We start from the raw sequence: 113,908 nt of genomic DNA, 5'->3' as shown, positions 1-113,908 counted from the left end.
GCATGACCGCGGGAGCGCGCGAGAGCGGGCCCCCGAGCGTCGACATCTCCGAGCTCGTCCGCCTGCGGACCGAGCGCCCCCAGGCGATCGCCGAAGCCGCCGCGCGCCGCCCCCGCAGACCGCTGCTGGGCGACAACGGCCGTCTGATGATCGTCGCCGCCGACCACCCCGCCCGCGGCGCGCTCGGCGTCGGCGGCGACCCGCTGGCCATGGCCAACCGCGCCGACCTGCTGGAACGCCTCTGCCTGGCGCTGTCCCGCCCCGGTGTGGACGGTGTCCTCGCGACCGCCGACATCCTCGACGACCTGCTCCTTCTCGGCGCCCTCGACGGCAAGGTCGTCATGGGCTCGATGAACCGGGGCGGCCTCCAGGGCGCCGTCTTCGAGCTCGACGACCGCTTCACCGGCCACCGCGCCGAGGACATCGAGCGCCTGAACTTCGACGCGGGCAAGCTGCTCCTGCGGATCGACTACGACGACCCGGGCTCCCTCACCACCCTGGAGACCACGGCCCGCGCCATCGACGACATGGCGGCCCGCGGACTCCCGCTCTTCGTCGAGCCGTTCATCAGCCGCCGCAGCCCCGAGGGCAAGCTGAGGAACGACCTGTCCGCCGAGGCCGTCACCAAGTCGATCGCCATCGCCTCCGGCCTGGGCGGCACCTCCGCCTACACCTGGCTGAAGGTCCCGGTCACCGACAACCCCGACGACATGGCCGAGGTCATGGCGACATCCACGCTCCCCGCCGTCCTGCTGGGCGGCGAGGTCGGAGACGACCAGGACGGCGCGTACGAGAAGTGGCGCGGGGCGCTGCAACTCCCCACCGTCCGGGGCTTGGTGGTCGGCCGTTCGCTGCTGTATCCGGCGGACGGGGACGTATCCGCCGCCGTGGACACCGCCGTAGGACTGCTGTGAGGGCCGCATGAGCAACGACCTGTACATCCCGCGCGGCACCACCGCGGACGGGAACCACGCCCTGGACATCGACCCCAAGCGGGCCGGCTGGACCTACAGCGGCCTGCGGATCGTCGAGCTGGAGCCGGGCGGCAGCCACACCCTCACCACTGGTGAGAGTGAGTGGATCGTGCTTCCGCTGGAAGGCGGATGTACCGTGCAAACAGCCGATGAAGAGTTCCAACTCCTGGGCAGGGAAAGCGTTTTCGCGTCGGCAACCGACTTCGCGTACGTTCCCCGAGACGCCCGGGCCACGATCGCCTCCGGCGCGGGAGGCCGCTTCGCCCTGGCAGGAGCGAAGTGCGAGCGACAACTCCCCGCCCGCTACGGCCCCGCGCCGGAGGTCCCCGTCGAAGAGCGCGGCAGCGGAACCTGCGCCCGTCTGGTGCGCAACTTCGCCTCCGCCGACGCCTTCGACTGCGACAGGCTGATCGCCGTCGAGGTGATCACCCCCGGCGGCAACTGGTCCTCGTATCCGCCGCACAAGCACGACGAGCACCGGCCGGGCGAGGAGGCCGAGCTCGAGGAGATCTACTACTTCGAGATCGACGGACCGAACGGGTTCGGCTATCAGCGCGTATCCCCTTCGCGTGAGGGCGGCTCCGACGTCCTCGCCGAGGTCCGCTCCGGCGACGCCGTGCTCGTCCCCGACGGCTGGCACGGCCCGTCGATCGCCCAGCCCGGCCACGCCATGTACTACCTGAACGTCATGGCCGGCCCCGGCGAGACACGGGAGTGGCGGATCTGCTTCCACCCGGACCACACGGAGGGTTACCGATGACCACCAGGCTCACAGTGGCCCAGGCGCTGGTGCGCTTCCTCGCCGCCCAGTACACCGAGCGCGACGGCGTACGGCAGCGGCTGATCGGCGCGACCTGGGGCATCTTCGGCCACGGCAACGTCGCCGGCCTCGGCCAGGCGCTGATCGAGTACGGCGACGACATGCCGTTCCACCAGGGCCGCAACGAGCAGTCCATGGTCCACGCGGCCGTGGGCTACGCGCGGCAGTCCAACCGCCTCTCCACGCACGCGGTGACGACGTCCATCGGGCCCGGCGCGACGAATCTCGTGACCGGCGCCGCCCTCGCCACCGTCAACCACCTCCCCGTCCTCCTCCTCCCCGGCGACATCTTCGCCACCCGCGCCGCCGACCCGGTCCTCCAGCAGCTCGAGGTCCCGTACGCGGGCGACGTGTCGGTCAACGACTGCCTGCGCCCGGTGTCGAAGTACTTCGACCGCGTCACCCGGCCCGAGGCCCTGATCCCGGCGGCCCTGCAGGCCATGCGCGTCCTCACCGACCCGGTGGAGACCGGCGCGGTCACGCTCGCCATGCCCCAGGACGTCCAGGCCGAGGCCTACGACTGGCCCGAGGAGTTCTTCGCCGAGCGCACCTGGGTCGTACGACGTCCGGGAGCCGACCCGGCCGAACTGGCGGAAGCCGTCCACGCGGTCCGGTCGGCCAGGCGGCCGCTCCTCGTCGCGGGCGGCGGTGTCCACCACAGCCGCGCCGAGGAGGCCCTCGCCGAGTTCGCCGAGGCCACCGGCATCCCGGTCGCCTCCACCCAGGCCGGCAAGGGCTCGCTGCGCCACGACCACCCGCAGGACGTCGGCGGAGTGGGCCACACCGGCACCGCGACCGCCGACGAACTGGCCCGCACGGCCGACCTGATCATCGGCGTCGGCACCCGCTACACCGACTTCACCACGGCCTCCAACACCCTGTTCCAGGGCGAGGGCGTCCGCTTCCTCAACCTCAACATCGCCTCCTTCGACGGCCACAAGCTCGCCGGCCGCCCGCTGATCGCGGACGCCCGCAGCGGCCTCCAGGAGCTGACCGAGGCCCTGCGGATGCACGGCCACCGGGTCGCGGACGCGTACGTCGCCGAGTACAGCGAGGACAAGGAGCGCTGGGAGCAGCGCGTCGACGCCTGCTACGAGGCCGACGAGCCCGACGTACGTCCCACGCAGCCGCAGGTGCTCGGCGCCCTCGACGCCCTCGTCGACGAGTCGGACGTGATCATCAACGCGGCCGGTTCGCTCCCCGGCGACCTGCACAAACTGTGGCGTGCGCGCTCGAAGGACCAGTACCACCTGGAGTACGGCTACTCCTGCATGGGCTACGAGATCCCGGCGGCCATCGGAGTGAAACTGGCCGCCCCCGAGCGGAACGTCTGGGCGCTGGTCGGCGACGGCACGTATCTGATGATGCCGACGGAGATCGTGACGGCCGTGCAGGAGGGGATCGCGATCAAGATCCTGCTCGTGCAGAACCACGGCTACGCCTCGATCGGCGGGCTCTCGGAGTCCGTGGGCGGTGAGCGGTTCGGCACCGCGTACCGCTTCACCGCGGAGGACGGCACGTTCACGGGCGCGCCGCTCCCCGTCGACCTGGCCGCCAACGTGGCGAGCCTGGGCATGCGCGTGCTGCGCGCGAAGACCGTCCGCGAGCTGCGCGAGGCCCTCGCCGAGGCACGCGCCGCCGACACTCCCACTTGTGTCTACGTCGAGACCGAAACGGCCGACACTGTGTCGGGCCCGCCGCCGGCGCAGGCCTGGTGGGATGTACCTGTGGCCGAGACCGCGACCCGACCGTCCGCGGTGAAGGCACGTGAGCTGTACGAACGGCACGTCTCAACCCGACGCCGCCATCTGTGAAGGAGCACTCGGTCATGACGAAGATCGTCAACCACTGGATCGGCGGCAAGACCGTCGAAGGCGCGTCGGGTACGTACGGGCCGGTCACCGACCCGGCGACCGGCGCGGTCACCACGAAGGTCGCGTTCGCGACGGTGGACGAGGTCGACGCGGCGGTCGCGGCCGCCAAGGACGCCTACGTCACCTGGGGCCAGTCCTCGCTCGCCAAGCGCACGGAGATCCTCTTCCGCTTCCGCGCGCTGCTGGACGCCAACCGTGACGCCATCGCCGAACTGATCACCGCCGAGCACGGCAAGGTGCACAGCGACGCACTCGGCGAGGTGGCCCGCGGCCTGGAGATCGTGGACCTGGCCTGCGGCATCAACGTCCAGCTGAAGGGCGAGCTGTCGACGCAGGTGGCGAGCCGTGTGGACGTCTCGTCCATCCGCCAGCCCCTCGGTGTCGTCGCCGGCATCACGCCGTTCAACTTCCCGGCGATGGTCCCGATGTGGATGTTCCCGATGGCCATCGCGTGCGGCAACACGTTCGTGCTGAAGCCGTCCGAGAAGGACCCGTCGGCGTCCATGAAGATCGCCGAACTGCTGGCCGAGGCGGGCCTGCCCGACGGCGTGTTCAACGTCGTCCACGGCGACAAGGTGGCGGTGGACCGCCTCCTGGAGCACCCGGACGTCAAGGCGGTGTCCTTCGTCGGCTCCACCCCGATCGCCCGCTACATCCACACCACCGCCTCGGCGAACCACAAGCGCGTCCAGGCCCTGGGCGGCGCGAAGAACCACATGCTCGTCCTCCCGGACGCGGACCTGGACGCGGCGGCCGACGCGGCCGTCTCCGCCGCCTACGGTTCGGCGGGCGAGCGCTGCATGGCCATCTCGGCGGTCGTCGCGGTGGGCGCGATCGGCGACGAGCTGGTCGACAAGATCCGCGAGCGCGCCGAGAAGATCAAGATCGGCCCCGGCAACGACCCGACGAGCGAGATGGGCCCGCTGATCACGAAGGTCCACCGCGACAAGGTGGCGTCGTACGTCACGGGCGCGGCGGCCGAGGGCGCGGAGGTCGTGCTCGACGGCACCGGCCACACCGTCGAGGGCTTCGAGGACGGCCACTGGATCGGCATCTCGCTGCTCGACAAGGTGCCGACGTCCGCGAAGGCCTACCAGGACGAGATCTTCGGCCCGGTCCTGTGCGTCCTGCGCGTCGACACCTACGACGAGGGCGTGGCGCTGATCAACAGCTCGCCCTTCGGCAACGGCACCGCGATCTTCACCCGGGACGGCGGCGCGGCCCGCCGCTTCCAGATGGAGATCGAGGCCGGCATGGTCGGCGTGAACGTCCCGATCCCGGTCCCCGTCGGCTACCACAGCTTCGGCGGCTGGAAGGACTCGCTCTTCGGCGACCACCACATCTACGGCAACGACGGCACCCACTTCTACACCCGGGGCAAGGTCGTCACCACCCGCTGGCCCGACCCGGCCGACGCCCCGGCGGGCGTGGACCTGGGCTTCCCGCGCAACCACTGAGCGCGCCGCGTGACGGGTCCGTACCGCGGCTGGTGTACATACGTGGGAGCACGTACGCCCCAGGGAGGGCGGTGAGTTCGGCCTTCGGTCGACAACTCCCCGACAGGTTGACCCCGTACCGTTGAAGCATGGATCTTCGACTGCCCGGTCTGCGAGGACTGCGGCGGCCGCGGCGGATCGTCTCCGCAGCGGCCGCCGTCGTCGTACTCGCCGGTGCCGGTACGTGGACGGCCGTCGCCTCCGACGACGACCGCCCCGAGGTGCGCCGGACGGACAAGGTGATGTCCGTGGACGGCGTTCGCCTGGACACCTCGTACTTCACCTCCGGTGCCTCCGGCCGCCGCCCCGCCGTCCTCCTCGGCCACGGCTTCGGCGGCACCAAGAACGACGTACGACAGCAGGCCGAGGACCTCGCCCGCGACGGGTACGCCGTCCTGACCTGGTCGGCGCGCGGCTTCGGCAAGTCCACCGGCAAGATCGGCCTCAACGATCCGGACGGCGAGGTCGCCGACGTCTCGAAACTGATCGACTGGCTCGCCGAGCAGCCGCAGGTCCAGCTGGACAAGAAGGGCGACCCGCGGGTCGGCGTCACCGGCGCCTCCTACGGCGGCGCGATCTCCCTGCTCGCCGCCGGACACGACGACCGCGTCGACGCCATCGCCCCCGCGATCACGTACTGGAACCTCGCGGACGCCCTGTTCCCCGACGGCGTGTTCAAGAAGCTGTGGGCCGGCATCTTCTACAACACCGGCGGCGGCTGCGACCGGTTCGAGCCCGCGCTGTGCGCCATGTACAACAGGGTCGCCGAGTCCGGCACCCCCGACGCCGCCGCCCGCGAACTCCTCGAGGAGCGCTCCCCGTCCGCCGTCGCGGACCGCATCAAGGTGCCCACCCTGCTGGTCCAGGGCCAGGCCGACTCCCTCTTCACCCTCGCCCAGTCCGACGCCGCCGAGAAGGCGATCCGCGCCAACGGCGCCCCCGTGGACGTCGACTGGATCGCGGGCGGCCACGACGGCGGCAACCTGGAGACCAGCCGGGTGCAGGCCCGCGTGACCACCTGGTTCGACCGCTACCTCAAGGGCGACGAGGGCGTCGACACCGGCCCGGCCTTCCGCGTCACCCGCACCGGAGGCGTCGACTCCACCGACGGGACCATCCCGCTGCGCGGCGCCGACGGGGACACCTACCCCGGCCTGGGGAACGACCGCAGGACGATCGCGCTGACCGGACGCGAGCAGAGCTTCGACAACCCCGCCGGAGCCAGCCCGCCCGCCCTCTCCGCACTGCCCGGCCTGGGCGGCTCCACGCTGGGCCGGCTCTCGGCGTTCGGGGTCGGGGTGTCGCTCGACTTCCCCGGCCAGTTCGCCTCCTTCACCTCGGCTCCGATCACCGGCGAACTGCGGATCACCGGAGCCCCGACCGTCACCGTCCACGTGAAGTCCACGAGCGACACCGCCGTGCTCTTCGCCAAGGTGTACGACGTCGGCCCCGACGGCACCCAGCAGCTGCCCTCCCAGCTGGTCTCGCCGGTCCGCGTCGAGGGCGCCAAGACCGGCCAGGACGTGACGATCACCCTTCCGGCCATCGACCACGACATCGAGGACGGCCACCGCCTGCGCCTGGTCCTCGCCTCCACCGACCTCGGCTACGCCTCCCCGGCGGCCCCGGCGACGTACACCGTCTCCCTGAAGGACGGCTCGCAGGGCGATCTGAGGGTGCCCACCGCCCCCGGCGTGACCACCGCGGCGGCCCCTCTGCCCTCCTGGGTCTGGTGGCTGCCCCTCGTGGGCGCCCTCACTGCCCTGGCCCTCCTGCTCACGGCCCGCCGCCGCACCGCCACCCCCGCCCCCGACCCGGAGCTGGCCGAGGTCCCGCTCGAGATCGCCGGACTGAGCAAGAAGTACGCGGGCGGCGACCGCTACAGCGTCCGTGACCTGACCTTCCGCGTCGAGAAGGGCCAGGTTCTCGGCCTCCTCGGCCCCAACGGCGCCGGCAAGACGACCACCCTGCGCATGCTGATGGGCCTGATCAAGCCCGACGACGGCGAGATACGCGTCTTCGGCCACGCCATCCGCCCGGGCTCCGCCGTCCTCTCCCGGGTCGGCGCCTTCGTCGAGGGAGCGGGCTTCCTGCCGCACCTGACCGGCCGGGAGAACCTGGAGCTGTACTGGCGGGCCACCGGCCGCCCCGCCGAGGACGCCCACATGGACGAGGCCCTGGAGATCGCCGGCCTCGGCGACGCCCTGGCCCGCGCGGTACGGACGTACTCCCAGGGCATGCGCCAGCGCCTCGCGATCGCCCAGGCCATGCTCGGCCTGCCCGACCTGCTGATCCTCGACGAACCGACCAACGGCCTCGACCCGCCGCAGATCCGCGAGATGCGCGGGGTGATGATCCGGTACGCCGCCGCCGGCCGCACGGTGATCGTCTCCAGCCACCTGCTGGCGGAGGTCGAACAGTCCTGCACCCACCTCGTGGTCATGGACCGGGGAATGCTCGTCCAGGCGGGCCCGGTCGGCGAGATCGTCGGCTCCGGCGACACCCTCCTCGTCGGCACCGCCACACCCGTGGAGGAGCCGGTCGTGGAGAAGGTGGCCGCGCTGTCCGGCATCGCCTCGGCCGTCACCACCGAAGGCGGCCTGCTGGTCCGCCTGGACACCGACGGCACCGCCCAGCGCCTGGTCGCCGAACTCGTCCGCCTCGACGTGCCCGTCCAGTCGGTCGGCCCGCACCGCCGCCTGGAGGACGCCTTCCTCACCCTGATCGGAGGTTCCGCATGAGCACGCTCACCGAGGTCGCCTCCGGCTACCAGGCGGGCCGCACCCTGCCCCTGCACGTGGAACTGGTCCGCCAGCTCAAGCGCCGCCGCACGATCGTCATGGGCGGCATCCTCGCCGCCCTGCCGTTCGTCCTGCTCATCGCCTTCGCCGTCGGCGGCGAGCCGGGCGGCCGCAACAACCAGCTGACCCTGATGGACACGGCGACCGCGTCCGGCGGCAACTTCGCCGCGGTCAACCTGTTCGTCTCGGCGGGCTTCCTGCTGGTCATCCCGGTCGCCCTGTTCTGCGGGGACACGGTCGCCTCGGAGGCCGGCTGGTCCTCCCTGCGCTATCTGCTCGCCGCCCCCGTGCCCCGCGCCCGTCTCCTCTGGTCCAAGCTCGTCGTCGGCCTCGGCCTCAGCCTGGCCGCGATGGTCCTGCTGCCGGTCGTCGCCCTCGCCGTCGGCACGGCGGCCTACGGCTGGGGCCCGCTGCGACTCCCCACCGGCGGCGCGCTCGACTCGGGCACGGCGGCGCAGCGGCTGGTGGTCGTGGTGGCGTACCTCTTCGTCTCCCAACTGGTCACCGCGGGCCTCGCGTTCTGGCTGTCGACGAAGACGGATGCCCCGCTCGGCGCGGTCGGCGGCGCGGTCGGCCTGACCATCGTCGGCAATGTCCTGGACGCCGTCACCGCCCTCGGCGACTGGCGCGACTTCCTGCCCGCGCACTGGCAGTTCGCCTGGGCCGACGCCGTCCAGCCCACCCCCGAGTGGTCCGGCATGATCCAGGGCACGGCGGTCTCGATAACGTACGCCCTCGTACTGTTCGCCCTGGCCTTCCGCGGTTTCGCCCGCAAGGACATCGTGTCCTAGTGCCGCGGCGGGCGACGTTGTGCCCGGTGCGGCGAGAGGGCCTGCCGGGCGTTGCGACGGGGCGAACGTTGCCTGCCGCAGCGCCAGGTCACCGGAGGATCACCCCCCGGTCTCGGACGCCCGTCCTCGTGCCCTGTTCGAGACCCATCCGCAACGCCCCGTGCCGCACGTTCCGGCCCCCTGCCCCGTCACAGTCACAGACATCGACGACGCAGGGGGCAGAGCACATGAGAATCCACCGGATACCCCGCCTGTTCGCCTTCACGGCGGCCACCGCACTCCTTCTCACCGGCTGCGGTGCCGACGGGGAGAGCAGCACCTCCGACGGAGCGGCCCACCGCGGCGAGGCCTTCCCCGCACCGAGCGCACCCCGAGCCGACGAGGACGCCGAGGCCGGCGGCGACCGCCTCTCCACCTTCGCCCTCGACGTCGACACCGCCTCCTACGGCTACGCACGCCGCACCCTCGCCGACGGCGAACTGCCCGACCCGTCGACGATCCGCCCCGAGGAGTTCGTCAACAGCTTCCGCCAGGACTACGACCGCCCCGACGGCAACGGCTTCTCGGTCACCGTCGACGGCGCCCGCACCGGCGACGACAACTGGTCCCTGGTCCGCGTCGGCCTCGCCACCCGCGCCGCCTCCCCGGAGGCCGAACGCCCGCCCGCCGCCCTCACCTTCGTCATCGACGTCTCCGGCTCGATGAGCGAACCCGGGCGGCTGGACCTCGCCCGGCACTCCCTCGACACGATGACCGACCGCCTCCGCGACGACGACTCGGTGGCGATCGTCACCTTCAGCGACACGGCCAGGACCGTCCTGCCGATGACCCGCCTCGGCGACCACCGCGGCCGCGTCCACGACGCCGTCGACAGTCTGAAACCGACCGACTCCACCAACCTCGCCGCCGGCGTCGAGACCGGCTACGACACCGCCGTCGAGGGACTGCGCGAGGGCGCCACCAACCGGGTCGTCCTCGTCTCCGACGCCCTCGCCAACACCGGCGAGACGGACGCCGACGCGATCCTGGAACGCATCGACACCGCCCGCCGCGAACACGGCATCACCCTCTTCGGCGTCGGCGTCGGCAGCGACTACGGCGACGCCCTGATGGAGCGCCTCGCCGACAAGGGCGACGGTCACACCACCTATGTGTCCAGCGAGGACGACGCCCGCGAGGTGTTCTCCACCGACCTCCCGCAGAACGTCGAACTGACCGCCCGCGACGCCAAGGCCCAGGTCGCCTTCGACCCCGACACGGTCGCCGACTTCCGCCTCGTCGGCTACGACGACCGCCGCGTCGCCGACGACGACTTCCGCGACGACCGGGTCGACGGCGGCGAGGTCGGCCCCGGCCACACCGTCACCGCCCTCTACGCCGTCCGCACCAAGCCCGGCGCCGACGGCCCGCTCGCCACCGCCACCGTCCGCTGGCTCGACCCCGACAGCCGCACCCCGCACGAGACCTCGGGCCGGCTGAGGACCGACGCCCTGCACGACTCGCTGTCCGCCGCACCCGTCCGTTTCCAGGTCACGGCGACCGCCGCCTACTTCGCCGACAATCTGCGCCACGCGGAACGCCCCCTGCCCGGCGCCCCGTCCCTCGGCGAACTGGCCGAGCGGGCCCACGCCCTGGCGGACCGGACGGAGGACGAGGACGTACGGCATCTCGCGGAGGCCGTCGACCAGGCGGCCCGGACGGGCGACCTGGACTGGGGCTAGAAGACTCATGAAGATCTCGGGGTTCTGGGCCCCGGCAGGCAGCTGACACACGCGACGGCGGGTCACCGGGGAACCGGTGACCCGCCGTCGTCGGTACGTCAGACCGCGCCTCAGCCGTTCTGCGCGCCGTTGCCCGAGAGGAGTGCGATGTCGTCCAGGATGTGCGACAGCGGGTCGTCGCCCTTGGCCTGGGTGCTGTTCTCGACGCACTGCTGGTTCTGCGACGACGACAGGATCGGGACGTCCTGGAGCAGCAGGCCGGGGCCCGGGGCCGTGGTGGTGTTGAGCTTGGCCGGCAGGCCGATGCAGGGCTTGTTCAGCGAACCCTGGATCAGCGAGAGCTGCGGGCTCATGTCGCCGAACGTGGCCGAGTTGCCGAACTCCTGCGAGGCGCCGTTGCCGCTGGCGGACGTGGTGCCGGTGTCGTCGCCGATGGCCAGTGCCTGCGGCGCGGAGGCGACCGCGAGACCGGCCAGGGACGCGGCGACAGCCGCGGTTGCCCACAGCTTCTTCATGTTTCTTTCCCTTTCGAAAGGCGGACTCCAGGGGAGGAGCTGCATGATTGTCAACGCGCCACCCCGGGTGAGAGTTGCGCATTTTGCCCCGATTGGCGTAGCGCGTGGGGTGCCGGGAGGTGCGCGCCCCCGGCCATACGCCGAACAGCGGGCCGCCGGACCGGCGACCCGCTGCGGAGACGGGGAAGCGTGGCTCAGTGGTTGGCCGCGCCGTTGCCCGAGAGGAGTGCGATGTCGTCCAGGACGTGCGACAGCGGGTCGTCGCCCTTGGCCTGGGTGGAGTTCTCGACGCACTGCTGGTTCTGCGACGACGACAGGATCGGGACGTCCTGGAGCAGCGGGCCGGGGCCCGGGGCCGTGGTGGTGTTGAGCTTGAGCGGCAGGCCGATGCAGGGCTTGTTCAGCGAACCCTGGATGAGCGCCAGCTGCGGGCTCATGTTGCCGAAGGTGGCCGAGTTGCCGAACGACTGGCTGGCGCCGTTGCCGCTGGCGGAGGTGGCGCCGTTGTCGTTGCCGATGGCGAGCGCCGGAGCCGCGGCGACGGCGGAGGCGCCGATGACGGAAACGGCGACCGCGGCGGTGGCCAGTACCTTCTTGATCACTTGCTAGTCCCTTCTGAGGAAACCCCGTCGATCGGAGCGCTCTGACCAACTGTCCGGGCTGTGTTTGGTTGCCCCCCTTCACTCTTGTGGCCCATTTCGCAAGTTTTTTCTGATGCCTTGTCAATTCATGGGCCACTGCTCAGGTGAAGCGTTTCTTCTCCTATGGGCGAGACGTGTCATTTATATGAAGACATTCGAGTGAATTCCCGGGCGGCACGCGTTCGTAAGCTTATTTCCCCGTCAATCTCTCGTGTGCAGCCTGCGGGTCATGGTGCGAGCCGATCCGATTGTGCTCGCTCGGTTTCGACCGTCAACGAGGCATGGCCGCAGAGAAGGGAAAATTCATGAAGAAGTCTGCTGCTGTCGTCGCGGGCCTGGTGCTGGCCCTGGGCGGAGCCGCCACTCCGGCCTTCGCCGACGCGGAGGCCAACGGCCTCACGTTCGGCTCCGGGGGCTTCCTCTCCGGAAACGTGCTCCAGTTCGTCACGCACAACCAGGTCAACGTGTGCGGCAACACGTTCGGTTCCGGGTTGCTGAACCCGGCCTTCGGCAACTTCTGCATCAACGACTGACGCCACGTCACTCCAGCCGGACGGCCGGACGGCTGGGCCGAGGCCGGCCCTGGGACTGCTTTCGCGCGTTCCGGGGCCGGCTTTTCCCACTTCTTCGAGCAGGAAGACAACGAGATTGCGACAGACCCTGAGCAAGGGAATGGTCACGGCCGCCGCCGCGACGAGCATCCTGTCTCTGTGCGGTGGCGCCGCCCTCGCGGCCTCGCACACGAACGGGACGGACAAGGACTCGCCCCGGGTGGTGTCGAGCGCCACGGACGCGACCCACTCGTCGTACGGCGACGAGGACTCCGGCTACGGCGGCTCCGGCCACGGGGATCACGGACACGAGGATCACGGGCGCGGGGATCACGGACACGAGGATCACGGGCGCGGGGATCACCCTCACGGGGACCACGGCTACGGAAGCCACGGCAACGACCACGGGGACGACGACTCCAGTCACGGCACACGTCCGCCGCACGGGGACGACGACTCCAGTCACGGCACACGTCCGCCGCACGGGGACGACGACTCCAGTCACGGCACACGTCCGCCGCACGGTGGCGAGGAGACCAAGCCCCCGACCAAGCCTCCGCACACGACACCGCCCCCCACCACCCGGCCATCCCACTCGACCCCACCCCACACGAGTCACCCACCCCATACGACCCCGCCGCACACGAGCCACCCGCCCCACACGCCTCCACCTCCCCACACGAAGCCCCCGCACACGAAGCCTCCGCACACCAGGCCGCCCCACACCGACCCACCCCCGCACACGTCCCCGCCCCACACCGACCCACCCCCGCACACGTCCCCGCCCCACACCGACCCCCCCTACACCACTCCACCTCACACGACCCCGCCTCACACCACCCCGCCGCACTCCCACCCTCAGCACAGCAACCCGTCCCACCAGCCGCCGCAGCTGTCCCACACCGGCACTGAGGCCCTGTTGGCCGCCTCGGGTGTCAGCGCCGTGCTGATCGCGGGTGGCCTCCTCCTGTACCGGAGAGGCCGGTCCGCGTCCCGTAGGTGAGCGCGCCGGGTGCCGGACGCTCCCGCGTCCGGCACCCGCAGGTCAGTGGCTGCTCGCCTTCTCGTCGCCGGTCGTCTCCGTCAGCGCAGCCGGGGAGGACAAGGGCACCCGGCGGGCCGCCTCGTCCGGTCGGGGGCCGGTCGCGGCGGGCCGGGGCAGGCGGTCCCGCAGGCGTCGGGTGACATGCGCGCGCCACAGGCGCCACATCGCGCGACCGGGGGCTGGGTCGTCACCGGCGTACCAGGCCAGTTCACGGCCGTGCGGGGCCGCGCGCAGGGCGGCGAGCGGCGCGTAGTTCTCCACCACGAAGGTCCGTCCGGGCAGCGGCGCCGCCGCCGGGAGCGGACGGTGTGTCAGGTCCAGGTGCTGCGCCCGTACGACGTCCAGTCCCGCGGCGTCGGCGAAGAGCCGGAACTGGGCGCCGGGGCGCGGGTTGAAGTCGAGGAGGTGGTAGGCGCCGGTGCTGCCGCAACGGCGGAAGTCGAGGTCGAGGATGCCCCGGTAGCCGAGGGCGTCGGTGAGCCGTTCGGCGAGGGAGCGGACCTGGGAGTTCTCGGTCCACTCGCCCACCGCCGTCAGCCCGGCGCCGCGCGGCCAGGCGCACAGCTTGCGGCCCGGACCGCCGCCGCGCAGCGCCCCGGAGCGGTCGGCGTACCCGTGGAAGAACCAGTCGCGGTCGGGGCCCGGCGGCAGGAACGCCTGGAGCAGCAGACGGCTGCCGGCTTCCTCGGCGCGCAGAAAGAGTGCCTGGGCCTCGTGGGCCGAACGCACGACGACCGTGCTGCGCAGTCCGGCGCCGGCCGGCAGCAGCCAGGGCCTGCTCCACTTCGCCACCACCGGCAGCCCGAGCCGGCGGACGGCGGCGGCGGCCTGGGCGGCGCTCTCCGGGACCACGGTCTCGGGGTGCGGCACGTCCGCCGCCGCGCACAGTCCGGCCAGTTCGGACTTGTCCGCGACCCGTTCGGGCACGGCGCCGGGCTGCTGCGGCAGCAGATAGGCGGGCGCCAGCTCCTCGCGCAGCCGGCTCACGGCGACCGCGCCCGCGTCGTCCATCGGGATCAGCACGGCGGGCCGCTCGATGCGGGCGGCCACCCGCAGCAGGACGGAGGCGATGTCGGCGGGCGCGGCGCCGGGCGGGGGCGGGGGATGCAACTGGCGTACGAAACGGGAGGCGCGGACGGGACTGCCCGTCGAGTCGGCGACCACGTGCACATCGACTCCGGCCCGGCCGAGCGAGCGCACGGCACCCAGCGTTCCGTGGTGAAAGGGGTTCCGGTCGATCCGCAGCAGGACGGCGGGGACGCGGGTGTCGAGCATCGACACGGGCAATTTTCTCTCCCGGTGTTTCGTGTCGGGTCACCGATATGGGCGAGCGGCGCACTCGAAAGCCGTAACGGCGGTGGCGACATACCTTTTGGTGTGACTTTCATATGACTACATATCGGTCATGACTACGCATCCCCCGTGACACCGTGAAGTGGAGAAAGGAGCAGGCATGGCCTTACAGCAGCGACGCGCCGCCCGGTCCCGGCGGTCGGCCGTCGCCGTCGCGACGGCATCGGCCGTGGCGTCGGTGGTGCTGGCGTCCGTACCCGGACTCGCCGTGGCCTCGCCCGACCCGATGCCGAGCGTGACGCCGCCGCGGACACCCGCCGTGACGCCCTCGCAGGCACCTGCCGTGACGCCGCCGCAGACATCCGCCGTGACGCCCTCGCAGGCGCCCGCCGTGACGCCCTCGCAGACACCCGGCGCGATGCCCTCGCACGCCCCCAGCGCGATGGCCTCGCCGGAAGCCGCACCGACCCCCGCCAAGCCCGCCCCGGCCCTCACCCCTGCCCCCGCCTTCGGCGCCTACCTCGACTACGGTGCCCCGGGTGTGGCCCGGATCGCCCAGCTCAGCGCGTGGCTGGGCGGGGCCGAACTGCGGGTCGGGCACACCTACCTGCCGGGAGACCGGTGGCGGAACATCGAGGGCCCGCCCGGCTACCTCGACGTGTGGGCGGGCTGGCGGCGCGAGAAGGCCGACCGGATGCTCGTCCTCAACGTGCCCATGCTGGAGCGCAACGAGGAGGGCGTCTCCGATCCCGAGGTGCGCGAGCTGCTCCAGAGGGGCGCGGCCGGGGAGTTCGACCAGCACTTCCGGGCCCTCGCCGAGCGGCTGGTCGCGCTCCGGGTGCCGGACACGGTGATCGTGCTCGGCTGGGAGATGAACGGCGACACCTACACCCACCGCTGCGGACCCGACCCGCAGGCCTGGAAGGCGTACTGGAACCGGATCGTCACCACCATGCGCGCGGTGCCGGGCCAGAGGTTCCGCTTCGACTTCACGCCGACCCGGGGCAAGGACGCCGTTCCCTGGACGGAGTGCTATCCGGGGGACGACACGGTCGACATCATCGGCATGGACTCCTACGACCAGCCGTCCGGCCTGACCTTCGACGAGCAGGTGGGGGAGCCCTTCGGACTCCAGGCCCACGTCGACTTCGCCAAAGCCCACGGCAAGCCCGTCTCGTACCCGGAGTGGGGGCTCTTCCGCAACGGCGACAACCCGGAGTACATGCGGCGCATGCTCGGCTGGATGGAGGAGCACAAGCCCCTCTACAACACGCTGACCGACTACTGCCCGCACGGCGTGTGGCAGTGCTCGGGCAACCCTCGGGCGTCCGAGGTCTACCGCGCGCTCCTGTCCGGCCGTACGGACGAACGGATGCCGCAGCCGACGGCTCCGGCATCCTCCGTCCAGCCGACCGGACCCACCCCGCACCCGGCGCCCGCGACCTCGGCGGGCTGCTCGCCCCTGAATCTCGGCCGGTGGGTCGAGAGCTGGCTCGGCAGGAAGCTGTGTCTGCGCTTCGACCGGTGGTCGCGGGGCCGGTGAGCCGTGGTGCGGTGGCGGCGGGCCCGCGTCAGGTCCCGCCGCCACCGTCACGCTCCTTCCGCTGCTCCCAGCGCCGCAGCAACTCCTTGCCCCGCCGCCGCGCGGCCACGTCGTAGACGACCGCCGACAGCAGCGGGGCGGTGCGCCGCCGGGCCAGCAGCAGCCGCTGGTTGACGACCGGTTCGGGCCGCCAGTGGTGCTTGTACGGCTCGTTGCCGCGCAGCAGGCTCAGCGTGGCCCGTCCGCCGTCCCGGGTGTGCTCGGCGCACGCGTCCAGCAGCATGACCGCCACGTCCGCCTTGCGCTCCCGCAGCCGCGGATGGGCGCCGTAGAGGTAACCGCCCGCCAGCCGGCGCGACAGCAGGGTCAGGTCGACGGCCACCACGTCGTCGTCGAGCCGGAACTCGGTGACCACCGCGTCCCCGGAGCGCACCATCGGCCCCACCGAGCGCACCAGATGCTCGCAGAAGCGCGGGCGCAGGTGCTCGCCCGTCACCTTCCGCCCCTGCCACTGCAGCCGGTGCAGTTCGAGCAGCCGGTGCAGCGCCGCGTCCACCCCGTCCGGGCGTACCGCCTGCCGCTGCACGCCCAGCGCGGTCAGTTTGCGCAGCTTGGCGCGCACCCGCTGGGCCTTCGCCGACGGCAGCCGGGCGACCAGCTCGTCCATGGGGACGGCCGGCAGCTCCAGGCAGACCGAGTCACCCACCTGCCGGCGCGGTCCGCACCAGCGTTCGTAGACCTGCTCGACAGCGCCGCCCGGCCGTACCTCGCGGAAGTCGATCAGCGCGGTGCGGGCGGCCGCGGCGAGCCCCTCGGTGAGCGCGGCGACGGCCCGTTCGGTGTGCTCGTCGTCCACGAGGACATCGCCGTAGTCGGAGATCGCCCCGCCGAGCGGGACGAGCGCGGGCACCGGCCGGTGTACGGCCATCAGCGGGGCGACGGCGACGAGTTCGACCCCGTCGCGGACCACGAGCAGGCGCAGCCGGCCGCGTCTGCCGTACGACAGCCACCACGAGTGCAGCCAGGCGTGGCTCTGGAACGGGGTGGCCGTCGCGCACCGCTGGTAGAGGCGGCCCCAGGCGGGGGCGAGGCCGGCGAAGGTCTGCTCGTCGGTGACGAGTTCCGTCGTGTACGGCGGTTTCACAGCGCTCCACCGAGGTCCGCGGCGTGCGCCGGACCCGGTACGGCGACCGGGACGTCCGGCTGCTCGCGGTCCCGCCTCGGCCGCGCCAGCAGCGCCAGACCCCCGAGCAGTCCGCCCGCGCTCGCCCCCACCGGGCCGGTCAGCGCCGGGGAGGCCGAGGACGGGTCGGTGGGCCGGACCGCGCGGGCGAACTGCTGGAGCTCCACCTTGGTGGTCTTCCGGCTGCTCTCGGCGTGCGCGGTCAGCGCACGGGAGACCGCGTTGGCCATGTCGGCGGCCAGGTCGGCGCGCGGGGCGGTGGCCGTGATCGACACCATCGGGGCGTCCGGGGACGTCGCCGTCTGCACATGGCGCTGGAGCGTGCGCGCCGGCACACCCGCCGCCACCTGGGCGTCCCCGAGCACCGCGAGCTGTGTCGCGACCCGTCCGTAGGCCTGTGCGAAGCCCAGCGCGGACGCCGGGTCGGACTTCTCGGTGGGGACGGCGACGACGTAGGCGGTGGCGGTGTACACGGGCGGCTTCAGGGCACCGTACGCGCCGCCGATGAGGCCGCCCGCGACGGCCCCGGCGGCCAGCAGGGACCAGGGCGGAAGCGTCCTGGTGCGGCGGGGGGAGGCGGGAGGGCGAGGGTGCTCGGTCATCGGGAACTGACTCTCTGGGGTGTCGGACAGGCGGAGGAGGAAGCAGCGGCGGACGGCGACGGGCGCCCGGTGACGGCGGCCGCGTACACGTCCATGAGGTGGGCGGCGCTGCGGGCGATGTCGTAGTGGTGGGCCGCGTCGGGCGCGGTGCGCGGGCCGGTGGGCGTGGCGCGGGCCTCGGTGAGCGCGCGGACGAACGCCTCGGTGCCGCCGGTGACGTGACGGGCGCCGGGCGCGGGGAGATGGTCCAGCGCCGGGCAGGAGGCGTAGAGGACGGGCAGCCCGCACGCCAGCGCCTCCACCACCGCCAGGCCGAAGGTCTCCTCGGGGGAGGGGGAGGCGAGCACGTCCATCGCGCAGGCGAGGGAGGGCAGGTCGGGGCCGGGGGTGCCGTCGGGGACGCAGGGGCGTTCGCCGGTGAACAGGACACGGTCCGCGACCCCCGCCTCGTGCGCGGTGCGCCGCAGCACGTCCTCCTCCGGGCCCGAGCCGACCAGCAACAGGCGGCAGCCGGAGGGGAGTTCGGCGAGGGCGCGGATGACGACGTCGAAGCGTTTGCCGGGGGTGAGGCGGCCGATACCGCCGACGACGTACGCGTCCTGGGGCAGACCGAGGTGTTCCCGGGTGCGGTGGCGGGCGGCCGGGTCGAAGCGGAAGCGGGCCAGGTCGACGCCGTTGGGGACGACCGCGATACGGGACCCCGGGACGCCCCAGGCCCGCAGTCGGCCGGCGACCGCGGGGGAGACGGCGACCGTGGCCCGGCCCAGCCGCTCACTGGCGAGGTAGAGCGCGCGGACCCCGGCGGAGAGCCTGCGGCCTTCCAACTGGGATTCGCCGAGGGAGTGTTCGGTCGCGACGATCGCCCGCACCCCCGCGAGACGCGCCGCGGGGCGGCCGTAGACACAGGCGCGGTAGAGGTGGGTGTGGACGAGGTCGTAACCGCCGGAGCGGATGAGCCGGACCAGACGGGGGAGCGCGGCCAGATCACGGTTGCCGCTCATGCCGAGGTCGGTGACCCGGACCCCGTCGGCCCTGAGGCCGTCCGCCACCGAGCCCGGGTTCGTCAGCGTCACCACCTCGCACTCGATCGGCAGGTGCCGCAGCAACAGCCGCAGTTGCTGCTCGGCGCCGCCCACCCCGAGCCCGGTGATGATGTGCAGGACCTTCACCGCATCCCCTCGACGGGACGGCGGCGCAGCGAGTGCAGCCGGTACTTGAGGAAGAGGCGCGCGGAGGTGTCGTTCTGGCCGATGTGGACGCGCGGGAAGGCGTGCGGGCCGGTGAGCGGGCCCGGGTCGATCGCGCAGGCGTAGGTGTATCCGGCGTCCCGTACGGCGTCCACGGCCCGCCGGTCGATCGTCCCGTAGGGGTAGCAGAAGCCGGCGGGGGCGGTGCCCAGCAGCTCGGCGAGGGCGGTGCGGCTGTCGACGGTCTCCGCCTTCAGGGTGAGGTCGTCGGCGCGGGTGAGGTCGACGTGGGTGAGGCCGTGCGAGCCGATCTCGACCCCCTCGGCGGCGGCCTGCCGCAGGCCGTCGGCGGTGAGCAGCGGTTTGCGCGGGCCGAGCGGGTCCCAGGAGTTGTCGCCGCCGAGCCGGCCGGGCAGCACGAACAGGGTGGCCGTGCAGCCGTGGCGGCGCAGCACGGGCAGCGCGCCGGTGAGGAAGTCGGCGTACCCGTCGTCGAAGGTGAGGCCGACGAGGCCCCCACGGGTGGGGGCGGCGAGCAGTTCGGCCATGGAGACGCCCCTGAGACCCCTGCGGGTCAGCCAGGTCAGCTGCCGGTCCAGCCGCTCCGGCGTGACCGTGACGCGGTACGGGTCGTCGGTGCAGTCGGCCACGGAGTGGTACATCGCCACCCAGGGGACGGTGCTGCGTCTGTTGGTGTCAGGTTCGGCCATGGGAGAGCCTTCGGGTCGCGGAACGTACGGAACGGAGTGCGCGGGCGATGCCCTGGACGCCCAGGGCCCGGCCGAGCAGGACGAAGACGACGGTCACGGTGAGCCCCCCGGCGACGAGTCCGGAGAGGGTGCCGGCGAACCGGCCGGCGACGAGGATCCCGGCCGGGGTCGCCACCAGGGCCGCCAGCACCGGCCGGCTCAGCTCGGCCAGCACACGCCGGGTACGGATCGGGACGCTGCGCGGGCCCGTCCCGGCCAGCAGGGTCAGCGCGGTGACGGTGATACCGGCCGCGTTGGCGGCGGCGATCCCGTACACACCCCAGGAGCCCACCGCCGGCGCGCCGGCGCAGGCGGTCACGACGATGCCGGTGGCCATCGCGCCCACGGGGTACCAGCGGCCGCGGCCCCCCGAGAAGTAGGAGCGGACGAGAACGCCGGTCAGGGTCTGGCCGAGCAGCCCGAGCGCGTACACCCGCATCACCCCGGCCGTCGCCGCCGTGTCCCGCGCGGTGAACGCCCCCCGCTGGAAGAGGACTTCGATGATCTGCGGTGCGCAGGCCACCACGGCGGCGGTGCCGAGCAGCACGATGCACGCGGCCAGCGACAGGTCCCGCTCCACCCGGGTCCTGGCCCGTTCGGTGTCCCCCTCGGCCAGCGCCCGTGCGACCACCGGGAAGGTGACCGTGCACACCATCACCGACAGGATCATCGGCATCTGCGCGACCTTCTGCGCGTAGTTGAGGTGCGAGATCGCCCCGGAGGGCAGGTTCGAGGCCAGGAACCGCTCGATGAGGACCTGGGACTGGCGGCAGAGGGCGAAGAGGAGCACGGTCACCAACAGCGCGGTGTCGAGCGGACGCGGCTCTTCCCCCGCCGCCTCGTCCTCCGCTGTCTCCCCGGCAGCGCGCTTCTTCAACTGCCGTAACAGGGACGGGAGTTGTACGACGACCATCAGGCACCCGCCGACCGCCACCCCGGCCGCCGCCGAGCGCACCCCCCACTGCCCGCCGAGCGCGAACATCCCGGTGATGATGCCGACGTTGTACGCCACGTAGATCGACGCGGGCGCCACGAACCGCCGGTGCGCGCGCAGGGCGGCACTGCAGTAGCCGGCGAGTCCGAAGCTCACCGCACAGGTGGCGGTCAGCCGGGTGCAGCCGACGGCGAGCGCCGGGTCGGGCAGACCGGGAGCGAGGGCCCCGACCAGCTGGGGGGCGATGGCGACGAGCAGGGCGCCGACCGCGGCGAACGCCAGCGACAGGCGCGGGAGCGTCCCGGCGACCAGGGCGCGTACGGGGTCGCCGGGGGCGCCCTGGGAGCGGCGGGCCAGCGCCATGCTGAACGCCGGGATCAGCGCGAACGCCAGACCGTCCTCGATGAGCAGGGTGGCCGCGAACTCCGGCACGGTCCACGCGACGAGGAAGGCGTCCGTGTCGCTGCCCGCCCCGAACAGCCGGGCCAGCGCCTGGTCGCGGACCAGCCCGAGGAGGGACCCCGCGACGGAGAGCACGGCGGTGACGAGAGCGGCCTTGGCGAGGAATCCCCCCGAGGCCGGGGGGAGTTCGGCGGGTTCGCCTTCGCCGGAGCCCTCCCCGGGCGGCGCGGCGGGCCGCGCCGACGGCACGGCCGCGCCGCCGTCGGCCCGGGGTGGGCGTCGAGGCGTCCGGGAAGGCGTCCCCCTCATCGGGTCCGTGCCTCCCCGGTCCCACGGGTGTGCCGGGCGACCTCAGCCGCCTCGGCCGTCCCGGACTCGCCGCCGACCAGCGCCCACCAGGCCACCACCCCGAGGACGACGGCGGTCAGCACGGTCGAGGGGCCGCCGATGTCGGCGTACATGAAGTCGGTGAGCTGCCAGACCAGCAGTCCGCAGGCGACGAGGGCGCAGTCGAGGCCCGGAGCCTTCGAGGAGCGCACCCGGAACAGGCTCCGCAGCCCGCACACCAGCAGCGCCAGCCAGCTCCCCGCGAGGGCGAGCAGCCCGATCAGGCCCTGCTCGCTCAGGACCAGCAGGTACATGTTGTGCGGGGACAGCAACGGCTGCCTGACGAAACCGGAGCCCGCGCCGTCGGTGTCACTGCCGGAGGACAGGGCGAGGGAGGCGTGCGCGTCCCGGTGTTCGGGGAAACCCTTCAGCCCGACGCCGGTCAGCGGCTGTTCCCGCCACATGCCGACCGCGGCCGCCCACATCGTGTACCGGTCGGTGACCGACTGGTCGGGGGCGGCCGTGACCTGCGTGATGCTGCTGATGCGCTCCTGGAGCATCGCCGAGCCGACGCCGAAGCCGCCGACCAGGACCACACCGGCGGCGGCCACCACCGCGCCCACCCTCAGCGCCCGCCGCAGCCCGGCCAGGACGAGCTGGACCGAGCAGGTCACGGCGGTCGCGATCCAGGCGCCCCGGCTGAAGGACAGGGCGAGGGGGACGAGCAGGGCGAGCGCCGAGACCGCGGCGACCACCCGTCGCCGTACCGAGGTCCGGCCCAGGGCCAGCCCCACCGCGCAGACCAGGCCGAACGACACGACCGTCGCCATGCCCATCACGTCCTGCGGCCCGAAGGTGCCGACCGCGCGGATCGTCTCGCCCTGGTAGGAGGCGCCGGTCCCGGTGACGTACTGGTGCACGCCGACCGCGCCCTGCCAGCCCGCGAGCCCGACGAACGACCAGGCCAGCACCCGCAGGTCGGACCGGTCCCGGACCAGCAGCAGCACGGCGGCCGGGACCAGCACGAAGACCTGGAGATAGCGGCCCAGGCCGGTCAGTCCCTCCCCGGCGGAGGCCGCGCCCGTCGCGGCCAGCGCCAGCCCGGCGACCGGCAGGCCCAGGACCACGGCCGCCGTACGGGACAGGGGGCGCCGCCGCTGCCGTAGCAGCCGCACCGCGCAGAACAGGACGACGAGCGCGGACAGCGCGTCGGCCGGTCCCGCGCCGCCCTCGCCGCCGGGGGAGACGGGCAGGGCGAGCAGGGCGACCACGGCGACGACCGGCAGTACCGGCGACAGGGTCCGGGCGCGGGGCGGCGCCAGAGCGAGAGTCATCGGTCGGTTTCAGCTCCCGGTCGGTCGCACGAGGGCGGCCGCGGTGCGCAGCAGGATGCACACGTCCTGCCACAGCGACCAGTTGTCGATGTACGCGTTGTCGAAGCGGGCCCGGTCCTCGATCGAGGTGTCGCCGCGCAGCCCGTGCACCTGGGCGAGCCCGGTGATGCCGGTGCGCATCCGGTGGCGGGCCGCGTAGCCGGGGTAGGTCTGGCTGAACTGGCCCACGAAGAAGGGGCGTTCGGGGCGCGGGCCGACCAGGCTCATGTCGCCCCTGAGGACGTTCCACAGCTGCAGCAGCTCGTCCAGGGAGCTCTTGCGCAGGAAGCGGCAGAAGGGGTTCATCCGCGCCTCACCGGCCACGCTCCAGCGGGTCGCCGACTCGTGCGCGTCGACCGGGCGGTGGGTGCGGAACTTCAGCAGGGTGAAGGGACGCCCGTCCTTGCCGATGCGCTCCTGCTGGAAGACGACCCCCGGCCCGTCGGTCACCCGCAATACCACCGCGCACACCAGCAGCAGCGGGCTGACCAGCAGCAGAAGTGCTCCGGAGACGGTGACGTCGAGGAGCCGCTTGGCGAGGCTTTCCCGGTGCCCGAGCCCCGCATCCAGGCGTCGGCAGGCGAACCCGGCGAGCTGCTCACGGCTCGCGTACGCCGGCGAGTCGGCGTCCACCTCCCACACCGCGCAGCCCCAGGCGGCCAGCGCCCGCAGCAGGGGGCCCTGCTTGGCGCGGACGGCGGGGTGGACGCACAGGATGTCCCGGACGCCGTTCTGGATGAGGGCGCGCTGCACCTCCTGGCCGGTGGTGAGCACGGGCAGCCCGTCGGTGCCGTCCGGCAGTTCCGTGACCACGCCCACCGGTGCCACCCCGCAGCGCGGGTGGCGCAGGACGGCGGCGGCCACCCGCTGGGCGGTCGCGGCGGGGCCGATGACGAGCGCGGCGCGGGGGTGGCGTCTCAGGGCCCGGCGGCGGCGCAGATGGACGAGCGCGCGCCCGGCACAGGCGGCCAGCGTCTGCGCGGCGAAGCCCGTCAGGAGGGTGCGCGCGGAGAGCGCGTGCGAGGGGTGCCAGGCCGAGGCGAGTGCGCCGAGCGCCAGCCAGGCCACCGCGATCCGGCCGCATACGGTGGGAAGTTCGTCCAGGAGGGCCGTCACCGCCCGATGCCACCGGGCGCGTACCGCCATGGTCACCGTCGCCAGCAGGCCCGCCAGCACCGGGTGGTGTCCCCCCGTGAGCAGGACCGCCGCGCCCGCGAGCGCGGCGAGGCCGTCGGCGAGCAGCAGCAGCGGCAGCGGCGAGGCGGGCCGGGCCGGGGGGCGCCGGAGGCCCGCGCCGCCCTCCCCGAGGGGGATCACCGACAGGCGCGGGTACCCGGGCTGCGCGCCGGGGGAGGTGACGGTGCTTTGCGCACTGCTTTCCGCGGTCACGGGTGGATGGACTCCCTGGACTCGGGGGGCACGACCCTCGGCGCGGGCACCTGGCCGAGCAGCTCGCGGTACACGTCCGCGACCGCCGCGGCCGTACGCCGCACGTCGTGCGTGGACAGGACGTAACGGCGCCCCTGCTCGCCGAGCGAGGTCCGCAGCGGAGCGTCGGGCAGCAGGCCGGTGACGGCCCGGGCGAGCGTCGCCGGGTCGTCGGCGGGCACCAGACAGGGGGCCGCGAGCGCGGCGGGCAGGCTCTCCCGGGCGCCGTCCACCTCGGTCACCACCACGGGCCGCCCGCAGGCCAGCGCCTCCAGCGGGGCGAGCGCCATGCCCTCCCAGCGCGAGGGCAGCACCACCAGGTCGGCGGCCCGGTACCAGGGGACGGTGTCGTCTACGGCCCCCGCGAACAGCACCGACTCCGGCGCCCCGGCCCGCAGTCGCTCCCCCTCCGGCCCGTCCCCGACGAGGACCAGCCGGGCGTCCGGTACGTCCCGCAGGACGTCCGCCCATGCCTCGAGCAGCACGTCCTGTCCCTTCTGCCGGCACAGTCGGCCCACGCACACCACCAGCGGGGCGGCCGGGTCGACATCGGGGAGGACAGCGGCCCGCGCGGTGTCCGCGGGAGCCGGTCGAAAGCGCTCGGTGTCGATGCCGTTGGGGATGACGCTCCACCGGCCGGAGATCCCGGCGCGCAGCCCGGTCGCGCGCTCCGCCTCGCTCACGCACACCAGCCGTGCGGCCCAACGCGCCCCGAACCGCTCCCACCCGAGGGCGAGCGCGGCGGTGGCCCCGCCGACCGCCTCGAAGGACCAGGCGTGCGGCTGGAACACGGTCGGGATCCGCCCCCGCACCGCCAGCCGCCCGGCCAGCCCGGCCTTGGCGCTGTGGGCGTGCACCAGTGCGGGGCGTACCTCGTCGAGCACGCGTGCGAGCCGACGGACCTCACCCGGGAGTGACCGTCCGGGGGACCGGGACGCCTCCCACCGCCGCACCTGTGCGCCCAGGGAGCGCAGTTCGCCGGCGAGGGCGCTGTCGGGACAGGCCACGGTGACGTGCAGCCCGGCCGCGAGCTGGGCCCGCGCCAGGTCGGTGACGACCCGGGCGACCCCGCCGTCCACGGGTTGGGTGAGATGCAGGACCCGGGTTCCGACGTCGGGGTCTGGCTGGTGCATCGCGCGGTTTCCTCGCTCACGGTGGCGCTCGGGGCGGGCGGGAACGCGCCCCGGTGGCAAAACGAGCCGGAAGGCCCGCTGGTCACCGCGCTTCCACAAATCCCGCACGGATCGAACACCTCGGCGTCGGCTCCGAGGGCGTCGCTGTGCGCCGGGACGCGCGCTGCCCGAGCCGCCCCGGCGCGCTGATCACGGAGTTCAACACATCGTCGGATGGGCAGACCGGTTCGTGGGCGGGGTGGCGGGCGGGAGGTGACCCGGGGGCGGATCGAGAGTGTGAGCGAATCGGTTCACTCCATTGGCGGCACAACCCCCGGCGGAGCCACGCGTTGACACAGCGCCGGGCATCCCCGCCCGGGTGTTTGTGTCAAAACCCCCAAGGAGCACCTCTCCATGTCGCGTATCGCGAAGGGCCTGGCCCTGACCTCCGTTGCCGCCGCGGCCGTCGCCGGCGCTTCCGGCATCGCCACCGCCGACAGCGGCGCGAGCGGTATTGCCGAGCACTCCCCGGGCGTGCTGTCGGGCAACGTCGTTCAGGTTCCCATTCACGTGCCGGTCAACGTCTGCGGCAACACCGTCAACTTCGGCGGTCTGCTCAACCCGGCGTTCGGCAACACCTGCGTCAACGACTGACGTCACGCACGCCCTCGCCGAACGGCCGCCCTCCGCCAGGAGTGCGGCCGTTCGGCTCTGTGGGGGGCCACGTCGAATGGCTTACGGAAAGTGACCACCTGTTGCGGAGTGTGACCACTCCTTTCACGGTGGGTCACAGGACCCGACGCACATCGAAAGGAACCCTCATGCGTGGCCTGCCTGTACGGCGTATCGCTTCCACCGCTCTCTGCGCCACCCTCGGCCTGGGCATCGCCGCTCCCGCCGCCGTCGCGGCCGACGCGGCCCGTGACCGCGGAGCCGCGGCGTCCCGTGTGACCGTCCCCGGCGCGGACGCGCTGCTCACACAGACCAAGAGCCTGGGTGAGCTGGGAACCGCGCTCATCCCCGTCACCGATCTCCTCGACACCGTCCTCAAGGCCGACAAGGGCCGGCTCACCCCCGACCAGGCGACGAAGCTCGGCGACGCCGCCAAGGACGCCATCGCCAAGATCGACGCGGCCGCCTCGGTGACGGCCGCGTCGCCGGCCGCCGACGCGGCGAGCCACGACGGCAAGGAGAAACGGACGGCCGCCGACCCGGTGGCCGACGCGGCCGCCGCCCTGCAGGCCGCGGTGGCCAACCTGATCGCGGCCGCCACCTCCGCCGGCGTCACCAACGTCGTCCCAGCGGCCACGGGTGTGGTGACCAGCGTGGTCGACCTGGTCCTCGCCACGCTGAGCGCCGCGGACCTGCCGCTGCCGAGCCTGCCCGGCCTGCAGGTGTCGACCACCGACCTGCCGGCCTCGTCGCCGTCGCTGCCCATGGCCTCGCCGTCGCTGCCCGTCGCCTCTTCCTCGGTGCCCGTCTCCACGCCGTCGCTCCCGGCCGCGTCGCCGGCCGCCGTGCCGAGCGCCGACCTGCTGCCGGCTTCCTGACCGTCTCTCCGTTCGCTTCCGCACCCCGGGGCATCGGCCCCGGGGTGCGGAAACTTTCCGCGCACGGGTTTCCGCAGGCGAAGGGGATCGTTGTACACGGCGCCAGAACCCCTCCCGAAAGGAACCCGATGAAGTCCCTGAAGGCCGCCGCCGTCCTCGCCGGGTCCATGGTCCTCGCCGGAGCCGCCGCGCCCGCGTTCGCCCAGACCACCGCGGACCTCACACCCACCAGCCTCAACGGCGCCGTGGACACGCTCACCAAAGGGGGCCTCACCGTGCAGGACGTGATGCCGCTGCAGCAGCAGTCGAACGCGCTCGACACCGAGAACAAGGACTCGGTGCTCCACACGGTCAACGGCGCGGCCGGCGCGCTCAACCAGCACGCACAGCTCCTCGGCGGACTGCCCCTGAAGGGCTGAGGCGCCTCTTGCCGATGGGCGCTTCTCGCAGCTGGCGCCTCTTGCCGATGCGCGCCTCTTCCGGAGGGCCGGTTCCCTGCCGACGGGACCGGCCCTCGGCGCGCCGCGAGGGCGGGGGTCCCTCGTTCGTGTGGAGCGCCCGTCCGGCGTCCCCCGGTCGGGTGAGAACACGCCCGGCCGCCCGCCGGGGCGCCGATAGGGTCGCGCGGTGACCTCAACCCCAAGCACCACCCGCCCCTTCAGCGTGGCCGACCTGGGCACCCTCGTCGTGATGCCGTGGAGCGGCGAGGCCCCCGACGGCAGCGACATGCCCTACCTGCTCGCCTACTCCCTCGGCGACGCGGACGGCGGCGCCGAGACGACCGCCGCCGCCGTGGAGCGGCTCCTCACCGACAACGGCCTGCCCGTCGGCGGTGACCTGGTCGACGGCACCCAACGGCCCAGCCTGCCGGTCACCCTGCTCGTCGAGTCCGGCGCGGCCGTCCTGAACATGCCGAGCCTCAACGCCCAGTGCGTGCCCCCGCCCGAGTGGCTCGCGGCCGTCGCGAAGCGCGGCTACGCCTACCTCGTCTTCACCACCCGCCCGTGGCCCGAGGCCGTCCCCGGCAAGCCCGTGGAGCCCGAGACGCTGGCCGCGTTCGCGGGCGCCGAGGAGACCCTCGACGCGGCGGCCCATGTCGTCCTGCCCGCCCGCAGCCTGCGCACCTGACACCCGTGCCGAGGGCGGCGGATCCGAGGCCCCGGCGGGCGGCGGGCGGCAGCCGCGCCCACGCCCTGCTGCTCGTCCTCACCGGCGCGGCCGGGCTGCTGGCCTCCTGGGTCATCACCCTCGACAAGTTCGCCCTGCTGGAGGACCCCGGCTTCACCCCGGGCTGCAGTCTGAACCCGGTGGTGTCCTGCGGCAGCGTCATGAAGAGCGACCAGGCTTCGGCGTTCGGCTTCCCCAACCCGATGCTGGGCCTGGTGGCCTACGGCATCGTCGTCTGCGTCGGCATGAGCCTGCTGGCCGGTGCCGCCTTCCCCCGCTGGTACTGGCTCACCTTCACCGCCGGCTGCCTCTTCGGCGTCGGGTTCGTCTCCTGGCTCCAGTTCGAGTCCCTGTACCGGATCAACGCGCTGTGTCTGTGGTGCTGCCTGGCCTGGATCGCCACGATCGTGCTGTTCTGGTACGTCCTCTCCTGCGACGTGCGGCAGGGATTCCTCCCCGCGCCGGCCCCGCTTCGGACGTTCCTCGCGGAATTCACCTGGGTGCCGCCGCTGCTGCACCTCGGCGCGGTGGGAATGCTGATCCTGACCCGCTGGTGGGATTTCTGGACGAGCTGACCATGCGACCTCAGCACTACTACGGCAGCCGGGGGAATGGTGAACTGATGCCGTTTTCCGGCTCGTTACCGGTACGGACGCGCACCCCGAACTCTTCCGAAAGGGCCCGTACCCGAGATGAAGCCGACCACCCGAGGAACCCTCGCCGCAGTGCTGACGTGTGTGGCCGCGGCGGCCGGAGCCGCCGCCGCGACCCCCGCGGCGGCGATCGGCACGGTCCCCGTCCCCGTCCCGCTGAACGGTGTCGAGAAGTCCCTCAACGTGGAACTGCCCGAGATCGGCGGCGAGATCCCCCTGCCGACGCCCGGCGCGCCCGAGGGCCCGCGCCATGTCGAGGGCCGACTGATCCCCGAGCACGTCGTTCCGCGGCTCCCCGTCGACGGCGGACTGCCCGGCGCCGGCCTGCGGGCCCCCCTGCCGGAGATCCTCGGCGACGGCTCCAACCACGTCGGCCTCGACGCCCCCGCCTCCGACCTGCGCACCCTCGGTCCCGGTGTGGCCCTGGACGCCCCGCTCACCCCGCCCAACCCCGGCAACTTCGGCGTGCCGGAGCCGAAGCTGCCCCAGGCGGGCGTCGCCACGCCGGTGCTGCAGGCCGTGCCGGGTGCGAACCTCGGGCTGGAACAGGGCCTCTGACCGTCGAGCGGACCAGAGGAACCACGGGCCCGGACGTCCAGTCCGGGTCCGTACGTGTGCTTCGCGGTGACCGGACGGGCCGCCGGGCGGTTACCGCTACGGACACACCGCACCCGGACCAGGAGCACACCATGGTGGTCAACGCCGACGGAGTACCCGTACCCGCGAGCCAGACGGGACCCGCGAGAGCCAGTAGTCGACGGGACACGCTGCGCGGACTGCTCGGCGCCGCCGCAGGCCTCGTGCTCGTCCCGGTCGTCGCCGCCGCCTGGCCCCCGGACCCGCAGGACGACTCGACGGACGGCGGCTTCGACGAGATGTACCGCGGCCGGCGCATCCAGGGCGTCCCCGCCCCGGCCGGCCGCTCGGCCGCGGACGGCGCCCAGTGGGAGGTCACCGTCGACGGCCGCCCGCTGCACCTGATGCGCCGCGCCGACGGCACCTGGCTGAGCATGGTCGACCACTACCGCTCCTACGCCACCCCGCTGGAGGCCGCCCGCGCCGCCGTGGACGAGCTGGGCCCGGGGGAGGAACTGCGCGAGGCCGGCCAGGACCACGGGCACATGGGGGGACAGCATGGTCTATACGCGTAAGGACGTCAGCACGCTGACCGCGGGCGAACGCAAGCGGTTCGTGAAGGCGCTGCTGGAGATCAAACGGCGGGGCGAGTACGACGAATTCGTACGGACGCACATCGACTTCTACGTCTCCGACGGCGAGGGCGGCCTGCGTACGGCCCACATGGCGCCCTCCTTCCTGGCCTGGCACCGCCGGTTCCTGCTGGAGCTGGAGAAGGCGCTGCGCCGGGTCGACTCCTCGGTGACGGTGCCGTACTGGGACTGGACGCGCGACCGCAGCGCGACCTCGGTGCCCTGGACCAAGGACCTCCTCGGCGGCAACGGACGGCCCTCCGACCGCCAGGTGACGACCGGGCCGTTCGCCTACGCGACCGGCAACTGGACCCTCAAGGAGAACGTCACCGACGGCGAGTTCCTCACCCGGGACCTCGGCCGCGCCGCCAACCCCATCGAGCTGCCCACCCGGAGTGAGCTGGAGTGGGCCCTGCAGGACCCGGTCTACGACACCGAGCCCTGGGACTCGACGGTCACCGAGGGCTTCCGCAACAAGCTGGAGGGCTGGGGGACCGGCCGGGGCAGCGTCGCCTGGCGCAACCACAACCGGGTGCACCGGTGGGTCGGCGGGGAGATGCTGGGCGGCGCCTCCGTCAACGACCCCGTGTTCTGGCTGCACCACGCCTTCATCGACCTGGTGTGGACCCGCTGGCAGGCCCGCCACCGCACCCACCGCTACCTGCCCGCGGAGCCCCCCGGGCGGGGCAGCCGGCAGTACCGGCGGGTCGTCGCCCGACACGAGAAGCTGCCCCCGTGGGACGTGACCCCGGACCAGCTGGAGGACGCGTCCCGCATCTACCGGTACGCCTGACGGCGGCGCGGACACGGGAGAGCCCCGGCGCTCGAGGTGCCGGGGCTCTCCGCTGGTGCGTACGGACGCGGGTCAGCCGCCGTAGCCGGCGGGGCCGCTGTGCTGGCCGTGGCCGGCGCCGTGCCGGTCGTAGCCGTAGTCGCCGTGCTTGTCGCCGTGCTTGTCGTCATCCTTGTCGTGCTTGCTGACGTTGGCGCAGGTGTTGCCGAAGGCCGGGTTCAGCGCGCCGGGCATGTTGACGGTGTTGCCGCAGAGGTTGATCGGGATGTGGATCGGAGCCTGGAGGACGTTGCCCGACAGGAAGCCCGGCGAGCCCACGGCCGCGGCCTGCGCACCCGCGTCCGCCATGGCCAGGCCGGCCCCGCTGACCACCACGGCGCCGGTGCCGAGAGCAACGGCGGCTGCCTTCGCGATGCGAGACATCACATTCTCCTTAAGTGATTCGGTTCGGCGACGGCAGGACGCGTCGTCGCACTCCCCGTTCAACGCGGCCACCCTGGGCGGGTCACGGCAGACGCGTACGGATCACCCTTTTTGAACCGGAGCGGCGTACAGACGGGTGGCTACGGGGCCCGGAGGTGTGTCGTGACGAACTCGGTGAGGGTGGCGATGGACTGCAGGCTGTCCAGGCTCAGGTCCAGCGCGGCGACGTCCACGCCGAACCGGGCGTCGACCGCGCCGAGCAGGGTCACGCCGGCCAGCGAGGTGAGGGCGATCTCCGGGCCGAACAGCTCGGTGTCGGCGGGGAGTTTCGCCACCACGTCCGGGTCCAGACGGGCGGCCTCGGCGATCATCGAACGGAGCTCCCGCGCCACGTCGGCCGGATCTTCGGTGTTCTTCACGCCTGGACGTCCTCTCGGTCGGACACGTGCAGATAGGGGGGCGGCTCGGGGAGGTCGCCGTGGAGGGAGCGGCCGAGGACCGCCGGGTCGGCGGTCGTCCCGGTGTCGTCCGTACGGCGCAGACCCGCCTGGCGCAACAGGATCCGCATCTCGAGGTTGGCGTCCGTCGGGCGCAGGGTCACCCGGAACTCCTCGGCACCGGCCCGCCGGGCCCGTCCCATCAGCCAGAACAGGAAGGCCGCCGCCGCGCCCCGGCCGGCCACCCGGCAGGAGAGGGCGAGCAGCGGGACGGACCAGGTGCCGGGGGCGGTGCGGTCCACGAGGGCGGCGCCGATGATGCCGTAGGAGCCGAAACGGTCGGTCATCCGCGCGGTGTACAGCTCGTACCCGTCCGAGGCGGCCAGCTCGCGCAGCCGGTCGGGGGTGAGGCCGGAGGAGTTCAGGCGGTGGGTACGGGCGGCGAGTTCCAGGGCGCGGGGGGTCTCGTCGGGAGTGGCCGAGCCGACCGTGAGCCGCATGGCGCACCAGCGCAGGAACTCCTCCCGGGTGCCCTGGAAGCGCTCGCTCTCGGCCCGGCGGTTCTCCTCGGTGCGGTAGCGGTGGACACGCTCACGGGACTCGGGGGTGACCTCCCGGCCCTCGAACGCGGCCAGCAGCGCGGGCACGTCCTCGGGGGCGAGGGTGCGGACGCCGGGCAGCAGGGCCTCGACCTCGGCGCGCTCGTAGGGCGAGTCGTCGACCAGGAGCAGGGCGTCCACGGCGATCCCGAGGTCCTTGGCGATCCGGCGCAGCGACTCGCTCTTGTCCTGCCAGGACACCTGCGGGGCCAGGAAACGCTCGCGCACCTCCGGCCGGCCGGCGAGCCGGTCGAGCACGGCGGGCGCGCTGCGGCTGGCGATGCTGCTGAGCACGCCACGGGCCGTCAGCGCGTCGATCGCGGCCAGCATCTCGGGGCGGGGCGTGGGCAGTTCGTCGGTGGGGGACTCGACGGCGATGTCGTCCCAGAGGGTGCCGTCGAGGTCCCATACGACGCACTTGACACGGTCGGGGTCGAAGGCCGTCATCGCTCCCCCCGGGGCAGGAACAGCCTCATCGCCAGGCTGGTGGGGTCGAAGCCGAACTTGCGGTAGACCGTGCGCATCGGGACATTGCCGACGTGGACCCGGCCGACGACCTCGGTGATGCCGTTGGCCAGGCAGAACTCCAGGCCGGCGGTGAGGAGGAGTTCGGCGACGTCGCTGCGGTTGTCCACCGGGGAGACCGCGAGGGAGCGGAAGTTGGCGTAGCGGTCGCCTGTCATCGCGTTCTGGTTGATGCTCACCCAGCACCAGCCGACGGGGTCCTCGCCCGGACGGTGGGCGACGATCATGCCCTCCTTCGACTTCTCCATGGCCCGGCCCAGCCGGGTGGCCCAGCGGGCGGGGTCGTCGATGGCGTCCTCGCCGAAGGAGACCCGGGCGATCTCGGCCTCGAACGCGCCGATGGCCGGGAGATCGCGCTCGTCGGCCTGCCGCGTGACATAGGGGTGCGCGCGCTTTTCGAGGGCGGCGCGCTCTTCGGGGGTCGGGGGGTGCCAGCCGACGGTCCGGCCGGTGGGGGCCGGGCCGGAGGCGGGTGAGGGTGAGGGGGCGGGCGTGGAAACCGTGGCAGGCGACTGCTCGGCCGGTGCCGGAGCCTCCTCCGCCGGGACCAGGCGGCCCGGTCGGAAGGGGCCCTTTCCGCAGTTCGGGCAGCCGTCGGCGCGCAGGGCGGCGACCGAGGTCCAGCGGGCGCCGGGCCCCACCCGGACCTGGGCGCCGCACGCCACGCACTCGTACTCGCGCTGCCGGGTCCGCTTGTCGCCGGTGTAGAGGGGACCGCCGTAGTCGCCCTGCCGGGAGGCGGTCGAGGTGGTGGTGAGGAGGTGCTGGAAGAAGCCGACCCCGCCGAGGATGCCGCTTCCCTCGTACTCGTTGAAGTTGCGGATGTAGCCGTTGGTGACCAGGCCCAGGGCCATGATCTCCCGCTGGACCTCCAGCATCTCGTCAGGGCTCTTGCCTCCGAACGAGAAGAAGACGCTGTGCGCGGGGCCGGGCCGCAGACCCTCCACCGCGCGGGAGAGGAAGAGCCGGGCGCCTTCGGGGGTGTACGGCGGGTCGGTCATGGCGACGTCGTGCTGCCCGTGCAGCCGGGCGGGCAGCGGTCGGCGCAGATCGTGCCGGACGGTCTCGACGGGGGTGCCCAGTCCGGCCGACACCTTCTGGATGTAGTCGAGGATCTCGGCGGAGATGTCGACGACGGTCACCCGCTCGACGATCGGCCCGCCGAGCACGTCACCCACGACGGCCACGGCCAGCGACACGAGGTCGTCGTCGCCGACCAGCAGCAGGGAGCCGCCCGGCAGCGCACCGGCCGTCAGCAGTGCGAGCACCCGCCGCACCTTGGTCTCGGCCGTGCAGTGCGACTGGTCGATGGCCATGTCGGCGGCGGGACCCGACTCCATCAGCGCCCGCAGCCGTCGTACGGCCTCGTCGAGCACCTCGGGAATCACCAGCTCACGGCCGTCGCAGGTGCGGCAGGTGGCGTCGAGGGTGAGGTCCATGCCGAGCTGGGCGACGAGGTCCCGGCCGGCCTCCGTCAACCGGGACGGGCGCTCCTTGGTGACCAGACCCCGGCGGCGCAGTTCGTTGCCGAGGGCGGCCACGATCGGGACCGGCAGGCCGGTGGCGCGGCTGAGGTCCTTCGTGGAGGCGGGGGCCAGACGGCGCAGCGCACGCAGCACGGACCGTACTCCGGGCGGGCCCTCCTGGAGCCGGACGGCGTCCGAGACTTCCGTGAGCAGTTGATCGGCGGTGGTGCTCCGGGGGTGCCGACGCGCGTTCGTCACAATGCTGCTCCAGGGAAGCTGATGGATTCCGGGGGTATCGAGTATACGGGCTGGTAGCCGCACCGATCGGACTCGGTGCGGCCACCGAGAATGCGAATAGGTAATGCAATTTCCGTGGCGTTCCGTGCGGGGAGATTTACGGACCTCGGTCGAGAAGGTTTTCCGGGATGTCTCTGAGGGTTTTTCGCCGGAATATGCCCCCGGCCTCTCCCTTCCCTTGACGTCACGCGCTCGCGAGCCCCTGAGCGCCCCGGATGCTAGGCTTGGCCCGACCGAGCGCCAGTCACCGGCCTCGCGACCTTCCTCTTCAGCCGCGCGGACCAGCGCAGATCTATCTGAAAGGAGACGGGGGCAGCGGTTCGTCACCCCCGGTTCCCCATGACCAACTCCGAAAGCCTCGCCACCGAGGGTATAAACGTCGACGATCTGTGCTCTTATGCCGTCGACGTATGGGTGAGCGACCACAGCATCCTGACCGACGAGGAGCGCCTCCTCCAGGTGCTGCGCACGGCCGCCGAAAAGGGAAACGCTACGGTACTCGGCGAGGCGTCGCATGTTTTCCCGAACGGTGCTGTCACCGCCATTCTCCTGCTTTCCGCCTCTCACCTCAGCATTCACACCTGGCCGGAATTCAGCCTGGCCAACGTCGACCTGCTCGCCTACGGCCGGCTGAACGGTGAGCGGATGATGCAGAGCGTGGAGCTCGGTCTTTCGCCGACGAAGATCAACGTGACGCGCATGCTGCGCGCGGTGCATTAGTCGCCGTATGCCGATCTCGTGCTGGTAGAGGTCGCGTGGGCGCGCCTGGGTGACGCCCACGACGGTCTGCTCGCCCTGCTCGACCCCGTGGAGCGCGCCCGTTACGACGCCACCGCAGGCCCCGCCGACCGGGGCCGTTTTCTCGTCGGCTGTGCCCTGAGCCGTCTGCTCCTCGGCGAGTCGCTCGGAGTGCCTCCCGCCGACGTCCCCCTGCGGCGCGTGTGCCCGCGCTGCGGCGGCCCGCACGGCAAGGTCCGGCTGGACCTGCCGGATCGCTCCTCGGTGTCTTTGGCGTACGACCTCTCCGTCACCCACAGTGGGGCGCTCGTCGGCGTGGCCGTCTGCCGGGGCGCGCGGGTGGGCCTGGACGTCGAGGAGGCCGACGCCGCCCTGGACGTCGACTCCGCCGCGCGCACCGCCCTGTCCGCCCGTGAGTCGGCCGCCCTGTACGCCCTCCCCCCTGAGGAGCGGAAACCGGCCTTCCTGCGTACGTGGACACGGAAGGAAGCCGTACTGAAGGCGCTCGGTGTGGGCCTGCACGCGCCGCTGCGCGCGCTGGAGGTGTCCCCCGCCGACGCCCCGCCGGCCGTGGTCGCCTGGCCGGATCGGCTCGGTGCGGGGCCCGCGCCGGGTATGGCGGACCTGACCGTCGACGGGGGGCATCCGGCAGCGCTGGCGGTGACGGGGTGCGGGACGGCGGGTGTGAGGGTCGTGGAACGTGCCGGTTCGGGCGCGGTGTCGGCGTACGGCCGACCGGCGTAAAAAAGCCCTCTCGGAGGGAGGGCGGAGACTTGCGCCCCGGCAGGACTCGAACCTGCGGCCAAGCGCTTGGAAGGTGCTTGGCGGGATCACCGGCGCATTTCCTCTGGACCTCGCGTTCTTCGGCTGACGACTGCGACGTGTGGCGCCTTCGGCACGCATTCGGCACAGGGGTGGGCGACGTGTCGGCTGAAGCCACACGCCCGGGGTATCCGCCTGGACGTGCTTGCTCTCATTGCCCACCGCTCGTATCACGGCGCAACGACCGTGTGGGCCTTCGTCGTTGCCATTCTCATCGTGCTGGTGGCCGGTTGGTACATCCAACGCCGACGGTAGTCGCGAGACCTGCAGACCTGTCTCCCCGGCTCCCGCAGGCCAGCCACCACGGACGGTTGATCGGGATCTCGTGGACGACCTCGCAGTGAGCGGCGGGCATGTCCGCCGTCTCCACGCCGCCACCAGCCTGAACGGCCGCACCCGGGCGCCTCTCCCCTGCGGCGTCACGTCGGTCCGGCGGGACGAGACGGCGTGACTGCGCGGCTCAGCCGCCCATGTAGCGGCTGCGCGGGTTTGTCGGGCGATCCGTCAGCCGCATCGAACCGTTCGAACGCGCGTCCCAGTCACGAAGTGCCGGCCGGTCTCGCTCTGATGCGGCCCCGGGAGGAGCATGGGAGATGACCAACCAAGGGAGGCCGCAATGAAGACCGGAGCCTCAGATTACGACCGCTGGCTGTACTCCCACACTCCCTCCCAAGCCGAGGGCGAGCGCGACGAACCAGCCGAGCGTGCGGCTGTGGAGCAGCACCCCGATGTCCCCAGGACCGAACCGTCCCAAGCGGAGGGTGAGCGGGTGGACGACATGACCGCCGATCGGTGATCACAACTCGGGTGGGGGCGCTGCCTTGGGCTGGTGTGGCTCTCACCTGCGCTGATGGTCTGCAGACGTTCGCGTGAGTCCGCCGCTGTACGTCGGCGTTGTCACGCAGTCAGACACTTGTGGCTGCTGCGCAGCTTGCTTCGCTGCCGTGTTTCGGGCATGAGCTTCGCGTTGCAGTCGGCGTTCGTAGTCCGCGATCCGGCGGGCCTCACACGGAAGTGCTCATCCGCGAAACGTCTCCGACCCGGACACACGACCGGGTCGGAGACGTTTCGCGGATGAGCACTGGTGGCCCTGTTCCCCGCGCCGGATCCTAGGCGGGTTGCGGACCGTGCGAGACCTGCATCCGTGTGGCCGCGATGCCCAGGCCGGTGCCGAGCGCGCTCACCGTCAGACCGATGACGGCGCCCTCACCTGCGGACCCCGGTGCCGATGGTACCGGGGCGGTCGGCCGTATCAGGGGCGCGGGCAAGATGGCGGCGCTCCTCGACTCGATCCGGCGCCGGCCACGCGGGGGAACGCGGCTGCAGGTCTTCTTCGCCACGCTGTACTACTGCGCGCTGCGACCGGAGGAAGCCGTAGTCATGCGAGTACAGGGTGTGACGCTTTCCCGGGCCCGACTTCCACCCGCCAGGTGGCCGAATGGGCCGGGAAACAGCGTTCCGGTGCTGCCGGCCACATACGCACGGTGTGTCGAGGGGCAGCTTCCTGACCTGAAAAGGCGGCTGAAGGCCGCGGGGGATCTTTTCCCGAGCCGCCCGACGCGGGCTGAGTCTTCCCGCCGAGAACTTCGACACGTATTCGACAGGGGGCACCCGCGAAAACCCGCTGACAGCCGGACAGCGCCGGAACCTCCCCATGATCGTCGGGGGCGCGTCAGGGGCTTCGCCGTGTCGCATGAAACATACTCTGAGCAGCAAAAATGCCCTCCCATAGGGAGGGCGGAGACTTGCGCCCCCGGCAGGACTCGAACCTGCGGCCAAGCGCTTAGAAGGCGCCTGCTCTATCCACTGAGCTACGGGGGCCGGTGTGGTGGCCTCGTACGTGCTGCCCGGGTGTGGGCTGATCCGTGACGTTGCCGGGGACAAGGATAGGGCTCCCGGTTCCTTGTCCCGGTTGCTTCCCCTCCGTGGCTCAATGTGGAGGTTCAGTGAAGCGGTCCTGATAATCGCAGGCAGGTGCGAATCGTGCATCGCTTTTGGCGTCTCGGACCCCGGGTGTTGTGCACTCGTTATGCCTGAGCTGTGCCGGTGTCCCAGTCGTCCCCTCCGCCCCTTGTGTCCTATCGGCGCGCAGACATGCCTATATGCTTCATAAATCCCCTAAAATTGGGCATTCTTCGCATGTGGTGACCTTGGACGTACGGCCTCAGCTGCTCGACGCACTCTCCGCCCTGCGCGACCGTGTCGCCGCCGCACGCTTCCCGCTGCCCCTGGCGGGGGCGCCACGCGCGCGTGCCAACCGCGACGAACTCCTCGCCCAGCTCGACGACTACTTGGTGCCCCGCCTCAGACAGCCCGAAGCACCCCTGCTGGCCGTCATCGGCGGATCCACCGGCGCCGGCAAGTCGACGCTCGTCAACTCCCTCGTGGGGCGGCGCGTCAGCGAGGCGGGCGTGCTGCGGCCGACGACGCGGACCCCGGTCCTGGTCTGCCATCCGGAGGACCATCACTGGTTCAGCGGCATGCGCGTCCTGCCCGGCCTCACGCGCGTGTGGGTGCCCCATCAGGAGTCGGCGGACGACCTGTTGCTGCCCGGCCAGGACGAGCGGCGCGTCCTGCGCATCGAGACCGCCGAGACCCTCCCGCCCGGCCTCGCGCTCCTCGACGCACCCGACGTCGACTCCCTCGTCGCCGACAACCGGGTCCTCGCCGCCGAACTGCTCTGCGCCGCCGACATCTGGGTCATGGTCACCACGGCCGCCCGCTACGCCGACGCCGTGCCCTGGCACCTGCTGCGCACCGCCAAGGAGTACGACGTCACCCTCGTCACCGTCCTGGACCGCGTGCCCCACCAGGTCGTCGCCGAGGTGTCCCGGCAGTACGGCGCCCTGCTCACCAAGGCCGGCCTCGGAGAGGTACCCCGCTTCACCGTGCCCGAACTACCCGAGTCCGCCTGGGGCGGCGGGCTGCTCCCGGCGACCGCCGTGGCCCCGCTGCGCACCTGGCTCGTCCACCACGCCCAGGACCCCGGCGCCCGCCATCACGCCCTGGCCCGCACCGCCCACGGCGTCCTCGACTCGCTCAAGTCCCGGATGCCCGAACTCGCCGGCGCCGCCGCCGCGCAGTACGCGGCCGCCCTGCGGCTCACCTCGGCCGTGGAAGGGGCGTACGACAGCGAGTACGCGCGCGTGCGCGGCCGGCTGCAGAACGGCGCCGTACTCGCCGGGGACGCGCTCAAGCGCTGGCGGGCCTTCCCGCTGGACTGCACCGCCGGTGAACTCCTGGACGCCCTCGTGGAGAGCCTGGCCGCTCTCCTGCTGTGCGCCGTCACCGCCGCCGACGAGCGCGTCGACGAGGCCTGGCGCCGGGAACCGGCCTCCGCCGCACCGGCCCTGAGGGACGCCGAGTCCTCGCCGGAGAACTCCGAACACCGCATCGGGATGGCCGTACGACGGTGGCGGCGCGAGTTGGTGGAGTACGCGGAGGACGAAGTGCGCGCCCTGGAACGCGGACCGGCGCCCGACGCCGAGACGGTCGCCGCCCTCGTCGCCACCGCCCTCCTGGGCGGCCGCCGGGCCCGCACCGCGGGCGAGGGCCTCGCCGAACGGCTCGGCGCGCACGGCGCGCTGCGGCTGCGCGACCGCGGCGGACGGCTGCTCGCCGAACACCTGGACCGCGTGCTGAACACCGAACGCGAGCGCCGCCTCGCCCCCCTCGATGGACTCGACGTCCACGCCGAACCCCAGGCCGAACTCATCGCCGCGCTGTCCGTACTGCAGAAGGAGAGGTGACCGGTGACCGCCGTCACTGACGAGGACCACACGGACAACAGAGGCAACGACCACACGGACAACACAGGCCACAGGGAGAACAAGGGCAACGCCGAGAGCAGCGACCACGCAGAGGACGGCCTCTCCGTGGAAGGCGAGGCCGGGAGCACCCACGCGGAGGGCCGGGCGCGGAACCGCGGCGAGGCCGGTCGGGAGGAACCCGCCGACGAGAGGGAGCCGGTCGACGCGAGGGAACCGGCCGACCACGCGCGCGTGCCGGAAAGGACCACCCCCGCGCGCGTGCGCGAACCCGGGGGCCCCGCGGACAGCCGTACGGACTCCGCCGGCGCCTGGGACGACGGGCTCATCGCGCGCCGGGTGAACGAGGGGTCCGCCGCCGAGCAGGCCGCCGTCGCGGCGGAGACCCGGGCCGGCGGCGTCGCACCGGTCCCGCCCCCGCTCGCCTACGACGGCCCCCTGCGCTCGCGGCTCGACGCGCTGCGCGAACTCGTGGGCCTCTCCCGCGCCCGCCTCGACAACCGGACCCTCGCCGAGGCCGGCCGGGTCCTCGACGAGGCGGCGGCCCGGCGCAAGCTCTCCGGGCAGCACACCGTCGTCGCCATCGCGGGTGCCACGGGCAGCGGCAAGTCCCAGCTGTTCAACACGCTCGCCGGGGTGCCCATCTCGGAGACCGGCGTCCGGCGCCCCACGACCGCCGCGCCCATCGCGTGCAGCTGGAGCGACGGCGCCGGGAGCCTCATCGACCGGCTCGGCATCCCGGGCCGGCTGCGCAGACGGCCGGTGCAGAGCGCCGAGGCGGAGGCGCAACTGCGCGGACTCGTCCTGATCGACCTGCCGGACCACGACTCCGCGGCCGTGCAGCACCGCGAACAGGTCGACCGCATCCTGGCCCTCGTCGACGCCGTCATCTGGGTGGTCGACCCCGAGAAGTACGCCGACGCCATGCTCCACGAACGCTATCTGCGGCCTCTGTCGGGGCACGCCGAGGTGATGTTCGTCGTCCTCAACCAGGTCGACCGGCTGCCCGGCGAGGCCGCCGAGCTGGTCCTCGACGATCTGCGCAGGCTGCTCGACGAGGACGGCCTCGCCCTCGGCGAGTACGGCGAACCGGGCGCCACCGTCCTCGCGCTGTCCGCGCTCACCGGCGACGGCGTCGGCGAACTGCGCGAGCTGCTCGGCCAGTTCGTCGCGGAGCGGGGCGCGGCGGCGCGCCGGGTCTCGGCCGACGTGTCCGCCGCGGCGGCCGGGCTGCGGCCCGTCTACGTCACCGGGCAGCGCACCGGGCTCAGCGAGGAGGCGCGGGACGAGTTCGCCGCCCGGCTCGCGGACGCGGTGGGTGCCACCGCGGCGGGTGAGGCCGCCGAACGCGCCTGGCTGCGCAACGCCAACCGTGCCTGCGGGACGCCCTGGCTACGGCTGTGGCGGTGGTGCCAGGACCGGAGCGACCAGGTCACCGGCCGGACCCCGGTCCGCACTCAGGCCGACGAGGAGGCAACGGCCCGCCAGCGCGTCGAACAGGCGGTGCGGACGGTGTCCGAACGGGCCTCGGCGGGACTGCCCGCGCCCTGGGCGCAGGCGGTGCGCGAGGCGGCCGTACGCGGTGCGCAGGGGCTGCCCGAGGCGCTGGACGAGCTGGCGGCGCGGACCGGACTGCCGCCGGGGCGGCCGCCGCGGCCGGGATGGTGGCCGGTGGCCGTGCTGGCGCAGGCGTCCATGACGCTCCTTCAGATCGTCGGCGGCCTCTGGCTGGTGGGGCAGATCGCCGGGGTCATGGCGCCGAACCTGGGGGTTCCGGTGCTGCTGATGGTGGCCGGGATCGTCGGCGGCCCGCTCGTGGAGTGGGGCTGCCGGATGGCGGCACGGGGGCCGGCCCGGCGGTACGGGCAGGACGCGGAACGGCGGCTGCGGGAGGCGGCCGCCGGGTGCGGCCGGGCCCGGGTCCTGGATGCCCTGGCGGCGGAGTTGCTGCGCTACCGGGAGGTACGCGAGCAGTACGGGCGGGTGGTGGGGGCGGGGGTGCGCTGACACGGGCGTGCGGGGCCCGGCGTCCGGGGCGCTCCACAAGTCATCTACGTGGCTCACTCGTCCGGGTGGTGGAGTTCTCCACAGGCGGGGGGTGATCCACAGGGCTCGGCGGGCCCGGTCCGGCGGAGGCAGTCTGGCTTCACGGCGATCGCGACGGACGCGGTCGCCCTGGCAACCGCAGCCGTACGGGACGGGCCCGTGCGGGTGTCCGTCCGGCGGAACGGCCGGGCGACGGGAGGGGGTTCGCGTGAACGAGACGATGGTGTGCGCGGTGGGCAACGTGGCGACGCAGCCGGTCTACCGGGAGCTGGCGTCGGGACCGTCGGTGAGGTTCCGGCTGGCGGTGACCGCGCGCTACTGGGACCGCGAGAAGAGCGGCTGGACCGACGGGCACACCAACTTCTTCACGGTGTGGGCCAACCGGCAGCTGGCCACCAACGCGGCGGCCTCGCTGAACATCGGCGAGCCCGTGATCGTGCAGGGCAGGCTGAAGGTGCGCACGGAGACGCGCGAGGGGCAGCAGGGGTGGACGTCGGCCGACATCGACGCGGTGTCGATCGGCCACGACATCGCGCGCGGCACCTCGGTCTTCCGGCGCTCGGCCAGGCCCGAGCCGGCCGTGGCCGGCGCACCCGGGCAACCGGAACCCAGTTGGGAGACACCGGTCGGGGAAGCGGCTGAGGCACGGGAGCCGGCGGCGGTGACGTGATGCTGACGTCGTGTCAAGAGGCGCCCTGAGGCGACGGGACGGCGGCTTGTCGGCGGATTCACCGTCAACACGCTGTGGATTTGTCGACAAGCGCCGCCTGTGGGCGCCCGCGGGGTGATCTTGGGGATAACGATTCCGAGTCGGATCGTCCATCGGATGACATGACCGGGAAGCGGGGGCGCGGGCGTCTCTAGGATGCCGGACGTGGCTCATGGGGCTTCTGATTCTGCTGGTGGGACCGTACCCCCCACGTCAACGGGTCCTGCACGAAGGGGAATTGCGTTGATTTCTTCGTTCTCCGCGCCGTCCGCGCGTCGGCGGGGCGCCGCCCGCCTCGCCGCGGCGGCGCTGGTGTCCGGACTCGTCGCCGTCGGCGTGGTCGCCTCCGCGGGCACGGCCGCCGCCGACGGGACCACGCAGACCCAGAGCGGAGCCACCGCGACCATAGGCGGCCTCAAGACGTACGGCGCCGCCGTGATCCACGACGACAGCGGGGACCAGGAGGTCTCGGCGGGTCTGTTCGAGATGTCCGTCGAGGGCGGCGGCACCCTGCAGACCTACTGCGTCGACCTGCGCAACCCGACCCAGCGGGACGCCAAGTACCACGAGACTCCGTGGAGCGGCACCTCGCTGGCGGCCAACGAGAACGCGGGCAGGATCAGTTGGATCCTGCAGAACTCCTACCCCCAGGTCAACGACCTCGCCTCGCTGGCGAAGCAGGCCGGTATCACCGGCGGTCTCACCGAGCAGGACGCGGCGTCCGGCACCCAGGTGGCCATCTGGCGCTACTCGGACGGCGCGGACGTCGACGCCGTCGACCCGCAGGCCGAGCAGCTCGCGGACTACCTCCAGAAGGCCGCCCGTGACGTGCCCGAGCCCGAGGCGTCCCTGACCCTCGACGCGCCGGCCGTCTCCGGTCACCCCGGCGAACTGCTCGGGCCGGTGACGGTGCACACCGACGCGAGCGCGGTGACGGTGGCGCCGCCGCTGGACGCCGCCACCAGCGGGGTGCGGATCGTCGGCAAGGACGGCAAGGCCGTCACCTCCGCGCGCGACGGCAGCCAGCTCTTCTTCGACGTGCCCGCCGACGCCGAGGCGGGCTCGGCCGAACTGACGGTCCAGGCCTCCACCACCGTGCCCGTGGGCCGCGCCTTCACCTCCGAGAGCCGCAGCCAGACGCAGATCCTGGCCGGCTCCAGCGAGTCGACCGTGTCGGCGACGGCGAGCGCGACGTGGGCGAAGCAGGGCGCCGTACCGGCCCTGTCCGCGGCGAAGAACTGCGCCAGGAGCGGTGTGGACATCACCGTGGCCAACCAGGGCGACGAGGCCTTCACCTTCGGCCTGATGGGCACGGAGCACGTCATCCGGGCGGGCACCTCCCAGACGGTGACGATCCCGCTGCAGGAGGACCAGGCCTACGACTTCACGATCACCGGCCTCCAGGGCGCCGAGAACCGCTTCACCGGTGTCCTGGACTGCGTGACCCAGTCCGCGGAAACCTCGAGCCTGACCACCCAGACCCTCAGCGACCCCAGCCCGGCCACCGTCGGCGGCACCACCGCCACTGACACCAACCTCGCCGAAACAGGCTCCTCCAGCGCCACCCCGATCATCGCGGGCACCGCCATCGGCCTGGTGGTGATCGGCGGAGCGGCCCTGCTCCTGGTCGGCCGAAAGGAGAACGGGGCACGAGGCTGACGGCCGTTCCGCCGCTGGACCGACACGTCTGGTCCGTGCATGCGGAACCGTCTACTCCCTGGGGCCCGGGGCACGCGATGTCCATGACACTGGCGCGCTCCTTACCCGACGATCCCACCGAGTGGTGGATTTTCCTGGGCACCTTCGTCCTCTACGCAGTCGCCCGCTGGTTCTTCGCCTGGCAGCGGGCGCGGCGCGAGGGCGACAGCCACCCGGTACGCGCCGCCTTCGCCGAGGAGGACGATCCCCCCACGCAGGTGTCGGGTGGCTTCCGCTCCTACCGGCAGTTCTTCGGCTTCAGCGGCAGCGCCGTCGCCGTGGTCCTGGTCGCCGCGCTGACAGCGGGCCGACTCCGCGTCGTACTGCTGTGGATCATCGTGCCGCTGCTGGTCACAGCGCTGTCGTACCTCGACTTCCGGCAGGCCCGCAAAGCGCGCTCAAGAGCTTCGTAGGGGCGCCCGACTCGCCATGACCGGGCCCTCTCCGGGCCGTCCGACGCCCTCCGGGGCCACTCGACAGCGCCCGACAGTGACAGACGAGCCCCAGCTGCCAACAGCGAAACCCCAGGTCAGAGCCCCCCGGTCTTACGGGTTTCCCCCCAGGGGTGGCAGTCCGGCAAGATGGGGTGTATCTGCCCACTGCCAGATTTCAAGCTGCCGGACGGTTTCTCTTGGCTGAGTACATCTACACCATGCGCAAGACGCGCAAGGCGCACGGCGACAAGGTGATCCTTGACGACGTGACGCTGAGTTTCCTGCCGGGCGCGAAGATCGGTGTGGTCGGCCCGAACGGTGCCGGTAAGTCCACCGTTCTCAAGATCATGGCGGGTCTCGAGCAGCCCTCCAACGGTGACGCGTTCCTCTCGCCCGGCTACTCCGTCGGCATGCTGCTGCAGGAGCCGCCGCTGGACGAGTCCAAGACGGTCCTGGAGAACGTGCAGGACGGCGCCGCCGAGATCATGGGCAAGCTCAAGCGCTTCAACGAGGTCGCCGAGCTGATGGCGACCGACTACTCGGACGCGCTCCTGGACGAGATGGGCAAGCTCCAGGAGGACCTGGACCACGCCAACGCGTGGGACCTGGACACCCAGCTGGAGCAGGCCATGGACGCCCTGGGCTGCCCGCCCGGCGACTGGCCCGTCACCAACCTCTCCGGCGGTGAGCGCCGTCGCGTCGCGCTCTGCAAGCTGCTGCTGGAGGCTCCCGACCTGCTGCTTCTCGACGAGCCCACCAACCACCTGGACGCGGAGTCCGTGCAGTGGCTGGAGCAGCACCTCGCGAAGTACCCCGGCACCGTCGTCGCCGTCACCCACGACCGGTACTTCCTCGACAACGTCGCCGAGTGGATCCTGGAGCTCGACCGCGGTCGTGCCCACCCCTACGAGGGCAACTACTCCACCTACCTCGACACCAAGGCGACCCGTCTCAAGGTCGAGGGCCAGAAGGACGCCAAGCGCGCCAAGCGGCTCAAGGAAGAGCTCGAGTGGGTGCGGTCCAACGCCAAGGGACGTCAGGCCAAGTCCAAGGCCCGTCTCGCCCGGTACGAGGAGATGGCCGCCGAGGCCGACAAGATGCGGAAGCTGGACTTCGAGGAGATCCAGATCCCGCCGGGCCCGCGCCTGGGCTCCATCGTCGTCGAGGTCAACAACCTCTCCAAGGCCTTCGGCGAGAAGGTCCTCATCGACGACCTCAGCTTCACACTGCCGCGCAACGGCATCGTCGGGGTCATCGGCCCGAACGGCGCCGGCAAGACCACCCTCTTCAAGATGATCCAGGGGCTGGAGGAGCCGGACTCCGGCAGCATCAAGGTCGGCGAGACCGTCAAGATCAGCTACGTCGACCAGAGCCGCGAGAACATCGACCCGAAGAAGACCCTGTGGGCCGTCGTGAGCGACGAGCTCGACTACATCAACGTGGGACAGGTCGAGATGCCCTCGCGGGCGTACGTCTCCGCCTTCGGCTTCAAGGGCCCGGACCAGCAGAAGCCGGCCGGCGTCCTCTCCGGCGGTGAGCGCAACCGTCTCAACCTCGCGCTCACCCTCAAGCAGGGCGGCAACCTGCTGCTCCTCGACGAGCCGACCAACGACCTCGACGTCGAGACGCTGTCCTCCCTCGAGAACGCGCTGCTGGAGTTCCCGGGCGCGGCCGTGGTCGTCTCCCACGACCGCTGGTTCCTCGACCGTGTCGCCACGCACATCCTCGCCTACGAGGGCGACTCCAAGTGGTTCTGGTTCGAGGGCAACTTCGAGTCGTACGAGAAGAACAAGATCGAGCGGCTCGGCCCGGACGCCGCGCGTCCGCACCGTGCCACCTACAAGAAGCTGACCCGGGGCTGATCGATCTTGCGGCACATCTACCGCTGCCCGCTGCGCTGGGCGGACATGGACGCGTACGGCCACGTCAACAACGTGGTGTTCCTGCGCTACCTGGAGGAAGCCCGTATCGACTTCCTGTTCCGCCCGGAGAAGGACTTCAAGCAGGGCTCCGTGGTGGCGCGCCACGAGATCGACTACAAGCGGCAGCTCGTCCACCGGCACTCGCCCGTGGACATCGAGCTGTGGGTCACCGAGGTGAGGGCGGCGTCCTTCACCATCCGCTACGAGGTGAAGGACGGCGACCACGTCTACGTCACCGCGTCGACGGTCATAGTGCCGTTCGACTTCGAGGCGCAGCGGCCGCGCCGGATCACCGCCGAGGAGCGTGCGTTCCTGGACGAGTACCGGGACGACGCCGAGGAGGCCGTCGCCGCATGACGGTGCTCCACCTCGCCGACGAGGGGGAGGCGGCGGACCTCGCGGCCTTCCTCTCCCGGCTGCTCCACTACGACCGTGGAGCAGCGGTCCGGCTGCAGGCGGCCGGCACCGCACTCGCCGTCTTCGGCCGGCCGCCCTCCTTCGAGGTGCTCGCGATCCGCGCCGCACGGCTGGCCAAGCCGTACGAGGACGGGCTCGACGTCACCCTGGACGTGACCGTGTCGGCGGGGGAACTGCTGGAGACGGTGGACGAGGCCGCCGCGACGGCCACCGCGCCCGGAGCGGTGACCGGGCCGCCGTGGGCCGGTGTGCTGCCCCCGCGCGGCGGCTGGCGGGCGGAGAAGGGGCTGCCGGCACCGGACGAGCTGCGGGCCATGGTCGCCGCGGCCGTCGGCGAGTTCCGGCGCCGTAGCGAGGAACTGGCCCCCGAGAGCCGGGTCCGGACCGAACTCGACCGGATCGGGCGGGACATCTGGTCCCGGACGGTCGGGGACACCGGGCTTCCCGTGCGGGCCGTCCACGCGGCCCAGTCGCTGGGCTTCCTGCGGGCCGCCGGCGCCCCGGCGGATCTGGCGCTGCTCTCCTCGGGGGCGTGGCTGCGGCTGCGCACGCCGTACGGGTCGATCGCCGTACGGCGTACGGGGCCCGGGCTCGGGATGCCGTCCCTCAGCGTCCGCCGACAGCACCCCTGAGCGTCACGCCCACGTCACTCGGCGGTGTTCACCATCGACGCCGCCGCGTACGTCAGGTAGTTCCACAGCGTCTCCTCGTGCTCCTCGGAGAGGCCCAGCTCGTCGACCGCGTCCCGCATGTGCTTCAGCCAGGCGTCGTGCGCGGCCCGGTCGACCACGAAGGGCGCGTGCCGCATCCGCAGACGCGGGTGGCCGCGGTTCTCGCTGTACGTCGTCGGACCGCCCCAGTACTGCATCAGGAAGAGCACCAGGCGCTCCTCCGCCGGGCCCAGGTCCTCCTCGGGATACATGGGCCGCAGGACGGGGTCCTCGGCGACTCCCTCGTAGAAACGGTGGACCAGCCGGCGGAAGGTCTCCTCCCCGCCGACCTGCTCGTAGAAGGTCTGCTCCTGAAGCGTGCCGCGCCGAATCTCTTTCACGTACCCCATGGTCTCAGACGGGGAGACGGAGGACGGAAGGCCTAGGACCACCCATCCACGTTCGCCTCCGGGCGGGTTCCGCCGCACAGTGGAGGCATGAGCGCGTACGCCCTCGACAACGATCTCGAAGTCCTCGCCGCCTCGGCGCGGGCGGCGATGGTGCGCGGGATCCAGGCGAGCGGGGCCTTCGCCGCCGACCCCGGCTGGCGGGAGGCCTTCGCGACGGTCCCGCGTCACCTCTTCGTGCCGTACTACTACGTCAGCGGCGTCGGCGGATACGAACGGCGCTGGGGCGAGAGCCCCGACCCGCGCACCCGTGAGCGATGGGTGCGCGGCGCCTACGAGGACACCCCGCTGGCCACCCGGCTGCGCGACGGCGAGCTGCTCTCCTCCAGCAGTCAGCCCTCGCTGATGGCGCTGATGCTGGCCGAGCTGCGCGTCGAGGACGGCGACCGGGTGCTGGAGATCGGGGCGGGCACCGGGTACAACGCGGCGCTTCTGGCGTACCGGCTCGGCGACGACCACGTCACCACCGTCGACCTCGACCCGGAGATCACCGAGTCCGCGCGCCGGCACCTCACCGCCGCCGGATACCGCCCCACCGTCGTCACGGGGGACGGGGCGCGCGGGGTGCCGGAGCGGGCGCCCTTCGACCGGATCATCGCGACCTGCCAGCTGGCGTCGGTGCCGCGCGCCTGGATCGCCCAGTGCCGTCCCGGGGCGCTCATCCTGACCCCGCTGGCCACCGGCCTGGCCGCGCTGACGGTACGGGACCCGGAGCACGCCGAGGGGCACTTCCTGCACACCCCCGCCTTTTTCGTGCCCCTGCGCGGGGAGAACCGGCCCGAGCCCGAGCCGGTCCCGCTCGGCGGGGTGCCGCAGCGGGCCAGGGAGAGTGACCTGTTCCGGTTCCTGCTGTCCCTCACCCGGGGCACCCTCGACCCCCATGAGGCGTACGCCCTGTGGGAGCGCGAGGGCATGCCGGACCGGGAGCGCTACGGCGTCACGGTCGGCCCGGAACACGCGTGGGCGTGGCTGGACGAACCGGAGGGGCCGTACGCCTGGCCCCTGCCGGGTTCGTCGGGGGTGCGGCTGGTCGAGCCGTAGCCCTTCCCGGGGCGCTCAGCCCCGGCGGATCGTGATCGTCGTCCAGGCGCCCACGTGGACGCGGTCGCCGTCCTGGAGCGGTACGGGGACGAACGGCTGGATGGGTTCCTCCCCGCCGTTGACCGTCGTGCCGTTCGTCGAGTTCTGGTCGACGACCGCCCAGGTGCCGTCCGGCTGCTGGACCAGGACCGCGTGCTGGTGCGAGACGCCCGGGTCCTCCGGCGGCACCGACAGGTCTATGTCGGGGGTCTCGCCGGTGGAGTGCCGGCGGCGGCCGATGGTGACCTGGTTGCCGGTGAGCGTGCGCTGTTGCTCGGGGGAGTACGCGGGGAGGTTGAGCCCCGCGGCCTCCGGACCCGAGCGCTGCATCATCGCCATGAAGTACGCGCGGTCCGGTCCGATCGTCGCCGTCCAGGTCGCCGGCTGCTGCGGGAACGCCGGTCCGGGCGGGGGCGGTGCCTGCGTGGAACCGGGCTGCGGATAGCCGTAGCCGCCGCCCCGGGGGTCGGAGCCGGGGCCCTGGCCCTGGCCGGGGTGCGAGGGCGGGGAGATCACCCAGTCGTCGTCGGCGCCGCCGAAGGGCTGCGGCCGACCGGTCTCCTGCGGGAAGCCGGCCGGGGCCGACGGGCCGCCGGGGCCGGGGGACTGGAAGGCCTGCGGGATCCCCGGACCGCCGGGACCACTGGGGCCGCCCGGGCCGGGCGGCGGGCCGGGACGGGAGGGGTCGGCTCCGAAACCGGAGGGACCACCAGGACCGCCGGCCGGGCCACCGGGACCCGCGGGGTCACGCCGGAAGGGATCCGCGGGCGGGCCCGACGGCTCGCGTCCGAAGGGGTCGGCGGGGGGCCGGCCACCGGGACCGGAGGGCTCGCGCCCGAAGGCGCCACCGGGAGGCCCGGCGGGATTCGAAGGCTCACGCCCGAACGCGCCGGGGGCTCCCGGGCCTCCGGCCGTACCCCCCGGACCGCCGGGCTCACGCCCGAAGGCGCCCGGACCACCGGGCTCACGCCCGAACGCGCCAGGCCCCGAGCCCGGACCGCCGGGTTCACGCCCGAAGGCGCCGGGACCGCCCGGGCCTCCGGCCGTCCCCCCCGGACCGCCGGGCTCACGCCCGAAGGCGCCGGGACCGCCGGGACCGCCCGGTCCGCCCGCCGTGCCACCCGGACCCGAGGACTCGCGTCCGAACGCGTCAGGGCCGCCGGGCTCACGCCCGAAGGCACCGGGACCGCCCGGGGCACCGCCCCGCCCGCCGCCCGGGCCACCGGCCGTGCCCCCGGGCCCCGTCGGCTCGCTGCCGTAGGGCGGGCCGGGAGGAATCGGTTCGGCGGGACGGTTCACCTGGGACGGGCGGGAGCCCTGGTAGTCGAAGGCGTCGCTGCCGCCGTAGGACGGGGGCGGGGGCTGGAAGCGTGCGCCGGGGCCGCCCGGGGCGGGGGCCGGCGGGCGCGGGGCGGCCGGGGTGTACGAGGTCGCCGTGTTGGTCAGGAAGTTCCACCGGCACTCCTCGCAGAACGGCGCACCGCCCTCACGGGGCGTACGGCACTGCGGGCAGAGCTCCGGCTCGTGGTTCGGACCGGTGGACATCGGGCGCCCGCCGGGCTGGGTGCCCTGGGCAGGCGGGAAGCCGTAGCCGCCGGCCGTGGGGGGCGGCGGGGGCGGAGGCACGGCACCGGCCATGCGGTGACCGCAGACCTCGCACCAGTCGTCGGAACCCGACTGGTGTCCGTTCGGGCAGGTCGGCATGTCGGCGCGTCCCCCTCTCCTTCGGTGTCCTAGTAGGTCACTTGGTAGGTCGTTTCGTACGGCATGTACGTCACTTCTTTACACGAACAGTCTTTGTGGACCGGGTCTCGAGCGTCATCTCGTCGGCGTCCGCGACCCTCGCCTTCAGTCGCACAGTACCTGTCGTGGCGTCGACCACGTCCACCACCTTCGCAAGCAGTTTCGCAGTATCGGCGTTCCCCGAGACGCTCGCGAGCTGGACGGCCCGGCCCAGTTTGGCCGTCGCTCCATCCATATCTCCCGATTTACGAAGGTCCAGCCCCTGCTGGATGACCTCTGCCAGTTCGGCCTGCCCGGTGTAGTGCGCGACCTGGGGGTTGATCGACGTCGAGGCGGCCATGTCGTCGGTCCACACGGCCCTGACGAGACCCGGGGCCCCCACGGTCTGCCCGCTTCCGTCCGGTTGCGGAACGACCAGGGAGACCCGCGCGGCCAGCATCTCCTGGCCCAGGCTCGCGGCCGGGACCTCGACGCACACGTGGTAGTCGCGGGATTCGTCGCCCCAGGATCCGGTGGGGTAGTCGCCCGCGCGCGGGCCCGCCTCCGTACGGCGGTCGGTCAGCTCCTCGACCGTCGGCGCGACCTGCTTGACGAACTTGATGGTGGTGCCCACCGGCGTCCACAGCCGCAGCGCGACGTCCGCGATCTCCTTGCCCATCGCCGTCTCCATCATCTGCGTGAAGTCGGCGGCGAGAGCGGCCGGGTCGGCGACGATGTCGGCGGTGCCGAGCAGGGCGGAGGCGATCCCTGTGACTTCTTTCACTTCCCAGTCGGTGCCCACCCCGCGGGCGTCACAGGTGAAACGGCCGGCGCAGTCGTCGAGTGCGGCCTTGAGGTCCTGCGGCGACTCGTGCTCGTTGCGGCCGTCGGTGAGCAGGATGCCGTGCCGGATGGTGACCTCGGCGGAGGACAGCAGCCGGTCGGCCAGCCGCAGCCACGTCCCGATCGCGGTGCCGCCGCCAGCGCTGAGCCGGCGCAGGGCCTGTTTGGCCTGCTCCCGGGTGGTGGCATCGGCGACCGCGAGGCGTCCGCCGCCCGGGTAGACCTCCTTGGCCACGTGCGTGCCGCCGATCACCGCGAAGTGCACGCCGTCGCGCAGGGTGTCGATGGCGGCGGCCGTGGCGTCACGGGCGTTGCGCATCTTGGCCGGCGGGTAGTCCATCGAGCCGGAGCAGTCCACCATGATCGCCACGGCTGCGGACGGGCCCTGTCCGGGCGAGTACAGGTGCGGTGCGGCGACCGGGCTGCCGACCGTGCCGCCGCCGGTCGCGGTCACCGTGACGATCGCGTTGACCTCGCGGCCGCCCTCCGGCAGGTACTCGTTCTGGTAGACGTCCACCGAGAACTGCGGCACGTTCGACTTCGAGAAATTGGCCATGGCTACTCATATCCCCCTCGAAAACCCCGCGTTCGCGGGGTGATGTCTGGGTACGGGCCGGTCCCCTCCGGTCCGTACAGAGGCTTCCCCGTTTGCGGCCTCAGGCCGATCCTGCCCCCTGCGGTGACGCGGGGAACGGCACGACGGCCACTGTTACGTTGTCGTGGCCCCCGCCGTCCAGGGCGTGACCGACGAGGACCTGCGCGCAGTGCAGCGGCCGTACGGCCGCGTCGAGGGGGACGACCTCGGCCATCTCCTCGGCCGCCTCCGCGTAGTTCCACAGGCCGTCGGTGCACACCACCACGACACCCGGCCGGTCCGGCTTGAAGGAAGCGGTGTGCGGCTCCAGTTCGTAGGCGTCCGCGCCGAGCCAGCCGGTGATCGCGTGGGCGCGCTCGTCGGCGTAGGCCTCCGCCTCGCTCATCAGGCCCGCGGCGACCATCTGGGCGGCCCAGGAGTCGTCCTCGGTGAGCCGGGCCGGGGGTGCGGTGCGGTCGGCCGGGACCCAGTAGGCGCGGCTGTCGCCGACCCACCCGACGACCAGCAGGCCCGCGGTGACGACCGCGCCGACGAGGGTGCAGGCGGGGGCGTTCTGGTGCGGGGTGTGCTCGCGGGCGGTGGCGGGCTCCTCGGCCAGGGCGTTGACCGCGTACGAGGCGGCGACGATCGCTTCGTGCATCGCCTGCTGCGGGTGGGTGCCGTGGGGCAGGGCGGCCAGCAGCGACTCGCTCGCCGCCTTCGACGCGGCCATGGAGGCGTCGTCGGGGCGGGTCGCCGAGGAGACGCCGTCGCAGACGATCGCGACGAGCGCGGGGGAGCCGTCGGGCAGCGCGCTGTGGCCGAGGCCGAAGGCGTCCTCGTTGCGATGGTGCCGCAGGCCGCGGTCGCTGACGGCGGCCAACGGGCCCGACTCCAGCTCCATGTGGTCGCGTTCACGCGGCTGGGCGTGCCCGCAGTTCTCGCAGTACCCGTCGTCGTCGACCCGGCCGGCCCGGCACGCCACACACACCTTGGCCGCCTCGGCGGTGACAGCGGCCTCGGCGGCCACCCGCGGATCCGGTGCCTGCAGCGGATACTCCTCGGGCTCCGAGAGCCGGTCGAAGCGGACACCGGCGGGCGGCACCGCTGAGCCCTCCGCCGAAGGCTGCCCGCCGCTCGCCTCGAACCCCGGCGCCTGCACCGGTGCCGGGAGGCCGGAGGCGGGCCGGGCGGGCGGGGTGGCCCAGCCGGCGAGCGCTTCCGGAGGGGCCGCGGGCGCCGGAGGGGCCGAGCCGTTCATGGTGAGGGTCGGGTGGTCGTCCGGCTGGGGCGGTACGACCGACAGGTCGTATCCGCACGCACCGCAGAAACGGTCACCCGCGTCGAGCGGCTCCGCGCAGCTCGGACACGTCGGCAGGGCGGCCTGCCGGGGCATCTGGGACATCAACTACACCCACGTCCGGGGGCGGTAACGATTGGCACGTTCCACCAGGTCGATTCTCTCCTCACCGCGCGTCGCCAGCCGGGCCAGCGTGCGGTACGAGCGCTCCAGGCCGAAGCGGAGCCCCCGCTCGTCGAGTTGGCTGCCGAGCAACGGCCGCCGGGCGTCCGGGCCGGCGCCCTGGCCACCGGAGAGTATCCAGTCCAGCGCGCAGCCGAGGACTTCCGCGGACAACTGCTCCCGCCGCGTGGGGTCGAGGCCGTACGCGTCCAGCGCCTCGACCTGCGCCGCCGCCGCGGTGAGGTCCTCCTGAAAGGGTACGTCGGAGGCGGCCGCCGTCCGCTGCCGGAGCCGGGCCCGTACGGCGGCCACCCGCGCGGCGGTGTAGTGGATGGACGACTCCGGCACCGACTCCAGCGTCCGTACGGCACTACGACGGTCCCCGGCCGCGAGCTGCACGCGCGCGAGGCCGAACGCGGCGCTCACATAGCTGGGGTCGGTCGACCAGACGAGGCGGTAGTACTCGGCCGCGTTGTCCAGCTGGCCGAGCACCTCCGCGCACAGGCCGAGCGCCAGCTTGGGTGCGGGCTCGCCCGGGAAGGCGTCGTAGATCGCGTCGAAGGCGAGCGCTGCGCCCTCGTGGTCGCCGGTGACCAGCGAGGCCACGCCTCTGTACCAGACGACCCGCCAGTCGTCGGGCCGTTCGTCCTCCAGCTTGCCGAGGGACTGCAGGGCGGCCTGGTGGTCGCCGTTCTCCAGCCAGGCGCGGATCTGCCGCAGCCGGGTCTCCACCGACGGCGCCGGCGCCGCCACGAGGGCCGTGATCAGCTCGGCCGGCGCGGACGTCAACAGGCCCGCGAGGAAGCCCGCGTTGGGGTCGGAGGGGTCGACGTGCGGGACGGGCAGCGCGAGGCCGGCGGCGGCCGCGGGGACGGTCCTGACCAGTCCGGGGGCCACCGGGACCGGAGGAGGCGGGGCGGAACCGCCATTGCCGCTGGGCGCCCTGACGGCCCGTGCCCCCAGCCGCGACACCTCCCCGTCCAGCTTCGGGAACAGTTCGGTGTCCGTGACCTTCACCTCGGGCCCGAACAGCGTCGACACGGCGGGGCGGGCGCGCCCGCTCTGCAGCGAGACGACCTCCCGCAGCACGCCGGTGAGCTGCTCCGCCATCTCCTGCGCGGAGGCGAACCGGCGGGCCGGGTCCGGGTCGGTGGCGCGGACCAGCAGCCGGTAGAACGACTCGTACTGGCGGAAGACGTCGATGTTGTCCGGATCGGGCAGGGAGTCCGCGAAGACGGTCGTGTAGCCCTGGAAGTCGAAGGTCAGGACCGCCAGGGTGCGGCCCACGGTGTAGAGGTCGGACGCGACCGACGGGCCGACCTCGGCCACCTCCGGCGCCTGGTAGCCGACCGTGCCGTAGATGGCCGACTCGTCGTCGTCCATCCTGCGGACCGCGCCCATGTCGATCAGCTTGAGCTGGTCCTCGCTCTGGATCGCGTTGTCGACCTTGAAGTCGCAGTAGAGGAGGTTGCGGCTGTGGAGGTGACCGAGCGCCTCGAGGGCCTCGATGCCGTAGGCGCACGCCTGCTCCACCGGCAGCGGATCCCGCTTGCCGCCGGATGTGCGGCGGGCGTTGGCGATCTCCTTGAGGGACTTGCCGCCGACGTACTCCATGACGATGTAGCCGTCGAGCGAGCCGGTCCGCTGGTCGAGGTGCTCGACGAAGTTGTAGATCCGCACGATGTTGGCGTGCTCGATCTCGGCGAGGAAGCGCCGCTCGGAGATCGCCGCCGCCATCGCGTCCTGGTCACCGGTGTCCAGCAGGCCCTTCAGCACCACCCAGCGGTCCGAGACCGCGCGGTCCACCGCCAGGTAGATCCAGCCGAGGCCGCCGTGCGCCAGACAGCCCACGACCTCGTACTGGCCGTGCACGACGTCGCCGGCCTTCAGCTTCGGTACGAAGGAGTACGGGTGGCCGCACTTCGTGCAGAAGCCCTCCGTGCGCCCCGGGTGCTCGCCGCGCGCGCGACCCACCGGCGCCCCGCAGTCGGAGCGCGAGCAGAACCGCTTGCGCTCGGGCACCTCGGGGTTCTCCAGCACCATCGCGCGCGGGTCGGGCCGCGGCACCTGCGGCACCGAGACCAGGCCGACACCCAGCCGGGCCCGCCCGGAGGAACCGGCCGACGCACCGGAGCTGCGCACCGACACCGAGCGGCCCGTGGACTTGCCCGACACGGAGCGCGAGAGCCGTCCCGACACCGAGCGGCGCGACTTCGACGACTGCGACGACGTACGGGAACTGCGGGAGCTGGCACTGCCGCGGGTCACACCCGTCGAGGGCGAGCGGACCAGGCCGCTCTCCGAGACCACCGGGGCGAGGCCGCAGGTGTCGCAGTACAGCTCGCCGCCGCCCACGTCCTCGTACGACCCCTCGCAGCCCGGCCGCTGACACGTCTGCCCTGCCTGACTCATGGCTACCGCTCCCCCCTGTGGTCCTGAGGCTCGCCCTGTTCCGCCGCGCGCGGGACGGCCAGCAGTTCGGCGGCCGCCTGCTGGTAGCGCAGGACGGCCTGTTCGGCGACGCGCAGATCGCAGGGCGCGCTCCACAGCATGCGGCGCGCCGCGTCGTAGCGCTCGATGAGGAACGGGTCCTCGGCGAGGCCGTGCCGGGCGACCTTCGCCTTGTAGGCGTCGAGGCGGCCGCGCAGCTCCGCGCGGACCGCCAGCGGCGCGGTGACCGCCGTCAACGACTCGCGGGCGCGCAGCAGTTCGTACTCCGCCTTCTGCTCCAGGGACTCCAGGAGCGGCGACAGCCGGTGCCACTGGGCGTGGCGGCGGTACTCGGCGGCCGTCGCCAGCTGCTCCTGCAGCACGGTCGGCGGGCCGCTGACCACCGGCACCTCCGTCGCGGCGATCTTCGCGAGCACCTCACCGCGCGCGGTGCGCGCCTCGGCGAGCGTGCGGTCCGCGCGGCTGAGGATGTCCCGCAGCCTCACCAGCCGCTGCTCGGCGTCCTGGCGCACCGTCAGCACGGCGTCGATCTCCCGCCGCACGTCCTCCAGGGCGCGCGCCTCACGGTCGTACACCGTGGTGTCCGGACGGCCGCCGCCGGGCGCCGAACTGCCCTGCGAGGGCACCCAGTACGCCAGCGGGTCCGACACCACCTGTTCGCGCAGTCGCGTCAGCGTGCGGGTGATGCGTTCCAGGTCGTCGCCCGCCGGGTGCTCGCCCGGGCGCACCCCCACGGAGTGCGCGAGCTGGCGCGTGCGCTGGAGCTCGGCGGCCAGTAAATCGATCCGCGCGGGCAGCGCCGACCACACGGCGTCGGCGGCGACGACCATGTCCAGCGACGAGGCGTACAGCTCGTTCATCCGGTCGACGAGGGTGGTGAGGGAGAAGCTCTCGCTGAGCTTGCCGGTGCCGGCCAGGGTGGGCGCGTTCGCGGTGGCGGTGGCCGAGCCGGCGACCGTGACGGACTCGCCGCGCAGCAGCTCCGTCAGTTCCGTCAGGTCCTCGCGGCTGGACCAGCGGCGGCGCGAGCGGATCTCCCGCGCGGAGCGCAACGCGTCCGTGTACGCGTCGAAGTACGCCCACAGCAGGGTGATCGACGCCTCCGCGGACGCCCAGCGCTCCTTGGTGACACCGGTCAGGCGGGCGCCTTCGAGGAGCCGGCGGCCCGCGTGGTCCTGCAGGGCGAGCAGCGAGGTCTCGATCGCCTCGTGCTCCGCGCCGAGCCGCGCCAGCGCACGGTCGACCTCGTCCCGGTCCATCACCGGCCCGGGGGGTCCCGTGACGCTGCCCATCGATCACCTCTCCGCTGCTGTGCCGGTCGTCGGTCCGGTACGTCGCCTGCCTGTCGGTCCGTCAGCTCTTGCGCAGGTACACCGGCGCGGGCGGCTTCGACGGCCCCGCGTCGCTGCCCAGTGTCGCCGACAGCCACCTGTCGTACGACGCCTGCCAGCCGTTCGCCCGGTACTCCACGAGGATCTGGTTGACCCGGCGTACCAGGTCGTCGGCCTGCTTGTTCATCGCCACGCCGTAATACTCGGTCGTGAACGGTTCGCCCTTGAGTCCCACCGTGGGGTCCTGGGCGGCCTGGCTCGCCGCGAGCGCGCCGTCGGTGACGACCGCGTCGACCTCGCCGAGCTGCAGCCGGACCAGGCAGTCGAGCTGGTTGGGGACGACGGTGCCGAGGTTGACGCTCTTGGGGATGCGGCCCGCGTCCCGGTCCGCGGTGAGCCGTGAGTTGGCCGTCGAACTGGCCGCCGTGCAGACCTTCTTGTCGGCCAGCGTGTCGTCGTATCCCTTGATCGTGGACGACTTGGGGGCGAGGACCTGCTGGCCGGTCTTGAAGTAGGGCGCGGAGAACGCCACCTGTCCCACCCGGTCACAATTGATCGTCATCGTGCGCACGACCATGTCGACCCGGCCCTCCTTCAGCGCCGGGATGCGCTGGTTGGTCGGGATCGCCTTGAACTGGACCGCGTCCGGGTCGCCGAGGATGTCCTGCGCGATCCGGTGCACCAGGTCGATGTCGAAGCCCTCCAGCTCCGCCCCGGTGTTGTTCGGGTCGCGGTAACCCCAGCGATAGCTGTTCTGGTCGACGCCGACGATCAGCTTGCGCTTCTCGCCCTGCCGCGCCTTGATCGCGGCGATCGTCTTCCCGTCCGCGCCCGAGGGCGCCAGGGTCTCCTTCTCGGGGTCCGTGCACTCGGAGGCCGCCGCCGCGGTTCCGGAGGCGGCACCCGGGCCGCCCAGCCCCGTCGAGCCGTCCCCGTGGACCCGGGTGGTCAGCGGCAGCAGCAGCGCGCAGGCGAGCGCGAGCGCGCAGACGGCCGCCATCGCCCCTACTCCGCCCCAGCCCTTCAGACCGTCCCGTACACGTCGAGCACGCATCGTCACGCCCCCTCTCACCGGTACTCCGACAGCCTGCGGCCGATGCCGAGGACCGCGCCGGCCGCGCCCAGCACGGCGAGGACGGCCGCGCCGACCGGCAGTCCCGTCATGGCGTCCAGGCCGTCCCCGGCCGCCTGCTCGAACTCGGCCTGCTCGTGTCCGATCGCGGTGTCCAGATTGTGGTCGACGCTGTCGAAGCACTCGCCGGTCGCGCCCTTGCCGCCGATCACCAGGGCCAGCGCCTGCTCGTAGTTGCCGTTGTCGTCCTGGGAACGGGCCGCGGTGTGGCGCTTCTTCCACTCCGCCATGTTGCTCTCCGCCGACGTGACCGGCTTCTCGCCGGCCTGGTCGTCGGCGTACTTCGCGGCCAGGGCGAGTCCCTTGCCGAGGGTGGCGATGTCCTCGGTGAAGTCGTGGTCGTACTTGTCGAGTGTCTTCTCGTCCGCTCCGGAGCCGACCTTCACCGTCTCGGCGCCGCGCGCCACCAGCGTCAGGTTCTCGTTGCCCCGGGCCTTCAGGGAGGCGATCCGCGCGTCGTGCAGCACGTTCAGGGAACGCACGCCGTGGTCGTAGGAGTCGTTCAGCCCCGCGCGGGCCACGCTGTGGCCGATGACGAGCCACAGCAGGACGACGGTGGTGGTCGCCGTGGCCGCGACCAGGCCGTGGTTCAGCACCCGGTTCGTACGGCGGTAGTTGCGGTGCTGGGCCCAGGCGAGGCCGGCCAGCGCGAGGACGCCCAGCGCGATCGCCGCCCACGGGTAGGGCGTGGCGTCCGCGTAGTCGTCCTGGAGGCGCTGGTTCTCCTTCGTGTAGAGGTCCACCGCCGCCGGGAGCATGTCGTCCTGCATCTTCTGGTTCGCGTACCGCAGGTAGGCGCCGCCGACCGGGAAGCCCTGCCGGTTGTACGTGCGCGCCTGCTCCACCAGGCCCTTGTACTCCGGGAGCAGCTTGTTCAGCTTGGTGATCGCGGCGGCGGAGGGGGAGCCGGCGTCGGAGTTGTTCGCCGCGGTGACGAGCTTGGCGGCGGCGGTGTCGATGTCGTCCTCGTAGCGCTGCCGGGAGACGGCCGTCTCCCGGCCGCCCGCCAGGAAGCCGCTGGAGGCGGCCGTGTTGGCGTCCGCGAGGGAGCGGTAGATGTCGGCCGCGGCCGTGCTCAGGCGCTGGCTCTTGTGCAGCACGTCGTCGGCGGCGGCCTCGCGCTCGGCCGTCTGCCAGGCGGTGACCGCGCCGAAGGCGACCACGAGGAGGGCCAGCAGGGCGCCGATGATGCGGAGCCGTCCCGGCTCCGTGGTCGCGGCGGCGCGGGCCGTGTCGACGCCCTCGGCGAATGCCGTACGGCGTGCGGGCGGCGCTGGCGGTGGTGCGGTGCTCGGTGCCGGGTTTGCCACGTCGTTGACCTCCCCCATGGTCATGTCTCGCCGCAAGTATCGCTGGCGGGGGTGACATTGCGAACCCGCTTCACTGGATCTTGATCAGATCGCAGTCACCCTGCTCATGAATACGCGTCGCGTGGGGGATCGGTTCCTTCTCGGGGGCCGTTGTGTGTCGGTCCGCGGGCCCGATGCGGCTGGTCGCGCCCACGCGGCGGAGCCGCACATGGATACGGCCCCGCGCCCGGTCGGTCACCTCACGTTGCGAAGAAGTCCCGTGTCCTTCCCTGTTCCTCCGCGCCCGCCCCCAGCCGGTCCAGGCCCAGCAGCGCCGCCCCCAGCACGGGACGTGCCGCCACCACCCGTGCCACCGCCTTCGGTGCGCGCACCGCCAGGCGCTCGCGTACGCCGTCGTCGAGTTGGCCGTGGCCCGCTGTCAGGACGCCTCCGCCCAGCAGTACCGGCGTCTCCTCCTCCAGGAGTTCCAAGCGCGTCAGGGCCACCGTCGCCATCGTCACCACCTCCTCCGCCAGGTGGTCGACGATCCCGCGCGCCACCGCGTCGCCCTCCGCCGCCGTCGCGAAGAGGACCGGGGTGAGTTCGTGGCGGCGTACGTCCGGGATGTGGGCCAGGTGGAGGGCCTCGATCAGGGCGTACATGGACGGAAGGCCGAAGTGGGCCGGCAGAGCGTGCGCGAGTGCCGTGTCCTCGCCCCTGCCGTCCTCCGCCCTCGCCGCGTACCAGATCGCCTCCTCCGCCAAACCCCAGCCGCCGCCCCAGTCGCCGGAGAGGCGGCCCAGGGCCGGGAAGCGGGCGGTGCGGCCGTCGGGGCGCATGCCGACGCAGTTGATGCCGGCGCCGCAGACCACGGCCACGCCCCGGGGGTCGGGGACGCCGGCGCGCAGGATCGCGAAGGTGTCGTTGCGGACGTCCACGGTCGCGCCCCACGCGCGCGCGTGCAGCGCGGCCGCCAACTGGCGCTCCTCCACCGGAAGGTCGGCGTTGGCGAGGCAGGCGGAGACGTGGGTCACCGAGGTGACGCCGGCGGCCGTGCACGCGCGCGCGACGGTGTCGGCGAGCGCGTCCACGGCCGCCGTGACGCCCACCGCGGGCGGGCGGAAGCCACCCCCGCGGGCGGTGGCGAGCACCTCCCCGTCGGGCGCCACCACCGCCACGTCGGTCTTGCTGTTGCCCGCGTCGATGGCGAGGACGCTTGCGGTCAGGCCCACGCGAGGTGCTCCCGGTTGTGTGCGATGAGTTGGTCGGTCAGTCGTTCGGCGTACTCGTACTGGGCGATCAGGGGGTGGGCGAGGAGGGCCTTGAAGACCCGGTCGCGGCCGCCGTGCAGGGCCGCCCGCAGGGCCAGGTCCTCGTACGCCGTCACGTTCGCCATCAGTCCCGCGTAGAGGGGGTCCACCGAGGCCACGGGGAGGGGGGACGGGCCCTTGGGGCCCACCGCCGCCTGGACCTCGATCACCGCGTCGTCGGGGAGGAAGGGGAGCGTGCCGTTGTTGTAAGCGTTCACTACCTGGTACGGGCTGCCCGAACCGGTGAGCAGTGCGGCCGCCAGGTCCACCGCGGCCTCCGAGTAGTAGGCGCCGCCGCGTCGGGCCAGCAGCTCCGGCTTCTCGTCGAGCGCCGGGTCGCCGTACATCTCCAGCAACTGCCGTTCCATCGCCGCCACTTCGGCCGCCCTCGACGGCTTCGTCCGCAGTTCCCGTACGACCTCGTCGTGGGCGTAGTAGTAGCGCAGGTAGTAGGACGGGACCACGCCGAGGCGGTCCAGGAGGGGACGGGGCAGACGCAGGTCCGCCGCGATGGTGTCGCCGTGGTCGGCCAGGAGCCCGGGCAGGACGTCGTCGCCCTCGGGGCCGTCCAGGCGTACGCCGGTCTCCCAGGTGAGGTGGTTGAGGCCGACGTGGTCGAGGTGGACGTCCGGCGGGGAGACGTTCAGCAGGGCGGCGAACTTGCGTTGCAGGCCGATCGCCACGTTGCACAGGCCGACCGCCTTGTGGCCCTCCCGCAGGAGGGCGCGGGTGACGATGCCGACCGGGTTGGTGAAGTCGACGATCCAGGCGTTCGGATTCGTACGGCGGACCCGTTCGGCGATGTCCAGGACCACCGGGACCGTGCGCAGCGCCTTGGCCAGGCCGCCGGCTCCGGTCGTCTCCTGGCCGACGCAGCCGCACTCCAGGGGCCAGGTCTCGTCCTGCTGGCGGGCCGCCTGGCCGCCGACGCGGAGCTGGAGCAGGACCGCGTCGGCGCCGTCGACGGCCCGGTCCAGGTCGGAGGTGGTGACGATCCGGCCCGGGTGGCCCTGGCGGGCGAAGATGCGCCGCGCCAACCCGCCCACCAGCTCAAGGCGGTCGGCCGCCGGGTCCACCAGGACCAGTTCCGCCACGGGGAGCGTGTCGCGCAGGCGGGCGAAGCCGTCGATCAGTTCGGGCGTGTAGGTCGAGCCTCCGCCGACCACGGTGAGTTTCATGGCTTGTTAACCCTTTACTCCGGTCAGGGTGACACCTTCGACGAACGCCTTCTGCGCGAAGAAGAACACGAGGATCACCGGGGCCATGACCAGCACGGTGGCCGCCATGGTGAGGTTCCAGTCGGTGTGGTGGGCGCCCTTGAAGGACTCCAGGCCGTAGGAGAGCGTCCAGGCGGCCGGGTTCTCCGAGGCGTAGATCTGCGGGCCGAAGTAGTCGTTCCAGGCGTTGAAGAACTGGAAGAGCGCGATGGCGGCGATGCCGGGCCTGGCCATCGGGAGGATGACCTTCAGCAGGGTGCGCAGGTCTCCGCAGCCGTCCACCTTCGCCGCGTCCACGTACTCGTTGGGGATGGTCATCAGGAACTGGCGCAGCAGGAAGATCGAGAACGCGTCGCCGAACGCCAGCGGGATGATCATCGGCCACAGTGTGCCCGACAGGTCCAGCTGCTTGGCCCAGAACAGGTACATCGGGATGACGACCACCTGCGGGGGCAGCATCATCATCGAGATCACCAGCATGAGCGTGAGATTGCGGCCCCGGAAGCGGAACTTGGCCAGCGCGTACGCGACGGGGACGGAGGACACGACTGTCAGGACTGTTCCCAGTCCGGCGTAGATCAGGGTGTTCTTCCACCAGGTGAGGAAGCCGGGGGTGTCGAAGACCTTCCTGTAGTTGGCCCATTCCCAGGTGTGCGGGATCAGGTCCCGGCTGAGCGCCTGCGAGTCGCTCATGAGGGAGGTCAGGAACACGAACACGAAGGGGAGCGTGAAGAAGAGGGCCGCGGCGACGCCGAGGGAGTGGACCGCGATCCATTCCAGGAGCGCCTTGCGGCGGGCCGTGCGCTCTGCGGGTGAGGCGGGGGCCTGCAACTCCACGGGACGCTCGAGTACTTGGGCCATGTCAGTCACCTGCCTGGATGAGACCGCCCCGGCGCCGCATCAACAGCGCGGTGAACGCCATCGACAGGGCGAACAGGACCAGGGCCACGACACAGGCCGAGCCGTAGTCGAAGCGCTGGAAGCCGAGGTTGTAGACGAGCTGGGGGAGGGTGAGCGTGGAGTGCTCCGGGTAGCCGGGCTCGAACATGGTGCCCGCCCCCTGGATCACGCCCGAGGCGACCTTTCCGGCGACCAGCGGCTGGGTGTAGCACTGCATCGCCGCGATCACACCGGTGACGACCGCGAACATGATGATCGGCGAGATGTTGGGAAGGGTGACGAACCGGAACCGCTGCCACGCCGACGCGCCGTCCAGTTCCGCGGCCTCGTACTGCTCCTTCGGTACGTCGAGCAGCGCGGCCATGAAGATGACCATCAGGTCGCCGACACCCCAGAGGAACAGCAGGGTGAGGGCCGGCTTGGACCAGTCCGGGTCGTTGAACCAGCCCGGTGCCGGGATGCCGAACCTCTCCAGGATGGAGTTGACCGGGCCCGTACCGGGGTTGAGGAGGAAGGCGAAGGCCATCGTCGCGGCCACCGGCGGGGCCAGGTAGGGCAGGTAGAACAGGGTGCGGAAGACACCCGTACCGGTCTTGATCTTCGTGATGAGCATGCCGATCCCGAGTCCGAACAGAACCCGGAGGGTCACCATGATCACGACCAGCCAGAGGGTGTTGCGCAGGGCGGGCCAGAAGAACGGGTAGTGCTCGAAGACGTAGGTCCAGTTCTTCGTCCCGCTCCAGGTCGGCGGCTTGAAGCCGTCGTAGTGCATGAACGAGAAGTAGACGGTCGAGATCATCGGGTAGGCGAAGAAGACCGCGAAACCGATCAGCCAGGGAGACAGGAAGGCGAGGGTGCGAAGCGCCGACCGGCGGCGCTTCGACCTCAACGTGACGGTGGTCATCGCTACTTGGCCTGCGCGATGTCCGTGTCGATCTGTGCGGCGGCCTTCTTCAGGCCCGCCTGCAGATCGGTGAGCTTGCCGCTCTCGTAGTCGTAGCCGAGCTGCTGGATGGTCGTGAGGTACACCCCGCCGTTGACCGAGGCCGGTGAGGTGGTCGAGTTCGGGTTCGCGGCGATGTCCAGGAACGTCTTGAAGCGCGGGTCGTACTTCAGCTTCGGCGACTTCAGGGCGGCCAGCGTGGAGGGCACGTTGTGGATCGCGTTGGAGAAGTTCACCACCGCGTCGGTGTCCGTGGAGATGTACTTCACGAACTCCCAGGCCGCGTTCTGCTTCTTGCTGGTGGCGGCGATGCCGGCGATGGTGCCGGTGATGTAGCCCTTGCCGTACTGGTCCACCTGGTCGTCGGAGACGGGCAGCGGGGCGACGCCGATCTCGAAGTCCGGCTTGGCGTCCAGGGCCATTCCCAGGCGCCACTCACCGTCCAGCTGCATGGCCACCTGGCCGGTGTGGAAGGGGTGCTTGGGACCCCACTCGTCGCCGAGGCCGGCGCGGAACTTCTCCAGCTTCTTGAAACCGCCGAGTTCGTCGACGAGCTTCTTCTGGAGCGTGAGGGCGTCGGAGACGGCCGGGTCGCCGGCGATCGTCGACTTGCCGGACTTGTTGAAGTAGGTCGGCGAGAACTGGCCCATGTAGTGCTCGGTCGTCGTCTCCCAGCCGTGGTAGTTCGGCATGAAACCGAGCTGCTTGTACGTGTCGCCCTTGGTGATCGTCAGCTTCTTGGCGTCGGTCTCGAACTCGGACCAGGTCTTCGGCGGGGCGGTGATGCCCGCCTTCTCGAACGCGGTCTTGTTGTAGTAGAGGCCGTAGGCGTCACCCAGCAGCGGCACGGCGCAACGGTCCAGGTCGTACTGGGTGTAGTCGTTCATCGCCTTCGGGAAGGTCGTGCCCGGGTCGATGTTCGACTTCTTGAAGAAGGGGTTGAGGTCGACCAGGGCACCGGAGGAGCAGAACTTTCCGACGTTGTTGGTGGTGAAGGACGAGATCACGTCGGGCGCCTTGTCGCCGCCCGCCCGCAGCGCCTGGTTGATCTTGTCGTCGGTCATGTTGCCGACGACGTTGACGTGGATGTTGGGGTGCGCCTTCTCGAAGCCGGCGACCAGCGCCTTCACGCCCTTGACCTCGTTCGGCGCGCTCCAGGCGTGCCAGAAGGTGATGGTCTGCTCCTTGGAGGCGTCATCGCTCGTGCCGGCCGCGGACTGGCCGGTACAGGCGGTGGTGCTCAGCAGCAGGGCCGTCGAGGCAGTCAGGGCAAAAGCCGCCTTTCGGACGACTTCGGGTACACGTGTGGACATGGCGGGACCTCCCGGGGACGGGGCAGAGTGAGGTGAGGTGAAGAGAGGTGAGGTGAGGTGAAGCGAAGTCGGCTGAGGTCGGCCGACGGGGTGTTGCGTCAGCGCGAGGTGTCGAAGACCTCGTCGCGGGTGGCCGCCAGCGCGCTCTCCAGCGCGCCGCGCAGCACGGGCCGTTCGATGACGTCGCCCACGACCAGCTTCGGGCGGGACGCGGCCAGTTCCTCCAGTTCGGCCTGGACGAGGGCGCGCAGCACCTCACCGCCGGCCGTCAGGGAGGCGCCGCTGAGGACGACGAGTTCGGGGTCGAGGACGGAGACGAGTGAGGCGAGACCGGTCGCGAGCCGGGTCGCGTACGTCTGGAGCAGCAGCCGGTACAGGACGGTGTCCTCGGTCGCGGCCCGCTCCACGAGCGCGGCGGCGACCTCGGCGTACGGCCCGGTCGGGATGTGGGTGATGCCGAGTTCCCGGGCCAGGTGCGGGATGGCCTGGGAGCCGGCCAGTTCCTGGTAGCCGCCACTGTTGGCTTTGGTTACCTGCCGGACGAGCGGCGCTCCCGGGACCGGTAGGAAACCTACCTCTCCCGCGCCGCCGGTCCAGCCGCGGTGCAGCCGTCCGCCGAGGACGAGGGCGGCGCCGAGACCGCCCTCGTTCCACAGCAGGACGAAGTCGTCGTATCCCCGGGCCGCGCCGAGCCGTTGTTCGGCGACGGCGACGAGGTTGACGTCGTTCTCGTACTCGACCGGCATCGGCAGGGCTGCGGCGAGTTCGTCGAGCAGCGCGGGCGAGTGCCAGCCGGGGAGGTGGGAGGCGTAGCGCAGTCGGCCGGTGGTGGGGTCGAAGGCGCCGGGGGTGGCGACGACGAGCCTGCGCACGTCGTCCCGGGTGAGGCCCGCGGTCTTCACCGCGCCGTCGAGGGCCTCGGTGACCTGCCGTACGACGGCGTCCGCGGCCTTCCTGGCGGGTGTGGGCACCTCGTACGTGCCCACGGTCCGGCCGGTGACGTCGGCGACGGCGGCGAGGACGCGCTCGGGGGTGACGTCCAGGCCGGCGGCGTAGGCGGCGGCCGGGTTGACCTCGTAGAGCTGGGCGTTGGGGCCGGGTCGTCCCTCGGTGGTGCCGGTGGCGAGGACCAGGCCCGCCGCCTCCAGCCGGGCCAGCAGCTGGGAGGCGGTCGGCTTGGACAGGCCGGTGAGCTTGCCGATGCGGGTACGGGACAGGGGGCCGTGCGCCAGGAGGAGGTCGAGGGCGGCGCGGTCGTTCATGGCGCGCAGGACGCGCGGGGTGCCCGGCGTACCGGCGGTTCCTGCCATGGGTCGACACCTGCCTTTCTGAGCTGCCCAGCTTTTCAGTGGCGCGGGACGCAAGTCCACTTCCGGCCACTGTTAGGAAAGTTTCCTATCGGCTGGGGAGGAACGTAAGCCCGGGGCGAAGGGGGAGTCAAGGCAAGAAAACGGAAACCGCCCCCGAGGCAACGCAGTCGTTACCTCGGGGGCGGCGGTGTGGGGTGAGGGGCCTCGGCCGGCCCGGGCCGGCTACCTCACGTCGACGTAGTCGGCGGCGGCCGTCTTGGCCGCGGTGGTGGAGGTGCCGGCGAAGGTGAAGCGGTAGTAGCCGTCCTTGCTCGCCTTCACGGTGGTGGAGAGGGCGCCGCCGGTGCCGGAGGTGATCGTCTTCACCGTGGTGTAGGCGTCGGCGCCCTTGGCCTTGAACCGAAGGGCGACCTTCTGGCTCGCGTAACCGGTGTACGTGTCGCTCGCCCAGTTGGCGCGGGTCAGCTTGCCCTTGACGGTGAGCGTCCTGCCCTTGACGACCGGCTCGGGCGTGGCGTTGACGGTCAGCTTGGCGGCGCGCTGGATCTTCGCGGTCGCCGCGTTGGTCCACATGTCGTAGCCGAACTCGAAGCTGATGTGGCCGTCGGAGTCGTCGAGGTCCGAGGCGCCGTGGCCGTAGAAGCCCGCGGTCTTCCAGGTGCCGGCGTCCGCGGCCTCGTAGAGGCTCTCCCGCGGGTCGATGACCAGGGTCTCGGTGCACGACTCGATCACCCTGGTGTCGCTGGTGGCCGTCGTGGTGCAGGTCGGCGCGGTGTCCGACTCGATGGAGTTGTCCTGCTCGGCCAGGGAGCCGCGGTAGAGCAGGACGCCCACGAAGTTCGTCTTGTAGTCGACCGTCAGGTCGGCCGGGCGGGCCAGCGTGTACGTCACCGGCACCTTCACCTTGGCGGTGGTGCCGACGACGATCGCCTTGCCGTTGTTGACCTTCACATGGGTGAAGGCCAGATCCGGCGAGTCCGCCGAGGCGGCGGGCGCGGCCAGAACCCCCAGGGCCAGGGCGCCGGACAGAGCGGTGCCTATGGCGAGTTTCCTCATGTTTCCCCCTTCGAGTCGGGCCCCTGGGCGTTGCGCTCCAGAACAAGGGCCCGATAAGGAGGTTGACGATATGGGGTCATGTGACGCGGTGGAAGGGTGGGGTACCTGTGAAGATCGTGCGGGGTGCGGGTGGTCGCCGGCGCACGGCGGTGCTGAACCTCGTGCCGTTGCCGGTGACCCGGATGCTCCTCGAGCTCTGGTGCCTCTCCCTGGCCCGGCCCGGGTGGAGGTCCAAGCCGGGGACGGCCGCAGAGGGGCGGCGGGACCGCGCACGGGCAGCGGCCTTCGTCGCGGCCTGCCGGATCGCCCGGGCCATCAGCCCCTGACGCCCTCCGGGCCGCTACTTCGGCGCGGGGCTTGCCGCCGCCCGCTGGGGAGCGAGCGGTGACGCCGCCGCCACCTGCGGGGAGTCCGCGTTGGAGAAGACCGACGGGGCCGCGACCGCTGCCGTCGGGTCGGCCGGGTCCTCCTCCGCGGGAGTCGTCGCGCCGCCGACGATGCGGATGTCCGCCCTGTCGAAGGCGTGCTTGATGCGCCAGCGCAGTTCGCGTTCCACGGCCAGGGCCTTGCCGGGCATGGTCCTCGCCGACACCCGGACGACCATCGAGTCCAGCAGGACGCTGTCCAGGCCCAGGACCTCGATCGGGCTCCACAGGAGCTCGTTCCAGGGCTCTTCCTTGCTCATCTTCTCGGCGACCTCGTCCAGCGTGGCCTTCACGTGGTCGAGGTTCTCGGAGGCCTTCACGGTGACGTCGACGCCCGCCGTCGCCCAGCCCTGCGAGAGGTTGCCGATCCGCTTGACCTCGCCGTTGCGGACGTACCAGATCTCGCCGTTGTCGCCGCGCAGTTTGGTCACCCGCAGGCCGACCTCGATGACCTCGCCGCTGGCGACGCCCGCGTCGATCTGGTCGCCGACGCCGTACTGGTCCTCCAGGATCATGAAGACGCCGGAGAGGAAGTCCGTGACCAGGTTGCGCGCGCCGAAACCGATCGCCACACCCGCGACACCGGCGGACGCCAGCAGCGGGGCGAGATTGATCTCGAAGGCGGAGAGGGCCATCAGGGCCGCCGTGCCCAGGATCACGAAGCTCGCCACCGAGCGCAGGACCGAGCCGATCGCCTGCGAGCGCTGCCGGCGCCGCTCGGCGTTGACCAGCAGTCCGCCCAGTGTGGTGGAGCCCTCGGGCGACTCGACCGTGCGGTTCATCCGGTCGATGAGCTTGGTGATCGCGCGCAGCACGAACTTTCTCAGCACCGCCGCGATCACCAGGATCAGCAGGACCCTCAGGCCGATCGCGAGCCACGTCGACCAGTTCTGCTCGACCCAACTGGCCGCGTTCGTCGCGCTCTCCTGGGCGTCCTGGAGCGAAGGGACCGTCACGGTCGGCGACCCCGAGGGGGTCGGCGAGGGCGACGAACCGGCGGCCAGTAGGACGTCGGGCAAGGACACGGCAGGTACCTCCAGGTGCAGCGGTCCGCCTCCGGTGTGATGGTCAACGTCTTCAAGGTCACGAAACGGTCACCGGACAGGCGGAACCACCACACTAACGGGGCATTGTGTGTGGGTCCGCCCGATGCGGCAAGGAGAGACCACCCTCACCTGCGCTTGAACAGGCCATGATCCGGGGGATGAATCAGGGGTGTGGTCGAAAACACTCCCAGCCCGTTACCGGGACATGGTGGCGCGTCCACCAGCGAAGAGGAGAGACTGACTGCAGATCGTCCCGGCGCGAGCCACGCGCCGCCGACGCCCAAGGAGGCATCCGTGCCGCATGTCCTGGTCCTCAACGCGTCGTACGAGCCGCTCGGCGTCGTACCGCTCCGCCGCGCGCTCGTCCTCGTCCTGGAGAACAAGGCAGTCTCCCTGGAGGAATCCGGCGCCTTCATGCACAGCGCAACCGTCACAGTCCCCGCACCCAGCGTGGTCCGGCTCAAGCGATTCGTCCGGGTTCCCTATCGGGGGCCCGTTCCTCTGACCCGTCGAGCGCTGTTCGCGCGGGACGGGGGCCGGTGCATGTACTGCGGTGGCGTCGCAACCAGCGTCGACCACGTCATCCCGCGCAGCCGCGGGGGCAAGCACGTGTGGGACAACGTGGTGGCGTCCTGCCGTCGCTGCAACCATGTCAAGGCCGACCGTCATCTCGTCGAGATCGGCTGGCGGCTGCGCCACAAACCCGCCCCTCCCTCCGGCCTCGCCTGGCGCATCATCGGCACGGGCCATAGGGACCCGCGCTGGCTGCCTTACTTGCAGCCGTACGGCGCGGACGACGCCTTGGCCCGGATCGACGGCATCTCCGCCTGACGATCCGGGCTTCTTCATGCCCCGTGGCGCCGGCGCCCGGCAGGGTCAGCCACGGGGCCCTTCGGGACGGGCGCCCCGTACGGCGTACAGGACCGTGCCCAGCACGAACACACTCGCGGCCGACACCCACGCGGCCGTCACCTGCGCCGGCTGCCCCGGCCACACCCCCGCCGCGACCGCCCGCCGGCGTACCCCCGTGGACGCCAGGTACACCGCGCCGACGCAAGCGCATGTCGGCAGCCAGCTCAGCCGGGCGCCCACCAGGACCGCCGCGGCCGCCGCGACGCCCGTGCAGCCCAGCAGGTTGCGGATCATGACCGACGGGCCGAACGCGAGCCCCTCCCCGAGCACGGCGAGCGGCAGCAGCGCCGCCGCCGACGCCGTCAGGCCGACCAACTGGGTCAGCCGACGTGGCCACCAGGGGCGCACGGCCGTACGGTCCAGTTCCTCGGCGGCGGTGTACAGGCTCGCGCCGATCACCGCCGCCGCCAGCAGCGGGGCCAGCGCCAGGAGCGGCAGCAGCCGGTCCCGATCCGGCCCGGAGCCCGTCCGGGCCGCCGCCCACAGAGCGAGGACGGCGGTCCCGGCGAGCGCGGCGAGCGCCCCGGGCACGGCCCGGGAACGGACGTACAGCAGCACACCGCTCACAGGGCCGGCACCTCGCTCGCGCCGCAGTCGCCCACCGACTCGAAGTACGCCGACAGCCACCTGCGGCGCTCGTCCCCGCCCATCGAGGCCAGCGCGGCACGGGCCGCCCTGCGCTGCGCGAGCCCACGACGACGCTCCTCGTCGCCCTTCGCGTCCAGCTCGTCGAACGTCTGCTCGGCGGGGCTCGGCGCGAGGTAGTGCTCCACGGCGTCGTCCGCCAGGCGCAGGTCCGGGTCCAGCTCCGGGCAGTCCCCCCTGCCCTCCAGCATCATCACCGCCTCCCACGCGTACTGCTCCGGATCGGTCAGCCGCCCCCGCACGACCGACCAGCCGATCGGTGTCAGCATCGGCAGCTGGACCTCGCCGTCGCGCGGCTCGCCGGAGTGGTCCTCGAACCGCACCGGCAGGTTCCGTACGCCCTCCAGCCGCCCGGTGACCCCCGACAGCGCGGCCGTTACCTGCGGCAGCAGCTCGCCGTAGCGGGCGTTCACACACACCTGGGGCGTGGTCGAGGTGTCGCACACCTGACGGCCACCGACCGGGTCAGTCCGCCACAGCCCGTCCCCGGTCCCCACCAGCAGCGCGCCCGCCGTCACGGCCGCCGCCAGCGGCGGCAGGGCCGTCCACCGGCGCCGGGCCGCGTACGCCAGCACCGCGGCCGCCGTCAGCCCGACGGTCCACACCGCCATCGCCCCGGGCTGCCACACCACCGGGACCAGGCCCTCGCTCACCGGGATCGCCGGGTCCAGAGAGCGGCCGACGCCGGTGTCCGCCCGCCCCGTCAGGGCCAGGCCGAGGTACCCGCCGAGCGCGAGCAGCGGCGCCGCCGCCCGCCAGGGGATAAGCCGCCCCACCACATGCCCGGCCACCGCGGCGGCCGCGAGCACCACCGCGTCGGTCGGCAGCAGGTCCAGATGCGGCCGGTCGCCCCGGGCGTACGGCCAGGTCGCGAGGAGCGCCCCGGCGGCGGCCACCAGATACCCCGCCGCCATCCCCAGCGCGACCGGCAGCGCCGAGGCGAGGAACCGCGCGAGCGGCAGGCGTACGGCCGTCCCCCACAGTTCCTCGGTGCCCCGCCGCCGTTCCCGCCCGCCCTGCCGGCAGCCCGCGGCCGCCGCGAGCGGCACCAGGACCAGCAGCACGCTGTGCAGCTCGGTACGGGTCTCGGCCCAGCCGCCCTGCCAGCGGTCCGCCACGGCCGCCAGCAGCACGGCCGGCGTGAGGAGGCCGGCGGCTGCGGCCCAGGGCGCGAACCCGCGCCCGGCCTCGGCGCGCAGCGGGTGCGCGGCCTTTCGCCGCCGGGTCTTCGGCTTCGCCACGAGGGTCATCGCGCCGCCTCCGCCCGGGTGCGGTGGGCGCGCAGGGCGGCCGTGTAGCCACGTTCGATGGGGTTGTCGCCGACGCCGTCGGGCCCCTCGCCGAGTCCGGTCAGGGACGCGGGGGTGCCCTGGTAGGCGACCCGGCCGGCTTCCAGGAGGGTGACCTCGGTGCAGGCGGCGGCCACGTCCTCCACCAGGTGGGTGGAGACGACGACCGTGGCGCGGGCGCCCAGGTCGCGCAGCAGCTCACGGAACTCGACGCGCTGCTCGGGGTCGAGGCCCGCCGTGGGCTCGTCGAGGAGCAGCACGTCGGGCTCGTTGACGATGGCCTGGGCGATGCCGACGCGGCGGATCATGCCGCCGGACAGCGTCTTCACCTTCGCGTCCGCGCGGCCTTCGAGGCCGACCCGCGCGATGGCGCGCTCGACAGCGGCCGGGGTCCCGGCGACGGGCATGTCCTTCAGCCACGCCACATACGCGACGAACTCGCGCACCGTGAACCCCGGGTAGTAGCCGAACTCCTGCGGCAGATAGCCGAGCCGGGCGCGGACCGCACCCCGCCGCCGGGGGTCGCCTGCGTCCTCGCCGAGGATCTCCACCCGGCCGGCGTCGGGCTGCGCCACGGTGGCCAGCACCCGGATCAGGGAGGTCTTCCCGGCGCCGTTGGGGCCGAGCAGGCCGTGCACGCCGAGGCCGAGGTCGAGGTCGACGGCGTCCAGGGCGACGGTTCTGCGGTGGCGGACGCGCAGTCCGCTCACGCGTATGGTGCTCACGTCTTGTTCTCCAGGCTGTCGAGAGACGAGCTGTGGGTTCTGGTTCAGCGCCGGGCCGACGGTTGGTCGTAGGCGGAACGGCGCGCGGCCAGCAGCGCGGCGCTCAGCACGGCCGCGCCCGCCCAGCCGCCCTGGGCGAGGGGGCCGTCGAGGCAGCGGTCGAGCTGCTCCGCCAGCCCGGCGAGGGCCCGGCCGCCGGAGGCGGTCAGCGCCGGGACGAGGACCACGCACAGCCAGCCCCCGCCGATCACCGCCGTGGCGGCGCGGCAGCCCACGTACCCGGCTAGGGCCAGCGAGGCGAGGGTCAGCGCGAGGCCCGGCAGCAGCCAGGCGGCCGCGCCCGGAGCGCCGGAGGCGGGCAGCAGCAGACCGGTGAGGGTGAGCAGCGGCAGGCTGACCCCGAGGACGGCGGCCGTCCGCGTCAGCACCAGCCGCAGCCCGCCGTTCGGCGTGGCCGCCGCGATCTCGTGCAGCGGATCGGCGTACTGCCCGTAGGACAGGGCGACCCCGGCGACGGGCACGACCGGCGCGAGGGCGAGGAGCAGCGGCCGGGCGCCCTCGACATCCGCGCCGTACGCGAGGCCGAGCGCTCCCAGGGCGACCAGCAGCACGGTGGGCAGCCAGGCACCGCGGACGGCGGGACCGGCGGCCCACAGGGCACGGGCCAGGAAGGAGGACCACAGGCGGGCACGCGGGGACGGCGGTGCCGGCACGTGTTCCCGCACGTCCTTCAGCACCGTCTCCCGAACCCCGGCGAGGACCAGCCCGGGCACGGGCAGTCGCCGTACGGCCGCCGAGACGCGTTCCGCGCACCCCCCGCACCGCTCCAGATGCTTCTCCAGGGACCAGGCGTCGGCCTCCGGGAGGGTGCCGTCGGCGTAGCGGGCGGCGAGGTCGCCGGACGCGTGCCAGGGGTCGGTACCGGTGCTCATGCCAGGCCTCCCGAGGTCGGAGCGGGGTTCAACTGGGCCAGGGCGGCGCGGAGTTCGGCGCGGGCCCGCATCGCGCGCGTCTTGACGGTGCCCTCGGGTATGCCGAGCAGCCGGGCCGCCTCACGGGTGGTGAGCCCGTCTACGACGGTCGCGCGCAGCACCTCCCGCAGCTCGGGCGAGATCCGGTCGAGGGCGGTGCCGACATCGCCGAACTCCAGCCCGGCCAGCACCCGCTCCTCGGCGGAGGGCGCCTCGACGCGGGCGGAGGCGGCGTCGGCGTCGAGGGGCGCCGTCTCGATCCTGCCGGCCCGCTCCCGCACCCGCCGCGCGTCGACGAGCCGCCGGGCGGCGATGGTCCACAGCCAGCCGCCCGCCTCCCCGCCCCGGTGCCCGGCCGCCGACCGCCACACGGTCACGAAGGTGTCCTGCACCACCTCCCGCGCCACCTCGGCATCGCCGCAGCGCCGGACCAGCCGGGCGTACAACCACCCCGCATGCCGGTCGTAGAGCGTCCCCAACGCCCCGGCGTCCCCGTCCGCCACGGCCCGCAGCAACGCCGCGTCCGTATCGCTCTCCGCAAGGCCCCTCACGGGCCGGAACCGTCTCACACCCCGTCTATCGACGGCTTCCGCCCCACCGGTTCACGCCCGGGGCGCCGTCGGTGCGGCGGGTTCGGTCAGCCGCTGCCGAAGTTGCGGACGGGGAAGCCGCCGGCGTTCGGCCCGGACGCCTTCTCCTTGGCCTCGGAGTAGACCTCGGCCAGTACGGCGGGCATTCCCGCGTAGTTCATCGCCCGCCGGATCCGGTCCCGGACCGCCGTCCAGTCGATGTCGCGGTCCTTGACCGCGGAGAGCCCGCAGAGGCGCTTGAGTTCGCTGCGGGCGTCCTTGGCGCGGCGGGTCGTGGTGTTCCTGTCCTTCGGGAACGCGGCGGCGAGCAGCCCGGCGAGGCGCTCGATGTGCGCCTCCTGGGCCGAGGCCTTGGGCATCTTGCCCTTGTCGTCGAGCGGAAGTACGAGCCTGTCCCGCCGCTCGTCGGCGGGCCGGTACTCGGGGAAGTCCTCGAAGTCCGGCATGCCCAACCGGCCCGTCAGGGCGCTCATCGGCTGCACCGTGCCGTGCCGGGCATCCTGCCGGACCTCCTCGACCAGGCCGTCCGGGGCATAGGTGACGAGGGAGTTCGGCACCGCCGTGCTGATGACCTCGCCCATCCACGCCCCGCGGATCTCGTACTGGTCCGAGTCCTTCGCCTTGTCGGTGCTCTGGCTCAGGTTCCCGGGGTCGTGGGCGGACTTGATCTGCTTCTCGCTGACCGCGTTCCCGGTGACCCGCCGGTAGGTCTCCAACGGGACGAGGAAGGACCTCACCAGCGTGGTCGTCCGCGCCGTCGGCCGGGCGAAGCCGCCGGCGTCGCCGCGGTTCTTCTGGTCCTGGTAGGTGCGCACGTAGTGCATCGACCGCCAGGGGCGGCCCATGTTCAGCCAGGCGGAGTCCTGCTGGTTGCGGAAGTCGATGGAGCCGTCCCCGCGCTGGTGCACGTCCTTGTGGCCGCCGCCGGTCATGACCGGCGCGAACACCGTCTGGTAGACGCGGACGTACGTCTCGCCGTCGTGCTCCTCGACGTCGATGTCACCGCGGTTGGTCAGGGAGACCTTGCCGCCCGCCGCCGCCACGTAACTGGGTTCCTGATGGATCATCCGCTGTACGGGGAGAGCGGACCGCCCGCCCCCTGCGCCGCCCGTCGCGGGCGAGGCCGCGTCGGTCGTGCCGGCGCGTGCCGGGACCGGCCCGCTCATCACCCGGGCCGCGTTGTCCTCGGCGGCGCGTTCACAGCGGTCCGCCGGGTCGCTGACCCGCAGCCCCGTCCCGATGTCCGTGCCGGGGACCGGGCCCCGTCGCTGCTGGATGACATGGGTGAGTTCGTGGGCGAGGGTGCGCTTGTCCCCGCCGCCGTCGCCGATGACGACGTGCCGTCCGGAGGTGTAGGCGCGGGCGCCGATGCCGGCGGCGGAGCGCCGGGCGGCGGCGCCGGTGTGCAGGCGCACGTCGGAGAAGTCGGCGTCGAGGCGCGCCTCCATCTCCGCTCGCAGCGGAGCGGCGAGCGGCTGTCCCGGAGAGGACAGGACCTCTTCGACGGCGGACCGCTGCACCACGGCGGCGTCCTGCGCGTGACCGCAGCCGGCCCCGTGCTGGTGCTGCTCGGCGTGGCGGGCCTGCTGAACGGCGCGCGTGGCGGCGGAGTTCCCGGCGGCACGCTGCAGGGCGAGGAGACCGGCGGTGGACAGCACGGGCGAGGCCGAGGCGGCCCGGGCCGACGCTCTTACCTCGCCGGGCCCGGCGTTCCTCGCGGGGCGGTGCGCGCGCATGATGGGATCTTTCTGTAGCCGTCGCTCCCCGGTCTACCGGCACCGGCCCCCCACGGGAAAGGTGCGGCCGGGCAGAGTCCCTGTCCGACGGGGCAGCCTGACCTTGGTGACCCCGGGCACCGCGGCGGGGTCGGCACGTCTGTCCTAGCGTCCGCTGGGTAGGCCTGCGATAACCGTGGCCGCACCCCCGAAGGAGCTCACCGTGATCGCACCGGCCCACTCCAAACGCCCGGCGGAACTCTCCGCCCACCTCCTCGCAGAGCCCCACCTGTGCGCTTTCAGCGCCGAAGGCGCCTGCGCCGAGGCCCCGCTCACCAGCGAGCCTCCGCTGCCCGACGCCGAGCCCCTCACCAGCGAGCCGCCGCTCGCCGCCGCGGACTCCGACTCCACGAGGCCATAGGGCCTCTCTTCTCGGATCTGAAAGGCCCTAGATGACCGCACCCCTCGGCGAGGAGCTCGCCCGGCTCGCCGCGCTGCACGGTGTCGCCACCCACTACCGGCCCGCCCCCGACCGCACGGTCACGGCCTCACCCACCGCCGTCACCCGCGCGCTCGCCGCTCTCGGCGTCGACGCGGGCACCCCGCAGGCCGTCCGGGCCGCGCTCGACACGCGGGAGCGCGAGCTGAGCGCGCGGCTGCTGCCGCCGACGGTCGTGTGCTGGAGCGGCAGCCCCTGCGACGCCCTCGCCCCCCTCCCCGAGGGCACCCGGCTGCACATCGAGACCGAGCAGGGCGAGACCCGGGACAGCGTCGAGCGCCTCCCGCTCGGGGTGCACCGGCTGACGGCCACCGCCCCCGACGGCCGCACCGCCCGTGTCCACCTCGTCGTGGCCCCGCCCCGGCTGCCGACGCCGCCGGGACGCTCGTACGGACTCCTCGTCCAGCTGTACTCCCTGCTCTCCCGCCGCTCCTGGGGCATGGGCGACCTCGGTGACCTCGGGGAGCTGGCCGGCTGGGCCGGGCGGGTGCTCGGGGCCGGGTTCGTGCAGGTCAACCCGTTGCACGCCGCCGTACCCGGGGCCCCGACCGACCCCTCCCCGTACCGGCCCTCCTCGCGCCGCTTCCCCGACCCCGTGCATCTGCGCGTCGAGGACGTGCCCGAGTACGCCTACGTCCAGGGCGGGCTGCCCGAGCTGACCGAGCGCGCCGGACGGCTGCGGGCGGCCGTGCTGGAGAAGGGGGAGCTGATCGACCGGGACGCGGTGTGGGAGCTCAAGCGGCGGGCCCTGGAGCTGGTCGCCGAGGTGCCCCTCGGGCCGGGACGGCGCGCCGCCTACTGCGACTTCCTCGCCGAACAGGGGCAGGCCCTGGAGGACCACGCCACCTGGTGCGCGCTCGCCGAGGTGCACGGGTCGCAGTGGCAGCGGTGGCCGGACGGACTGCGTGATCCCCGCTCGGCCGAGACCGCCCGCGCCCGGGGCGCGTTGATGGACCGCGTCGACTTCCACTCCCGCCTCGCCTGGCTCACCGACACCCAGCTCACCGCCGCGCAGAGGGCCGCGCGCGAGGCCGGGATGGGGATCGGGATCGTGCACGACCTCGCGGTCGGCGTGCATCCGGAGGGCGCGGACGCCTGGGCCCAGCAGGAGTTCTTCGCCGCCGGGATGTCCGTGGGCGCCCCGCCGGACGCCTTCAACGCGCGCGGCCAGGACTGGGGCCTGCCGCCGTGGCGGCCTGACCGGCTGGCCGCGTCCGGGTACGCCCCCTACCGGCGGCTGCTCAGAGCCCTCTTCCGGTACGCCGGCGCCCTGCGCATCGACCACGTCATGGGGCTGTTCCGGCTCTGGTGGGTGCCCCAGGGGGAAGCGCCGACGGAGGGTACGTACGTCCGCTACGACGCCGAGGCCATGCTCGCCGTACTGGTGCTGGAGGCCTCGCGGGCCGGTGCCGTCGTGATCGGCGAGGACCTCGGCACCGTGGAGCCGGGGGTGCGCGAGGCGCTGCGGGAGCGCGGGGTGCTCGGGACGTCCGTCCTGTGGTTCGAACGGGACTGGGACGGCGACGGGCGGCCCCTGCTTCCGGACCGCTGGCGCGCCGACTGCCTCGCCACCGCCACCACCCACGACCTGCCGTCCACCGCCGCCCGCCTCACCGGCGAACACGTCGAACTCCGCGACCGGCTCGGTCTGTCGACCCGCCCCCTGGACGAGGAGCGCGCCGAGGCCGCCGCCGACACGGGGGAGTGGCTGGCCCTGCTCACCCGGCTCGGGCTGCTGGCCGGGACCGGCGGCGGCAGCGACCGTTCCTCGGAGGAGGCGCAGGTCCAGGCCGTCCACCGGTTCCTGCTGCGCACCCCCGCCCGCATGCTCGGCGTCTGGCTCCCGGACGGAGTCGGCGACCGCCGCCCGCAGAACCTCCCGGGCACCTGGGACCAGTACCCGAACTGGCGGCTGCCCGTCGCCGACGGGGAAGGGCGCCCGGTGACCCTGGAGGAACTCGCCGCCTCACCCCGGCTGCACGCACTGATCGACGTCCTGCGGGAGGCACGGCCGGCGCCCGGGGGGTAGGCGCGCGGTGGCCAGGAGCCCCGTACGGCACCCCGGGCGCGCGGGCCTTCGAGGCGTTCGCTACTTTTGCTCTGTGGACAAGAAGAACGCCCTGCGCGCCGGTGCCCTGGCCGCCGGCACGACGCTGATGATGCTGCTCATGTCGTCCCCCGCGCTCGCGCTGACCCGCGACGACGGCGACGACCCCGGCACCGGCCTGAGCGTCGCCGAGACGCTGGGTCTCTACGTCGTGGCCCCGCTCGTGCTGTTCGCCCTCATCACCGGCCTGGTGGTGGTGCTCGACAAGTCCAAGACCGAGCACCGCGTGGTGAAGCCGGGCAAGGCCAAGGCCTGATCCTCAGGGCTTGATCCGCAGGGCCTGATCTTCTTGCCCTGCTCTTGCGGACTCGGGCCTTCCCGTCCCCGGAAGCAGTGGCCCTCTTCCAGGTCCTCGACGAGACCGGGGCCCGTCGGCTCCCAGCCCAGCCACTTCCTGCTCGCTCGACGCCCGTACGTCGAGGCCGACCACGTTGGCGAGCCGGCCGAAGTGGGCTCCGGCCTCGTCGGCGGAGATGCCCCGGACCGGCAGGTCCAGGTGACGGCCTGTGACCGAGGTGATGTCGCGGAACGGCACCGTCTCCTCGTCCACGGCGTGCAGCCGGGTTCCGCCACTCTGCCCAGGGTGCCCGGCGCCCCATGGCCGCCCCCGCCCCGGATCTCGATCATCACGGCCGGCGTGCGCGGCCACCGCCTGCGCCCCGACCTCACCGGCGTCCCGCTGCACGGCGTCGAACCGAGCCAGGTCGCCCCGGCCACCCGCGCCGGCGACCGCGGCCGCCTGGTCGCGGCCCTCCGCAAGGACGCCCGCACCCACCTCACGGGGGCGTGAGAAAGGGCGCCCGGTGTGACACCGGGCGCCCTCACCGTCGTACGGACTACCGCGCGTCCGCCGCCTGCGCCCTCAGCGCGCGCTCCACGCCCGAGCGGGACTCCGAGACCAGGCGGCGCAGGGCCGCGTTGGGCTCGGCGGAGGCCAGCCAGGCGTCCGTCCGGTCCAGGGTCTCCTGGGAGACCTGGATCGTCGGGTAGAAGCCGATCGCGATCTGCTGGGCGATCTCGTGCGAGCGGGAGTCCCAGATGCCCTTGACGACCTCGAAGTACTTCTCCGTGTACGGGGCGAGCAGCTCCCGCTGGTCGGTCTGGACGAAGCCGCCGATGACGGCCTCCTGGACGGCGTTGGGCAGCTTGTCGGACTCGACGACCTGCGCCCAGGCCTCCGCCTTGGCCTCCGGCGTGGGACGGGCGGCACGGGCGGTCGCGGCGTGGCGCTCACCCGCCGCCGTCCTGTCCCGCTCGTACTCGCCGGCGATCTCCGCCTCGTCGAACCGGCCGACCGCGGCGAGCCGCTGCACCAGCGCCCAGCGCAGCTCGGTGTCGACGGCCAGGCCCTCGATCGTCTGCGAACCGTCCAGCAGGGCCTCCAGCAGGTCCAGCTGCTCCGGCGTACGGGCGGTGGCCGCGAAGGCGCGGGCCCACGCCAGCTGGTGGTCGCTGCCGGCGGCGGCGGACCGCAGGTGGGCCAGCGTGGCGTCGGTCCAGCGGGTGAGGAGGGCCTCGCGGGTGGCCGGGTCGGCGTACAGGTCGATGGCGAGCTTGACCTGCCGGTGCAGCGACTGGACCACGCCGATGTCGGACTCCTTGCCGATGCCGGACAGCACCAGGGAGAGGTAGTCGCGGGTGGGCAGTTCGGCGTCCCGGGTCATGTCCCAGGCGGACGCCCAGCACAGGGCGCGGGGCAGGGAGGACTCGAAGTCGCCGAGGTGCTCGGTGACGAAGGCGAGGGACTTCTCGTCCAGGCGGACCTTGGCGTACGACAGGTCGTCGTCGTTGAGGAGCACGACGTCCGGACGGCGCCTGCCGGTCAGCTGCGGCACGGCGGTCAGCTCACCCTCGACGTCCAGCTCCACGCGCTCGTCGCGCACCAGCTTGCCGCTGTCGTCGTCGAGGTCGTACAGGCCGATGGCGATGCGGTGCGGACGCAGGGTGGGCTCCCCCTTCGCACCCGCCGGCAGGGCCGGGGCCTCCTGGCGGATCGCGAAGGACGTGACGACACCGTTCGCGTCGGTCTCGATCTCCGGGCGCAGGACGTTGATGCCGGCGGTCTCCAGCCACGCCTTCGACCAGGACTTCAGATCACGCCCCGAGGTCTCCTCCAGGGCGCCCAGGAGGTCGGACAGGCGCGTGTTGCCGAAGGCGTGCGCCTTGAAATAGGCCTGGACGCCCTTGAAGAACTCGTCCATGCCGACGTACGCGACGAGCTGCTTCAGGACGGACGCGCCCTTGGCGTAGGTGATGCCGTCGAAGTTGACGAGGACATCGTCCAGGTCGCGGATGTCGGCCATGATCGGGTGGGTGGACGGCAGCTGGTCCTGCCGGTAGGCCCACGTCTTCATGGAGTTGGCGAACGTCGTCCAGGAGTGCGGCCACCGCGAGTCGGGGTGGTACGCCTGACAGGCGATGGAGGTGTACGTCGCGAACGACTCGTTCAGCCACAGGTCGTTCCACCACTCCATGGTGACCAGGTCGCCGAACCACATGTGCGCCAGCTCGTGCAGGATGGTCTCGGCGCGCACCTCGTACGCCGCGTCGGTCACCTTGGACCGGAAGACGTACTGGTCGCGGATGGTGACCGCGCCCGCGTTCTCCATCGCGCCCGCGTTGAACTCCGGCACGAACAGCTGGTCGTACTTCTTGAACGGGTACGCGTAGTCGAACTTCTCCTGGAACCAGTCGAAGCCCTGCCGGGTGACCTCGAAGATCGCGTCGGAGTCGAGGAACTCCGCGAGGGAGGGCCGGCAGTAGATGCCGAGCGGAACCGACCGCCCGTCCTTCTCGTGCACGCTGTGGACACTGTGGTACGGCCCGACGACGAGCGCGGTGATGTAGGTGGAGATCCGAGGCGTCGGCTCGAACACCCAGACGTCGTCCTTGGGCTCGGGCGTCGGGGAGTTGGAGATGACGGTCCAGCCGGTCGGCGCCTTCACCGTGAACTGGAAGGTCGCCTTCAGGTCCGGCTGCTCGAACGACGCGAACACGCGACGGGCGTCCGGCACCTCGAACTGGGTGTAGAGATACGCCTGCTCGTCGACCGGGTCGACGAACCGGTGCAGGCCCTCACCGGTGTTGGTGTAGGCGCAGTCGGCGACGACACGGAGGACGTTGCGGCCCTGGAGAAGCCCCGGCAGAGCGATCCGCGAGTCCTTGAACACCTCGTCGGCGTCCAGTGGATCCCCGTTGAGCGTCACCTCGTGAACGGCCGGGGCCACCAGGTCGATGAAGGACTCGGCGCCGTTTTCCGCCACGTCGAAGCGCACCGTGGTCACGGACCGGTAGGTGCCGCCCTCCTGCGCGCCGGAGAGGTCGAGATCGATCTCGTACGAGTCAACGGTGAGCAGCTTCGCCCGCTGCTGCGCCTCTTCGCGAGTCAGGTTTGTGCCAGGCACGCGGTCATCTCCTCGTTATGGGTGGGTTGCGCCATCCTTCCACGGGAGGGGTGCGTGGGGCGACGACGTTCCCGGTCGGCACCGGGGATGGCGACCGTCCGCCCTCCGGGACAGGGATGGGAAGGCTCCGCGTGGAGCTGAATGGTGGAGGCATGTCCTCCACCTCCCCCACCAGTGTCTCCCCGGACCACACCGCCCCCACCCCCGCCGGCTCCTGGCCCGCCGTCCTCGCCCTCGCCGGGGCCACCTTCTCCGTCGTCACCACCGAGATGCTGCCCGTCGGACTGCTCCCCGCGCTCGGGGACGGGCTGCGCGTCTCGGACGGGACGGCCGGGCTCGCGCTCACCCTGCCCGGGCTGGTCGCCGCCGTCGCCGCGCCGCTGCTGCCGGTCGCCGTGCGGCGGGCCGACCGGCGCCATGTGCTGTGCGCGCTGCTGCTCCTCCTGGCCGTGGCGGACCTGCTGTCCGCGCTCGCCCCCGAGATCACGGTGCTGCTCGCCGCCCGTGCCCTGGTCGGCGTCTGCATCGGCGGGGTGTGGGCGCTCGCGGCCGGGCTCGCGGTACGGCTCGTGCCGGCGGCCTCCGTCGGGCGGGCCACCTCGGTGGTCTTCAGCGGGGTCGCCGTCGCGTCCGTCCTCGGTGTTCCGGCCGGTACGTTCCTGGGCGCGGTCGCCGGCTGGCGCTGGGCGTTCGTCGCGTCGGCCGCTCCGGCTGCCGCCGGGACCGTCGCGCTGGCCCTCGCCCTCCCGCCGCTTCCCGCCGAACGTCCTCTTCGACTGCGGGAGTTGAGGCACCTGGCGGCCCATTCCCGGATACGGCGGGGCCTGCTCGCCGTGGGGCTGCTCGTCACCGGTCACTTCGCCGCGTACACGTACGTCCGCCCGGTCCTGGACCGGGTGCCCGGGCTGGGGGCGGGCCGGGTGAGCACGCTCCTCCTCGGCTACGGCCTGGCCGGCGTCGCCGGTACCTTCACCGCGGGCACCCTCGCCGCCCGCGACCCTCGCCGCACCCTGTACGCCATCGCGGCGGTCCTCGGCACGACCGTCGCCCTGCTCGTCCCGGCGGCGGCCTCACTGCCCGCGTCGACCGCCCTCCTGCTGCTGTGGGGCTTCGCGTACGGCGGTGTCTCCGTCTCCGCCCAGACCTGGCTGTCGGCCAACCTGCCCGAGGAGGCCCGCGAGGGCGCTTCGGCGCTGGCCGCCGGTCTGTTCAACACGGCGATCGCGGGGGGCGCGTTTATCGGCGGCCGCACAGCGGACACCCTGGGCGCGGCGGGCGCACTCTCCCTGGGCGCAGGCCTGATCCTGGCCGCCCTTCCCCCGGCAGCCCTGCCGACTCGCGCATCCGGCCGATCGGTAGAAGTATCGCGGCCGGGACCCACCGGCGCCCGACCCCGCCCGGGGCGACCTCGACGTCCGGACACCGCCGGTGACTCAGGGGCTTCGGCGGGAGGGTGGGACACATGACCCACTCCTCTCCGCCGCCGCCACCTACACCCCCCGGCCCATCCCGCCGGACGCGCTCGGCGAGTTGCGGGTCGCCGACGACGCCGGGCGTCCGGTCGTCGCCCGCGTCGACGACGAGGGCGGGGCACCCCTGCGGTGTTGTCTGCGGCACAGCGAGCCGGGGGAGCTGATCGCGCTCGTCTCGGACGCAGAGCACTTCAAGAGGTCCGTCGGAACGGCTAGACCTTTGCCACTCGGAACTCGTTGCCGTCGGGGTCGGCCATCATCATCCAGCCGGGCTCGTCCTGGCCGGTGTCGAGGCGGGTCGCCCCGAGGGAGAGCAGACGGTCGATCTCCGGCTGCCCGTCACCGTGGACAGCCGGAGCGAGGTCGAAGTGCAGCCGGTTCCTGCCGGTCTTCGGCAGCAACGGCGGACCACCCCAGGTGATCTTCGGACCGCCGTGCGGCGAGCGGATCGCGGTCTCCTGGTCCTGGTCCCAGACCAGTGGCCACCCCAGCGCCTCGCTCCAGAAGTACCCGACCTCCTGCGAGCCGTCGCAGGCCAGCGCTCCGACGAAGCCGCAGTCGGCGAGGAAGGTGTTGTCCGGCCCGACGACGCAGAACTCGTTGCCGTCGGGGTCGGCGAGCACCACGTGGTCCTCCTCCGGGCGTTGGCCGATGTCGATGTGCCGGGCGCCGAGTTCCAGCGCCCTGGCCACCGTCTGCCGCTGGTCCTCCAGGGAGGTGCTCGTCAGATCGAAGTGCATCCGGTTCTGGCCGACCTTCGGCTCCTGGGCCGGAAGAAAGCGGAGGCTGAACCCGGTGTCGTCACCGGGCACAAGCGTGGGACCGTCGCGGGGATCTTCGGTCATCTCCCACCCCAGGACCCCGGACCAGAACCGCGCGAGATCCAGCGGCCGGCTCGCACCGAAGCAGAGCGCTGACAGTCGAGAAGTCATCCCGGCAGCCTAAGGGCGAGCCGACGTCACCCGCAGTCGGGTTTTCGACGGCCAGGGGGCGGCCACCCGTGGGTGACCGCCCCCTGAACAGAGGGAACGCCCTACTCGGCGGCGAGTTCCGCCGCCACCAGCTCCGCGATCTGCACCGCGTTCAGCGCCGCGCCCTTGCGCAGGTTGTCGTTGGAGACGAACAGGGCGAGGCCGTGCTCGACGGTCTCGTCCTCGCGGATGCGGCCCACGTACGACGGGTCCTTGCCGGCGGCCTGGAGCGGGGTCGGGATGTCGGTGAGGACGACGCCCTCGGCACCGGCGAGCAGCTCCGTCGCGCGCGCCGCGCTGATCGGGCGGGCGAAACGGGCGTTGACCTGGAGGGAGTGGCCGGAGAAGACGGGGACGCGCACACAGGTGCCGGAGACCTTCAGCCCGGGGATCTCCAGGATCTTGCGGGACTCGTTGCGGAGCTTCTGCTCCTCGTCGGTCTCGTTCAGACCGTCCTCGACGATGGAACCGGCGAGCGGGACGACGTTGAAGGCGATGGGGCGCTTGTAGACCTGCGGCTCGGGGTAGTCGACCGCCTCGCCGTCGTGGGTCAGCTTGTCCGCCTCGGCGACGACCTTCTGCGCCTGGCCGTGCAGCTCCGCCACGCCCGCGAGACCGGAGCCGGACACCGCCTGGTAGGTGGCGACGACCAGCGCCTCCAGACCGGCTTCCTCGTGCAGCGGCTTCAGGACCGGCATCGCCGCCATCGTGGTGCAGTTCGGGTTGGCGATGATGCCCTTGGGGCGGTGGGCGATCGCGTGCGGGTTCACCTCGGAGACGACCAGGGGGACGTCCGGGTCCTTGCGCCAGGCCGACGAGTTGTCGATCACCACGGCGCCCTGCGCGGCGACCTTCTCCGCCAGCGCCCTGGAGGTGGCGCCGCCCGCGGAGAACAGCACGATGTCGAGGCCCGTGTAGTCGGCGGTCGCCGCGTCCTCCACCGTCACGCCGTCCAGAACCGACCCCGCCGAGCGGGCCGAGGCGAACAGGCGCAGCTCGGTGACCGGTCCGAGGGGAGAAGCCGCGGCCCGTTCCTTGAGGATCCTGCGCATGACCGTGCCGACCTGACCGGTGGCTCCGACGATTCCGACCCTCACGGCGACTCCCTCTCGGTGTTTCTGCATGTCTGCGGCGTTTCCATCATGCGGCCGACCCGGGTCAGCCTGTCCAATTCTTTGCGCCGCATGCCCGAGGGCTGGGACGCCCCGGCCTGATCGACGGTTGCGGAAATCCCGCCCCATCCCTTCTGAGCTGGAGGAATTCGCCCTACGGTGGGGCCGCGCCGCAAGCTGTGCTGCCTCGCGCGACGGTGTGACGTACACCTCTGAACGTTTCCGCGCGCTGCGGCGTCGTAGGGGAAACGCGGCTAGGGAGGGGTGTCTGTGCTGCGCAGAATGACCCGCCGCGGCCAGGGGGACGGCACTGCTGACGGTGATCCTCTGGACGCGGCGCAGGAACGCCGGGTGCGGGCGGTGCTCGCGCTGGGCGGGGTGCCTCAGGCGGACCTGCTGGACGGGGTACAGCAGGTACGTCTGCGGCTGCTGGAGCGGGCCGCTAAGGGGTACGAGGCGCCGCGGGACGTCTCCGCGTGGGCCGCGGTCGTCGCCTCCAACCTCGCCATGGACTGGCATCGCGCCAAGCGCCGCCAGGAACGCCTGGGCGAGCGGCTGGCGTCGTTGCGCCAGCACGAGCACCCGTCCGGCGAGGACACCAGCGTCCTCTCCCTAGCCGTCGCCCAGGGCCTGGACGATCTGCCCGACGCCCAGCGCCAGGTCGTCGTCCTGCGGTTCTTCGCGGATCTGCCGGTGCGCTCCATCGCCCGGGAGCTCGGCGTCCCGGAGGGCACGGTCAAGAGCCGCCTGCACACGGCGGTCCGGGCCCTGCGCGCCCGCCTGCACGAGGACGAGGTGGTGTGACATGCCCGGACAGGACCACGAGACGTCCGAGGGCTACGACGGCATGGACGCGTTGATGGCCGCGATCACCGACGCCCCGCTCCCCGAGGAGGCCCGCGCCGACCCCGCCTGCCTGGCCGCCCACCGCAAGGCCACGGCCGACGTGGCGCTGCTGAGGGAACAGCTGGGCGTCATCGCCGACGCGCTCACGGAACCCCCCCGGGAACCCGCCCCCGTACGGCCGGTACGGCAGCCCCGGCGTCCCTTCCTGCCCGTCGCCCTGCGGGCCGTGGGCGTCGCGGCCGCCAGTGCCCTGGTCGTGGGGACCGGATGGCTGGTCGTCCGGACGGGCGGGGGAGCGAACGACGACTCGGGAGCGTCGAGCGCCTCCGACAAGGCGGCGACCGACGAGAGCGCGGCAGGGGCCGGCGGCCTCCTCGGCGATCCGGGCTGGCTGTCCTGTGCCCGGCTGGTCGTCGAGGGTGACGTGACGGGCGTCGCTCCTGTGGCGGGCACCGGTCAGGAGCGGATCACCCTGCGCGTGACCCGCTCGTACAAGCCGGCGAAGAGCCCGGGGACGGTCGAGTTCGTGATGGAGGAGGACGTGGACCCGCTGGTGGCGGAGGGAGACCACGTCCTGGCCGGCTTCACGAAGGAGTCCTCCGGTCCCGAGGTCTGGGCGGTCGGCGCGGCCGACATCGCCGTCGAGCGTGCGGCGCTGACCGACGCCCTGCCCCGGTCGGCGGGCGGCACCTGCGGATGACGCGGGGACGACGAAGGGGCGGGCGCCCCGTACGGACGCCCGCCCCTTCGTCATGTGCGGAGCGATCTACTCCTGGTCGTCCCAGACCCAGCTGCCCGTGTCCGTGCCGCCCGGGTCCGTGAGCGTGTCCCAGTCGATGGCCAGGACCTGGCCGGAGCCGGCGCCCTGTGAGGGCGCGGTGGCGTGGGTGAGGACCAGCGGCAGCGCCAGGGTCGCGAGGGCTGCCACGGTGCCGAGAACGGTCCGGACGGCTCGACCGGTGATGTGTCTCATGGTGTGCCTCTGCAATTCTTCAAGCCGGGGCGGCGATCGTTTGCCGGGACCGATCATTCAGCGGTGGTCGTGCCGCTGTCAGCGCTTTGCGCTGGCCTCTGGCGGACATGGCAGTGTCATGCCAGTCAGATAGCGGTCGGGCCGGCAGTCGCCCAGGACCCAGTCCGGCAGCAGCCCCGGCAGGCTCAGCCACCACTCCCAGCCGTCGCGGGCCCGTTCCAGCGCCTCGTCGAGACTGGCCGCCTCGACGAACGTCATACCCACCAGGCGCCGGCCCCACCGCGCCAGCGTGACATGCGCGATGCCCGGCCGCGGGGCCGCGCGGGTGTACTGGGCGATGGCGTCCAGCCGCCGGTCACTGGGCATGATGGCGGGCGGAGCGGGTTCCTCGGACGCCGGGGGCGACAGGAGAACGACCTTGACTGCGTACACCCGCCGACCTTAGGCAGGAGACCTGCCCACAGCCGTGCCGCCCGTGTGTCAGCCCCCGGTCATGGCAGGGAGCGGCCAGCGACGCGCACGGTCACAGCCAGCCGCGCCGTACCGCCTCGGCGCCCGCCTGGAACCGGCTCTGCACCCCGAGGCGTTTCTGGAGGTCGGCCGTGTTGCGGCGGACCGTGCGCAGCGAGACGCCCATCTTGCGGGCGATGCCCTCGTCGGTGAGCCCGGCCGCGAGCATCCTCAGCAGCGCCGCCTCCCGGTCGGTCGGCGCGTCCTCGGGGGTGCTCTGCGGGGCGGAGCCGAGCGGGACCGCGCTCTCCCAGACCACGTCGAACAGCTCCTCGAGCGCCCGCACCATCCCCGGGTAGCGGATCAGCAGGGCGCCCTGCCGGCTGTCGTCGGCGTCGATGGGGATCACGGCCGTCGAGTGGTCGGAGAGGATCATCCGCATCGGCAGGGCGGGGACCGTGCGGGTCTCGCCGCCGAGGGAGGCGAGCCAGGTCGCGTACTCCACGGTCGCCGGGTCGTTGCGGACGCTGTCCAGGTAGACGGTGCGCATGCGCACCCCGCGGGCGAGGTTCTGCTCGTCGAGCGGCCGGCCCGCCTCCAGGGCGGCGGCGCTCAGGGCCCCGCCGGGCACGAAGGTGCGCACCTCGACACTGGCCTGGTGCGCCAGTTCCATCAGCCGCACCCGGACCGCGTCGACGCCCTCCAGCCGCTCGACACCGCTGTCGGCGCGGCGGGCGGCGAGGGCGGCGTAGTCCGAGTTGAGCGCGGCCAGCGCGGCGCGCTCCTGCGACAGCCGGGCCCGCTGCTCGTCGAGTTCGGCCTCCTTGCGCAGCAGCAGCGGGGAGAGGATCACGTCGGGGCTGACGGGGACGAACTGGTGGTCCGCGGCCTCGTGCAGCAGCGACAGCTGGGTCAGGACGTCGAGGGCCGAGCGGACGTCGGTGGTGGACAGGCCGGTCTCGCGGGCGATGTCCTCCAGGGTCCATGACGGGTGCAGCAGCAGGGACCGGTAGACGTCGTGCGTCGGTCGGTCGATGCCGATGGTCTCCAGCATGGTTCCCCCTGCGATGCCGGTGACGGGTGTGGCCCGTGACTACTGGTCAGTTCGTAGCCGACGGTAGTCGATCCTCCGTTTGCGTGTTCGCATGTTCAAGCGTTCGGCTCGCCGGGGTTCCGCTGGCATTTCCCGGCCATGGCCACGGGGTGCCAGTCGGCAGGACCCCGCGGGGCGGCGGGCGGCCCTACTGTCGACAACGCCCGGGCAGCGCTCGGGCAACGCCCGGACAAGCCCGGCAAGGGGCCGCTCGCCGGGCGATCCGATGCCGGACGGTGCCGCCGCGGGGGGCGGCATCGCCCGGTACGGCGAAAGGCGAAAGGGGTGGGCCCTTCGGGGGAGCCCACCCCTTTTCCTCTTTTTCCTCTTTTCCCTTTTTCTCGCTTCCCTTGTTCAGTTCTCCGGCGTTCTCGTCGTCCGCCGGGCCTGGATCAGCCGGTAACCTTCTCGATCACGACCGTTCCGGTGCCGGCGGCCGTGCCGCGGGCGTTGACGAGGCGGACCTCACCGAAGAACTGCCGGCCCTCGGGGCCCGCGGACTTCACCAGGACCTCGCCGGAGATCGTCGCCGTGGCGCCGCTCGCGATCGTGACGGTCTTGCCGGTGTCGACGCTCAGCGAACCGAGCGCGGGGGCGAAGTAGACGTCCTTGTAGGAGTACGTCGTCGTCCCCGCCGGGACGCTGTAGCCGTCGACCACGATCGTGTAGGTGCCGGCGGCGGGCTCGGTCAGGCTGACCGACTCCTCCGAGTCGCCGTCGGCGGACTGGCCGACCTGCACCCCGTCCCGGTAGACGGTCAGGTCGAGGTCCGCGGCCGCGTCGGAGACGCCGCCGATGGAGACGTCGAACCGCTCGACGCCCTCCGGCACCACCACCGTGGACTGCTGCGAGGCGGCGTCCGCGATGCTCGGCGTGGCCAGCTTGGCGGAGCCCAGCGTGCCGCCCTCCAGCTTCGCCGTCAGCGGGGCGAAGTGGTTGGTGACGTTCCACTCGGCGGTGACCGGCGTGCCGATCGTCGCCTCGGGCAGGGTGCGCACGGCCGGGTCGAAGTCCGTGCCGAGCACCGACACGTCCAGCGTGTACGGGTTGTCGAGGTACGGCGAGGTGCGCCGCGACTCGACCTCGATCTCCCAGACGCCCGGCGTCGGGTCCGTGTACGTCCGCAGGTCGGGACGGCAGGTGTTGGGGTCGCTCGGGAGCGAGTAGTCCGGGTAGCAGTAGATCGTCGAGGAGTCCTCGACCGGCACCCCGTACGGGTGGAGCGAGATGAACCGGGTCTGGCTCTTGTCCTTCAGCCCGCCGAGCGCGACCTCCAGGGTCTTCGCGCCCTGAGGCACCGTCACGAAGTACGAGGTGCTGCTGTTGCGCTGCACCGAAGCCGACTTCGACAGGGAGTACGACGGCGAGGCCAGCGGCTGCGAGACGACCACCGTGGCGAGGATCTGCTTGTCGATCCCCTCGGTGCGCTCGTCGTCCAGCTCCAGGATGGCGCTGTGCGCGCCCGCGGTCTTCGCCTTGGCCTGCACCTTGACGGTGACCGGCTGGTTCAGCGGCAGGGTCACCTCGTCGTCGCCGAGGAGCTTGAAGGTGCCGTCGTCGTTCTTCCAGTCCAGCTCGTGACGGACCGGGCGGGCGGGGCCGGAGGTGCGGGTGATGGTGATGTCGTACGACTTCTTCTGGCCCGTCTTCAGGCCGCCCTCGCGGTCGTAGAGGCCGGTGCCGAAGCCCGGCTCCTTCAGCGCGGCGTCGAGCGCGGTGTCGACCGGCGCCTTCACCGTGTAGTCATGCGCGGTGGCGCCGTCCTTGATGGCGTCCCAGGCCTGCACGATCCGGATCAGACCGGCGCCCTGGACATGCGCCGGGACGTCCTTGATCTGGCGGGCGGTGCTGGTGAGCGCGGTGCGCAGGGTCAGCGGCGACAGCTCGATGTGCCGCTGCTTGGCGGCGGACAGCAGGAGCGCGCTCGCGCCCGCGGCCTGCGGGGAGGCCATCGAGGTGCCCTGGAGCATGGCGTAGCCGGCCGGGAGGCTGTAGCCCGCCTCGGCGACCGGGGCGCCCGGGGACCAGGTCTGGATGGTGTTGATCGCGGCGCCCGGCGCGGTCAGCGTCGGGACGAAGCCGCCGTCCTCGCGCGGACCCGCGGAGGAGAAGGGCAGCATGGCGTACTTCTTGGTCACGCCCGAGCCGTAGTTGGCCGCCCAGGTCTCCTTGGAGATGGAGGCGCCGACGCTGATGACCTTGTCGGCCAGGCCGGGGTCGCCGATGGTGTTGGTGCCGGGGCCCTCGTTGCCCGCGGCGATGACCAGCTGGACGCCGTAGGTGTCGATGAGGCGCGTGTACAGCTCCGCGCGGGCGTTGTTGCCGTCGTTCAGCGGAGGCAGACCGCCGATCGACATGTTGACGATGTCGACGCCCCGCTTGGTGACGAGGTCGATCATGCCCTCGGTGAGCGCGATGTTGGTGCAGCCGCCGGTCCAGGTGCAGGCCCGGGAGGAGACGAGCTTGGCACCGGGCGCGGCGCCGTTCATCTTCCCGCCGAACAGGCCGTTGGCCGCGGTGATGCCGGCGACGTGGGTGCCGTGGCGGCTCTCGACGACGCCGATGCTGACGTAGTCGGCCTTGGCCCCGGCGCCGTTGTAGACGACGTCCTTGCGGATCTCGACGACGAACGGGATGCGCTCGGCGACCTCGGTGGCCGGGTCGTCGGTGCCGAAGTAGCCGATCTGGAAGCCGTCCTTGTACGGCTTGAGCGCCTCGTTGTCGGTGAAGTCGCCGTCGCTGTCCAGGTCCACCCGCACGGTGCCGGCGGCCGCGTCGTAGAGCACGCCCCAGACGTCGGTGGTGTCCCCGTCGCGGTTGAGGTCGCCGGCCATGTCGCCGCCCTTGGTGGCGGCCTCGGCGAACAGCTGGAACTTGAAGGAGCCCTGGGGCGCCTTCCAGGTGCGGCCCCCGGCGGTGAACTGCGGACCGGTCACGTCCGAGTTCATCCGCAGCCAGGTGCCGTCGCGGTCGGCGACCGGGTCGGTGGCCGTCACCCAGTCGACGATCTTGCGCTCGCCGGTGGTGGTCTTCTGCAGCGCCGGGTGTCCGAGGTCGACGCCGGAGTCCAGGACGCCGATGGTGACCCCGCGGCCGTCGTACTTCGGGTGGTCCTCGACGAAGGACACCGCGCCCGTCTCGAAGGAGGGGTTGTACGGGTTCGTGGCGGGGGTCTTCTTGTTCGGAGCGGTGTAAGTGCCCTTGGCCGAGCCGGACTTGGCGCCCTGTGCGCCGGTGTCCGGAGTCGGGTCGTCGAGCTGGATCTCCTGGCGCAGGTCGATCGCGTGCACCGAGGACAGCTTCGCGGCGGCGGCGATGGCCGCGTCGGCCTTTCCGGTCGGGACGGTGGCGCGGACATAGCCGAGCTTGTCGTCGCTGCGGCCCACGATGCCCCCGTCGACCGCGTCCAGCTGCCCGGCGACCTGCTCGGTCTTCCCGGGCGCGGTCGCGACCATCATGGTGACGGTCTTGTCGCCGTCGGCCTTGGCCTCGGCGAGCAGGCCGGCGTCGTCGGAGCCGAGCTTGCCGGGGGCGGACTTCACGCCCGGGTCGGCGACGGCCGGGGCCCGGCCGGTGTCGGCGGAGAACGCCATGGGGATCGGTCCGGCCGCGGACAGAGCGGCCACCAGGCCCGCGGCGACGGCTGTGCGGGCGGCGCGTCTCGCGCCCGATATCGGTTCCCGCTGGGGGGTGAGGGTCATCGGCATCCCTTGTCGGTAAAGGACAGCGAACGGGCTGGTCATGCCCGGTCGCGAAGGTCCGGAACGCGGTCCCGGACGACCGCAAAGCTTTACGCAACAGGCGGTTGTTTGGGGAGTGTTGACCGAAACGATATGGATCCATGGGGAAAACCCTCTACGTGAACCCTGTGCGAAAGTCGGTCGCCCCTGTGCGGCTTGGTCGGTAACGTCGGTCTGTGCGAGAGAACTTGAGGGTGGCGGCCTACGCCGTGGTCGTCCGGGACGAACGCATCCTGCTCGCCCGCTCCCCGGCGGCCGGCGGTGGACACGAGTGGGTGCTGCCCGGCGGAGGCATGGACCACGGCGAGGACCCCGTCGAGACCGTCGTGCGCGAACTGGACGAGGAGACCGGCTACCGCGTCGAGGTGACCGGGCTCCTGGGCATCGACTCCTTCCGCCGTGTCTTCCGCCGCGAGGGTCTGCGCGGTCCCGTCGACCACCAGGGTCTGCGCATCGTCTATGAGGGCCGGGTCGTCGGCGGCGAACTCCGCAACGAGGTCGGCGGCTCCACCGACCTGGCCGCCTGGCACGACCTGGAGGCGGTGCCGGGCCTCACCCGGGTCCGGCTGATCGACGTGGCGCTGAAGCTGTGGCGCGAACGGCCGGTGACCGGCCGGGTGTTCGTGCCGCCGGAGGGGTGAAAGGCCCGGAGACCTCCTCGGTTACCCCGGGAGATGAACGCGGAGTGACGGCCTCCGGGCGGTGCGAGGAGCAGCCGAGGTCGGCCCAGGGCGTCCGTGATCGACGTACGGCGATCGGCGCTTCACGTTGCGGAAGCGTTCACGCACAGGCCATTCCCGGTGTCGAGCATCCGGTACAGCGGGTCGTTCGCGGCTGCGACCGACCCGCGTCCACTGCCGACGCGTTCGCACTCGGGGAGATCGCGCCATGTCGCGCACACGCTCTGTCACGTCCTCCGTGCTGGGGGTCGACCGTCGTACCGTCCTCGCCGCCACCGCCACCGCGGCCGTCTCCGTCTCCGCGGGCGTCGGTTACGCCCTGCGGCCCACCGACAGCCAGGCCGCACCCGCGAACACCCCGGCCGTCCCGGCCCGGGAGGCCGCGGTCGCGCCAGCCGCCGCACCGCTCGCTCCCTACACCAAGGGCACCACCCTCGCCTCCGTCGCCGCCGCGCGCGCCGGCTCCGGCTACCGCCGTCTCGGCAGCGCCGCCGGCTGGCAGCGCGTCGTCCGCGCCGACCTCGCCGCCCCCAAGCCCGGGCGCGCGGGCCGCCGTACGACCCTCGCGGCCTTCGTCCAGCTCACCGATCTGCATCTGATCGACAGCCAGCACCCCTTGCGGCTGGAGTACCTGCGGGCCGCGAGCGACATCTCCTGGCGGCCGCACGAGGCGCTGACCGTGCAGGGCGCGGTGTCGCTGATCGAGCGGGTCAACTCCCTGCGGGCCGCGCCCGTCACCGGCGCCCCGCTGGACTTCGTCGTCACCACCGGCGACAACACCGACAACAACGCCCACACCGAGCTGGACTGGTACCTGACGGTGATGAGCGGCGGCCGCATCACCCCCAACTCCGGCGACCCGCGCCACTACGAGGGCGTCCAGAACAGCGGCGTCCCGCTGTACTGGCAGCCCGACTCCACCTCCCGCGACGCCTACAAGCAGCGCGGCTTCCCGCACCTGGACGGCTTCCTCGCCGCAGCCATCCGCGAGGTGAACAGCCCCGGCCTGACCCTGCCCTGGTACTCCACGGTCGGCAACCACGACGCGATGCCCCTGGGCTGCTACGCGCACGGCGACTCCTACCTCGCCGAGTACGCGGTGGGCGGCCGCAAGCTCATGGAGCTGACCGCCGCCGAGGCGACGCGGCTGCAGCAGAGCATCAGCCAGGACAAGGACCCCCGGGGCACGGTCATCCGCGACCTGCTGAAATCCAAGACCCGCGCCATGCGCACGGTCACCCCGGACGAGCGCCGTGCCCCCTACACCCCCGCCGACCACCTCAGGGCCCATCTGGACCCCGCGTACCGGGGAGCGGGCCCGGTCGGCCACGGCTACACCTCGGCCAACCTGGCCGCGGGCACCCAGTACTACACCTTCCCGATCGCCGAGAAGGTCCTGGGCGTCAGCCTCGACACCACCGACCCCGGCGGCCACTACAACGGCTCGATCGGCACCGCACAGCTGAAGTGGCTGGACGCGACCCTGCGCGCCCACCAGGACATGTACGCGATCGTCTTCAGCCACCACACCAGCGAGAGCATGTCCAACACCCGCCCCGACCCGGCCCACCCGGGTGAGCGGCGGCACACCGGCGCCGAGCTGACGGCCCTGCTCGGCCGCCACCGCAACGTCGTCGCCTGGGTGAACGGCCACATCCACCGCAACGACATCACCCCGCACCGGGGGTCGGCGGCCGGCGGCGCCTTCTGGGAGGTCTCCACGGCCTCCCACGTGGAGTTCCCGCAGCTGGCGCGGGTGATCGAACTGGTCGACAACAAGGACGGCACCCTCTCCCTCCACACCACCCTCGTCGAGTCCGCCGCCCCCCACCGCACCGACTTCGCCGACCTCTCCCAGACCGGACTGGCCGCCCTCTACCGGGAGCTCTCGGCGAACGCCCGCTTCGACGGGGCCCGGCTCGGCGGGGAGCCGAAGGACCGGAACACGGAGCTTGTCCTGAAGAGGAAGTGATCCAGAGCGGGAGGTGATCCGGCGGAAGAATTCCGCCGGAACTGATCCAAAGGAAGTGATCCTTCCGGGGTGTCACCGACCGGACGAGAACATGTGACATCCCGTTCACGCGTACGAAACGTCTGTACCGCCTCATATCGGCTAACCCGCACTCCACGGGGATGGCTGGATATCGGCGCAAGGCGGGTGATCATGTGCGTGCGGGACGCGGACTTCGGGTGTTGTCGGTCTATGAGGGGTTCTTCTCCGGAGGCGCCCGGATCGTGCACAGCGACGTGGTGCTGGGACTGTGGGAAGGCGGCCAGCACCACCGGGTACTGAGCATCCACGGCGAGGTGCACCGCGAGGCCACCCGCCAGCGGATGGAGGACGACGCCTGCTACCGGGCGCTGACGGGCGCCGACGTGGGCGTCAGCTCGCTCGGCCGTACGTTCGGGATAGGGGGTACCGATCCGGCCGTCTTCAGCGGCCCGGAACTGGCCGATACCGCGCGGGCGACGGCCGACGCCGATGTGATCCTCTCCCTCAAGGAGCAGCCCCTCGCGCTGCTCCGCCAGGGAGGCCTGCCGCGCCGCCCGGTGGTGGTCTGTCTGCACCGCTCCGACCCCGAGAACCAGGGCCGCGCCCTGGACGACCTCAAGGCCGCGATCGCCGACGGCACGGTCGCGGCGGCCGTGTGCTGCGCCGAGTCGACCCGGGCGGCCTACGAGGCGGCGGGCGTCCCGTCCGCCCTCCTGCACGTGATCCCGAACGGCGTAGACCTGATCCGCTTCCGCCCGGACCCGGCCCGCCGCCTGGCGGTCCGCGCGTCCCTGGACATCCCGGCCGACGCCCCGGTGATCGTCTTCGCGGCCCGTTACGACGGCATGAAGAACGTCCCCCTGTTCCTGGCGGCGGCCAGGGCCTGGCTGGGCTCCGTCCCCGACGGGCACGTCCTGATGTGCGGGGCGGGCATGACGGCGGCGAACCCCGGCCTCACGGCGGACATCGCGGAGGCGTTCGACGGACGGGACCGGAGCCGCCTGCGCCTGCTCGGCGTACGCCACGACATGGAGACGGTCTACGCCGGCGCCGACGTGGTCTCCCTCACCTCCGCCTGGGGCGAGGCGGCACCCCTGTGCCTCATCGAGGGCATGATGTGCGGCGCTGTCCCGGTCGCCACGGACGTCGGCGACAGCGCGGCGATCGTGGCGGGCCACGGCATCCTGACCCCGCCGGACCCGGCCGCCATCGCGGCGGCCTGGACGGAGGCGGTGGCGGGCAGGGACGCCTGTGCCCCCGCTCTGGCCGCGAGTCGCGAGCGCTTCAGCCGTTCGAGGATGATCGCGTCCTACGCGGCGCTCATCGACCGGGTGTACGCGGGCGCGGGCCGGCGGACGCTGTCCGACCCGCTGTGAGGGCGGGGCGCCCCCACGGCGCCGGCTGGGCCCCGTCGTGGGGCCCGAGCGGCGGCGGCCCGCCGTGTGCACCGCCGTGGTCGAGCGGCGGACCGCACGACGAGGAGGGGCCGCCGGCTGCCGGTGGCCCCTCCTCTCCCCTCCGGATTGCGCCCCGGCCCGTCACTACCGGGGCAGCACCGTGACGTACGCGGCCGGGTCCCGGTCGCCCGAGGCCATCAGGGCCGTGCGGACCACCGTGGCCTGTTGTTGCATCGCGTCCCTCAGCTTCTTCGGTGTGATGTGCACGACCGTGATGCCCAGCCGCTCCAGGTGCTCCCGCTTGCGGGCGTACTCGGACCACATCGCGTCGTCTTCCTGGCGGGGTGCGCGCGTGTCCAGCTCGACCGCCACCGCCTGCTCCGGCCAGTACGCGTCCAGGCCGCCCAGGTGCGGTCCGCCCGGCAGGCGCAGTTCCACGTTCCAGAGCGGGTCGGGAAGGCCGTACTCGCTCACCATCCGGTAGAGGCGGTCCTCCGCGATCGCGCGGCCCTCGGCCAGGAGGGAGTCGACGGCGTCCACCACGTGCGGTCGGCTCAGCAGCTTGGCGTTGTTCAGCTCCCGCACGACGGCGGCCGGTTCGCAGTGCCCCGCGCGCACCGCCTCCGACAGCAGCCGCCGTACCGCCCCCGCGTCCGTCAGCCCGGCCACCGCGTCGGCGAGCGCGCGCGGCACCGGTGCCACCGGGACTCCCGTCGCCTGTTCGGGAGCCGGCAGGCACGCCGTGCGCAGGACGTGGGCGCAGCCCGTCGAGCGCACCAGGCGCAGCCGCGGGACGAGGACGTCGATCCGCTCCAGGGAGAGCAGCGGGGGGGCGTCCGTGAAGCCGTGCAGGGTGAGGGCCGCCAGGCCGGTGATCATGGCCTCGGCGTACACCGGGCGGTGCGGACTCCCGGCGTCCGGCTGGGCCGGCACCCCGGCCGTGCCCGGCACCTCGCGGGCCGCGTACAGCAGCACCGCGTGCAGCCGCTCCTCGCTGGTCGGCGGTCCCGGATGCAGCAGGTACACGCCCGGGAGGAACTGCTGCCAGGGGCCGCCGGGGCGGCACTGGGCGCTGGTCTCGGCCGGTGAGACGCCGTGCGAGCGGAGCTGGGCCGCCGTCAGGACCCGGCAGTGCACATCGCGCGAGAGGTGACGCAGCGAGCGGGGGGAGGCCGGGGGGAGGGGGGTGTTGTGGTTCATGCAACGGGGATTCCGCAGCCGGTCCGCCCCCTAACCGCTGTTACACGCCTGTCGACAAACCCGGACAAGCTCGTCCTAAAGGACGCGTGTTCGGATGCCGAGTAGGCACCGAAACCCCTGGTCCCGAAGGGTGGGGCCAGGGGTTACGGGTCCGATTGCCTGAATTCCGTAACGGTCGCCGTCGGCGGAAGCCATGGCCAGAGCTGGGGTGTTCGAAAGTCCCGTCCGGCTACTGTCGAACACGCCCTGATGGAGCCCTAGTGGTGGTCCTCGGCCCGCGCGTCACACGCCTGTCCGCGCAGGCCCCGCGCCAGGTCGTCCCATGCTTCCAGGACCAGCCGGCGCAGCGCCGGGGGCGCCGAGTCGTGCGCCGCCAGCCAGACGTCCGTCTCCACCAGGGTCTCCGGGGAGTCCTGGAGCGACGGGTACAGGCCCTTGACGATGGTCATCGCGATCTGGATCGACCGCTCGGACCAGACCCGCTCGATCGCCGCGAAGTACTTCGCCCGGTACGGCGCCAGCAGCTCCCGTTGCGAGGGCTGGGCGAAGCCCGCGATCGTCGCCTCCACCAGCGCGTTGGACAGCTCGTCGGACTCCACCACCTGGGCCCACGCCTGCGCCTTGACCGCCGCCGAGGGGCGGGCGGCGAGGCAGCGGACCTGGTGGCGCCTGCCGGACGCCGTGTCGTCCCGGGCGAGCTCCGCCTCCAGCGCCTTCTCGTCGGCGAACCCGTGTGCGACCAGCGGCTCCAGGAACGTCCACCGCAGCTCCTGGTCGACCTCCAGCCCGTCGATGCCCGTCGTGCCGTCCAGCAGGCCCTGCAGCGTTTCGAAGCCACCCGGGTCCTCGGCCGTCCGCGCGAAGAACCGCGCCCACGCCAGCTGGTGCTCGCTGCCCGGCTCGGCGGCGTACAGCTCGCGCTCGGCGCCCTCGGCCAGCAGTCGCTCACCGGTCCCGCGCAGCGGCGGCGCCACATAGTGCACCAGCGCCGACTCCGCCCACGCGTGCAGCATCTGCAGCACCCCGATGTCCGACTCGCGCCCCGCGAACCGCAGCACCAGTGCGATGAACTCCCGCGCCGGCAGCAGCGCGTCCCGGGTGAGGTTCCACAGCGCCGACCAGCACAGCGCGCGGGCCAGCGGGTCCGTGATGTCGCCCAGGTGCGACCGCAGCGTGTCCAGCGAGGTCTCGTCGAAGCGGATCTTGCAGTACGTCAGATCGTCGTCGTTGACCAGCACCAGCTCCGGGGACTGCTGACCGGCCAGCCCCGTCACGACCGTACGCGGGCCGTCGACGTCCGCCTCGGCGCGCGCGTACCGCACCAGCCGGCCCTCCTCCCGGCGGTACAGGCCGATCGCCACCCGGTGCGGCCGCAGCTCCGGGTGCGACTCCGGCGCCTCCTGGACCACCGACAGCTCGGCGATCCGGCCCTCCGGGTCCAGCAGCACCTGCGGGGTCAGCGCGTTCACGCCCGCCGTCTGCAGCCAGGACCGCGCCCATACGGCCATGTCCCGGCCGCTGGTCTCGGCGAGCACCGACAGCAGGTCACCGAGACGGGTGTTGCCGTACGCGTGCCGCTTGAAGTAGCGGCGGGCGCCCTCGAGGAACGCGTCCTGGCCGACGTACGCCACCAGCTGCTTCAGGACGGACGCGCCCTTGGCGTACGTGATCCCGTCGAAGTTGAGCTTGGCGTCCTGCAGGTCGCCGATGTCGGCCGTGATCGGGTGCGTGGAGGGGAGTTGGTCGGCGCGGTACGCCCAGGCCTTGCGCCGGTTGGCGAAGGTGATCCAGCCGTCGGTGAAGCGGGTCGCGCCGGCCAGCGCGAACGCGCCCATGAAGTCGGCGAAGGACTCCTTCAGCCACAGGTCGTCCCACCACTCCATGGTCACCAGGTCGCCGAACCACATGTGCGCCATCTCGTGCAGGATGACGTTCGCCCGGCCCTCGTACGCCAGCCGTGTCACCTTCCCCCGGTAGATGAACTCCTCCCGGAAGGTCACCAGACCCGGGTTCTCCATCGCGCCGAGGTTGTACTCGGGGACGAACGCCTGGTCGTACTTCCCGAAGGGGTACGGGTAGTCGAAGTGCTCGTGGAAGAAGTCCAGGCCCTGCTTGGTGATCAGGAAGACGTCCTCGGCGTCGAAGTGGGGCGCCAGGCCCTTGCGGCACAGCGCGCCGAGCGGGATCTCCAGCGTCGTACCGTCACCGAGGTCACGGGTGTAGGAGTCCGTCACGTAGTGGTACGGACCGGCCACGACACACGTGATGTACGTCGAGATCGGCTTCGTCTCCGCGAACCGCCACACCCCGTCCGCGCGCTCGCCGACGCCGTTGCTCCACACCGTCCACTCCTCGGGCGCCCGCACCTCGAAGCGGAACGGGGCCTTGAGGTCGGGCTGCTCGAAGTTGGCGAAGACCCGGCGGGAGTCGGCCGGCTCGTACTGGGTGTAGAGGTAGACCTCGCCGTCCTCGGGGTCGACGAAGCGGTGCAGGCCCTCGCCGGTGCGGGAGTAGGCGCACTGGGCGTCCACGACCAGCTCGTTCTCGGCGGCCAGGTCCTCCAGCAGGATCCGGGTGCCGTCGAAGACCTCGCCGGGGTCCAGGTCGCGGCCGTTGAGGGAGACCGAGGTCACGCTCGGCGCGATCAGGTCGGCGAAACTGGTCGCCCCCGGCTCGTTGCAGCGGAAGCGGATCGTGGTGACCGAGCGGAAGGTGCGCGGCCCCCCGTCCGAGCCCCCGTCCCCCACCGCGGAACGCACGTCGAGGGACACGTCGTACCCGTCGACGGACAGCAGTGCGGCCCGCTCCTGGGCCTCGTCGCGGGACAGGTTCTCACCGGGCACGGGCGGTACTCCCTCGTTGGTGGCCGGACGGCTTGTGAACAGAGTGATCCTGCCACGCGTCCCTGACTCCGGCAGCAGGGAATGCGCGGCGCGGACGACGGTGTTCTCGTCGAGAAGGCCTTTCTCTCTTGCAGATCTCTCGAGGAGACACATGTCCGAGAAGACCCCCGTCGACTTCTGGTTCGATCCGCTGTGCCCGTGGGCCTGGATGACCTCCCGATGGGTCCTGGAAGTCGAGAAGGTCCGCGACATCGAGGTGCGCTGGCACATCATGAGCCTCGCCGTCCTCAACGAGAACAAGCTCGACGAGCTGCCCGAGGAGTACCGCGAGATGCTCGCGGTCAAGGCCTGGCAGCCGGTGCGCGTGGTCACCGCCGCCTGGCAGCTGCACGGCGCCGACATCCTCGGCCCGCTCTACACCGCCCTCGGCACCCGCATCCACAACAACGGCGAGGGCCCGACCGTGGAGGCCATCGCGGGCGCGCTCGCGGACGTCGGTCTGCCCGCCTCCCTGATCGACTACGCCGAGCAGACGGACTTCGAGTTCGACGCCCAGCTGCGCGCCTCCCACAAGGAGGGCATCGAGAAGGTCGGCCAGGACGTCGGCACCCCGGTCATCGCCGTCCCCGGCCCCGACGGCGAGCAGATCGCCTTCTTCGGCCCGGTCGTCACCCCGGCCCCCAAGGGCGAGGAGGCGGCCCGCCTCTGGGACGGCACCCTCGCGGTCGCCTCGGTCCCCGGCTTCTACGAGATCAAGCGCACCCGCACCAAGGGTCCCGATTTCAGCAACCTGTAACGCCCGGACGCCCCCGTGAGCCCGGCTCACGGGGGCGCCGTACGAACGGTGCCCGGGCGGTTACGCCGCCAGGGACGTGTAGTGCGCCGCGTCTCCCTCGATCGAGTAGCTCTCCTTGCCCTCGATGCCGACGGGCACGTCACCCGCGACGGTCACCCGGTGCAGCCGGCGCGGCAGGTGGTCGTAGTTGTCGACCGCGTAGTGCTGGGTGATGCGGTTGTCGAAGAGCACCAGCTGGTTCTCCGACCAGCGGTGCCGCAGCAGGTTCTCCGGCCGGGTCACATACGACTGGAGCAGGTCGAGGATCGTGCGGGACTCGGCGGTCGACAGGCCCACGATCCGCTGCGCGAAGCCGCCGATGAACAGCCCGCGCTCCCCGGTCAGCGGGTGCACGCGGACCACCGGGTGGACCGTGCGGTACGTGATCGAGGTGAACTGCGCGCGGGCGGCGGCCTGCTCCTCGTCGACCGACTCCTGCGGTACGGCGTAGTCGTAGTCGTTGGTGTGCTCCGCCCACAGGGTGTCGGCCAGCCGCCGCAGTGGCTCGGGCAGGTCGCGGTAGGCGGCCGCGGAGCTGGCGATCAGGGTCTCGCCGCCGTACGGCGGGACGGTCAGGCTGCGCAGGGTGCTGGCCTGGGGCGGGTTGAGGACGAAGGTCACGTCGGTGTGCCAGTGGTTGGCGGCGCGGCCGCGCTCGCTGTCGACGGGCAGCACGTTCGGGGTGCCGTCGACGGAGGGCACGGTCGGGTGGGCGGTGGTGAGCTCGCCGAAGTGCCGGGCGAAGGCCTGCTGGCCCTCGTCGTCGAGGTTCACCTCGTCGAAGACCAGCGCCTTGTGGATGTTGAGCGCCTCGCGGAGGGCGGCGTAGGTCTCCTCGTCGAGGGGCTTGGAGAGGTCGACGCCGAAGACGTGGGCGCCGATGTTCGCGGTGACCTTGCGGATGTCGAGCGTCATAGCAGGTGTCCTTTCAGACCAGGGCGGGTGCGTGCTCTCCAGCGGTGACGTACTGGTTGGCGGGGCGGGGGAGGCCGTAGCGCTCCCGCAGGGTCCGGCGCGGTCCGTACTCCGTACGCAGCAGGCCGCGGGCGCGCAGGAGCGGTACGACGTGGTCGACGAAGGCGTCCAGGCCCGAGGGCAGGACGGCCGGCATGATGTTGAAGCCGTCGGCGGCGCCCCGGGTGAACCAGGTCTCGATCGTGTCGGCGACCTGCTCGGGCGTGCCCGCGAAGGTGAGGTGTCCGCGCCCGCCGCCGAGCCGTCCGATCAGCTGCCGCACCGTGAGCCGCTCGCGCCGGGCCAGCTCCACCACGAGCGTGTAGCGACTCTTGGCGCCCTCGATCGCCTCCTCGGAGGGCAGGTCGGAGGGGAGTTCCGCGTCCAGCTCCAGTGAGCCGGCGGGAAGGTGCAGCAGGCCCTCGAGGTGGGCGACCCCGTGCCGGTGCACGATGTGGTCCTGAAGCACCTGCTCGTTCGCCCGCGCCTCGGCCTCCGTCGAGCCGAGCACCGGCACGATGCCGGGCAGCACCTTGAGGTGCTCGGGGTTGCGGCCGGCCGCCGCCGTACGCGCCTTGAGGTCGGCGTAGAAGGCCTGCGCGTCGGGGAGCGTCTGCTGCGCGGTGAACACCGCCTCCGCGTACCGGGCGGCGAACGCCTTGCCGTCCTCGCTCGACCCGGCCTGCACGAGCAGCGGATACCCCTGGGGGCTGCGGGGCACGTTCAGGGCGCCCTCGACGCTGAAGTACGTCCCCTGGTGCCGGGGAGGATGGATCTTGTCGTCGTCGCCCCAGACGCCGGCCGCCTTGTCGGCGAGGATCGTGTCGTCCTCCCAGCTGTCCCAGAGCTTCAGCGCCACGTCGAGGAACTCGGCGGCCCGGGCGTACCGCTCGGCGTGCGCGGGCTCCGCGTCCAGGCCGAAGTTGCGGGCGGCCTCCGCCCCGGCCGTGGTGACGATGTTCCAGCCGGCCCGGCCGCCGCTGATGATGTCCAGCGAGGCGAACCTGCGGGCCAGGTTGTAGGGCGAGTTGTAGGAGGTGGAGGCGGTGGCGATCAGACCGATGTGCTCGGTCGCCGTCGCCAGTGCGGTGAGCAGCGTGAGCGGCTCCAACGCCCCGGCCGGCCGCTGCGCGACGCTGCTCCACAGCTGCGGCCCGTCGGCGAGGAAGAGCGAGTCGAACGTGCCGCGCTCGGCGATCCGCGCCAGCCGGACGTAGTGGTCCAGCTCGACATGGGCATACGGATCACTCTCCGGGAGCCGCCAGGAGGCCTCGTGGTGGCCGGTGTTCATGAGGAAGGCGTTCAGGTGCAGTTGTCTCGTGGTCACTGGTGGTCCTCCGTGATGCCCAGCGCGGCCAGCAGCCGCTCGCGGTACTCACCGAGCAGCGGGTCCCGGTACGAGCGGGGGTGGGGTCGGTCGATGGTCAGGTCGAGGCCCATACGGCCCTGGTCGAGGACGAGCACCCGGTCGGCGAGCACGATCGCCTCGTCCACGTCGTGGGTGACGAGCAGCACGGAGGGCCGGTGGCGCTTCCACAGTTCGCGCAGCAGGGCGTGCATCCTGATCCGGGTGAGCGCGTCGAGCGCGCCGAACGGTTCGTCGGCGAGAAGGAGTTCGGGCTCCCGCACCAGCGACCTGGCCAGCGCGGCGCGCTGTGCCTCGCCGCCGGACAGCTCGTTGGGCCAGGCCCTCTCGCGGCCCTTCAGCCCGACCTCGGCGAGGGCCTCGCGCCCCTGATGCTCGGCCCGCCTGCCGTCGAGTCCGAGCAGGACGTTGTCCAGCACCCGGCGCCAGGGCAGCAGCCGTGAGTCCTGGAAGACGACGGACACCCTCTCCGGCGCCGTCAGCCCTCCGCTGCCGGCGACCTCGTGGTCCAGGCCCGCGACCGCCCGCAGCAGGGTGCTCTTGCCGGATCCGCTGTGCCCGAGCAGGGCCACGAACTGTCCGGCGGGGATGTCCAGGTCGATGCCGTCGAGGACGGTACGCCCGTCGAAGGACCGGGTCAGGCCGCGCAACCGCACGGCGGGGCGGGTCAGTTGCTCAGTGTGCGGCGCCACGACAGCACCCTCCGTTCGACGAGACGGACCGCGCTGTCGGAGATCAGGCCGAAGACGCCGTAGATGAGCAGGCCGACGAGGATGACGTCCGACTGGCCGTAGTTCTGGGCCTGGAACATCAGGTAGCCGAGGCCGCTGGTGGCGTTGATCTGCTCCAGGACGACCAGGCCGAGCCAGGATCCGGTGACGCCGAGACGGAGTCCCACGAAGAATCCGGGGAGTGCGCCGGGGATCACGATCTGCCGGACGAACCGGACCCTCGACAGGCCCTGCACCTCGGCGAGTTCGACGAACCGGTGGTCGATGCCGGACAGCGCGGCATGCGTGTTCAGATAGATCGGGATGTAGACGACGATGGCGATGATCGCGATCTTGAAGGTCTCGCCGATGCCCAGCCACAGGATGAACAGCGGGATCAGACCGAGGACCGGGATCGCCCGGTTGAGCTGCACCGTCCCGTCGATCAGCGCCTCCCCGGTCCGGCTGAGGCCGGAGGCGAGGGCGAGCGCCACTCCGGCGGTGAGGCCGATCGCGAAGCCGTATCCGGCGCGTTCGAGCGAGGTGAGGACATCGGTGGGCAGGGTCCCGTCGGTCCACAGATGGGCGCCGGTCTTCAGCACGGTCCAGGGCGCCGGGACCGCGCCGGGGTCGAGCCGTCCGGCGGCGGAGGCGGCGGCCCAGAGGGCGAGCAGGAGGAGCGGGCCGGTCAGGCGGGCGGCGGGCAGACGCCTGCCGGGGGCGAGGCTCCGGCGCCGCCTGCGGGGCTGCTCGTCGTCGGCGGCGACGGCCACGCGTGCCGTGCCGAGGGCGGTGGTGGTCATGGCGGTATCAACTCCGGTACTCGGCGGGCACGGACTTCGCGGCGATGCCCTCGAAGCGGTGGTCGAAGAGGGAGGAGACGTCGAACTTCTTCACGAAGCCGCCCTCCGCGAGCAGGTCCGCGGTCTCCTGCTCCCAGGCGATCGCCTCCTCCCAGCTCGGCGGGAACAGCGGCTTGTTGGCGAGGGCGGTGATCGATTCGGCCTGGGCGAGGGTCAGGTTCTGCGTCTTGACGTAGAACTCCTCGTTCCAGGTGCCGGGGTTCTCGTACTGCCACACCTGGCCCTTGGCCCACTGCGGGACGTACGCGGCGACCGCGGCCGCCTTCGCCTCGTCGCCCAGCACCGACACCGGCGCCCACAGCAGGTTGAGCAGGTCGACCACGTCGGTGGTGATGGTGCGGGCGCCCTTGGATCCGTACTGCTGGAGGTAGGCGGGTGCCTGCGTGTTGCCGAGCGGGGCGATGTCGACCTGGCCGGACTGCAGGGCGGTGAGGAACTGGTTGCTGGTCAGCGGGACCAGCTTCACGTCGTCGTACGCGAGGCCGGCCTTCTTCAGCGCCCGCAGCAGGACCACGCCCTGCGCCTGGCCCTGCGAGAAGGCGAGTTTCCTGCCCTTGAAGTCCGCGACGGTGTGGATGTCGCTGCCGGGCTTGGTGGCGAAGAGATAGTTCGGCTTACGGGTGACGTTGATCGCCACGATCTTCGCGTCGAATCCCTGGTAATGCGCCTGGATCGGCGGGATACCGGCATTGTTCGCGAGGTCCAGGGATTTCGAACGGAAGGCGTTGATGACATCGGGACCGGCCCCGATGTTCACCCAACTCGCGACCGTGAAGGGCAGCTTCGGCAGCTTCGCCAGCTTGAACTGCAGCTGCTGGACATTCTGGTACGAGGCGATCTTCAGGCTGGTGCCGGCGGGCACCTGGTCGGCGAGCTTGGCCGTGGTGGCGCCCTTTCCGCCGGTGGCGGCACTGCTCTCGGCGCAGCCGCTGAGACCGGCGACACCGGCGGCGGCGCCGAGCAGGGAGGTGAGAAACACCCGGCGGTCATAGGAAGAAGGCATGGGAGGACCCCCCAGGGGAAAGCGGTGAAAAGGTCAGGATGAATTCCGGACTCGGTCGACGGAACTCACGCGAGAAAAGGAAGGAAGAAGGGCGCGCTCCCGGCGCACCGGGGCGTCAGCAACAGAGAGTGCGACAGCTCATGGGAATGATGTTCCTGTCCCCTCGCAGGGACTGTCAATATACGGAGTTTCTGAATTAACTCACCCGAGGTGACACCCCGAGCGGATCCCGGTAGAGCACGTCCAGAGCCACCGCGCCGCCCGCCACGGCCAGCACGGAATCAGGGAAGCTCGTCGGTACGACCGCCGCCGCGCGCTCGTCGCCGACCCCCGCGCGCAGCGCGTCGAGGCAGTCCGCCCGGTGGAGGACGCCGACCTCGGTGACGACCACCGTCTCCGGATTGAGCACGTCCAGCAGCAGCCGCGCCGCCCGTCCGACGGCTCCCGCCCGCTCCACCAGCAGTTGCACCGCCATCCGGTCGCCGTCGGCCGCCGCCGTGACGACGTGCAGGGGGTTCACGCCGTCGATGACGCCCGCCTCCCGTGCCCGCCGGCACAGCGTCCGCTCGCTCAACTCGGCCTGGAGGCAGCCGACGCGCCCGCACTGGCACGGCTCGGTGCCGCCCGGCACCGGCAGATGGGCGATGGTGCCCGCCTGCGAGCGCGGCCCGTGGTGCACCTGGTCATGGGTGGCGAACGCCGCGTCGACCACGTTCCCGACGAACAGGTGCAGCACACTGCGGCTGCCGCGCGCCCGCCCGAACAGCCGCTCGCCGTTGACCAACGCCCGCGCGTGCCCGTCCACCTGGACCGGCAGCCCGGTGTGCGCCTCGACGACGTCCCGCACCGGCACATCGCGCCAGCCCAGCAGCGGATGCTCGACGACGGTCCCCGACTCCCGGTCCACCCAGCCGCCGACCGCCACCCCCACACCGAGGGCCCTGCACTCCGGAGCCCGGTCCAGCAGCGCCCCCAGTGCCTCGGTGGCGCGCGCCAGCACCGGCATCGGATCCGTGCCCTCGTGCCTCAGTTCCCGCCGCGCCACCACCCGCCCGCGCAGATCGAGCAGCGCGACCGTGGTGTACGGCACCGCCACATGCACCCCGCCGACCACGAACCGGGAGTCGTCCAGGTCGACGGGGACGTGCGGGCGGCCCACCCCGTTCGACCGGTGGGGCGCGGCCGACTCCCGGATCAGGCCGAGGCCGGTGAGCCGGGCGCAGTGCTCGGTCACGGCGGCCGGGGACAGCCCGGTCAGCCGGGCGATGGTGGAGCGCGCCACCGGTCCGTGCTCCAGCACGGACCGCAGGATCACGCTGGCGCTGGTGCGCCGCCGGTCGCTGTCGGCGACGCGGGGGACGGGGGACGTACGAAGAGGGGGTGCCGCGGTACGGGGCATGGGTGACCGTCCTCGGGAACGGGGGCCGACACGTCTCGGAGGGCCGAGGCGCGCCGGAGCCCGCCTCAGGCCGGGCGGCGACAGGTGGACGTGCCCTGGCGTCGCAGGTCGACATAGCGACGCGACGTGAAGTTCCGGGCCTGGGCAACCATGGCTGGAAGAGTAGGGCAGGAAAGGTGAATCCGACCAGAGCACTAGGATTCATTTGGTGGTTGTTCACAATCCGTTGACGAGACGCCGGGTGAGCGAAACCTCTCCACCTCAGTGATCGTTGTCACGCCGCATCCGGTGTCACCGGCATGCTTTGTGTGGAGCCCACCAAGCTTCCGATCACCTCTTTGTCGAGCGCTGACGGTGGGCGGCCCGTGGGCGCTGGGATAGCGTCGCGGTGTCCCCAGCCGTCCCCCTCTCCGCGGAGTCCCCATGAGCACCGCTGCCGCCACCGCCCGTCCCGGACAGGTCCTCGCCGACCTCCTGCCCGCTTCCCGTGTCCGCGACGTCGCGCTCGTGCTCGGCGGCGCCGCGTTCACCGGCCTCGCGGCCCAGATCGCGGTTCCGGTCCCCGGTTCCCCGGTCCCGGTGACCGGCCAGACCTTCGCCGCCCTCCTGGTCGGCACCTCGCTCGGCGCCCGCCGCGGTGTCTCCGCGCTCGCCGTGTACGCCCTGGCCGGCCTCGCCGGCGTGCCGTGGTTCGCGGGCGGGGCCTCCGGGCTCTCCGTATCCTTCGGCTACATCCTCGGCATGATCCTCGCGTCCGCCGCCGTGGGCGCCCTGGCCCGACGGGGCGCGGACCGCTCCATGTGGCGGACGGCGGCCGCGATGCTGGCCGGCGAGGCGATCATCTACGCCGTCGGCGTCCCGTACCTGGCCTACGCGGCCGGCATTCCCGCAGCCACCGCGATCGCGGTCGGCCTCACCCCGTTCCTGATCGGCGACGCCGTCAAGGCGGTCCTGGCGATGGGCCTGCTGCCCACCGCCTGGAAGCTCGTCGGCCGCCGCTGAGGCCTCAGCCGTTGCGGAAGAGGTTCGCCGGGTCGTACCGCGACTTGACCTCGGCGAGCCTCTTGCGCGTCTCCGGGTCGTACCACCCGTCGGCCCGGTCACCGGCCCCGAAGGCGAAGTTGGCGGCCCGCCCGAGGGTGTGCGGGGCGAGCACCTCGAAGGCGGGGTCGAGCAGCGCACGCGCCCGCTCCCGTTCTCCCATGGTCAGCAGCCGTACCAGGAACCGCCCTTCGCGGTACGGCACCGCGTTCGGCGCGGGCTTCGCCAGCGCCCCGCCCAGATGGTTGACCTGGACGACGCACATGGCCCCGGCGTCCGGCCCGGTGCGCCCGAGCAGCTCGGCGCCCCGCTCCCCGTCCAGTTCGCTCAGCACCGCGGCCTCCCCGTAGTAGGCGTGCGGGAAGTCCGGGTCGCTGTGGATCGTGTGGCTCTCGGCGTACGGCATCTCCCGCAACGAGTCGTCGAGCGCCGGCCCGAGCTCCCGCAGCGGCGCGACCAGCGCGTCCCCGTCGTCGCCGGTGTACGCCACCCGCACCGACACGACATACCGCCCCCGCAGCCGCGGCGGCAGCACCGGCAGGTCCGGATACGGTACGGCGGCGAAGGACGAGGTCAGCGTCTCGGGCACGGTCCGCGTCCAGGCCTCGTACGCCCGCAGCACGGCCGCCGCGGCGACCTCCCGCCCGTCGAACGCGAGCGAGCCGCCGTACAGCCTCGTCACGGGTACGAGCCCGATCTCCAGCCCGGTGACGACACCGAGGCCCTGGGTCCCGCCGCCGAGCAGCGCCCAGTACAGCTTGGGCTCGGAATCGACGGTGACCCGCCTCGGCCGCCCGTCCGGGGTGACGACGTCGAGGGAGCGGACATGGTCGGCGGCGTACCCGAACTCCCGGGCCAGGATGCCGAGTCCACCGCCCAGCGTGTACCCGACGACGCCCACGCTCGGCGCGGACCCGTTGAGCGGCGCCAGCCCGTGCGGCTCTGCCGCCGCCACGACCTCCCCCCAGCGCACCCCCGCCCCGACCCGGACGGTACGGGCCACGGGGTCGACGCTCACCCCGGCCATGCGCCGGGTGCTGACGAGCAGCCCGCCCTCCGAGGCTCCGGGCAGCCCGTGCCCGGTGGCCCGCACGCGCACGCCCAGCCCCCGGTCGGCCGCGTACCGCACGGCACCGGCCACGTCGGCGGCGTCCCGGGCGGCGACGACCACGGCGGGCCGCTGGGCGAACCCCGTCTGGAACCCGGCGAGTTCCTCTTCGTAGCCGGGGTCTGAGGGGTGGAGGAAGGGGAGGCCGGCGGTTTCGGTGACGGTGTCCATGAGGGCAGGATGGCCGCGTAACCTGACAGCTTCCGTCAGGTTACGCGGCCCTGCTCGCGGAGTTCGGCTCCGCGACCGCCGTCGGGACCACCACAGTCCGGCCGCGCCCGCCACCGGCAGCGCGACCCCGGCTTCTACGGTGCCGTGAGCGCCTCGGCCTCGGCCCTTCCCTTCGCCACCTTCTCCTTCACCAGGGCGATGGCGACGACCCCCGCGGCCACGAGCACCGACAGCAGCACGGTCGTACGCCCGCTGCTCTCACCCTTGGTGTCGGTCAGCATGTAGCCGAGCACGAACACGATCAGCGCGGCCGTCGCCCAGGTCAGATACGGGTACAGCCACATCCGCACGACCAGCTTCTCCGGTGCCTCACGCTGGATGATCCGCCGCATCCGCAGCTGTGAGAAGCAGATGACCAGCCACACGAACAGCGCCACCGCACCCGAGGAGTTGACCAGGAAGAGGAAGACCGTGTCCGGGGACAGGTAGTTGAAGAAGACCGCGACGAAACCGAACACGACCGACGCGAGGATCGCCGCCATCGGCACACCCCGGCTGTTGACCCGCGCGAACGCCTTCGGCGCGTCGCCCCGCTCGCCGAGCGAGAACGCCATGCGGGAGGCGGTGTAGAGGCCGGAGTTCAGACAGGACAGCACCGAGGTCAGCACGATGAAGTTCATGATCTGACCGGCGTGCGCGATACCGAGGGAGTCCAGGGCGGCGACGTAGGAGCCCTGTTCGGCGATGGACTTGTCGTCCCACGGCAGCAGGGTGACGACGACGAAGATCGAGCCGAGGTAGAAGACGCCGATCCGCCAGATGATGCTGTTGGTGGACTTGGTGACGGCCCGCTGCGGGTCTTCGGACTCACCGGCCGCGAGGGTCGCGATCTCGCTGCCCATGAAGGAGAAGACGACGAGCAGGACGCCGGTGAGGATGGCGCCGGGGCCGTTGGGCAGGAAGCCGCCGTGGCCGGTGAGGTTGGAGAGCCCCGCCTTGTCGCTGTCGACGCCGGGCAGCACGCCGAACACGGCGAGCCCGCCGACGACGATGAACGCGCCGATCGCCACGACCTTGATCCCGGCGAACCAGAACTCGAACTCGCCGTAGGAGCCGACCGAGACCAGGTTGGTGGCGGTCAGCACCACCATCACGATGAGCGCCCACCCCCACTGCGGTACGGCGGGGACCCACCCCTCGAGGATCTTGGCGCCGGCGGTGGCCTCCACGGCCAGCACCACGACCCAGAAGAACCAGTACAGCCAGCCGATCGAGAAGCCGGCCCAGCGGCCGAGCGCCCGGTCGGCGTGCGCGGAGAACGAGCCGGAGGTCGGGTTGGCCGCGGACATCTCCCCGAGCATCCGCATCACCAGCACCACGAGCGTGCCGACGAGGGCGTAGGAGAGCAGGATGCCGGGCCCGGCGGTGGCGATTCCGGAACTGGATCCGACGAACAGTCCGGCGCCGATGACACCGCCGATGGCGATCATCGACAGATGCCGGTTCTTGAGACCTGCCTGGAGACCGGAACCGGGTTCGCCGGGGCCTCCGGGGTCGCGGTCGGCCTTCGTAAGGGTTGGCTGCGAAGTCATGGGCAGTCAGTGAAACGTAGGCGAATCAATTCGTGAACCTCTGATTCCGGATCGTTACTTGAGGTTTTCCTGAGGTTCGATGGTGGTGTCGGGGTTTTGTGGTCGCGATACCCCGCGCTGCTACCCGGCCGCGCGCATGTCACACTCATCCCATGCGCGTGTATATCGGCTCGGACCATGCCGGCTTCGAACTCAAGAACCACCTCGTCGAATGGCTCAGGGCGGCGGGCCACGACCCGGTCGACTGCGGGCCGCACATCTACGACGCCCAGGACGACTACCCGCCCTTCTGCCTGCGCGCCGCCGAGCGCACGGCCGCGGACAAGGACGCCCTCGGCATCGTCATCGGTGGTTCCGGCAACGGTGAGCAGATCGCCGCGAACAAGGTGAAGGGCGTCCGTGCGGCCCTGGCCTGGAGCGAGGAGACCGCCTCCCTCGGCCGCCAGCACAACAACGCCAACGTCGTCGCCGTCGGCGCCCGTATGCACTCGGCGGAGGAGGCGACGAAGTTCGTCGAGACCTTCCTGGGCACGCCGTTCTCGGGTGACGAGCGCCACATCCGCCGCATCGACATGCTGGCCGACTACGAGACGACCGGCGACCTCCCGCCGATCCCGGCGCACCACCCGCAGCAGGACTGACCGCCCCCACAGGGGGCTGGAAAGGAACAGCAACCGTGCCAGAGGGGCACACGATCCACCGGCTGGCGTTGGACTACGCCGACCGCTTCTCCGGCACGGCACCGCGTGTGACCAGCCCCCAGGGCAAGTTCTCCGACGCCGCAGCACTCCTGGACGGCGCCGGACTCACCCGCACCGAAGCCCACGGCAAACACCTCTTCCTGGGCTTCCGCGACGGCGAGTGGATCCACATCCACCTCGGCCTCTTCGGCAAGGTCGACTTCGGCGACGCCCCGGCGCCCCCGGCCGCGGACACCGTCCGCCTCCGCCTCGCCCACAGCACCGCCTACGTCGACCTCCGCGGTCCCACCACCTGCGCCCTCATCACGGACGCCGAGAAACAGGCCGTACACGCCCGCCTCGGCCCAGACCCCCTCCGCGCCGACGCCGACCCCGCCAAGGCCTACGCCCGCGTCTCCCGCAGCCGTACGACGATCGCCGCCCTCCTCATGGACCAGAAGATCATCGCCGGCGTCGGCAACGTCTACCGCGCCGAGGTCCTCTTCCGGCACCGCATCGACCCCTACCGCCAGGGCAGGGACATCACCCCCGCCGAATGGGACGCGATCTGGACGGACCTGGTCGCCCTCATGCGCGAGGGCGTCCGCAACAACCGCATCGACACCGTCCGCCCGGAACACACCCCCGAGGCGATGGGCCGCCCGCCGCGCGTCGACGACCACGGCGGCGAGGTGTACGTCTACCGCCGCACCCGGCAGCCCTGCCACCTCTGCGGCGACGGCATCCGCACCGCCGACCTCGCCGCCCGCAACCTCTTCTGGTGCCCGACCTGCCAGAAGAACTGAGCTCCGGGGCCCGCCGGGCAGGCCCCGGGGCGTGGCCCGAAAGTCCCGTCCGGCCCGCCACGCGAACGACGCCCTAGCGCCGCGGGGGGGGGGGGGGGGCCCCCCCGCCGGGGGGGGGGGGGGGGGGCCCCGCCCCCCCCAACCCCGGGGGGGCCCGGGGGCGCCCCGCGCCCGCCCCCCCCCCCCCCCCCCCGCCCCC

At 72.3% G+C, this 113,908-nt stretch carries 99 protein-coding genes, 1 tRNA gene and 1 pseudogene; 46 read left to right on the top strand and 55 right to left on the bottom strand.

Annotation, left to right across the window (positions count from 1 at the left end; genetic code table 11):
* Nucleotides 1-2 precede the first annotated feature (2 nt).
* The 7 genes from ACIBVL_RS34410 (at nt 3) to ACIBVL_RS34380 (ending at nt 10,477) form a co-directional block, all read left to right on the top strand.
* Entirely contained in the window at nt 3-914 is a 912-nt protein-coding gene (locus tag ACIBVL_RS34410; RefSeq protein ID WP_399103719.1) for a deoxyribose-phosphate aldolase, read from the top strand.
* Nucleotides 915-921: 7 nt separating this feature from the next.
* Nucleotides 922-1,734 carry a 5-deoxy-glucuronate isomerase gene (iolB, locus tag ACIBVL_RS34405; protein ID WP_399103547.1) on the top strand — a complete coding sequence of 271 codons (813 nt, stop codon included), beginning with the start codon at nt 922-924 and terminating at the stop codon, nt 1,732-1,734.
* Nucleotides 1,731-3,608, top strand: coding sequence for a 3D-(3,5/4)-trihydroxycyclohexane-1,2-dione acylhydrolase (decyclizing) (gene iolD, locus ACIBVL_RS34400; RefSeq protein ID WP_399103545.1), 1,878 nt, complete (start codon nt 1,731-1,733; stop codon nt 3,606-3,608). Before iolB ends, iolD begins: the two co-directional genes overlap by 4 nt.
* Before the next feature lie 14 nt (nt 3,609-3,622).
* Complete coding sequence (gene mmsA, locus ACIBVL_RS34395) at nt 3,623-5,125, top strand: CoA-acylating methylmalonate-semialdehyde dehydrogenase (RefSeq protein WP_399103544.1); 1,503 nt, start codon at nt 3,623-3,625, stop codon at nt 5,123-5,125.
* A 128-nt stretch (nt 5,126-5,253) separates the two neighbouring features.
* Nucleotides 5,254-7,905 carry a CocE/NonD family hydrolase gene (locus ACIBVL_RS34390; protein ID WP_399103542.1) on the top strand — a complete coding sequence of 884 codons (2,652 nt, stop codon included), beginning with the start codon at nt 5,254-5,256 and terminating at the stop codon, nt 7,903-7,905.
* Nucleotides 7,902-8,756: an ABC transporter permease gene (locus ACIBVL_RS34385; RefSeq protein WP_399103541.1), complete on the top strand. Its 855-nt coding sequence runs from the start codon at nt 7,902-7,904 to the stop codon at nt 8,754-8,756. The genes ACIBVL_RS34390 and ACIBVL_RS34385 overlap by 4 nt, the downstream gene beginning before the upstream one ends.
* Nucleotides 8,757-8,983: 227 nt before the next feature.
* A complete protein-coding gene (locus tag ACIBVL_RS34380) occupies nt 8,984-10,477 on the top strand; it encodes a von Willebrand factor type A domain-containing protein (RefSeq protein ID WP_399103539.1) in 1,494 nt (497 codons plus the stop codon).
* A 110-nt stretch (nt 10,478-10,587) separates the two neighbouring features.
* On the opposite strand, the gene ACIBVL_RS34375 is transcribed toward ACIBVL_RS34380, so the two are convergent.
* Both ACIBVL_RS34375 and ACIBVL_RS34370 read right to left on the bottom strand, forming a co-directional pair.
* On the bottom strand, nt 10,588-10,992 hold the full coding sequence (locus tag ACIBVL_RS34375; RefSeq protein ID WP_399103537.1) for a rodlin: 405 nt from the start codon (nt 10,990-10,992) through the stop codon (nt 10,588-10,590).
* A 194-nt stretch (nt 10,993-11,186) separates the two neighbouring features.
* The gene (locus ACIBVL_RS34370; RefSeq protein WP_399103535.1) at nt 11,187-11,594 is read right to left on the bottom strand and encodes a rodlin; all 408 of its coding nucleotides are present in this window, start codon (nt 11,592-11,594) and stop codon (nt 11,187-11,189) included.
* Between the two features lie 344 nt (nt 11,595-11,938).
* Here ACIBVL_RS34370 and ACIBVL_RS34365 point away from each other — a divergent pair, with 344 nt between their 5' ends.
* Nucleotides 11,939-12,166 (top strand): chaplin, encoded by a 228-nt coding sequence (locus ACIBVL_RS34365; RefSeq protein ID WP_399103533.1) that lies wholly within the window; start codon nt 11,939-11,941, stop codon nt 12,164-12,166.
* A 1,063-nt stretch (nt 12,167-13,229) separates the two neighbouring features.
* Here the strand turns inward: ACIBVL_RS34365 and ACIBVL_RS34360 are convergent.
* On the bottom strand, nt 13,230-14,510 hold the full coding sequence (locus ACIBVL_RS34360; protein WP_399103531.1) for an ATP-grasp domain-containing protein: 1,281 nt from the start codon (nt 14,508-14,510) through the stop codon (nt 13,230-13,232).
* A gap of 172 nt (nt 14,511-14,682) precedes the next feature.
* Here ACIBVL_RS34360 and ACIBVL_RS34355 point away from each other — a divergent pair, with 172 nt between their 5' ends.
* On the top strand, nt 14,683-16,065 hold the full coding sequence (locus ACIBVL_RS34355) for a glycosyl hydrolase (RefSeq protein ID WP_399103529.1): 1,383 nt from the start codon (nt 14,683-14,685) through the stop codon (nt 16,063-16,065).
* Nucleotides 16,066-16,093: 28 nt separating this feature from the next.
* Here ACIBVL_RS34355 and ACIBVL_RS34350 read toward each other — a convergent pair whose 3' ends face one another.
* Genes ACIBVL_RS34350 through ACIBVL_RS34315 form a run of 8 tightly spaced genes read right to left on the bottom strand, consistent with a single transcriptional unit; the run spans nt 16,094 to nt 25,383 of the window.
* Nucleotides 16,094-17,209, bottom strand: coding sequence for a GNAT family N-acetyltransferase (locus tag ACIBVL_RS34350; protein ID WP_399103527.1), 1,116 nt, complete (start codon nt 17,207-17,209; stop codon nt 16,094-16,096).
* Nucleotides 17,206-17,850: a lipopolysaccharide biosynthesis protein gene (locus ACIBVL_RS34345; protein ID WP_399103526.1), complete on the bottom strand. Its 645-nt coding sequence runs from the start codon at nt 17,848-17,850 to the stop codon at nt 17,206-17,208. Before ACIBVL_RS34345 ends, ACIBVL_RS34350 begins: the two co-directional genes overlap by 4 nt.
* Complete coding sequence (locus ACIBVL_RS34340) at nt 17,847-19,019, bottom strand: glycosyltransferase (protein ID WP_399103524.1); 1,173 nt, start codon at nt 19,017-19,019, stop codon at nt 17,847-17,849. The genes ACIBVL_RS34345 and ACIBVL_RS34340 overlap by 4 nt, the downstream gene beginning before the upstream one ends.
* Entirely contained in the window at nt 19,016-19,747 is a 732-nt protein-coding gene (locus ACIBVL_RS34335) for a polysaccharide deacetylase family protein (protein ID WP_399103522.1), read from the bottom strand. The genes ACIBVL_RS34340 and ACIBVL_RS34335 overlap by 4 nt, the downstream gene beginning before the upstream one ends.
* Nucleotides 19,734-21,431: a murein biosynthesis integral membrane protein MurJ gene (gene murJ, locus ACIBVL_RS34330; protein ID WP_399103520.1), complete on the bottom strand. Its 1,698-nt coding sequence runs from the start codon at nt 21,429-21,431 to the stop codon at nt 19,734-19,736. Before murJ ends, ACIBVL_RS34335 begins: the two co-directional genes overlap by 14 nt.
* Nucleotides 21,428-22,783, bottom strand: coding sequence for an O-antigen ligase family protein (locus ACIBVL_RS34325; RefSeq protein ID WP_399103518.1), 1,356 nt, complete (start codon nt 22,781-22,783; stop codon nt 21,428-21,430). The genes murJ and ACIBVL_RS34325 overlap by 4 nt, the downstream gene beginning before the upstream one ends.
* A 9-nt stretch (nt 22,784-22,792) precedes the next feature.
* Entirely contained in the window at nt 22,793-24,211 is a 1,419-nt protein-coding gene (locus ACIBVL_RS34320) for an exopolysaccharide biosynthesis polyprenyl glycosylphosphotransferase (RefSeq protein WP_399103516.1), read from the bottom strand.
* Nucleotides 24,208-25,383, bottom strand: a complete 1,176-nt coding sequence (locus ACIBVL_RS34315; RefSeq protein WP_399103514.1) for a glycosyltransferase — start codon at nt 25,381-25,383, stop codon at nt 24,208-24,210. Before ACIBVL_RS34315 ends, ACIBVL_RS34320 begins: the two co-directional genes overlap by 4 nt.
* Before the next feature lie 393 nt (nt 25,384-25,776).
* On the opposite strand from ACIBVL_RS34315, the gene ACIBVL_RS34310 reads away from it, so the two are divergent.
* From ACIBVL_RS34310 to ACIBVL_RS34275, 8 genes are all read left to right on the top strand, one after another.
* Nucleotides 25,777-26,016: a chaplin gene (locus ACIBVL_RS34310; RefSeq protein WP_399103512.1), complete on the top strand. Its 240-nt coding sequence runs from the start codon at nt 25,777-25,779 to the stop codon at nt 26,014-26,016.
* A 167-nt stretch (nt 26,017-26,183) separates the two neighbouring features.
* Nucleotides 26,184-26,912, top strand: a complete 729-nt coding sequence (locus tag ACIBVL_RS34305; protein ID WP_399103510.1) for a hypothetical protein — start codon at nt 26,184-26,186, stop codon at nt 26,910-26,912.
* Nucleotides 26,913-27,040: 128 nt separating this feature from the next.
* Nucleotides 27,041-27,331, top strand: coding sequence for a hypothetical protein (locus ACIBVL_RS34300; RefSeq protein ID WP_399103509.1), 291 nt, complete (start codon nt 27,041-27,043; stop codon nt 27,329-27,331).
* Nucleotides 27,332-27,539: 208 nt separating this feature from the next.
* Nucleotides 27,540-28,040: a DUF5949 family protein gene (locus ACIBVL_RS34295; protein WP_399103507.1), complete on the top strand. Its 501-nt coding sequence runs from the start codon at nt 27,540-27,542 to the stop codon at nt 28,038-28,040.
* Nucleotides 28,041-28,045: 5 nt separating this feature from the next.
* Nucleotides 28,046-28,654, top strand: a complete 609-nt coding sequence (locus ACIBVL_RS34290) for a vitamin K epoxide reductase family protein (protein WP_399103505.1) — start codon at nt 28,046-28,048, stop codon at nt 28,652-28,654.
* Nucleotides 28,655-28,771: 117 nt separating this feature from the next.
* The gene (locus ACIBVL_RS34285; RefSeq protein WP_399103503.1) at nt 28,772-29,290 is read left to right on the top strand and encodes a hypothetical protein; all 519 of its coding nucleotides are present in this window, start codon (nt 28,772-28,774) and stop codon (nt 29,288-29,290) included.
* Between the two features lie 131 nt (nt 29,291-29,421).
* The gene (locus tag ACIBVL_RS34280) at nt 29,422-29,883 is read left to right on the top strand and encodes a tyrosinase cofactor (protein ID WP_399103501.1); all 462 of its coding nucleotides are present in this window, start codon (nt 29,422-29,424) and stop codon (nt 29,881-29,883) included.
* Nucleotides 29,867-30,733 (top strand): tyrosinase family protein, encoded by an 867-nt coding sequence (locus ACIBVL_RS34275; protein ID WP_399103499.1) that lies wholly within the window; start codon nt 29,867-29,869, stop codon nt 30,731-30,733. Before ACIBVL_RS34280 ends, ACIBVL_RS34275 begins: the two co-directional genes overlap by 17 nt.
* Nucleotides 30,734-30,805: 72 nt before the next feature.
* Here ACIBVL_RS34275 and ACIBVL_RS34270 read toward each other — a convergent pair whose 3' ends face one another.
* The 4 genes from ACIBVL_RS34270 to ACIBVL_RS34255 form a co-directional block, all read right to left on the bottom strand.
* A complete protein-coding gene (locus ACIBVL_RS34270) occupies nt 30,806-31,156 on the bottom strand; it encodes a chaplin (protein ID WP_399103497.1) in 351 nt (116 codons plus the stop codon).
* A gap of 140 nt (nt 31,157-31,296) precedes the next feature.
* Complete coding sequence (locus tag ACIBVL_RS34265) at nt 31,297-31,575, bottom strand: phosphopantetheine-binding protein (RefSeq protein WP_399103495.1); 279 nt, start codon at nt 31,573-31,575, stop codon at nt 31,297-31,299.
* Nucleotides 31,572-32,639, bottom strand: a complete 1,068-nt coding sequence (locus tag ACIBVL_RS34260) for an HAD-IIIC family phosphatase (RefSeq protein ID WP_399103494.1) — start codon at nt 32,637-32,639, stop codon at nt 31,572-31,574. The genes ACIBVL_RS34265 and ACIBVL_RS34260 overlap by 4 nt, the downstream gene beginning before the upstream one ends.
* Nucleotides 32,636-34,441 (bottom strand): GNAT family N-acetyltransferase, encoded by a 1,806-nt coding sequence (locus tag ACIBVL_RS34255; protein ID WP_399103492.1) that lies wholly within the window; start codon nt 34,439-34,441, stop codon nt 32,636-32,638. The genes ACIBVL_RS34260 and ACIBVL_RS34255 overlap by 4 nt, the downstream gene beginning before the upstream one ends.
* 378 nt (nt 34,442-34,819) lie before the next feature.
* Between ACIBVL_RS34255 and ACIBVL_RS34250 the strand changes: the two genes are divergently transcribed.
* The 3 genes from ACIBVL_RS34250 to ACIBVL_RS34240 all read left to right on the top strand — a co-directional run bounded on the left by ACIBVL_RS34250 (nt 34,820) and on the right by ACIBVL_RS34240 (nt 36,836).
* Nucleotides 34,820-35,200 (top strand): S-adenosylmethionine decarboxylase family protein, encoded by a 381-nt coding sequence (locus ACIBVL_RS34250; RefSeq protein ID WP_399103490.1) that lies wholly within the window; start codon nt 34,820-34,822, stop codon nt 35,198-35,200.
* Between the two features lie 18 nt (nt 35,201-35,218).
* Nucleotides 35,219-35,962, top strand: coding sequence for a 4'-phosphopantetheinyl transferase family protein (locus tag ACIBVL_RS34245; RefSeq protein ID WP_399103488.1), 744 nt, complete (start codon nt 35,219-35,221; stop codon nt 35,960-35,962).
* Nucleotides 35,963-36,656: 694 nt separating this feature from the next.
* The gene (locus tag ACIBVL_RS34240) at nt 36,657-36,836 is read left to right on the top strand and encodes a hypothetical protein (protein ID WP_399103486.1); all 180 of its coding nucleotides are present in this window, start codon (nt 36,657-36,659) and stop codon (nt 36,834-36,836) included.
* Nucleotides 36,837-37,788: 952 nt separating this feature from the next.
* Here ACIBVL_RS34240 and ACIBVL_RS34235 read toward each other — a convergent pair.
* Nucleotides 37,789-37,861 (bottom strand) — tRNA-Arg (locus tag ACIBVL_RS34235).
* A 320-nt stretch (nt 37,862-38,181) separates the two neighbouring features.
* Here ACIBVL_RS34235 and ACIBVL_RS34230 point away from each other — a divergent pair.
* The 8 genes from ACIBVL_RS34230 to ACIBVL_RS34195 all read left to right on the top strand — a co-directional run bounded on the left by ACIBVL_RS34230 (nt 38,182) and on the right by ACIBVL_RS34195 (nt 47,665).
* Nucleotides 38,182-39,789: a dynamin family protein gene (locus ACIBVL_RS34230; RefSeq protein ID WP_399103484.1), complete on the top strand. Its 1,608-nt coding sequence runs from the start codon at nt 38,182-38,184 to the stop codon at nt 39,787-39,789.
* Between the two features lie 3 nt (nt 39,790-39,792).
* Nucleotides 39,793-41,814 carry a GTPase gene (locus ACIBVL_RS34225; RefSeq protein ID WP_399103482.1) on the top strand — a complete coding sequence of 674 codons (2,022 nt, stop codon included), beginning with the start codon at nt 39,793-39,795 and terminating at the stop codon, nt 41,812-41,814.
* A 247-nt stretch (nt 41,815-42,061) separates the two neighbouring features.
* Nucleotides 42,062-42,523, top strand: coding sequence for a single-stranded DNA-binding protein (locus ACIBVL_RS34220; protein WP_399103480.1), 462 nt, complete (start codon nt 42,062-42,064; stop codon nt 42,521-42,523).
* A gap of 282 nt (nt 42,524-42,805) precedes the next feature.
* Complete coding sequence (locus ACIBVL_RS34215; protein ID WP_399103478.1) at nt 42,806-44,221, top strand: Cys-Gln thioester bond-forming surface protein; 1,416 nt, start codon at nt 42,806-42,808, stop codon at nt 44,219-44,221.
* A gap of 83 nt (nt 44,222-44,304) precedes the next feature.
* Complete coding sequence (locus tag ACIBVL_RS34210; protein ID WP_399103476.1) at nt 44,305-44,673, top strand: hypothetical protein; 369 nt, start codon at nt 44,305-44,307, stop codon at nt 44,671-44,673.
* Nucleotides 44,674-44,891: 218 nt separating this feature from the next.
* Nucleotides 44,892-46,556, top strand: a complete 1,665-nt coding sequence (gene ettA / locus ACIBVL_RS34205; RefSeq protein WP_399103474.1) for an energy-dependent translational throttle protein EttA — start codon at nt 44,892-44,894, stop codon at nt 46,554-46,556.
* A 6-nt stretch (nt 46,557-46,562) separates the two neighbouring features.
* Complete coding sequence (locus ACIBVL_RS34200) at nt 46,563-46,973, top strand: acyl-CoA thioesterase (protein ID WP_399103472.1); 411 nt, start codon at nt 46,563-46,565, stop codon at nt 46,971-46,973.
* Entirely contained in the window at nt 46,970-47,665 is a 696-nt protein-coding gene (locus tag ACIBVL_RS34195; RefSeq protein ID WP_399103470.1) for a hypothetical protein, read from the top strand. Before ACIBVL_RS34200 ends, ACIBVL_RS34195 begins: the two co-directional genes overlap by 4 nt.
* A gap of 14 nt (nt 47,666-47,679) precedes the next feature.
* Here the strand turns inward: ACIBVL_RS34195 and ACIBVL_RS34190 are convergent, their stop codons facing one another.
* The gene (locus tag ACIBVL_RS34190; RefSeq protein ID WP_399103468.1) at nt 47,680-48,093 is read right to left on the bottom strand and encodes a globin; all 414 of its coding nucleotides are present in this window, start codon (nt 48,091-48,093) and stop codon (nt 47,680-47,682) included.
* Nucleotides 48,094-48,180: 87 nt separating this feature from the next.
* Between ACIBVL_RS34190 and ACIBVL_RS34185 the strand changes: the two genes are divergently transcribed.
* Nucleotides 48,181-49,191, top strand: coding sequence for a methyltransferase domain-containing protein (locus tag ACIBVL_RS34185; protein WP_399103466.1), 1,011 nt, complete (start codon nt 48,181-48,183; stop codon nt 49,189-49,191).
* Nucleotides 49,192-49,206: 15 nt separating this feature from the next.
* Here the strand turns inward: ACIBVL_RS34185 and ACIBVL_RS34180 are convergent, their stop codons facing one another.
* The 14 genes from ACIBVL_RS34180 to ACIBVL_RS34115 form a co-directional block, all read right to left on the bottom strand.
* Nucleotides 49,207-50,934, bottom strand: a complete 1,728-nt coding sequence (locus ACIBVL_RS34180) for an FHA domain-containing protein (RefSeq protein ID WP_399103465.1) — start codon at nt 50,932-50,934, stop codon at nt 49,207-49,209.
* A 70-nt stretch (nt 50,935-51,004) separates the two neighbouring features.
* Entirely contained in the window at nt 51,005-52,351 is a 1,347-nt protein-coding gene (locus ACIBVL_RS34175) for a VWA domain-containing protein (RefSeq protein WP_399103463.1), read from the bottom strand.
* A 100-nt stretch (nt 52,352-52,451) separates the two neighbouring features.
* Entirely contained in the window at nt 52,452-53,774 is a 1,323-nt protein-coding gene (locus tag ACIBVL_RS34170) for a PP2C family serine/threonine-protein phosphatase (RefSeq protein WP_399103461.1), read from the bottom strand.
* A 3-nt stretch (nt 53,775-53,777) separates the two neighbouring features.
* Nucleotides 53,778-56,243 (bottom strand): tetratricopeptide repeat protein, encoded by a 2,466-nt coding sequence (locus ACIBVL_RS34165; protein ID WP_399103459.1) that lies wholly within the window; start codon nt 56,241-56,243, stop codon nt 53,778-53,780.
* Nucleotides 56,244-56,245: 2 nt separating this feature from the next.
* The gene (locus ACIBVL_RS34160; RefSeq protein ID WP_399103457.1) at nt 56,246-57,574 is read right to left on the bottom strand and encodes a hypothetical protein; all 1,329 of its coding nucleotides are present in this window, start codon (nt 57,572-57,574) and stop codon (nt 56,246-56,248) included.
* Nucleotides 57,575-57,635: 61 nt separating this feature from the next.
* Entirely contained in the window at nt 57,636-58,667 is a 1,032-nt protein-coding gene (locus ACIBVL_RS34155) for a glutamate ABC transporter substrate-binding protein (protein ID WP_399103455.1), read from the bottom strand.
* Nucleotides 58,668-58,681: 14 nt separating this feature from the next.
* A complete protein-coding gene (locus ACIBVL_RS34150; protein WP_399103718.1) occupies nt 58,682-60,073 on the bottom strand; it encodes a hypothetical protein in 1,392 nt (463 codons plus the stop codon).
* A gap of 221 nt (nt 60,074-60,294) precedes the next feature.
* On the bottom strand, nt 60,295-61,266 hold the full coding sequence (locus ACIBVL_RS34145; RefSeq protein WP_399103453.1) for an N-acetylglucosamine kinase: 972 nt from the start codon (nt 61,264-61,266) through the stop codon (nt 60,295-60,297).
* Nucleotides 61,257-62,522 carry a 6-phospho-beta-glucosidase gene (locus ACIBVL_RS34140; RefSeq protein WP_399103451.1) on the bottom strand — a complete coding sequence of 422 codons (1,266 nt, stop codon included), beginning with the start codon at nt 62,520-62,522 and terminating at the stop codon, nt 61,257-61,259. Before ACIBVL_RS34140 ends, ACIBVL_RS34145 begins: the two co-directional genes overlap by 10 nt.
* Before the next feature lie 6 nt (nt 62,523-62,528).
* Nucleotides 62,529-63,422, bottom strand: a complete 894-nt coding sequence (locus tag ACIBVL_RS34135) for a carbohydrate ABC transporter permease (RefSeq protein WP_399103449.1) — start codon at nt 63,420-63,422, stop codon at nt 62,529-62,531.
* Nucleotide 63,423: 1 nt separating this feature from the next.
* Nucleotides 63,424-64,365 (bottom strand): carbohydrate ABC transporter permease, encoded by a 942-nt coding sequence (locus ACIBVL_RS34130; protein ID WP_399103447.1) that lies wholly within the window; start codon nt 64,363-64,365, stop codon nt 63,424-63,426.
* 2 nt (nt 64,366-64,367) lie between these two features.
* Nucleotides 64,368-65,717: an ABC transporter substrate-binding protein gene (locus ACIBVL_RS34125; RefSeq protein WP_399103445.1), complete on the bottom strand. Its 1,350-nt coding sequence runs from the start codon at nt 65,715-65,717 to the stop codon at nt 64,368-64,370.
* A gap of 98 nt (nt 65,718-65,815) precedes the next feature.
* Entirely contained in the window at nt 65,816-67,027 is a 1,212-nt protein-coding gene (locus ACIBVL_RS34120) for an ROK family transcriptional regulator (RefSeq protein WP_399103443.1), read from the bottom strand.
* A gap of 222 nt (nt 67,028-67,249) precedes the next feature.
* Nucleotides 67,250-68,083: a hypothetical protein gene (locus ACIBVL_RS34115; protein ID WP_399103441.1), complete on the bottom strand. Its 834-nt coding sequence runs from the start codon at nt 68,081-68,083 to the stop codon at nt 67,250-67,252.
* A gap of 107 nt (nt 68,084-68,190) precedes the next feature.
* Between ACIBVL_RS34115 and ACIBVL_RS34110 the strand changes: the two genes are divergently transcribed.
* Nucleotides 68,191-68,409 carry a hypothetical protein gene (locus ACIBVL_RS34110; RefSeq protein WP_399103439.1) on the top strand — a complete coding sequence of 73 codons (219 nt, stop codon included), beginning with the start codon at nt 68,191-68,193 and terminating at the stop codon, nt 68,407-68,409.
* A gap of 14 nt (nt 68,410-68,423) precedes the next feature.
* Here ACIBVL_RS34110 and ACIBVL_RS34105 read toward each other — a convergent pair whose 3' ends face one another.
* On the bottom strand, nt 68,424-69,533 hold the full coding sequence (locus ACIBVL_RS34105; protein ID WP_399103437.1) for a mechanosensitive ion channel family protein: 1,110 nt from the start codon (nt 69,531-69,533) through the stop codon (nt 68,424-68,426).
* A gap of 315 nt (nt 69,534-69,848) precedes the next feature.
* Between ACIBVL_RS34105 and ACIBVL_RS34100 the strand changes: the two genes are divergently transcribed.
* Entirely contained in the window at nt 69,849-70,385 is a 537-nt protein-coding gene (locus ACIBVL_RS34100) for an HNH endonuclease (RefSeq protein WP_352343479.1), read from the top strand.
* 45 nt (nt 70,386-70,430) lie between these two features.
* Here ACIBVL_RS34100 and ACIBVL_RS34095 read toward each other — a convergent pair whose 3' ends face one another.
* From ACIBVL_RS34095 to ACIBVL_RS34070, 6 genes are all read right to left on the bottom strand, one after another.
* Entirely contained in the window at nt 70,431-71,033 is a 603-nt protein-coding gene (locus ACIBVL_RS34095; RefSeq protein ID WP_399103435.1) for a hypothetical protein, read from the bottom strand.
* Nucleotides 71,030-72,361, bottom strand: a complete 1,332-nt coding sequence (locus ACIBVL_RS34090) for a hypothetical protein (protein WP_399103432.1) — start codon at nt 72,359-72,361, stop codon at nt 71,030-71,032. The genes ACIBVL_RS34095 and ACIBVL_RS34090 overlap by 4 nt, the downstream gene beginning before the upstream one ends.
* A complete protein-coding gene (locus ACIBVL_RS34085) occupies nt 72,358-73,125 on the bottom strand; it encodes an ATP-binding cassette domain-containing protein (RefSeq protein ID WP_399103430.1) in 768 nt (255 codons plus the stop codon). The genes ACIBVL_RS34090 and ACIBVL_RS34085 overlap by 4 nt, the downstream gene beginning before the upstream one ends.
* A gap of 44 nt (nt 73,126-73,169) precedes the next feature.
* Nucleotides 73,170-74,057: a zf-HC2 domain-containing protein gene (locus ACIBVL_RS34080; RefSeq protein WP_399103427.1), complete on the bottom strand. Its 888-nt coding sequence runs from the start codon at nt 74,055-74,057 to the stop codon at nt 73,170-73,172.
* Nucleotides 74,054-74,665, bottom strand: coding sequence for an RNA polymerase sigma factor (locus tag ACIBVL_RS34075; RefSeq protein ID WP_399103425.1), 612 nt, complete (start codon nt 74,663-74,665; stop codon nt 74,054-74,056). Before ACIBVL_RS34075 ends, ACIBVL_RS34080 begins: the two co-directional genes overlap by 4 nt.
* A gap of 68 nt (nt 74,666-74,733) precedes the next feature.
* Complete coding sequence (locus ACIBVL_RS34070; RefSeq protein ID WP_399103423.1) at nt 74,734-76,422, bottom strand: DUF4157 domain-containing protein; 1,689 nt, start codon at nt 76,420-76,422, stop codon at nt 74,734-74,736.
* A 202-nt stretch (nt 76,423-76,624) separates the two neighbouring features.
* On the opposite strand from ACIBVL_RS34070, the gene ACIBVL_RS34065 reads away from it, so the two are divergent.
* The 4 genes from ACIBVL_RS34065 (at nt 76,625) to ACIBVL_RS34050 (ending at nt 79,797) form a co-directional block, all read left to right on the top strand.
* Nucleotides 76,625-76,822, top strand: coding sequence for a hypothetical protein (locus ACIBVL_RS34065; protein WP_399103420.1), 198 nt, complete (start codon nt 76,625-76,627; stop codon nt 76,820-76,822).
* Nucleotides 76,823-76,853: 31 nt separating this feature from the next.
* Nucleotides 76,854-78,929 carry a 4-alpha-glucanotransferase gene (malQ, locus tag ACIBVL_RS34060; protein WP_399103418.1) on the top strand — a complete coding sequence of 692 codons (2,076 nt, stop codon included), beginning with the start codon at nt 76,854-76,856 and terminating at the stop codon, nt 78,927-78,929.
* A gap of 73 nt (nt 78,930-79,002) precedes the next feature.
* Entirely contained in the window at nt 79,003-79,263 is a 261-nt protein-coding gene (locus ACIBVL_RS34055) for a hypothetical protein (RefSeq protein WP_399103416.1), read from the top strand.
* A 327-nt stretch (nt 79,264-79,590) separates the two neighbouring features.
* Nucleotides 79,591-79,797, top strand: a complete 207-nt coding sequence (locus ACIBVL_RS34050) for a hypothetical protein (RefSeq protein ID WP_399103414.1) — start codon at nt 79,591-79,593, stop codon at nt 79,795-79,797.
* A gap of 46 nt (nt 79,798-79,843) precedes the next feature.
* Here ACIBVL_RS34050 and pepN (ACIBVL_RS34045) read toward each other — a convergent pair whose 3' ends face one another.
* Nucleotides 79,844-82,411 (bottom strand): aminopeptidase N, encoded by a 2,568-nt coding sequence (gene pepN, locus ACIBVL_RS34045; RefSeq protein ID WP_399103411.1) that lies wholly within the window; start codon nt 82,409-82,411, stop codon nt 79,844-79,846.
* A gap of 152 nt (nt 82,412-82,563) precedes the next feature.
* Between pepN (ACIBVL_RS34045) and ACIBVL_RS34040 the strand changes: the two genes are divergently transcribed.
* Both ACIBVL_RS34040 and ACIBVL_RS34035 read left to right on the top strand, forming a co-directional pair.
* On the top strand, nt 82,564-83,877 hold the full coding sequence (locus ACIBVL_RS34040; protein WP_399103409.1) for an MFS transporter: 1,314 nt from the start codon (nt 82,564-82,566) through the stop codon (nt 83,875-83,877).
* 40 nt (nt 83,878-83,917) lie between these two features.
* Nucleotides 83,918-84,067: pseudogene (locus ACIBVL_RS34035) on the top strand (DUF1203 domain-containing protein); the annotation flags it as partial.
* 28 nt (nt 84,068-84,095) lie between these two features.
* On the opposite strand, the gene ACIBVL_RS34030 reads toward ACIBVL_RS34035, so the two are convergent.
* Both ACIBVL_RS34030 and ACIBVL_RS34025 read right to left on the bottom strand, forming a co-directional pair.
* A complete protein-coding gene (locus ACIBVL_RS34030) occupies nt 84,096-84,815 on the bottom strand; it encodes a VOC family protein (RefSeq protein WP_399103407.1) in 720 nt (239 codons plus the stop codon).
* A 101-nt stretch (nt 84,816-84,916) separates the two neighbouring features.
* The gene (locus ACIBVL_RS34025) at nt 84,917-85,951 is read right to left on the bottom strand and encodes an aspartate-semialdehyde dehydrogenase (protein WP_399103405.1); all 1,035 of its coding nucleotides are present in this window, start codon (nt 85,949-85,951) and stop codon (nt 84,917-84,919) included.
* Between the two features lie 285 nt (nt 85,952-86,236).
* Here ACIBVL_RS34025 and ACIBVL_RS34020 point away from each other — a divergent pair, with 285 nt between their 5' ends.
* Nucleotides 86,237-86,770 carry a sigma-70 family RNA polymerase sigma factor gene (locus tag ACIBVL_RS34020; RefSeq protein WP_399103403.1) on the top strand — a complete coding sequence of 178 codons (534 nt, stop codon included), beginning with the start codon at nt 86,237-86,239 and terminating at the stop codon, nt 86,768-86,770.
* 1 nt (nt 86,771) lies between these two features.
* The gene (locus tag ACIBVL_RS34015; RefSeq protein ID WP_399103401.1) at nt 86,772-87,512 is read left to right on the top strand and encodes a hypothetical protein; all 741 of its coding nucleotides are present in this window, start codon (nt 86,772-86,774) and stop codon (nt 87,510-87,512) included.
* A gap of 66 nt (nt 87,513-87,578) precedes the next feature.
* On the opposite strand, the gene ACIBVL_RS34010 is transcribed toward ACIBVL_RS34015, so the two are convergent.
* The 4 genes from ACIBVL_RS34010 to ACIBVL_RS33995 form a co-directional block, all read right to left on the bottom strand.
* On the bottom strand, nt 87,579-87,785 hold the full coding sequence (locus ACIBVL_RS34010) for a hypothetical protein (RefSeq protein ID WP_399103399.1): 207 nt from the start codon (nt 87,783-87,785) through the stop codon (nt 87,579-87,581).
* A gap of 78 nt (nt 87,786-87,863) precedes the next feature.
* Nucleotides 87,864-88,217 (bottom strand): hypothetical protein, encoded by a 354-nt coding sequence (locus ACIBVL_RS34005; protein ID WP_399103397.1) that lies wholly within the window; start codon nt 88,215-88,217, stop codon nt 87,864-87,866.
* Nucleotides 88,218-88,308: 91 nt separating this feature from the next.
* Complete coding sequence (locus tag ACIBVL_RS34000; RefSeq protein ID WP_399103394.1) at nt 88,309-89,289, bottom strand: LuxR C-terminal-related transcriptional regulator; 981 nt, start codon at nt 89,287-89,289, stop codon at nt 88,309-88,311.
* A gap of 431 nt (nt 89,290-89,720) precedes the next feature.
* Complete coding sequence (locus tag ACIBVL_RS33995) at nt 89,721-93,029, bottom strand: S8 family serine peptidase (RefSeq protein WP_399103392.1); 3,309 nt, start codon at nt 93,027-93,029, stop codon at nt 89,721-89,723.
* A gap of 215 nt (nt 93,030-93,244) precedes the next feature.
* Here ACIBVL_RS33995 and ACIBVL_RS33990 point away from each other — a divergent pair, with 215 nt between their 5' ends.
* The 3 genes from ACIBVL_RS33990 to ACIBVL_RS33980 all read left to right on the top strand — a co-directional run bounded on the left by ACIBVL_RS33990 (nt 93,245) and on the right by ACIBVL_RS33980 (nt 97,117).
* Nucleotides 93,245-93,709: an NUDIX hydrolase gene (locus tag ACIBVL_RS33990; RefSeq protein WP_399103390.1), complete on the top strand. Its 465-nt coding sequence runs from the start codon at nt 93,245-93,247 to the stop codon at nt 93,707-93,709.
* Nucleotides 93,710-93,956: 247 nt separating this feature from the next.
* The gene (locus tag ACIBVL_RS33985; protein ID WP_399103388.1) at nt 93,957-95,720 is read left to right on the top strand and encodes a TIGR03767 family metallophosphoesterase; all 1,764 of its coding nucleotides are present in this window, start codon (nt 93,957-93,959) and stop codon (nt 95,718-95,720) included.
* 218 nt (nt 95,721-95,938) lie between these two features.
* Nucleotides 95,939-97,117 (top strand): glycosyltransferase, encoded by a 1,179-nt coding sequence (locus tag ACIBVL_RS33980; RefSeq protein WP_399103385.1) that lies wholly within the window; start codon nt 95,939-95,941, stop codon nt 97,115-97,117.
* Between the two features lie 165 nt (nt 97,118-97,282).
* On the opposite strand, the gene ACIBVL_RS33975 is transcribed toward ACIBVL_RS33980, so the two are convergent.
* Together ACIBVL_RS33975 and pepN (ACIBVL_RS33970) are read right to left on the bottom strand one after the other, a co-directional pair.
* The gene (locus tag ACIBVL_RS33975; protein WP_399103383.1) at nt 97,283-98,338 is read right to left on the bottom strand and encodes a hypothetical protein; all 1,056 of its coding nucleotides are present in this window, start codon (nt 98,336-98,338) and stop codon (nt 97,283-97,285) included.
* Nucleotides 98,339-98,595: 257 nt separating this feature from the next.
* Entirely contained in the window at nt 98,596-101,181 is a 2,586-nt protein-coding gene (gene pepN / locus ACIBVL_RS33970) for an aminopeptidase N (protein ID WP_399103380.1), read from the bottom strand.
* Between the two features lie 151 nt (nt 101,182-101,332).
* Between pepN (ACIBVL_RS33970) and ACIBVL_RS33965 the strand changes: the two genes are divergently transcribed.
* Nucleotides 101,333-101,977, top strand: a complete 645-nt coding sequence (locus tag ACIBVL_RS33965) for a DsbA family protein (RefSeq protein ID WP_399103378.1) — start codon at nt 101,333-101,335, stop codon at nt 101,975-101,977.
* A 60-nt stretch (nt 101,978-102,037) separates the two neighbouring features.
* Here ACIBVL_RS33965 and ACIBVL_RS33960 read toward each other — a convergent pair whose 3' ends face one another.
* The 6 genes from ACIBVL_RS33960 to ACIBVL_RS33935 all read right to left on the bottom strand — a co-directional run bounded on the left by ACIBVL_RS33960 (nt 102,038) and on the right by ACIBVL_RS33935 (nt 108,311).
* Entirely contained in the window at nt 102,038-102,931 is an 894-nt protein-coding gene (locus tag ACIBVL_RS33960; protein WP_399103376.1) for a TauD/TfdA dioxygenase family protein, read from the bottom strand.
* Between the two features lie 13 nt (nt 102,932-102,944).
* Nucleotides 102,945-104,297, bottom strand: a complete 1,353-nt coding sequence (locus tag ACIBVL_RS33955) for an LLM class flavin-dependent oxidoreductase (protein ID WP_399103373.1) — start codon at nt 104,295-104,297, stop codon at nt 102,945-102,947.
* Nucleotides 104,294-105,028, bottom strand: a complete 735-nt coding sequence (locus ACIBVL_RS33950) for an ABC transporter ATP-binding protein (RefSeq protein WP_399103370.1) — start codon at nt 105,026-105,028, stop codon at nt 104,294-104,296. The genes ACIBVL_RS33955 and ACIBVL_RS33950 overlap by 4 nt, the downstream gene beginning before the upstream one ends.
* Nucleotides 105,004-105,849, bottom strand: coding sequence for an ABC transporter permease (locus tag ACIBVL_RS33945; RefSeq protein WP_399103368.1), 846 nt, complete (start codon nt 105,847-105,849; stop codon nt 105,004-105,006). The genes ACIBVL_RS33950 and ACIBVL_RS33945 overlap by 25 nt, the downstream gene beginning before the upstream one ends.
* Nucleotides 105,850-105,856: 7 nt before the next feature.
* Nucleotides 105,857-106,912: an ABC transporter substrate-binding protein gene (locus ACIBVL_RS33940; protein ID WP_399103366.1), complete on the bottom strand. Its 1,056-nt coding sequence runs from the start codon at nt 106,910-106,912 to the stop codon at nt 105,857-105,859.
* A 196-nt stretch (nt 106,913-107,108) separates the two neighbouring features.
* Nucleotides 107,109-108,311: an ROK family protein gene (locus ACIBVL_RS33935; protein WP_399103364.1), complete on the bottom strand. Its 1,203-nt coding sequence runs from the start codon at nt 108,309-108,311 to the stop codon at nt 107,109-107,111.
* Between the two features lie 423 nt (nt 108,312-108,734).
* Here ACIBVL_RS33935 and ACIBVL_RS33930 point away from each other — a divergent pair, with 423 nt between their 5' ends.
* Entirely contained in the window at nt 108,735-109,313 is a 579-nt protein-coding gene (locus ACIBVL_RS33930; RefSeq protein WP_399103362.1) for a biotin transporter BioY, read from the top strand.
* Nucleotides 109,314-109,317: 4 nt separating this feature from the next.
* Here the strand turns inward: ACIBVL_RS33930 and ACIBVL_RS33925 are convergent, their stop codons facing one another.
* Nucleotides 109,318-110,631: an FAD-binding oxidoreductase gene (locus ACIBVL_RS33925; protein WP_399103359.1), complete on the bottom strand. Its 1,314-nt coding sequence runs from the start codon at nt 110,629-110,631 to the stop codon at nt 109,318-109,320.
* 134 nt (nt 110,632-110,765) lie between these two features.
* On the bottom strand, nt 110,766-112,223 hold the full coding sequence (locus ACIBVL_RS33920; protein ID WP_399103356.1) for an amino acid permease: 1,458 nt from the start codon (nt 112,221-112,223) through the stop codon (nt 110,766-110,768).
* Nucleotides 112,224-112,375: 152 nt separating this feature from the next.
* Here ACIBVL_RS33920 and ACIBVL_RS33915 point away from each other — a divergent pair, with 152 nt between their 5' ends.
* Nucleotides 112,376-112,864, top strand: a complete 489-nt coding sequence (locus tag ACIBVL_RS33915) for a ribose-5-phosphate isomerase (RefSeq protein ID WP_399103354.1) — start codon at nt 112,376-112,378, stop codon at nt 112,862-112,864.
* A 35-nt stretch (nt 112,865-112,899) separates the two neighbouring features.
* Entirely contained in the window at nt 112,900-113,709 is an 810-nt protein-coding gene (locus ACIBVL_RS33910) for an Fpg/Nei family DNA glycosylase (RefSeq protein WP_399103351.1), read from the top strand.
* The last annotated feature ends 199 nt before the right edge of the window (nt 113,710-113,908 follow it).

The sequence above is a fragment of the Streptomyces sp. NPDC049687 genome (assembly GCF_044465285.1).
GTDB lineage: Bacteria > Actinomycetota > Actinomycetes > Streptomycetales > Streptomycetaceae > Streptomyces.
Note: the sequence above shows the minus strand (reverse complement) of the source record. Positions and strands in the feature narration are given on the sequence as shown.

Bases quoted from the DNA above. Each gene is read 5' to 3' on its own strand.
- ACIBVL_RS34410 (WP_399103719.1), top strand. From the start codon at position 3: ATGACCGCGGGAGCGCGCGAGAGCGGGCCCCCGAGCGTCGACATCTCC.
- iolB (WP_399103547.1), top strand. From the start codon at position 922: ATGAGCAACGACCTGTACATCCCGCGCGGCACCACCGCGGACGGGAAC.
- iolD (WP_399103545.1), top strand. From the start codon at position 1,731: ATGACCACCAGGCTCACAGTGGCCCAGGCGCTGGTGCGCTTCCTCGCC.
- mmsA (WP_399103544.1), top strand. From the start codon at position 3,623: ATGACGAAGATCGTCAACCACTGGATCGGCGGCAAGACCGTCGAAGGC.
- ACIBVL_RS34390 (WP_399103542.1), top strand. From the start codon at position 5,254: ATGGATCTTCGACTGCCCGGTCTGCGAGGACTGCGGCGGCCGCGGCGG.
- ACIBVL_RS34385 (WP_399103541.1), top strand. From the start codon at position 7,902: ATGAGCACGCTCACCGAGGTCGCCTCCGGCTACCAGGCGGGCCGCACC.
- ACIBVL_RS34380 (WP_399103539.1), top strand. From the start codon at position 8,984: ATGAGAATCCACCGGATACCCCGCCTGTTCGCCTTCACGGCGGCCACC.
- ACIBVL_RS34375 (WP_399103537.1), bottom strand. From the start codon at position 10,992: ATGAAGAAGCTGTGGGCAACCGCGGCTGTCGCCGCGTCCCTGGCCGGT.
- ACIBVL_RS34365 (WP_399103533.1), top strand. From the start codon at position 11,939: ATGAAGAAGTCTGCTGCTGTCGTCGCGGGCCTGGTGCTGGCCCTGGGC.
- ACIBVL_RS34355 (WP_399103529.1), top strand. From the start codon at position 14,683: ATGGCCTTACAGCAGCGACGCGCCGCCCGGTCCCGGCGGTCGGCCGTC.
- ACIBVL_RS34345 (WP_399103526.1), bottom strand. From the start codon at position 17,850: ATGACCGAGCACCCTCGCCCTCCCGCCTCCCCCCGCCGCACCAGGACG.
- ACIBVL_RS34335 (WP_399103522.1), bottom strand. From the start codon at position 19,747: ATGGCCGAACCTGACACCAACAGACGCAGCACCGTCCCCTGGGTGGCG.
- murJ (WP_399103520.1), bottom strand. From the start codon at position 21,431: ATGAGGGGGACGCCTTCCCGGACGCCTCGACGCCCACCCCGGGCCGAC.
- ACIBVL_RS34325 (WP_399103518.1), bottom strand. From the start codon at position 22,783: ATGACTCTCGCTCTGGCGCCGCCCCGCGCCCGGACCCTGTCGCCGGTA.
- ACIBVL_RS34315 (WP_399103514.1), bottom strand. From the start codon at position 25,383: ATGCACCAGCCAGACCCCGACGTCGGAACCCGGGTCCTGCATCTCACC.
- ACIBVL_RS34310 (WP_399103512.1), top strand. From the start codon at position 25,777: ATGTCGCGTATCGCGAAGGGCCTGGCCCTGACCTCCGTTGCCGCCGCG.
- ACIBVL_RS34305 (WP_399103510.1), top strand. From the start codon at position 26,184: ATGCGTGGCCTGCCTGTACGGCGTATCGCTTCCACCGCTCTCTGCGCC.
- ACIBVL_RS34300 (WP_399103509.1), top strand. From the start codon at position 27,041: ATGAAGTCCCTGAAGGCCGCCGCCGTCCTCGCCGGGTCCATGGTCCTC.
- ACIBVL_RS34285 (WP_399103503.1), top strand. From the start codon at position 28,772: ATGAAGCCGACCACCCGAGGAACCCTCGCCGCAGTGCTGACGTGTGTG.
- ACIBVL_RS34280 (WP_399103501.1), top strand. From the start codon at position 29,422: ATGGTGGTCAACGCCGACGGAGTACCCGTACCCGCGAGCCAGACGGGA.
- ACIBVL_RS34275 (WP_399103499.1), top strand. From the start codon at position 29,867: ATGGTCTATACGCGTAAGGACGTCAGCACGCTGACCGCGGGCGAACGC.
- ACIBVL_RS34270 (WP_399103497.1), bottom strand. From the start codon at position 31,156: ATGTCTCGCATCGCGAAGGCAGCCGCCGTTGCTCTCGGCACCGGCGCC.
- ACIBVL_RS34260 (WP_399103494.1), bottom strand. From the start codon at position 32,639: ATGACGGCCTTCGACCCCGACCGTGTCAAGTGCGTCGTATGGGACCTC.
- ACIBVL_RS34250 (WP_399103490.1), top strand. From the start codon at position 34,820: ATGACCAACTCCGAAAGCCTCGCCACCGAGGGTATAAACGTCGACGAT.
- ACIBVL_RS34240 (WP_399103486.1), top strand. From the start codon at position 36,657: ATGAAGACCGGAGCCTCAGATTACGACCGCTGGCTGTACTCCCACACT.
- ACIBVL_RS34210 (WP_399103476.1), top strand. From the start codon at position 44,305: ATGACACTGGCGCGCTCCTTACCCGACGATCCCACCGAGTGGTGGATT.
- ACIBVL_RS34195 (WP_399103470.1), top strand. From the start codon at position 46,970: ATGACGGTGCTCCACCTCGCCGACGAGGGGGAGGCGGCGGACCTCGCG.
- ACIBVL_RS34190 (WP_399103468.1), bottom strand. From the start codon at position 48,093: ATGGGGTACGTGAAAGAGATTCGGCGCGGCACGCTTCAGGAGCAGACC.
- ACIBVL_RS34185 (WP_399103466.1), top strand. From the start codon at position 48,181: ATGAGCGCGTACGCCCTCGACAACGATCTCGAAGTCCTCGCCGCCTCG.
- ACIBVL_RS34180 (WP_399103465.1), bottom strand. From the start codon at position 50,934: ATGCCGACCTGCCCGAACGGACACCAGTCGGGTTCCGACGACTGGTGC.
- ACIBVL_RS34175 (WP_399103463.1), bottom strand. From the start codon at position 52,351: ATGGCCAATTTCTCGAAGTCGAACGTGCCGCAGTTCTCGGTGGACGTC.
- ACIBVL_RS34170 (WP_399103461.1), bottom strand. From the start codon at position 53,774: ATGTCCCAGATGCCCCGGCAGGCCGCCCTGCCGACGTGTCCGAGCTGC.
- ACIBVL_RS34165 (WP_399103459.1), bottom strand. From the start codon at position 56,243: ATGAGTCAGGCAGGGCAGACGTGTCAGCGGCCGGGCTGCGAGGGGTCG.
- ACIBVL_RS34160 (WP_399103457.1), bottom strand. From the start codon at position 57,574: ATGGGCAGCGTCACGGGACCCCCCGGGCCGGTGATGGACCGGGACGAG.
- ACIBVL_RS34155 (WP_399103455.1), bottom strand. From the start codon at position 58,667: ATGCGTGCTCGACGTGTACGGGACGGTCTGAAGGGCTGGGGCGGAGTA.
- ACIBVL_RS34150 (WP_399103718.1), bottom strand. From the start codon at position 60,073: ATGGGGGAGGTCAACGACGTGGCAAACCCGGCACCGAGCACCGCACCA.
- ACIBVL_RS34140 (WP_399103451.1), bottom strand. From the start codon at position 62,522: ATGAAACTCACCGTGGTCGGCGGAGGCTCGACCTACACGCCCGAACTG.
- ACIBVL_RS34135 (WP_399103449.1), bottom strand. From the start codon at position 63,422: ATGGCCCAAGTACTCGAGCGTCCCGTGGAGTTGCAGGCCCCCGCCTCA.
- ACIBVL_RS34130 (WP_399103447.1), bottom strand. From the start codon at position 64,365: ATGACCACCGTCACGTTGAGGTCGAAGCGCCGCCGGTCGGCGCTTCGC.
- ACIBVL_RS34125 (WP_399103445.1), bottom strand. From the start codon at position 65,717: ATGTCCACACGTGTACCCGAAGTCGTCCGAAAGGCGGCTTTTGCCCTG.
- ACIBVL_RS34120 (WP_399103443.1), bottom strand. From the start codon at position 67,027: ATGGCAGGAACCGCCGGTACGCCGGGCACCCCGCGCGTCCTGCGCGCC.
- ACIBVL_RS34115 (WP_399103441.1), bottom strand. From the start codon at position 68,083: ATGAGGAAACTCGCCATAGGCACCGCTCTGTCCGGCGCCCTGGCCCTG.
- ACIBVL_RS34090 (WP_399103432.1), bottom strand. From the start codon at position 72,361: ATGACCCTCGTGGCGAAGCCGAAGACCCGGCGGCGAAAGGCCGCGCAC.
- ACIBVL_RS34080 (WP_399103427.1), bottom strand. From the start codon at position 74,057: ATGAGCACCGGTACCGACCCCTGGCACGCGTCCGGCGACCTCGCCGCC.
- ACIBVL_RS34070 (WP_399103423.1), bottom strand. From the start codon at position 76,422: ATGCGCGCGCACCGCCCCGCGAGGAACGCCGGGCCCGGCGAGGTAAGA.
- malQ (WP_399103418.1), top strand. From the start codon at position 76,854: ATGACCGCACCCCTCGGCGAGGAGCTCGCCCGGCTCGCCGCGCTGCAC.
- ACIBVL_RS34040 (WP_399103409.1), top strand. From the start codon at position 82,564: ATGTCCTCCACCTCCCCCACCAGTGTCTCCCCGGACCACACCGCCCCC.
- ACIBVL_RS34030 (WP_399103407.1), bottom strand. From the start codon at position 84,815: ATGACTTCTCGACTGTCAGCGCTCTGCTTCGGTGCGAGCCGGCCGCTG.
- ACIBVL_RS34015 (WP_399103401.1), top strand. From the start codon at position 86,772: ATGCCCGGACAGGACCACGAGACGTCCGAGGGCTACGACGGCATGGAC.
- ACIBVL_RS34010 (WP_399103399.1), bottom strand. From the start codon at position 87,785: ATGAGACACATCACCGGTCGAGCCGTCCGGACCGTTCTCGGCACCGTG.
- ACIBVL_RS34000 (WP_399103394.1), bottom strand. From the start codon at position 89,289: ATGCTGGAGACCATCGGCATCGACCGACCGACGCACGACGTCTACCGG.
- ACIBVL_RS33995 (WP_399103392.1), bottom strand. From the start codon at position 93,029: ATGACCCTCACCCCCCAGCGGGAACCGATATCGGGCGCGAGACGCGCC.
- ACIBVL_RS33985 (WP_399103388.1), top strand. From the start codon at position 93,957: ATGTCGCGCACACGCTCTGTCACGTCCTCCGTGCTGGGGGTCGACCGT.
- ACIBVL_RS33975 (WP_399103383.1), bottom strand. From the start codon at position 98,338: ATGAACCACAACACCCCCCTCCCCCCGGCCTCCCCCCGCTCGCTGCGT.
- ACIBVL_RS33965 (WP_399103378.1), top strand. From the start codon at position 101,333: ATGTCCGAGAAGACCCCCGTCGACTTCTGGTTCGATCCGCTGTGCCCG.
- ACIBVL_RS33960 (WP_399103376.1), bottom strand. From the start codon at position 102,931: ATGACGCTCGACATCCGCAAGGTCACCGCGAACATCGGCGCCCACGTC.
- ACIBVL_RS33945 (WP_399103368.1), bottom strand. From the start codon at position 105,849: ATGACCACCACCGCCCTCGGCACGGCACGCGTGGCCGTCGCCGCCGAC.
- ACIBVL_RS33940 (WP_399103366.1), bottom strand. From the start codon at position 106,912: ATGCCTTCTTCCTATGACCGCCGGGTGTTTCTCACCTCCCTGCTCGGC.
- ACIBVL_RS33935 (WP_399103364.1), bottom strand. From the start codon at position 108,311: ATGCCCCGTACCGCGGCACCCCCTCTTCGTACGTCCCCCGTCCCCCGC.
- ACIBVL_RS33930 (WP_399103362.1), top strand. From the start codon at position 108,735: ATGAGCACCGCTGCCGCCACCGCCCGTCCCGGACAGGTCCTCGCCGAC.
- ACIBVL_RS33925 (WP_399103359.1), bottom strand. From the start codon at position 110,631: ATGGACACCGTCACCGAAACCGCCGGCCTCCCCTTCCTCCACCCCTCA.
- ACIBVL_RS33920 (WP_399103356.1), bottom strand. From the start codon at position 112,223: ATGACTTCGCAGCCAACCCTTACGAAGGCCGACCGCGACCCCGGAGGC.
- ACIBVL_RS33915 (WP_399103354.1), top strand. From the start codon at position 112,376: ATGCGCGTGTATATCGGCTCGGACCATGCCGGCTTCGAACTCAAGAAC.